Raw genomic sequence first — 108061 nt, forward strand, 5'->3', positions numbered from 1 at the left:
GTTGGCCGATCCCACGACGCGCCAGTTTTATGAAGGAACGTCGCGCTTCATGTCCGGGCGCTTTATCACGATGATGTTTGGTTTGCTCGGGGCCTGCCTTGCGATGTATCACACGGCTAAACCGGAGAACAAAAAACGCGTCGCGGGGTTGTTGCTTTCAGCGGCATTAACCTCCTTCCTTACGGGGATCACCGAGCCCATCGAGTTCTCCTTCCTGTTTATCGCGCCGGTGCTGTACGTCATTCACGCATTTTTTGACGGGCTGGCGTTTATGCTCGCGCATATTTTACATATCACCATTGGGCAGACCTTCTCCGGCGGTTTTATCGACTTTGTGCTGTTCGGCATTTTGCAGGGGGAGGCCAAAACCCACTGGATGTTAGTGCCGCTGGTGGGCGTACCGTGGTTCTTCCTCTACTACTTCACGTTCCGCTATCTGATTAATCGCTTTGATTTTGCCACGCCGGGTCGGGAAAAGGAGGCGGTGGCCAATGACGTGACTTTAGTCCAGAGCGAACGCGCAAGTGCGGTGATCGCCGGACTGGGCGGAAAAGACAATCTGGAAGAGGTGGACTGCTGCGCCACGCGTCTTCGCGTCACGGTTAAAGACGGCAGCAAAGTGAATGACGCGGCGCTGAAAGCCACCGGTGCGCGCGGCGTGATTGTGCGCGGGAATGGCGTTCAGGTCATTTATGGTCCGCATGTCACGATTATCAAAAACGAAGTGGAAGAGATCTTATCGTAATGAAAACTGTACTGGATACCCTGAAGGGAAAACTGGTCGTCTCCTGTCAGGCGCTTGAGAACGAACCGTTGCATAGCCCGTTTATTATGTCGCGAATGGCGCTGGCGGCGCGTCAGGGAGGGGCTGCGGCCATCCGTGCCAACAGCGTGGTGGATATTGAGGCGATCAAAGAGCAGGTTACGCTGCCGGTTATTGGCATCATCAAGCGGGAGTACCCCGACAGCGAGGTGTTTATCACCGCAACGATGAAAGAGGTGGATGAACTGATGACCGTCTCCCCGGCGATCATTGCGCTTGATGCGACCGACAGGGCGCGGCCTGGCGGGGAATCTCTGGCAACGCTGGTTACGCGCATTCGTACCCGTTATCCCTCGGTGCTGCTTATGGCTGATATAGCCACTGTTGATGAGGCCGTCACGGCGCAGGCGCTGGGGTTTGATTGTGTCGGGACCACGCTTTACGGCTACACCGCGCAGACCGCCGGACACGCCTTACCCGATGATGACTGTCAGTTTCTGAAAGCGGTACTGGCAGCCGTCACGGTACCGGTGGTGGCCGAAGGTAACGTGGACACCCCGGAACGCGCCGCCAGATGTCTTGCGCTGGAGGCGCATATGGTGGTGGTGGGCGGGGCAATCACCCGCCCGCAGCAGATTACGGAACGCTTTATGGCGGCAATTGACGCGCAAAGCACCGATCGAGCATGACCATCTCACGGGGATCTGCGATACTTATCGTTTATCCCCTTAACTGAGATGACTATGCAGTACCCGATTAACGAGATGTTCCAGACCCTGCAAGGCGAGGGTTACTTTACCGGCGTTCCCGCAATTTTTATTCGTTTACAGGGATGCCCGGTTGGCTGTGCCTGGTGTGATACCAAACATACGTGGGATAAACTCGCAGATCGGGAAGTGTCGCTGTTTAGCGTTCTGGCGAAAACCAAAGAGAGCGATAAGTGGGGTGCTGGCAGCGCGGAAGATCTGCTGGCCATTATAGGCCGCCAGGGCTGGACGGCGCGCCATGTGGTCATTACCGGGGGCGAACCCTGCATTCACGATCTGACGCCGCTGACCGAACTGCTCGAAAAGAACGGTTACAGTTGCCAGATTGAAACCAGCGGCACGCATGAAGTGCGCTGCTCCCACACCACCTGGGTAACGGTATCGCCTAAAGTAAACATGCGCGGCGGCTACGACGTACTGTCTCAGGCGCTGGAACGTGCTGATGAGATTAAACACCCGGTAGGGCGAGTACGTGATATCGAAGCGCTGGATGAACTGCTGGCGACGCTGACGGATGAAAAACAGCGCGTGATTGCGCTGCAGCCTATCAGCCAGAAAGAAGACGCCACGCGCCTGTGCATTGAAACCTGTATCGCGCGTAACTGGCGCCTGTCGATGCAGACGCACAAATACCTGAATATTGCCTAAAAAAAGCCCGGTGGCGCTAGCGCTTACCGGGCCTACGGTTCCAGGCTTTTGTTGGCCGGGTAAGGCGAAGCCGACCCCCGGCAAGCATTACTCGCCGCGATACACGCAGCCTGCCGTACAGGTCTCTTTGATCATCACTGCGCTCAGCAGCGGCACCAGCGGTTTCATCTGATCCCAAATCCATTTTGCCAGCACTTCGCTGGTCGGGTTTTCAAGGCCCGGGATATCGTTCAGGTAATAGTGATCCAGACGATCGTAAGTCGGCTTAAATGCCGCCTTCAGCTCAGCAAAGTCCATGATCCAACCGGTATGCGGATCAACTTCACCGGTGATCTCAAGACGCACCATAAACGAATGCCCGTGCAGACGGCCGCATTTATGTCCTTCAGGAACATGCGGAAGGTGGTGGGCGGCTTCGAAGGTGAAATCTTTAAACAGTGTGGTGGACATGATCGCTCTCAGTAATGCGGAAAAAACCGCCGCATAGTACCGGAAAGCACAATTTTTAGCATTAACTAAAACGGCCTTTACCTTCATTGCAGCAAAAAAGCCGTCGCTTTGTGATTTATATCCTTATTTTACAGGCGGTTAGTTTATCGCTTTTACCGTTAAGAACGATAACTAAAACAGGTTAGTCCATTTGGTTATTTATTATTTCCATCCCTTCTTTAATTGTTATTATCCTCGCCGTTAACCTTATCTTCAGTTTGGATTTATTCGCTTAAAGTCCGCTTGGCTACTGGAACATAACGACGCATGACAACACAGGCCCCACCTTCAAATTTGCTTCCCCTGAACCCGGAGCAACTGGCGCGCCTTCAGGCTGCCACCTCTGATTTTTCTCCCACCCAGCTTGCCTGGGTCTCTGGCTATTTCTGGGGAATGCTCAACCAGCAGCCTGGCGCTGTGGCTGCGGCTCCGGCAACGGCGGTAGAAATTCCTGCCATTACGCTTATCTCCGCTTCGCAGACGGGCAATGCCCGCCGCGTGGCAGAAGCGCTGCGTGACGACCTGCTGGCCGCCAAACTGAACGTGAACCTGGTGAACGCCGGGGATTATAAATTCAAACAGATCGCGTCAGAAAAACTGCTGGTGGTTGTGGCCTCAACGCAGGGCGAGGGTGAACCCGCTGAAGAGGCGGTCGCGCTGCATAAATTCCTGTTCTCGAAAAAAGCGCCCAGACTCGATGGCACTGCGTTTGCCGTGTTCGGCCTGGGCGATACCTCTTATGAATTCTTCTGCCAGTCCGGTAAAGATTTCGACAGCAAGCTGGCGGAGCTGGGCGCAGAGCGCCTGCTGGACCGCGTTGATGCAGATGTGGAATACCAGGCTGCCGCTGCAGAGTGGCGTGCGCGCATTGTTGACGTGCTGAAAGCACGCGTACCGAAAGAGACACCAGCCCAGGCAGCGATCACCGCGACCGGCGTGGTCAACGACATTCACACCAGCCCGTACACCAAAGAGGCGCCGCTGTCGGCAAGCCTGTCGGTTAATCAAAAAATTACCGGCCGCGACTCTGAAAAAGATGTGCGCCATATCGAGATCGATCTGGGCGACTCGGGTCTGCGTTATCAGCCTGGCGATGCGCTGGGGGTCTGGTATCAAAACGATCCGGCGCTGGTCAAGGAACTGGTCGAACTGCTGTGGCTGAAAGGCGACGAGCCTGTCACCGTCGAAGGCAAAACGCAGCCGCTCACTGAAGCGCTGCAGTGGCACTTCGAGCTGACGGTGAATACCGCCAATATCGTTGAGAACTATGCCACCTTAACGCGCAGCGAATCGCTGCTGCCGTTAGTGGGCGATAAGGCAAAGCTGCAGCATTACGCGGCGACTACGCCGATTGTCGATATGGTGCGTTTCTCTCCGGCACAGCTGGATGCCAACGCACTGATCGGCCTGCTGCGTCCGCTTACGCCGCGTCTGTACTCCATTGCCTCATCGCAGGCTGAAGTCGAGAGCGAAGTGCACATCACCGTGGGCGTGGTGCGGTACGACATCGAAGGCCGTGCCCGCGCGGGCGGTGCCTCCAGCTTCCTGGCCGATCGCGTGGAGGAAGAGGGCGAAGTGCGCGTCTTTATCGAGCACAACGACAACTTCCGTCTGCCGGCGAACCCGGAAACGCCGGTAATCATGATTGGCCCGGGTACCGGCATTGCGCCGTTCCGTGCCTTTATGCAGCAGCGTGCGGCGGACGAGGCACCGGGTAAAAACTGGCTGTTCTTCGGTAACCCGCACTTTACCGAAGATTTCCTCTATCAGGTTGAGTGGCAGCGCTACGTGAAAGAAGGGGTGCTGACCCGTATCGATCTGGCCTGGTCGCGCGATCAGAAAGAAAAAGTATACGTACAAGACAAACTGCGCGAACAGGGCGCAGAGCTGTGGCGCTGGATCAATGACGGTGCCCACATTTATGTCTGCGGTGACGCCAATCGCATGGCGAAAGACGTTGAGCAGGCACTGCTGGAAGTGATTGCCGAATTCGGCGGTATGGATGCCGAAGCGGCGGATGAATTTTTAAGTGAGCTGCGCGTTGAGCGCCGTTATCAGCGAGATGTCTACTAATGAGCGAAAAACATCCAGGGCCCCTGGTGGTCGAAGGTAAACTGTCAGACGCCGAGCGCATGAAGCTGGAAAGCAACTATCTGCGCGGCACCATTGCTGAAGATCTGAATGACGGTCTCACCGGCGGTTTCAAAGGCGACAACTTCCTGCTGATCCGTTTCCACGGCATGTATCAACAGGACGACCGCGACATTCGCGCCGAGCGTGCTGAACAGAAGCTGGAGCCGCGTCACGCGATGCTGCTGCGCTGCCGCCTGCCGGGCGGAGTGATCACCACGACACAGTGGCAGGCGATTGATAAATTTGCCGGTGAAAACACCATTTACGGCAGCATTCGTCTGACCAACCGTCAGACCTTCCAGTTCCACGGCATTCTGAAGAAGAACGTGAAGCCGGTACACCAGATGCTGCACTCCGTCGGACTGGACGCGCTGGCGACGGCCAACGACATGAACCGTAACGTGCTCTGCACCTCGAACCCGTATGAGTCCGAGCTGCACGCTGAAGCCTATGAGTGGGCGAAGAAGATCTCCGAGCACCTGCTGCCGCGTACCCGCGCTTATGCGGAGATCTGGCTCGATCAGGAAAAAGTTGCGACCACCGATGAAGAACCGATCCTCGGTCAGACCTATCTGCCGCGTAAGTTCAAAACCACGGTGGTGATCCCGCCGCAGAACGACATCGATCTGCACGCCAACGACATGAACTTTGTGGCAATTGCCGAAAACGGCAAGCTGGTGGGCTTTAACCTGCTGGTGGGCGGCGGTCTGTCCATTGAACACGGTAACAAGAAAACCTATGCCCGCACTGCGAGCGAGTTCGGCTTCCTGCCGCTGGAGCATACGCTGGCCGTGGCGGAAGCGGTGGTCACCACCCAGCGCGACTGGGGTAACCGTACCGACCGTAAAAACGCGAAAACCAAATACACCCTGGAGCGCGTGGGCGTTGAGACGTTCAAAGAGGAAGTGGAGCGTCGTGCGGGGATCAAATTTGAGCCGATCCGCCCTTACGAATTCACCGGTCGCGGCGATCGCATCGGCTGGGTAAAAGGCATCGACAATAAATGGCACCTGACGCTGTTTATCGAAAACGGCCGTATTCTGGATTACCCGGGCCGTCCGCTGAAAACCGGCCTGCTGGAAATCGCGAAGATCCACAAAGGTGAGTTCCGCATTACCGCCAACCAGAACCTGATTATTGCTGGTGTGCCGGAAAGTGAAAAGGCGAAAATTGAGGCGCTGGCGCGTGACCATGGGTTGATGAATGCGGTCAAACCGCAGCGCGAAAACTCGATGGCCTGCGTGTCGTTCCCGACTTGTCCGCTGGCGATGGCGGAAGCGGAACGTTTCCTGCCGTCATTTACGGACAAAGTGGAAGCGATTCTGGAAAAACACGGTATTCCGGACGAGCATATTGTTATGCGCGTAACCGGCTGTCCGAACGGCTGTGGCCGCGCGATGCTGGCCGAGCTTGGGCTGGTGGGGAAAGCGCCGGGTCGCTATAACCTGCACCTGGGCGGTAACCGTATCGGCACGCGTATTCCGCGTATGTTCCGCGAGAATATCACTGAGCCAGAAATTCTCGATTCCATCGACGAGCTTGTCGGGCGCTGGGCGAAAGAGCGCGAAGCGGGTGAAGGCTTCGGCGACTTTACGGTGCGTGCGGGCATTATTCGCCCGGTGCTCGATCCCGCAAGGGATTTCTGGGAGTAACCACGAGAGGTAATTATGTCCGTACTCGATCTAAACGCGCTTAACGCATTGCCAAAAGTCGAACGCATTCTGGCACTCGCAGAAACCAACGCCCAACTGGAAAAGCTGGACGCCGAAGGGCGCGTGGCGTGGGCGCTGGAAAACCTGCCGGGTGACTACGTGCTGTCGTCGAGCTTTGGCATTCAGGCGGCGGTCAGTTTGCATCTGGTGAATCAGATCCGCCCGGATATTCCGGTGATCCTCACCGATACCGGCTATCTGTTCCCGGAAACCTACCAGTTTATCGATGAGCTGACGGACAAGCTTAAGCTGAACCTGAAAGTGTACCGCGCGGAGCAGAGCGCGGCCTGGCAGGAGGCGCGCTACGGCAAACTCTGGGAGCAGGGCGTTGAGGGCATTGAGAAATACAATGAGATCAACAAGGTCGAGCCGATGAACCGTGCGCTGAAAGAGCTGAACGCGCAGACCTGGTTTGCCGGTCTTCGCCGCGAGCAGTCCGGCAGCCGGGCCACGCTGCCGGTGCTGGCGGTGCAGCGCGGCGTGTTTAAAGTGCTGCCGATCATCGACTGGGATAACCGTACGGTGTACCAGTATCTGCAAAAACACGGGCTGAAATACCATCCGCTGTGGGATCAGGGCTACCTGTCCGTGGGGGATACCCATACCACGCGCAAATGGGAACCGGGAATGGCGGAAGAAGAGACGCGATTCTTTGGGCTGAAGCGCGAGTGCGGGTTACACGAAGGATAATGATTTTTCCTCCCTCTCCCGGTGGGAGAGGGTTGGGGTGAGGGCATCAGGCCGCACAGCGTTCAAAAACCTCAGGCTTTCCCCGCTTTCGCCAGCTCCTTCACCAGCGGCAGCATCACTTTCACCACATCGCGGCTACGGTGCTCAATGCGCTGCGGCAGTGCGCTATCAATATGCTGCTGATTATCCAGCATCACGTTATGCCAGCTCGTCCCGTCCGGGAAGGCTTTCGTTTTAGCCCGCTGCTGATAGCCATCTTTCTTGCCTAACGCCCAGTTGGTGGCTTCGACGTACAGCACCGGGATGCCCGCTTTATCGAACACTTCACCATCGTTACAGCAGCCCGTTCCGCGCGGATAAGCCGGATTGCCGCCAGGATTGGTCGTGGCATACACGCCTTGGCTGCGCGCAATTGCCAGCGCCCGGTCACGGGTCAGTTTACGCACGGTACCCGGCGTACTCTGTCCGCTATTAAAATAGAGCTTATCGCCAACGATTAAATTATCGAGGTTAATCACCAGCAGCGTATTTTTCTTCTCCTCAGCGCTCATGCGCTTAAGGAAATTCTCCGCGCCGAGTTTGCCTTCCTCTTCACCGCTGGTTGCCACAAAGCGAATACCGTATTTTGTCGGAATGTTTTTCATTCGCTCGGCCAGTTCAAGCATCACGCCCAGACCCGCCGCGTTATCGTCCAGCCCCTGCAGCGTCAGCCCGCCCAGATTGTTATCGGTATCGGCGTCGCTCATGGGCGCGTAAGTGTCCAGGTGCGCCATAATAATGATCTGCTCAGCCGCGCTACCTTCATGTGCCGCAATAACGGTACTGCCGGTCACGTTATGCCAGTTTTTTGTTTTATTTCGTGAGGTGTAGATATAGCGGCTGTGAAACGAGCGGATATCGCTCTGGTAGCCCATATCGGCAAACTGCTGGCGAAGATAGTCAGCGGAAAGCATTTCCGCAGGGGAACCGGTCATGCGTCCGGGAAAAACGGTGGCAATATGCCGCGCCTGCATATTGGCGATTTCACCATACGGTTGATTTTTTGCCTGAGCCGGAAGGATAAAGCAAACGCCGAGCGCCAGGGCAACGTATCGGTGGCGCATTGCGGAAAACATAGTGAGTCCTTAAAAACAGAGCAAAATTATAACCCGCTTAGTATGAAACTGTGATCGGCCATACACAATTTGAATTGCTCTTAAATGCCCGAAATTTCGCGTGTTAAGCACTTTTTGATATTTGCTTTTTCATCGCGTTATTCCATTGAGTAACTACTCATTCCAATTCGTAATTTCATTCGGTCTAAGCCGCCCCCTATAGTCCCTCTATTCCTCGTTGTTAGTGAGTTGTTGCTTGTGGACTATCTGCCCCTTTTTGCTGCGATTAAAGAAAAACCGGTACTGGTTGTGGGTACGGGTGAAATTGCCGATCGCAAAATCGCGTTTCTGCAGCGCGCGGGCGCGCAGGTGCGGGTTGTCGCAGAAGCGGAGTTCGACGAGTCACAAATCGACAGCGTGGTGCTGGTGATTGCAGCGACGGAGGATCGCGAACTCAACCGACGCGTTTCCGAGGCCGCTCAGGCGCGTTACCGCCTGGTGAACGTGGTCGACGACCAGCCTTTGTGCTCGTTTATCTTCCCGTCGATTGTCGACCGCTCGCCGCTGCTGGTGGCGATCTCCTCCGGCGGTACCGCACCGGTGCTGGCGCGCGTGCTGCGGGAAAAGATTGAAGCGCTGTTACCAACCAGTCTCGGACGTATGGCAGAGAAAGCGAGCTACTGGCGCAACCATCTGAAAACCCGCCTGACCAGCGTAACGGAACGCCGTCGCTTCTGGGAGCGGGTATTCCGTGGCCGCTTTGCCAGCCTGATGCACGCCGGTAATGAGACGGCAGCGCAAAAAATCCTCGAAGACGAGCTGGATAACCCCGGCAGCACGGGCGGCGAGATCATTCTGGTAGGTGCTGGTCCGGGTGATGCCGGGTTACTGACCTTACGCGGACTGCAGGTGCTGCAGGACGCGGACGTGGTGTTCTATGACCATCTGGTCACCGACGGTGTGCGCGAGCTAATTCGTCGCGATGCCGAGCAAATCTGCGTGGGTAAACGCGCAGGCGAGCACTCGGTACCGCAGCACGACACCAATCAGATGCTGATTGCCGCAGCGAAAGCAGGCAAAACCGTGGTGCGCCTTAAAGGGGGCGATCCGTTCATCTTTGGTCGCGGTGGCGAAGAACTGCAGGCGGCAGACGAAGCGGGCGTGCCGTTCCAGGTGGTGCCGGGGATTACGGCGGCCTCCGCGGTAACGGCCTACGCAGGTATTCCGCTTACGCACCGCGATTACGCCCAGAGTGTGACCTTTGTGACTGGTCATTATAAGGCCGACAGCACGCCGTTTGACTGGTCGCATCTCGCCCAGAGCCGACAGACGCTGGCCATCTATATGGGCACCATGAAGGCGGCGGACATCAGTGAACAACTTATTCAGCACGGTCGCGAGGCGACAACGCCGGTGGCCGTGATTTCTCGCGGTACCCGCGTCGATCAGCGTGTGGTGACCGGTACGCTACAAGACCTTGCAGTCCTGGCGAAAGACGCCCCGATGCCCGCGCTTATTGTGGTGGGCGAAGTGGTACAGCTGCACAGCACGCTCGCCTGGTTTCAACATACAACAGACTCAGAGGGGTTTGGCTCCTCTGTGGTGAATCTGGCTTAAGGAACGGTTATGGACCAAAAACGACTTACTCACCTGCGACAGCTTGAAGCGGAAAGTATCCATATTATCCGCGAAGTGGCCGCCGAGTTCTCTAACCCGGTGATGATGTACTCCATCGGTAAAGATTCCAGCGTGATGCTGCATCTGGCGCGTAAAGCGTTTTATCCGGGTACGCTGCCGTTCCCGCTGCTGCACGTGGATACCGGCTGGAAATTCCGTGAGATGTATGAGTTCCGCGACCGTACCGCCAAAGCCTATGGCTGTGAACTGCTGGTGCATAAAAACCCGGAAGGGGTGGCGATGGGCATTAACCCGTTTGTTCACGGCAGCGCCAAACACACCGACATCATGAAAACCGAAGGGCTGAAGCAGGCGCTGAACAAGTACGGTTTTGACGCCGCTTTCGGTGGTGCGCGCCGTGACGAGGAGAAATCCCGCGCCAAAGAGCGTATTTACTCCTTCCGCGACCGCTTCCACCGCTGGGATCCGAAAAACCAGCGTCCTGAGCTGTGGCACAACTACAACGGCCAGATCAACAAAGGCGAAAGCATTCGCGTCTTCCCGCTCTCCAACTGGACCGAGCTGGATATCTGGCAGTACATCTATCTGGAAAATATCGAGATCGTTCCGCTTTACCTGGCGGCTGAACGCCCGGTGCTGGAGCGCGACGGCATGCTGATGATGATCGACGACGATCGCATTGATTTACAGCCGGGCGAAGTGATCAAAAAACAGATGGTGCGTTTCCGTACTCTTGGTTGCTGGCCGCTGACCGGCGCGGTGGAGTCCAACGCGCAAACGCTGCCAGAAATCATCGAAGAGATGCTGGTATCGACCACCAGCGAGCGACAGGGGCGCGTCATTGACCGCGACCAGGCAGGCTCGATGGAGCTGAAGAAACGTCAGGGTTATTTCTAAGGAGCCGCCATGAACACCACGATTGCCCAACAAATTGCCAACGAAGGCGGCGTAGAAGCATACCTGCACGCGCAACAACACAAGAGCCTGCTGCGCTTTCTGACCTGCGGTAGCGTTGATGACGGTAAAAGCACGCTGATTGGTCGCCTGCTGCACGACACGCGTCAGATCTATGAAGACCAGCTCTCTTCCCTGCATAACGACAGCAAACGTCATGGTACTCAGGGCGAAAAGCTCGACCTGGCGCTTTTGGTGGACGGCCTGCAGGCGGAGCGCGAGCAGGGCATCACTATTGATGTTGCGTACCGCTATTTCTCCACCGAGAAACGCAAATTTATTATTGCCGACACGCCGGGGCATGAGCAGTACACCCGCAACATGGCCACCGGTGCATCAACCTGTGAGCTGGCGATCCTGCTGATCGACGCCCGTAAAGGCGTGCTGGATCAAACCCGTCGTCACAGCTTCATCTCCACGCTGCTGGGGATCAAACACCTGGTGGTGGCGGTGAACAAAATGGATCTGGTGAACTTCAGCGAAGAGACCTTCGAGGAGATCCGCCAGAGTTACCTGACCTTTGCTGAACAGTTGCCGGGCAACCTTGATATTCGCTTTGTGCCGCTCTCGGCGCTGGAAGGGGATAACGTCGCCTCCCAGAGCGCCAACATGCCGTGGTACAGCGGCCCGACGCTGCTGGAAGTGCTGGAGACGGTTGAAATTCAGCGCGTGGTGGATACCCAGCCAATGCGCTTCCCGGTGCAGTACGTGAACCGCCCGAACCTCGATTTTCGCGGCTTCTCCGGCACCCTCGCCTCGGGCACCGTCACGGTGGGGCAGCGCGTCAAAGTGCTGCCGTCGGGTGTGGAGTCGTCCATTGCCCGTATCGTCACCTTTGATGGCGATCTGCAGGAAGCGGGTGCCGGTGAAGCGGTGACGCTGGTGCTGAAAGATGAGATTGATATCAGCCGCGGCGATCTGCTGGTGGATGCGCAGGAAACGCTGGCGGCGGTGCAGGGTGCTGCCGTGGATGTGGTGTGGATGGCTGAACAGCCGCTGACCGCAGGCCAAAGCTACGACATCAAAATTGCCGGTAAGAAAACCCGCGCCCGCGTGGACGGTATCCAGTTCCAGGTGGACATCAACAATCTGACCCAGCGTGAAGTGAGCGAACTGCCGCTGAACGGTATTGGCCTGGTGGATCTCACCTTTGACGAGCCGCTGGTGCTGGATAAATATCAGCAAAATCCGGTAACGGGTGGACTTATCTTTATCGATCGCCTGACCAACGTTACCGTTGGTGCAGGCATGGTGCGCGAGACTAATCAACAGGCGGCAGCGGTGTCTGAATTCAGCGCCTTTGAGCTTGAACTGAATGCGCTGGTGCGTAAGCACTTCCCGCACTGGGGTGCACGCGATCTGCTGGGAGGCAAGTAATGGCCGCCCATGATGAGAACGTCGTCTGGCATCCTCATCCGGTTACCGTCGCTCAGCGGGAGCAACTCCACGGCCACCGTGGGGTTGTGCTGTGGTTTACCGGGCTGTCCGGCTCCGGTAAATCGACGGTCGCGGGCGCGCTGGAAGAGGCGCTGCATCAGCAGGGGGTGAGCACCTACCTGCTGGATGGCGACAACGTGCGTCACGGACTGTGCAGTGATTTAGGGTTTAGCGATGAACACCGCAAGGAGAATATCCGTCGTGTTGGGGAAGTGGCCAGCCTGATGGCGGATGCCGGGCTGGTGGTGCTGACCGCGTTTATCTCGCCTCACCGCGCCGAGCGGCAGATGGTACGCGAGCGCGTCGGCCAGGATCGATTTATCGAGGTGTTTGTCGATACGCCGCTGGAAATCTGCGAAGCGCGCGATCCGAAAGGGCTGTATAAAAAAGCCCGCGCGGGTGAGCTGCGAAACTTCACCGGCATCGACTCGGTCTACGAAGCGCCTGAATCCCCTGAGATCCACCTGGAAGGTCAACAATTGGTAACAAATTTAGTAAGCCAATTATTAGACCTGCTCAGACGGGACGATATTATCAGATCCTGAGACGGTATCGTTCGGGAGCTGTCTTCCCGAACGATGAGTCACGGTCACAGGATTAGCTATGCGCAACAGTGAAAACTACATGATTACCACCGGGTCGGATCCGATAGCGACCGACGACGAGACGACCTGGTCATTTCCCGGGGCCTTCGTCGGCTTCGTCTCGTGGTTGCTGGCGCTGGGCATCCCGTTTCTCATCTACGGCGGTAACACGCTGTTCTTCTTTCTCTATACCTGGCCCTTCTTCCTGGCGCTGATGCCCGTGGCGGTTGTCGTCGGCATCGCCCTGCATTCACTGCTTAACGGCAAACTCCTGTACAGCACCGTTGTCACGATTGTGACGGTGGTCCTGATGTTTGGTCTGTTATTTTTGTGGCTCATGGGCTAACTTCAGCCATAATTCAAACCGTAACCAACTGTGTGACGATATTGAGCAGGGCGATTCTGCGGAAAAAATGTGGTACATTTGCCCGCGATGTTGCGGCATCTCTGTTACTCCGGCATAGAGCGCCGGGGGCGTTGTGGGATGAAGATGCCGTTTTTCAGGGGGCAGGATGGGTAAACTAACGCTGCTGTTGCTGGCTCTGCTGGTCTGGCTGCAATATTCGCTGTGGTTCGGTAAAAACGGACTGCACGACTATAGCCGGGTAAGCGATGACGTCGCGGCTCAGCAGGCAACTAACGCCAAACTTAAGGCGCGAAACGATCAACTCTTTGCTGAAATTGATGACCTCAATGGCGGGCAGGAGGCGATTGAGGAACGCGCACGCAATGAACTCAGTATGACTAAACCGGGCGAAACCTTTTATCGTCTGGTTCCGGATGCGTCTAAACGCAATCAGGGCTCAGCACAAAACAATCGATAATCAGGCCCAGGATTACGACATGGCAGTGACTTTTTCGGACGTATGCGCCGTGGTGCCGGCCGCGGGTTTTGGCCGGCGCATGCAGACAGAATGTCCCAAGCAATACCTCTCTATTGGCGATAAAACGATCCTCGAACATGCCGTGGCGGCGCTGCTGGCGCACCCCCGAGTGACGCGTGTCATCATCGCCATCAGTCCGGGCGATGCCCGGTTCGCACAGTTACCGCTGGCCGCTCATCCGCAGATCACCGTCGTTGATGGCGGTGCCGAGCGCGCCGATTCCGTGCTGGCGGGCATCCAGGCCGCTGGCGATGCCCAGTGGGTGCTGGTCCACGATGCTGCGCGCCCGTGTCTGCACCAGGACGATCTTGCGCGCCTGCTGGCGCTGAGTGAAACCAGTAACGTCGGTGGCATTCTGGCCGCGCCGGTACGTGACACCATGAAGCGTGCCGAGCCTGGCAAACAGGCTATCGCGCATACCGTTGAGCGCGTCGATCTCTGGCACGCGCTGACGCCACAATTTTTCCCCCGCGAATTACTCCACGACTGCTTAACGCGCGCGCTTAAAGAAGGTGCGACCATCACCGACGAAGCCTCTGCGCTGGAGTATTGCGGTTTCCACCCAACGCTTGTTGAAGGGCGCGCTGATAATATAAAAGTGACGCGTCCGGAAGATTTACAGCTCGCGGAATTTTATCTTACCCGTTCGACCCATCAGGAGAAGGCATAATGCGAATTGGACACGGTTTTGATGTACACGCCTTTGGAGGCGTTGGCCCAATTATCATTGGCGGCGTGCGCATTCCTTATGAAAAAGGGCTGCTGGCGCATTCTGATGGCGACGTGGCATTACACGCCTTAACCGACGCCTTGCTGGGCGCGGCGGCGCTGGGCGATATCGGCAAGCTGTTCCCGGACACCGATCCGGCGTTTAAAGGCGCAGACAGCCGTGCGCTGTTGCGTGAAGCCTGGCGCCGTATTCAGGCGAAGGGCTACACCCTGGGTAACGTCGATGTGACGATCATCGCTCAGGCCCCTAAAATGCTGCCGCATATTCCTCAGATGCGCGTATTTATCGCTGAAGATCTGGGCTGCCATATGGATGACGTCAACGTCAAAGCGACCACCACGGAGAAACTGGGCTTTACCGGTCGCGGCGAAGGCATCGCCTGCGAAGCCGTGGCGCTGCTGGTGAAGGCGAGCAAATGACCGATTTTGACAACCTGACCTACCTGCACGGTAAACCGCAGGTGAGTGGGCTGCTGAAAGCCAGCCCCGAAGATTTCGTGGTCGTGGAAGATTTGGGCTTTGAGCCGGACGGCGAAGGCGAGCATATCCTGGTGCGCATCCTCAAAAATGGCTGCAATACCCGCTTTGTGGCCGATGCGCTGGCTAAATTCCTGAAAATCCATGCCCGCGAAGTGAGCTTCGCCGGGCAGAAAGACAAACACGCGGTCACCGAACAGTGGCTTTGCGCGCGCGTTCCCGGCAATGCGATGCCTGATTTAAGCAAATTTGAGCTTGAGGGCGGTAAGGTGCTGGAGTACGCCCGTCACAAGCGCAAACTGCGTCTGGGGGCGTTGAAAGGTAACCACTTTACCCTCGTACTGCGTGAAGTGACCGACCGTGACGACGTGGAAAAACGCTTGCAGGCCATCAATGAACGCGGTGTGCCTAACTATTTTGGCGCACAGCGTTTTGGCATCGGCGGCAGTAACCTGCAGGGCGCACTGCGTTGGGCGCAGAGCGATGCGCCGGTGCGCGACAGGAATAAACGCAGTTTTTGGTTGTCGGCGGCCCGCAGTGCGTTGTTTAATCAGATCGTAAGCGAACGGCTGAAAAAACCGGACGCGAATCAAGTTGTTGTCGGCGATGCGCTACAATTAGCGGGACGCGGTAGCTGGTTTGTGGCAACGGCTGAAGAAATGGCCGATGTTCAGTCGCGCGTGGACGCTAAAACGCTGATGATCACCACAGCCTTGCCCGGCACGGGCGACTGGGGTACGCAGGATGACGCGCTGGCCGCGGAGCAGGCAGCCGTTGCAGAAGCGCAAGAATTACAATCATTGCTGGTGCGGGAAAAAGTCGAAGCAGCACGCCGGGCGATGTTGCTCTACCCGCAGCAGTTAAGCTGGAACTGGTGGGATGACGTAACCGTTGAGTTACGCTTCTGGCTGCCGGCAGGTAGCTTTGCCACCAGTGTTGTCAGGGAACTTATCAACACGTCGGGTGATTATGCGAATATTGCTGAGTAACGATGACGGGATCCATGCCCCAGGCATTCAGACGCTGGCGAAACACCTTCGCGAATTTGCGGATGTGCAGGTCGTGGCTCCCGATCGTAACCGCAGTGGAGCGTCTAACTCATTGACGCTGGAGTCGTCGCTTCGCACCTTTGCTTTTGAAAATGGCGATATTGCTGTGCAGATGGGCACGCCAACGGACTGCGTTTTTCTGGGGGTGAATGCGCTGATGCGCCCGCGCCCGGATATCGTCGTTTCCGGGATTAACGCCGGGCCGAATCTGGGTGATGACGTTATCTACTCTGGTACCGTGGCGGCCGCAATGGAAGGCCGTCATCTTGGCTTTCCGGCGCTGGCGGTATCGTTAAATGGTCACACTCATTACGACACGGCGGCAGCGGTAACCTGTTCTATCCTGCGGGCACTTAGCCGAGAACCGCTGCGTACCGGACGCATCCTCAACATCAACGTGCCGGATCTCCCGCTGAATGAAATCAAGGGCATTCGCGTCACGCGTTGCGGAAGCCGTCATCCGGCCGATCAGGTCATCCCGCAGCAGGATCCGCGCGGCAACACGCTCTACTGGATTGGTCCTCCCGGCGATAAGTGCGATGCGGGGCCGGATACCGACTTTGCCGCTGTGGATGAAGGCTATGTCTCGGTAACGCCGCTGCACGTAGATTTAACCGCGTATAGCGCGCATGATGTGGTGTCGGGCTGGCTTGATCGCGCAGGAGTGAACGCGCAATGGTAAGCAAACGTGTACAAACTCTTCTGGAACAACTTCGCGCACAGGGGATCCGCGACGAGCATGTGCTTGACGCGCTCGCCCAGGTTCCGCGTGAGAAATTTGTAGATGAGGCGTTTGAACACAAAGCGTGGGAAAACGTGGCCTTGCCCATCGGGCAGGGCCAGACGATTTCGCAGCCCTATATGGTGGCGCGCATGACGGAGCTGCTGGAGCTCACCCCCGACTCCCGCGTGCTGGAGATTGGCACCGGGTCCGGGTATCAGACTGCGATTCTGGCGCATCTGGTGCATCATGTGTGCTCGGTTGAGCGGATCAAAGGTTTACAGTGGCAGGCGCGTCGTCGCCTGAAACAACTTGATTTACACAATGTTTCGACACGACACGGTGATGGATGGCAGGGTTGGCAGGCTCGCGCCCCGTTTGACGCTATCATCGTGACGGCGGCTCCACCGGAGATCCCTGCGGCCCTGTTGTCGCAGCTGGATGAGGGGGGCATTCTTGTATTGCCTGTTGGCGATGAGCAGCAGCTGTTAAAGCGCGTTCGTCGACGTGGCGACGAGTTTATTATCGATACCGTAGAAGCCGTGCGCTTTGTGCCTCTGGTAAAGGGGGAACTGGCCTAAGACTCGGAATTTTCCAGGGTTATTAAGGCAAATTCAGCGTATGGTGTGGCGCGAAAGAGTCGTGCCATCACGGTTAATTTTAAGTCACTGGTAGTTAACACATTCCTGGGGGATAAATGAGCGCGGGAAGCCCTAAATTCACCATCAGCCGTGTTGCGGCATTATCACTGGTTTCGCTCTGGCTGGCAGGCTGTTCAAGCTCTAACAATGCACCTGCGCCTGTCAGTTCTGTTGGCGGAAACAGCGGCTCCGGTAACACGTCCAGCGGAATGTTGATCACGCCGCCACCTAAAATGGGAACTGCTGCGCCGCAGCAAACACCACAAATTCAGCCTGTGCAACATCCTGTTACACAGCCAACACAGATTCAGCCAGTCGAACAACCTGTTCAGACCCAAAATGGCCGCATAGTGTATAACCGTCAGTATGGGAACATTCCGAAAGGCAGCTATACCGGCGGCAGCACCTATACCGTGAAACGTGGCGATACGCTGTTCTATATCGCGTGGATCACCGGGAACGATTTCCGTGACCTCGCGCAGCGCAACAACGTCCAGGCACCGTATGCGCTGGAAGTCGGGCAGACGCTCCAGGTGGGCAACGCGACGGGTACGCCGCTTACGCCTGGCAATACCGTTTCTGCAGCCGACGTGACCGCGCAAAATAACAGCGTTAAGCCTGCACAAAAATCCACCACGGTGGTTGCTTCACAACCTGTAATTACGTATTCTGAAGATTCAGGTGATCAGACTGCTAACAAAATGTTGCCGAATAATAAAGGGACTGCGACTGCTGTCACAGCACCGGCTACGGCACCTGTGGTTAGCTCTACTGAACCGACTGCCAGCAGTATGAGTTCCAGTTCGCCAATTTCAACCTGGCGCTGGCCAACTGACGGTAAGGTTATCGAGAACTTCTCTTCCTCCGAAGGAGGAAACAAAGGGATCGATATCGCAGGAAGTAAGGGACAGGCTATCATCGCGACCGCAGACGGACGCGTTGTGTATGCCGGTAACGCTCTGCGCGGTTACGGTAATCTTATTATCATCAAACACAACGATGATTACCTGAGTGCCTACGCCCATAACGACACAATGCTGGTCCGGGAACAACAAGAAGTTAAGGCGGGGCAAAAAATCGCTACCATGGGTAGCACCGGAACCAGTTCTACACGCTTGCATTTTGAAATTCGTTACAAGGGGAAATCCGTAAACCCGCTGCAGTATTTGCCGCAGCGATAAATTGACGGGGCATGCCAGCCAGGGTGTCTCGTTCAGGGATCACGGGTAGGAGCCACCTTATGAGTCAGAATACGCTGAAAGTTCATGATTTAAATGAAGATGCGGAATTTGATGAGAACGGAGCAGAGGCTTTTGACGAAAAAGCCTTAGTAGAAGAGGAACCCAGTGATAACGATTTGGCTGAAGAAGAGCTGTTATCGCAGGGTGCCACACAGCGTGTACTGGACGCGACTCAGCTTTACCTTGGGGAGATTGGTTACTCCCCACTGTTAACGGCCGAAGAAGAAGTCTATTTCGCACGTCGTGCTTTGCGTGGTGATGTTGCCTCGCGCCGTCGCATGATTGAAAGTAACTTGCGTCTGGTCGTGAAAATTGCCCGTCGTTACGGCAATCGTGGTCTGGCTCTGCTGGATCTGATTGAAGAGGGCAACTTAGGTCTCATCCGCGCAGTAGAGAAGTTTGACCCAGAACGTGGGTTCCGCTTCTCCACCTACGCGACCTGGTGGATTCGTCAGACCATCGAACGGGCCATTATGAACCAAACCCGTACGATTCGCCTGCCGATTCACATCGTCAAAGAGTTGAACGTCTATCTGCGTACCGCGCGCGAGTTGTCCCATAAACTGGACCACGAGCCAAGCGCAGAAGAGATTGCTGAGCAACTCGACAAACCGGTTGATGACGTAAGCCGCATGCTGCGTCTCAACGAGCGCATTACCTCGGTTGACACCCCGCTGGGTGGCGACTCCGAAAAAGCGCTGCTGGATATCCTGGCCGATGAAAAAGACAACGGCCCGGAAGACACCACGCAGGACGATGACATGAAACAGAGCATCGTCAAATGGCTGTTCGAACTGAACGCCAAACAGCGTGAAGTGCTGGCACGTCGTTTCGGTTTGCTGGGGTATGAAGCTGCGACACTGGAAGACGTCGGCCGTGAAATTGGCCTGACCCGTGAACGTGTTCGTCAGATTCAGGTTGAAGGTCTGCGCCGCCTGCGTGAAATTCTGCAGGGGCAAGGTCTGAATATCGAAGCGCTGTTCCGCGAATAAGCAACCTTTCGTCAAAAAAAGGCCCGTCGTGAGACGGGCCTTTTTTATCTCTTACGGCTGCGCCGTTTCGTGCAGCAGACGCCAGCTGATCTTCTCGCCATCCCGATTGAGCACCGCGGTTGACCAGCGTACGTTGACGGGCTGGTCCGGGCGGGTCTGCGTCTCCCGGTAATGAAGCACCGCACCGTTATCCCATGACTGAATCGTGGCTAGCTCATCAATGATGATTTTAAGGCCGGGTCGGCTTCCACGCTGGGCGTGCAGAAAACGGACAAGGGCGTCATGGTTTAAATGCGCCCCACTCGGGGGAACCATCAGAAAGTTTGGCTGGAAACGGGCGAGCAGGGCATCAATATTACCTTCACCGGCACCCAGCCACTTTTCCAGTGCGATATGAATATCAATGATGTCGTGTTCGAAAGGCGTCATGGTTTCTCCTGTTGCAGTTGTGCAAGCACCTGCGGGTTGTTAAGACGAAATACAGAGATGACGGGCACCAGGGTGATGGCCGAAGCAACCAGAAACATCCCGTGCCACGCGGCGACGGGGGGCAAATACCTCTGGGCCAGATCCAGCACCTGTGCCAGCAGAAAGGCACCCGCAAAAAAACTCAGCTGACGATTAAGATTCCACAGCGCGCTGGCATCAGCCATCTCTTCCCGACGCGTTGTCAGAAATGCGCTGCTCTGTGCCGTACTGCTGCAAAGACTGCCTCCTGCGCCCATTAATGCAAACGCAACGATCGCTGGCAGCGTGCCCGTGGTCGCACTGACGCTGAGCAAAAGCAGAATACCTGACGCCTGAAGCAGGCAACCCGCGATCAACAGAGGTCGGGGGCCGACACGGTTAAAGTAACGGCCCGTTGCGGTGATGGCCATAAACGATGCCAGAGACCACGGCAGCATCAGCATGCCCGTCGCGGCTGGCGTCATGTTGGCCACGCTCTGCAGATAAAACATGCCGGTGACGTTTATTCCGATAAACATGCCGGGGACACATACATAAACCATCATGGAAACGCGCAGAAGCGGATCGGCGATCAAACTCAGGTTCAGCAGTCGGTTTGCTTTTATCGCTGGCATTTCATGCTTAAGCCACAGACAGGCCAATGCAAAGGTCAGGAGAGCAACCGGGAGGGTAGCAAAAAATACCCACCGCCAGCTTAAAGCCTGACCCAGTAGGCCCCCTAACGCAGGTGAGCATGCGGGGGCAAGCAGTGCAACCAGCATGACGGCGGAAGAGAGCCTGGCGCGTTCATGCGCTTTAAACTGTTGCCAGGTCAGCGCCTGCCCTACGGGGATCAATAAGCCACCGCCCACGCCCTGCAGCACCCGCCAGGCAATCAGACTTTCAAGTGTGGCAGACAAGCCTGCCGCGGTGGAGGCTACGCTAAAGAGAACCAGCGAGAGAAGGATGACGTGCTTTGCCCCGATGCGGCGCGTCAGGGCACTGCTGAACGGGATCACCAGCGTCAGGCCGGCAATATATCCGTTACTGACCCAGGCGAGTGCAGAGGGCGTGGCGTGATAGGTCTGCGCCATTGCCGGAAAGGCGACGCTGGCAATAAACATGTTGATCAAATCAAGAAAAAAGCCCAGCAGATAGACTACGGCGACTTTGCTGCGATACGTCATGGTGGATCCTCCGGTGAGGGGGCGTATCGTATCGGCTTGTCCGGTGCCGATAAACGCAACAATTCGCGATATACTGTCAAAACTATTTTGACAATTTTGAAGGTTAACGATGCTGAATCTCCAGCGAACGGCGATGTTTGTGGCGGTAGCGGATGCGGGCAGTTTTACTGCCGCCGCAGAGTCGATGGGGCTGACAAAGGCCGTGGTCAGCTTCAATATTCGCCAGCTGGAAGATGAGCTGGGAGTCACGCTGCTGTTGCGATCCACCCGTCGCCTGACGTTAACCGAGGCGGGCGTGCTTTTTCATCAGCGAAGCGTCAGGCTTTTACAGGAGGCTGAACGCCTGCAGGACGACGTTCGCGCTAACCATGCCGGCCTGACCGGCAAATTGCGGATCACCACCACGCCCGAATACGGTTCGCAGGTGGTTGTGCCTTTGCTGGCCGAATTTAGCCAGCAGCATCCGGAGCTTCGCGTTCGTCATGTTTCGTCGTCTCAGCATGCCGATCTTATCTCGGAGCGCTTTGATGTCGCCATCCGGCTGGGAACACTCGCTGATTCGCGCTACCACGCCGCCTTGATTTCAAACTTTACTATCCTGCCGGTTGCCGCCCCCGGGTGGCTGGCTAACCATCCCGTTGAATCTCTCGAACACCTGGCGCAGGCCGAGTGGATCGTTCACGAGCGTTTACCTTCGCCGCTGCACTGGCAGGTAAAAGATGCAGCTGGCAATCTGGTTGCCTTTGAGATTAAAAAAGCCCCGCGCCTGTACGCAGATAGCGCCCAGGCGCTGATGGCTTTCGCGCATGCGGGATGTGGTGTGGCGCTGCTGCCGGAGTGGCTGGTGCGAAACGCACTGAATTCGGGGGTTCTGGTATCGCTTTTACCGGGATACACGTTTGCTCAGCAGGGCATCTATGCCGTTTATCCAGATGCCCAGCATGTGCCCGCTAAGGTCCGGACATTTATTGATTTTATGCGTGCCCGGGTGAACTAGTCATGCATCATCTTTTTGATCAGTGCCGTAAATTGTTCCCGCTCGTCCTGGCTGAGACGCCCTAAAAACGCCTCATCCACCTCATTACCGACCGGTTTACAGCTTGCAAGCAGGGCTTCCCCTTCAGGCGTGAGGAAGACAAACCGGCGGCGCTTATCCGCAGGATCGTGTTCGCGCTTCACCAGCCCGCGCGATTCCATGCGGCTCAGCATTTCGGCCAGCGTCGCTTTTGTGCTCACGGCAACTTCCGTCAGGGCGACCTGCTCGATCCCCGGATTTTCAGAAACAGATCGCATCACCGCATATTGCGGCTTGGTCAGCGCCGGTAAAGCATGTTGCCAGTGGGCAGTATGCTGTTGAAAAAGCTGCCGTAGCAGGTGGAACGCTTCTTGTCTCAGTTCCATGAACACTCCGACGAAAAAAATCTCCCCCTATGATAGCCGCTATTGCCTGCGATTTTAACGCAGCAGTTTTTAGCATTACGTGTGATCGTGTACGAACAATATTGTCAGCTCAGCTCACCGGGAGTAACGTAGTCATTATGTTCGTATGCGAACAAATTAATTGAGGTGCTGAATGAGATTGATCGTGGGAATGACGGGAGCAACAGGTGCTCCGCTGGGTGTGGCTTTACTGCAGGCGTTACGGGACATGCCAGAGGTTGAAACCCATCTGGTGATGTCGAAATGGGCGAAAACCACCATTGAGCTGGAAACGCCTTATACCGCGCAGGATGTCGCCGCCCTGGCAGATGTCGTTCACAGTCCTGCCGATCAGGCTGCCACCATCTCCTCCGGCTCGTTTCGTACCGACGGCATGATCGTCATTCCCTGCAGCATGAAAACGCTGGCGGGTATCCGCGCGGGCTATGCCGAAGGGCTGGTGGGCCGTGCGGCAGACGTGGTGCTGAAAGAGGGGCGCAAGCTGGTGCTGGTCCCGCGTGAAACGCCGCTCAGCACCATTCATCTGGAGAACATGCTCGCGCTTTCCCGCATGGGGGTGGCGATGGTGCCGCCCATGCCTGCGTATTACAACCACCCGCAAACCGCCGATGATATCACCCAGCATATCGTGACCCGCGTGCTCGACCAGTTTGGTCTGGAGCACAAAAAGGCGCGTCGCTGGAACGGCCTGCAGGCGGCGAAACATTTTTCACAGGAGAATAACGATGGCATTTGATGATTTGAGAAGCTTCCTGCAGGCGCTCGATGAGCAAGGGCAACTGCTGAAAATTGAAGAAGAGGTCAATGCGGAGCCGGATCTGGCGGCGGCCGCTAACGCGACGGGACGTATCGGTGACGGTGCGCCTGCGCTGTGGTTCGATAACATTCGCGGGTTTACCGATGCCAGGGTGGTGATGAACACCATCGGCTCCTGGCAGAACCACGCCATTTCGATGGGGCTGCCGGCGAATACCCCGGTCAAAAAGCAGATCGATGAGTTTATTCGTCGCTGGGATAAATTCCCGGTCGCACCGGAGCGCCGGGCCAACCCCGCATGGGCGCAGAATACGGTGGACGGTGAAGAGATTAACCTGTTCGACATCCTGCCGCTGTTTCGCCTGAACGACGGGGACGGCGGTTTTTATCTCGACAAAGCGTGCGTTGTCTCGCGCGATCCGCTCGACCCGGACCATTTCGGCAAGCAGAACGTCGGTATTTATCGCATGGAAGTGAAAGGCAAACGTAAGCTCGGCCTGCAGCCGGTGCCGATGCATGATATCGCCCTGCATCTGCATAAAGCCGAAGAGCGTGGTGAAGACCTGCCGATTGCGATTACGTTGGGCAACGATCCGATCATCACCCTGATGGGCGCAACGCCGCTGAAATACGATCAGTCCGAGTATGAAATGGCCGGGGCGCTGCGTGAAAGCCCGTACCCGATTGCGACCGCGCCGTTGACCGGCTTCGATGTGCCGTGGGGGTCTGAAGTGATCCTGGAAGGGGTGATTGAAGGCCGTAAACGTGAAATTGAAGGGCCGTTCGGTGAGTTTACCGGGCACTATTCGGGCGGACGCAATATGACAGTGGTCCGTATTGATAAAGTCTCGTACCGCACCAAACCGATTTTCGAATCCCTCTATCTCGGGATGCCCTGGACCGAGATCGACTACCTGATGGGGCCAGCCACCTGTGTGCCGCTTTACCAGCAACTGAAAGCGGAGTTCCCTGAAGTGCAGGCGGTGAACGCGATGTACACCCACGGTCTGCTGGCGATCATCTCCACCAAAAAACGCTACGGTGGTTTTGCCCGCGCGGTCGGTTTACGCGCCATGACCACGCCGCATGGCCTGGGCTATGTGAAGATGGTGATTATGGTGGATGAAGATGTCGATCCGTTCAACCTGCCGCAGGTGATGTGGGCGCTGTCATCAAAAGTGAACCCGGCAGGGGATCTTGTGCAGCTGCCGAACATGTCGGTCCTTGAGCTTGATCCTGGGTCCAGCCCGGCAGGGATCACCGACAAGCTGATTATTGATGCCACCACGCCTGTTGCGCCGGATAACCGCGGTCACTACAGCCAGCCGGTGCAGGATTTACCGGAAACCAAAGCCTGGGCTGAAAAGCTGACTGCGATGCTGGCAGCACGCCAATAAGGAGGAAAAGATGATTTGTCCACGTTGTGCCGATGAGCAAATTGAGGTGATGGCCACATCACCGGTGAAAGGGATCTGGACGGTTTATCAGTGCCAGCATTGCCTGTATACCTGGCGCGATACCGAGCCGCTGCGTCGTACCAGTCGCGAACATTACCCTGAAGCGTTCCGTATGACGCAGAAGGATATTGATGAGGCGCCGCAGGTGCCGACCATTCCGCCATTGCTGTAAAAAAAAAGCCCGGTGGCGCTGCGCTTACCGGGCTTACGGGTTTTGTAGGACGGGTAAGGCGAAGCCGCCACCCGGCAAAACAGACCGCACGAGGTTACTGCCCGGTAAGCGTAGCGCCACCGGGCAAAGATCGCAGAGAACTAAACCAGACTCTTCAGCCGATAAATCCACTCCAGCGCCTGACGTGGCGTCAGTGAATCCGGGTCGAGATTCTCCAGCGCTTCAACGGCGGGTGACGTCTCTTCCGCAGGTGCCAGCAGCGACATCTGTGTACCGTCAATCTGGGTGGCCGCCGCATTCGGTGACAGGCTTTCCAGCTCGCGCAGTTTCTGACGCGCGCGTTTAATTACCTCTTTAGGCACACCCGCCAGCGCCGCGACGGCCAGACCATAGCTCTTGCTCGCGGCCCCCTCCTGCACCGTGTGCATAAAGGCGATAGTATCACCATGCTCCAGCGCATCCAGGTGGACGTTTGCCACGCCCTCCATTTTCTCCGGCAACTGCGTCAGTTCAAAGTAGTGCGTCGCGAACAGCGTCATGGCCTTGATTTTATTCGCCAGGTTTTCCGCACACGCCCATGCCAGCGACAGTCCGTCGTAGGTTGAGGTGCCGCGTCCGACTTCGTCCATCAGCACCAGGCTGTGTTCTGTGGCGTTGTGCAGGATATTGGCGGTTTCCGTCATTTCGACCATAAAGGTGGAACGGCCGCTGGCCAGATCGTCCGCCGCACCCACGCGGGTGAAGATACGATCGATAGGGCCAATCTCCACTTTCTGCGCCGGAACGTAGCTGCCGATGTAGGCGAGCAGGGCGATAAGCGCCGTCTGGCGCATATAGGTACTTTTACCGCCCATGTTCGGACCGGTAATGATCAGCATTCTTCGCTGCGGCGACAGGCTCAGCGGGTTAGCGATGAACGGCTCGTTCAGTACCTGCTCCACCACCGGGTGGCGGCCTTCGGTAATGCGAATGCCGGGCTTGTCGGTAAAGGTCGGGCAGGTATAGTTCAGCGTTTCAGCGCGCTCAGCCAGATTCACCAGCACATCCAGCTCCGCCAGCGCGCCAGCGCTTAACTGCAGGTCCGCGAGGTGTGGCATCAGCATGTCGAACAGCTCGTCGTAAAGCTGCTTTTCCAGGGCCAGCGCTTTGCCTTTCGAGGTGAGAACTTTGTCCTCATACTCTTTCAGCTCAGGAATGATGTAGCGCTCAGCGTTTTTCAACGTCTGGCGACGCACATAGTGAATCGGCGCCAGATGGCTCTGCCCGCGGCTGATCTGAATATAGTAACCGTGGACTGCGTTATAGCCGACTTTCAGGGTATCGAGCCCGAGACGTTCGCGCTCGCGGATCTCCAGCTTGTCGAGGTAATCCGTTGCGCCGTCAGCCAGCGCGCGCCATTCATCCAGCTCTTCGTTGTAGCCAGGGGCAATTACGCCACCGTCGCGCACCAGAACCGGCGGCGCATCTATGATAGCGCGCTCCAGCAGATCGCGGAGTTCAGCAAACTCGCCCATGGTTTCGCGCAGTTTCTGAACCGGTGCGCTGTCAACGTCGCTCAGTTGAGCACGCAGTTCCGGCAACTGCTGGAAGGCATGACGCATTCGTGCAAGGTCGCGAGGCCGCGCCGTGCGCAGTGCCAGGCGAGCCAGAATACGCTCCAGATCGCCCACCTGACGCAGCACTGGCTGCAGCTCGGTGTAGCGATCCTGCAGCGCGGCAATGGTCTGCTGACGACAAACGAGCGTATCCGTATCGCGGACGGGCATATGCAGCCAGCGCTTCAGCATGCGGCTGCCCATCGGCGTCACGGTGTTATCGAGGACGGATGCCAGCGTGTTCTCAACGCCACCCGCCAGGTTCTGAGTGATCTCCAGATTCCGGCGCGTGGCCGCATCCATAATGATGCTGTCCTGCTGGCGCTCCATGGTGATAGAGCGGATATGCGGCAGGGCGGTGCGCTGGGTATCTTTCACATACTGCAAAAGGCAGCCCGCGGCGCACAGTCCACGCGGGGCGTTTTCCACCCCAAAGCCAATCAGATCGCGGGTGCCAAACTGCAGGTTGAGCTGCTGGCGAGCGGTATCAATTTCAAATTCCCACAGCGGACGGCGGCGCAGGCCGCGACGACCTTCTATCAACGCCATTTCGGCAAAATCTTCGGCATACAGCAGTTCCGCCGGGTTGGTGCGTTGCAGCTCGGCTGCCATGGTTTCCCGGTCAGCCGGCTCGCTCAGACGAAAACGCCCGGAGCTGATATCCAGCGTGGCGTAACCAAACCCTTTGCCGTCCTGCCACAGGGCCGCCAGCAGGTTATCCTGACGCTCCTGGAGCAGGGCTTCGTCGCTAATGGTGCCTGGCGTGACGATACGCACGACCTTGCGTTCAACCGGGCCTTTTGAGGTAGCCGGATCGCCGATCTGCTCACAGATGGCAACCGACTCGCCCTGATTCACCAGCTTGGCCAGGTAGTTTTCTACCGCATGATGCGGAATGCCTGCCATCGGGATGGGTTCACCTGCCGATGCGCCACGTTTGGTCAGAGAGATGTCGAGCAGCTGCGATGCCCGTTTAGCATCGTCATAAAACAGCTCGTAAAAATCGCCCATACGGTAAAACAGCAGGATTTCCGGATGCTGCGCTTTCAGCTTCAGGTACTGCTGCATCATTGGGGTATGGGCGTCAAAATTTTCAAGTGTACTCATTAGGTTACCGTGTCCATTTTTTTTCAATTTCAATGAGTTGTCTTTTTTATTGTCAGGTTTCTTACTCTCTCATTGGAACGCATGACAGCCTGCGTTTCTTATCATGAATCGTTCACGGACCATGATAACGGACTCTGCTGGACAGGAAAACAGACGTGCAGGCTCTTTCGACTAAAATGCGTACCTGATTCCAGCGATACTGAAGACGTGGGCCTGTCTTGCCGCAATTGCGACAGGCACGCTGGTCCGGTAACGCTAAAGGAACACCGCGCGATATTCCTTGCGTATTAAACGTAAACGGGAATAAAGGCGTCAGAATATAACGTCATCCTTTTTTTCTGTTTCAGAAACGTATTTGTCTTCGATGTGGCGATAATATTCTATTATGCTCACATTATTTTATTTCGGTGTTACTGCTGAACAAACACCATAACTTACTGCTTTGACAAGGAATATTCGCAGAGTATACTTGCTAACTCTGGCAACAGTTTTCTGATTCTGTTTATTGCATAGTGAGTCTCATATGTTCTGGATAATTAACGATAATATTAAATTTTGTCCAGAGAAAAACTTACTTGTCTCTATGACCCGACCGGAGTTGAGCGTCATTCTGACCACGCCAGCCAGTCGTTGTCTGGTTCTTCTGCTTGAGTCCGCCCCGGAAGTGGTTAATCAAAGGGATTTCTTCACTAAAGTTTGGGGTGAAGACGGAATGTTAGTTCCGGCCAATACCCTTTATCAGAATATCTCCATTATCCGGCGTGGGTTGCGCACGACGGGAGAGACTGACGACACGCTGATTGCCACGGTACCCAGAAAAGGGTTCCAGATTAAAAAAGAAGTTAAGGTCAGCCGAATTGAAAACGACGTAACAGAATCAGAAAGCGCGATAGCAGAAGCCCAGCCTGTCACCGGCTCGAAAGAGGTGATTGCGGAAACAGCTGCCGTTCAGGTGAAAGATAAGACCCCGCGTCATCACTATCGTCGCTATCTTCCACTGCTTTTTATGGCCCTCTCTTTTGGGCTCGGCTATTTTATTCTTCATCTGGCGGTCCATGACTATTCCAGAAAAGACTTTTTTAAAGACTACACCATAAGCAGTACGGAAAATGGCTGCCATTTTTTCTCACGAAACGATGATATTAAAAGCAGGGGTAACTTCACGCGTTATAAGCAAATTATCATGCGAACAGGGCTCGATTGTAAAAAATACCCCTGGGCCTACTTCTCTTCATCCAGCACGGCTCCGGCACTTTCTGTACTCATTTGCAGAAAACCGTATGAGCAAGAAGAAGATGCAGGATGCGTTACGCTTTATTTTAGGGGGTACAATCAGTGACTAAAAAGTCTACTGCCATCCTGTGTCTCGTCCTGTTTGCCGTTGGGGCGCTGACGTCCTGGCTTTATCATTATCACTTAGAAAAAAAACAAAATACGGAAGCCTGTTCAGTTTCTGTTGTTGTTTACCATGAAGATGCCCGCGCAAACCTGACGCTGGATTTTATGTACACCATGCAAAAGCAGACCGGGGTCATCGCGCTAAGCGGGACATATTTTAAAAACGACAAGGCGATAGCCTCTATCCGCCGGGATGTGTCTTATATCTGGACCGAAAACAAAGACTCTTTCCAGTTTACCTCCGTGAAGATCCATGAGGTTAATGAAGACTCCCTGCCGGATAATGTACTCGGCGACGTGTTGCCTGATTTCTTTATTTATCCGAACCATAAATTGAACTATACCATTCTGAAACAAGGGCCCAGAGGGTTTCTATTTACCGTCGGTAAGCGTCCTATTTTCTTCTGCTCTCGCTGAGATCTTCTTTCAGTAGTTCGATGACAATTTTCCCCTGTTCAACCCCCACCCTGACCTGAGAGTGGGTAGTAAACCCTGCCTGCTCCAGCCAGTCACCTTTTAAGCTCAACGCCGCATGTACGCTGTAACGTCGCGGGATTTTTGTCTTCCGGTCTTCGTGACGCTTTCTGAAATAACCGACTTTTAAGTGGCGATAGTGTTTGGTCGTGGCGATCTCTTGCATATAGCCTCCGTAACGATGAGCGACGCGTGTTGTTAATGCCTGTATAAAATACCAGTAAAAAAGGGTGGGGGTGGGCTTAATAGTGGAAGGCGGCTTCAGAAAACGAAATGCAACGACTGAAAAGTGGCAGATAAAGGGGTATTATTAATGCATGTTTTTAGTCGGTGAGCCGCTATGTCTGGTAAACGTATTTCACGGGAAAAAAAGACGATCGCCAGAATGATCGCTCTGTATGAAAAACAGTGCCCGCAGGCTTCTCAGGAAGAGGGGCATTATCAGGCGCTGAATGCCTATGCGGATAAGCGTCTGGATAAGTGCATCTTTGGTGAGGAAAAACCGGCCTGTAAACAGTGTCCGGTACACTGCTACCAGCCCGCCCGGCGTGAAGAGATGAAGCAGATTATGCGCTGGGCGGGGCCGCGCATGCTGTGGCGTCACCCCATCCTGACGGTACGCCATCTGCTGGACGATCGTCGTCCGGTACCGGAATTACCGGAAAAGTATCGCCCGAAAAAGTAACCGTCTCAGCGTGTGAAAGGGCGACAAATGATCTTCATGGCGATCGCGCTGCATAGCGGGAACAGGGCCAGCAGCAGCCAGGGGGACATCGCCTGCGGCGAAGGGACAAGCGCACGATCCAGCAGACTGCCAAACAGCAAATTCCCCAGCAACACCGCAACACCGCCTGCGGTGGCGAGTGCGCCGTAGTGCGCGCCAAGCGTCGATTCCTCCGCAAAGCGTGGAACCAGATCTTTCGCCGAGGGCACCAGCAGCATTTGCCCAAGCGTTAATAGCGCCACAAAACATACCGACGGCAGCAAGCGCAGCCAGCCTTCCGGCGGCACCGTCGGGGCGAATACCGCCACGCTCGCAAAAGATGCCGAGAGCAGTAAAAAGCCCACCGGCAAAATTCTCACCGCGCCCACGCGTCGCGCAAAGCGGGCCAGCGGAAGCTGCAAGGTGATGATCAGCACAGAGGCCAGCATAAACAGGGGGCCGAGATCTTTCTCGTTACCACCGGCGCGCTGGATCTCCACGGGCAGCGCCAGATAGAGCTGGTTGTAGCTCAACAGCCATGAGCTGTAGGCGATGATAAAGGCGACAAAGCGCGGCTGACGGAAGGTTGTCCACCAGGGAACAATATTGAGTGCCTGCTTGCTGTGTTGCGCAGCCGGAAGGCAGAAGTAGAGCACAATCAGCGCGACGACGAAGACCCCCGCCCCCGCCAGCGCCACCTGGCGAAACCCCAGCCCCGTGAGCAACGCCCCGACAACCGGGCCCAGCACCGCGCCGAGTTCACCGCAGACAGCAAACAGCGCAAACCACTCTGCACGGCTGCGTTGACCTTTAGTCTCGCTATGCGTACCCGCCCTGGCCAGCAGCGCTTCGATGGAGGGAGAGAACAACGCACCGCCAATGCCGGTCAGACAGGCGCCAAGGATGATGGGCCAGAGCGCGTGTCCAAATGCCAGCAGCAGATAACCCGCAACGCGGATGACGCAGCCGCAGAGGATAATGATTTTGGCACCAAAGCGGTCTGAGAGCGCACCGCCGACGATGAACATCCCCTGCTGCGAAAAGGTACGCAGCCCCAGAATTAGCCCGATAAGCCCGCCGGAAAGCAGCATATCGTCGCGCAAAAAAATCGCCAGGAAGGGGACGACCGCGTAAAAACCGATGTTAAACACAAACTGGCTGCCCAGTAAGACGGGCGGCCAGAGCGTTGTGGCAGGGCGCAGGGGCATCATGTTACGGGCGCTTAAACGATAAAGTGAATGTGCTTTTTGCCATGGAACGGCGAGATCTCGATTTTGGTTTTGACCCGAAAAACGTCCCAGAGCAACGCCTCTGAGAGGATCTCCTGCGGCGTTCCGGTGGCCACGATTTGCCCCTGCTGCATCACAATCAGCGAATCGCAGAACATCGATGCATGGTTGAGATCGTGAATAGCCACAATGCTGGTCACCGGCAGGTCGCTTATCAGGTGCATCAGCTGCATCTGATGGTGAATGTCCAGGTGGTTGGTCGGTTCATCCAGCAAAATTTCTGTAGGCGTCTGCGCCAGCGCCCTGGCGATATGCACGCGCTGGCGCTCCCCACCGGAGAGGCTCAGCCAGCCCTGATCGCTTTTTTCCAGCATATCCACCCGCTGCAGGGCGGCGGTAACGGTCTCGTCATCCTGCTTGCTCCAGTTCGAGAACGGGGAGTGATGCGGGATGCGACCAAGTTTGACGACATCGCGAACGCGCATATTGGCATCGGTCATACCGTGCTGTTCAACGAAGGCCACCCGGCGCGCAAGCTGCTTTTTGGCGATGCGGGAAATGTCCTGACCGTCCAGCGTCACACAGCCCGCATCCGGGCGGCGCAGGCCAGCCAGAATCCGCAGAAGCGATGATTTACCGCAACCATTAGGGCCAAGCAGTCCTACCGTTTCACCGCGCGCCACCTTGAGCGACACGTTATTGACGATGACCTTTTTGCCTACCTTCCAGGTAATTTTTTCAGCGCAGATACTCATCACTTATTCCTTGAGCGGTAGATGATCACGGCAAAGAACGGCACGCCAACCAGGGCGGTTACCACCCCGACGGGCAGACTTTGCGGGGCAATCAGCATGCGCGAGGCGATATCTGCCAGCACCATCAGGATCGCCCCCGCCAGTGCGCTGGCAATCAGCAGAGTACGATGCAGAGGACCGAACAAGAAACGCATGACGTGCGGAACCACCAGCCCAACAAAGCCGATTGAGCCAGCCATGCTGACGATGGTTGCGGTGATCAATGCGGTGGTGGTAAAGAGCGCCAGGCGCACCCAGGGGACGGCAATCCCCAGCGATGCCGCGGCATCGTCACCAAAGGTAAAGGCATCCAGCGCCCGGGAATAGTAGAGGCAAATGGCTAACCCAATCAGCACCACAACCAGTGCCAGCTGGAATTCAGGCCAGCGTACACCGCTAAAGCTGCCCAGCAGCCAGAACATCACATCACGCGCCTGCTGCGCGCTGGCAGAGGTGCTGATGGTATAGGCAGTGATGGCGTTGAAGAGCTGAGAGGCAGCAACGCCCGCCAGAATGGTGCGCTCGTTGCCGCCGCGCGCGCCGTTGGTCAGAAAGGCGACAAACGCAAAGGCGGCGAATGCGCCAGCAAACGCGCCCGCAGAGAGCGACACCGCGCCAGTCCCCATCCCCAGCACCACGACGGAAACCGCGCCGGTGGACGCCCCCGCAGAGACGCCGAGCACGTAAGGTTCAGCCAGCGCGTTTTTAAGCAGGCTCTGCAAAACCGCGCCGCAGATAGCCAGCCCCGCGCCGCAGCAGGCCGCCACCAGCGCGCGGCTCAGGCGAAAGTCCCAGATCACGCTCTCATAGATGCGGTTGAGCGGAACCGCGGTCAGCCCCAGCTTATTACCGATAGCATAAAAGACATTGGACAGCGGAATCGACAACTCTCCGACGCTTACGCCAAGGGCTATCACCAGAAACAGCAGGACAATAGCCAGCAGAGCGGAAGTGGTCAGGAACAGGCCCTGTCGGGCCTGAAGTACGGCTGCCGTCATCAGTTCAGCCCCAGTTTTCTGAGCTGTTCGCCCACCTGTTCAGCGCCATAAATGGTACGGATCGTCGGGTTCATTGCCTGGCCGTCCATCACCACGATATGGCCTTTTTTGACGGCATCAAGCTGGCTGACGGCCGGATCGCTTTTCAGGAATTTGATTTTCTCTTCCGCGTTATCCAGCGCCCAGCGGTTACGGTCGAGGCTTGAGACCACAATCACGTCCGGGTTAGCGGCAATGATGCTTTCCCAGCCCACGGTTGGCCATTCGGCCTCGGCGGTGATGGCGTTATGGCCACCCAGTACGTCAGCGATAAAGCCTGAGGCGCTGTTTTTACCGCCCACGTAGGCATCAGCAGAAGGGGAGGCGCTTGAGAACCAGAAGACAAAGGAGAGGTCTTTTTTGCTTTTGCCAAATTCTTTGCGCAGGTCTGCCTCACGTTTTTTGAAGCTGGCGATAACGGCCTGACCACGGTCTTCAACGTTGAAAATTTTGGCGAAATCTTCAATCTCTTTATAAAGGTATGTCATGTCCCACAGCTTCTGGCGGCTGCCGTACATATCGCCCGAGGCTTTTTTAGTGGCGCACATGCCCGGTGATAAATAGCTGTTCACGCCGACGGTAGCCAGATCCTCACGTTTTGCGACCTTACTTTCTGGCCCGAGCAGCAGCGGCAATTGTGCAGGAACAAAATCGGGGTTTTGCGCAAGGATAGATTCCAGCGTAGGAATTTCGACGGTGAGCGTTTTGATTTTGGCATTCTGTTCCGCCAGCTGCGGCAGCACTTTGGTCGGCCAGAAGGCGCTGGCCTTCACCTTATCTTCCAGACCCAGCAGAAGCAAAATCTCAACGGTATTTTGACCAAGGGCCACGACGCGTTCCGGCGCTTTGGTGAAGGTCTCTTTATAACCGCAGTTTTCAACGGTCAGAGGATAAGTGGTTGCCAGAGCAGAACTGACCGACGCAACCGCCAGGCCTAACGCGCAGATGACCTTCTTCATTAAACGCTACCCTTCATTAAAGTTATTTTTGATGCAAATGAAACTCATTATTAAGGCGGAATTTTATACAGAGGAAAATATTGTGTGTCAATGAGGGACAATAACGCAGGGTGACAAAAGGCGGTGCCAGAAAGCACCGCCGGAATGCGCCTTAAATCAGGCTCTCTTTATCTATTCCAAGGCGCTTCATGCGCGACAGCAGGGTGGTGCGTTTTAACCCCAGACGCTGGGCTGCCCCTTTCGGCCCGGCCACCACGCCGTTGGTCTCTTTCAGCACGCGGACAATCAATTGATATTCATCTTCCCCGTCCTGGGCCACGTCGGTCGCGGCCGCGGGAGAGTCCGGCAGAGAAACCTCCGGCAGGGAGAGTTGCAGCACATTACCGCGCGTCAGCAGCACCGCACGCTCAATGACGTTTTCCAGCTCGCGCACGTTGCCGGGCCACTCCATCGAGGAAAGGGTGCGTAACGTCTCGGCGGGAATGCTGTCGATGTTGCGTCCCATCCGGCGGGCAATTTTGGCGGTAAACGCTTTGACCAGCAGCGGGATATCTTCCGGACGCTCGCGCAGGGGCGGCAGGCAAATCGGGAACACATTCAGGCGATAGTAGAGGTCGCTGCGAAACTCGCGGTCGGCGACCATTTTTTTCAGATCGCGGTTTGTGGCGGCAATCAGCCGCACGTCGGTCTGAATCAGCTTATTGCTGCCAAGACGTTCGAACTCCTGTTCCTGCAGCACACGCAGCAGTTTAGGCTGTAGCTCCAGCGGCATATCGCCCACTTCGTCGAGGAACAGCGAGCTTTTATCCGCCAGCTCGAAACGGCCCAGGCGCTGGCTGCTGGCACCGGTAAACGCGCCGCGCTCATGGCCAAAGAGATCGCTTTCCAGCAGACCCGCAGGCATGGCGGCACAGTTCATTTTCACCATCCGGCGGCTGTTGCGGTTGCTGAGATTGTGGATCGCGCGGGCAATCAGCTCCTTACCCGTACCGGTTTCGCCCAGGATCAGCACTGTGCTGTTGCTTTGCGCGACCATTTCCACCTGTTTGAGCACGCTGTACATGGCATCGCTGCGTCCGATGATTTCGCCAAACTCGCTGTCGACATTGTTAAGCTGTTCCGTCAGCGCCAGGTTTTCATCCACCAGCCGTTCTTTCAGACGGTGGATCTCCTGATACGCCAGCGCGTTATCCAGCGCGATGGAGATACGCTCGGCAATCTGACGCAGCAACTTCAGGTTGGCGGTGGTGAACACCCCTTCCTCACACTGTGCCAGCTTGAGAACGCCCAGCATGGTGTTACCGGACATCAACGGCAGCAGGCACAGAGTCTGGATTTTGTTGCCCCAGATGTTAAACAGCATTCGCTCGTAAGGCGCCATCACATCCTGCTCGCTGAGATTGAGCAGCAGGATCTCCTTACTTTTAAACACCCGTTCAGAAAGGGTTCCCGCTTCATCCACCTCGCTCTGCTCATGGGCCGGGTTCGCTTCGTCGAGATAGTGCGTGGAGTAGATGTTGAGCTTGCCCTTGCGATGGCCGCGCAAGGCAATGCTGATGGCGTCAATTTTGAAGTAGTGATGGATCTCCTTCGACACTTCGCTGACCAGCTCATCCATGTCGAGACGGGAGAGCACGGCATTGGTGATTGCCACCAGAATGCGGAAGTTGTCGCGCTCACGGCTCAGCAGGTCGTAATCCACATTATTGCTGACGCGGCTTTGGATCTGCTCGGCGACGACGGCCACTATCTGGGTGAAGGTGTGCAGACGCTCATATTCCGCCTCACTCCATGGCTGGTCGGTATTACGGATAAACTCGCAGCCACCAAAAATGTGGCCTTCAACCGCCAGCGGCAGCAGGCTGTAATGACCAAACGGCTGATATAAGGCGCTCCGGGCCAGCATCGGCCACGCCTGACGGAACTCCTCAAAATTGCAGTGCAGCGCTTCCGGCCGGGAAAGAATACGGCGTATCGGCCCGTGAGCGAGATACGTTTCGTCTTCGTATTCAAACGCTTTTCCGTTTTCTCGTGTGGAGAAGTAGCTCGCACGATGGCTCCCGCTATGCCAGAGCACAATGGCGGCGCTGTCTGCCAGTGCAGATTGCCTGACCAGGCGCGTCAGGGCATCGCTCAGCGCACCCAGGTCGGGCTGCTGTAAAAGTGTTCGCGTAATGTCGAACAGACCCTGCTGTCCGAGATCGCTCATCGGTGTATACGGCATAGTGCTTTCCAGTAGAAACGGGCAAAAAAAAATTCCGTGCCGACCGCTTTTCACGCGGTTCTAGCAAATGCGGGGTAACGGTTCCGCGTGCGGCAGATCCAGCGTGCGCTTCACGCCATACAGTCCGGCCAGGCGCACCCCTTTGCGCTCAACCACCTCACCAATTATCGCGGCCTCTTTTCCTGACGGATGCGCCCGCAACTGTTCAAGTACGGTTTCGGCCGCGGCGCGCTCAACGCCTATCACCAGCTTGCCTTCATTAGCAAAATTGAGTGGATCCAGTCCCAGCAGCTCGCACAGCCCGCGAACCGCAGGCTTCACGGGCAGGCTGCGCTCAATAAGTTCAATACCGCAGCCGCAGCAGGCCGCGAACTCATGCACCACGGCATTGACGCCGCCACGGGTGGCATCCCGCAGGGCTTTCACGCCGGGGATCGCCCGCAGCGTCTGGATAAGCGGGGTGAGCACCGCGCAGTCGCTGCGCAGTTCCCCGTCCAGCCCCAGCCCTTCGCGCAGGTTAAGGATGGTCGCCCCGTGACAGCCCAGCGTGCCGCTGACCAGCAGCACGTCGCCCACGGCCAGCTGCTGCGCGCCCCAGTGAATATCGGCGGGGATCGCCCCCATCCCGGCGGTGTTGATAAAGAGCTTATCCGCCGCGCCGCGCTGCACCACCTTGGTATCGCCGGTGACGATAGCAATCCCTGCCTCGCGCGCGGTGTGCGCCATGCTGCTGACCACCGCCGCGAGCGTCTCCATCGGCAAACCTTCTTCAAGGATAAATCCGCAGGAGAGGTAGCGCGGAATGGCACCACTGACGGCGACATCGTTCGCGGTACCGCAGACGGCCAGCTTGCCGATATCGCCGCCGGGGAAGAATAGCGGGTCAATCACATAGCTGTCGGTGGAGAAGGCCAGCCTGTCGCCCTGGGCGGTGAGGGAAGCGAGGTCAATGCGGGCCTGGTCTTCTTGCTCGGCGAGCCAGGGGTTATCAAAGGCCTCCATAAACAGCCGGTTTATCAGCTGCTGCATCGCCAGACCGCCGCTGCCGTGTGCCATTTCAACCGTGTTCATGCTTCACTCTCCTGGTTGCGGTACTGATACCACGCGGCACATGCCCCTTCGGAAGAGACCATCAGTGCGCCAAATGCCGTTTGCGGGTTACAGGTGTTGCCAAATAACGGGCAGTGGTGGGGTTTACATCTTCCGGTAAGGACCTCGCCGCAGCGGGCCTGGGGATCGTCGCAAACCTGTTGTGGCTGTGGGCGGAAATGCGTTTCTGCATCAAACGACCGGTAGGCTGGGGTCAGGCGCACGCCGGATTCAGCAATCAACCCCAGCCCGCGCCACTCGCTGTCGCCCTCAACGCTAAATACGTCAGCTATCGCCTGCTGCGCCCGTTCATTTCCGGCATCCGGCACCACGCGGCGGTACTGATTTTCCACCGCGCTCAGGGCTGCTATTTTCTGCTCAACCAGCATGGTGACGCCTTGCAGTAGATCAAGAGGTTCGAAACCAGCGACAACTAAGGGGCGATGGTAATCGTCAGCGATAAAGCCGTAAGCGTCGGTACCAATCACCATGCTCACATGGCCCGGCGCCAGAAACGCGTCAATGCCGTTGTCCGGCTCTTCCAGCAGGCTACGCAGCGTCGGGATAAGCGTAATGTGCTGGCAGAAAAAGAAAAAATTGGTGACATTGCTGCGTTTGGCCTGCTGCAGGGTGATCGCCGTAGCGGGCATGGTGGTCTCAAAACCCAGCCCGAAAAATACCACCTTTCGGCCAGGGTTATCGGTTGCAAGCTTCAGGGCATCCATCGGCGAGTACACGATGCGCACATCCGCGCCGCGCGCTTTGGCCTGCAGCAGCGAGCCCTTTTTCCCCGGCACGCGCATCGCGTCGCCAAAGGTACAGAAAATGACGTCAGGCTGGCTGGCGATCTCGATACAGCTGTCGATGCGCCCCATGGGCAGCACGCAAACCGGGCAGCCCGGGCCGTGGATAAACTCTATGTTGTCCGGCAGCAGCTGATCGAGGCCAAATTTGAAAATGGCATGGGTGTGCCCGCCGCAGACTTCCATGATCCGCAGCGGTTTTTCCGCCGTGTGTTTCAGCAGGGCGGCCCGCGTTTTCAGATGACCGATAAGCTGCATCACCTGCTCAGGTGCGCGGTATTCATCAACGTAACGCATAATTACCGTTCCTCGCCGTACAGCAGCGCGCCGACGTCCGGCTCCACATCGAACATGTTCTGCAGGGCATCCAGCGTGTCGCGCGCTTCCGCTTCATTAATCACGCTCATGGCAAACCCCACGTGTACCAGCACCCACTGACCAAGGCGCGAGACGCCCGTCTCATCGGTGCTGCCCACCAGCGTTAAATCGACGTCACGCAATATGCCGCAGACCTCCACTTTGGCCTGGTTTCCGTCAATGGAATGGATTTGTCCAGGGACGCCTATGCACATCGTTCACTCTCCAGCCAGTTTAGCCAGTGCGCCATGCCGTCGCCGCGTGTGGCGGAGACCAGCAGGATCGCAATGTCCGGGTTCACTTCACGGGCATAAGCCAGACATTTATCCACGTCGAAATTCAGGTACGGCAGCAGGTCCACTTTGTTCAGCAGCATCAGCGACGCGGCGGCAAACATATGCGGATATTTGAGCGGCTTGTCTTCTCCTTCGGTCACCGAGAGGACCGCCACTTTATGCCGCTCCCCGAGATCGAAGCTGGCCGGGCAGACCAGATTGCCGACGTTTTCGATAAACAGAATGCCGTTATCCGCCAGCGGCAGACGCGGCGCGGCATCGGCAATCATCTGCGCATCCAGATGGCAGCCTTTACCGGTATTGACCTGTATCGCCGGGGTGCCGGTTTCACGAATACGGGCGGCATCGTTGACCGTTTGCTGATCGCCTTCGATCACCGCGCAGGAGACGCGTTCGTTCAGGCGTTTGAGCGTTTCCGTCAGCAGCGTGGTTTTGCCGGAGCCGGGGCTGGAGACGAGGTTGAGCACCAGCTGTTGACGTGTGGCAAACCGGGCGCGGTTGCGGGCGGCGATCTGGTTGTTTTTATCGAGTACGTTGATTTCCACGTTCAGCATCTGGCGCTGGCTCATGCCCGGCGCATGGGTACCCGCCTCGCCGTGGCCGTAATGAAGATCGCCCATATCGGAGCGTTGAGGCGCAAAGCGAATCCCGGTGAGTGCCGCTGCCGGACGCGGTGCGGGGGTAAAAGGGGCGGAGCGAAACGCGGAGTGAGGACGGTGTTCATCCCCTTCGATATACAGGTTGCCTTCGGCGCAACCGCAGGTACTACACATACTTTACTCCTTCTCGATTTCAAGGCGTTGGATCTGCATCCCGTCATCCGCCACGATGCGAAGGCCGGTGTGCTGACACTGTGGGCAGCGCTGGACCTTCGACGACAGCAGGGTGACGTACTGCTGACACTGCTCGCACCAGCACTCCGCCTGTTGCTCTTCAATATGAAGTTCGCAGCCTTCCGCCAGCGTGCCGCGGCACACCAGCTCAAAACAGAAGGTGAGGGCGCTGGTTTCGACGCAGGAAAAGGCCCCGACCTTCAGCCAGACGCCGGTCACGCGCGTCGCGTGGTTTTGCGCTGCCTGCTGTTCGATGAGTTCCAGTGCCCGCTGGCAGAGGGTGATTTCGTGCATAACGCCTCCTTAATGAATTGCCCCGTTAATGCAATAACAATGCCAGCCTGGTTTTGGTTAGGGGGTGACGATGTCAACGCTGTCGAAATGACACGTCGACACCCTCTTGTTGACAGCCTGTTTTGAATTAAATCCATTAAATATCAAAGCATTAAAAACTGGCATGGAATCTGCTTAACAGCCGCTATCTCCATTAACCGGATACCTTCTATGACTATTTGGGAAATTAGCGAAAAAGCGGATTACATCGCGCAGCGTCACCAGCAGTTACAGGACCAGTGGCACCTTTACTGCAACTCACTGGTCCAGGGGATCACCCTCTCCAAAGCCCGTCTTCACCACGCCATGAGCTGTGCGGCGCAGGGGGATATGCGCTTTGTTTTGTTCGGCCATTTCACGATTTACGTCACCCTGGCTGACACCTTCAACAGCCACACCATTGAGTACTACGTCGAGACAAAAGAGGGTGAAAAACAGTGTATTGCGAAGGCGCAACTGATGGCCGACGGCATGGTTGACGGTCACGTCAGCAACCGCGATCGCCAGCAGGTGCTGGAGCACTATCTGGAAAAAATCGCGCCGGTTTATAACGGTCTGTACACCGCCGTTGAACACGATCTCCCGGTCAACCTGAAGCAGCTGATGGATGAACACGCCTCAGCGGACGTGGCCTGATTATCACGTGTCGAGAAGTGTCGACATGACAGTTTTTCGTCAAAAATGACTATCACCAGAGGATGACCCGGTGAACCGTTTTGTAATTGCTGACTCGACGGTCTGTATTGGCTGTCGAACCTGTGAGGCGGCCTGTTCGGAAACGCACCGCCTGCACGGGCTCCAGTCCATGCCGCGCCTGCGCGTCATGCGTAATGAAAAAGAGTCTGCCCCGCAGCTCTGCCACCACTGTGAAGATGCGCCGTGCGCGGGCGTCTGTCCGGTGAATGCCATCACCCGCGTTGACGGCGCGGTACAGCTGAACGAAAGCCTGTGCGTGAGCTGCAAGCTGTGCGGCATAGCCTGCCCGTTCGGTGCGATTGAATTTTCCGGCAACCGTCCGCTGCATATTCCGGCGAATGCCAACACTCCAAAAGCGCCACCTGCTCCCCCGGCTCCGGCACGTGTCAGTACGCTGCTTGACTGGGTGCCCGGCGTGCGTGCGGTGGCGGTGAAGTGCGACCTGTGCAGCTTCGATGAGCAGGGCCCGGCCTGCGTGCGCACCTGCCCGACCAAAGCGCTGATTCTGGTCAACATTCGCGATATTGCCCGCACCAGCAAACGCAAGCGCGAGCTGACCATTAATACCAACGTCGGCGATCTTTCTCTGCTTCAGGCGCTTAACGAGGGGGCGAAATGAACGCGATATCTATGATTAACAGCGCCGTGGCGTACTTTGCCGCCGCTGCTGTGCTGGCGTGGCTCCTGTCATTCCATAAAACCCTGAGCGGCTGGATCGCCGGTATCGGCGGGGCGGTAGGCAGCCTGATGACGCTGGCAGCAGGTACGGCAGTGTTACTCAGCGGCCAGACCGCCGAAGCAATGATTCCGATCGTCCGTCATACCGTTCAGCTCACGCCGCTGAACGCCATCTGGCTGGTGACTTTTGGCCTGTGCGGGGTGTTTATCAGCCTGTTCAATATTGACTGGCACCGCCATCAGCACACCCGCGCGAATGGTCTGCTGGTTAACCTGCTGCTGGCGTCGGCGGTCTGCACCGTCATTGCCAGCAACCTCGGCGCGCTGGTGGTGATGGCGGAGATCATGGCGCTCTGCGGCGTATTCCTGACGGGATGTAGCGCCTCCGGCAAGCTGTGGTTTGCGCTCGGTCGCCTCGGCACGCTGCTGCTGGCGCTGGCCTGCTGGCTGGTGTGGCAACGTTTCGGCACGCTCGACTTCGCAGCGCTTAACGGTCAGCCGCTGGGAAATGACGTCTGGCTGCTGGGCGTGGTGGGCTTTGGCCTGCTGGCCGGGATCATCCCTCTGCACGGCTGGGTGCCGCAGGCGCACGCGAATGCCTCTGCACCCGCTGCCGCGCTGTTTTCCACCGTGGTGATGAAAGTCGGTCTGTTCGGCATTCTGACGATCACCCTGACCGGCGGCCAGCCGCCGCTGTGGTGGGGTGTCGCGTTGCTTATCGCAGGTATGGTTACCGCCTTTGTCGGCGGGCTGTATGCGCTGATGGAGCACAACATTCAGCGTCTGCTGGCGTACCACACCCTGGAAAATATCGGCATTATCCTGCTCGGCATCGGCGCAGGCGTGACCGGGCTGGCACTTAATCAACCGGCGCTGATTGCCGCCGGGTTTATCGGGGGGCTGTATCACCTCGTTAACCACAGCCTGTTTAAAAGCACCCTGTTCCTGGGCGCGGGCAGCGTCTGGTTCCGTACCGGTCATCGGGATATCGAAAAACTCGGCGGCATTGGCAAAAAGATGCCGGTGATTTCTCTCGCCATGCTGGTCGGGCTGATGGCGATGGCCGCGTTGCCGCCGCTGAACGGCTTTGCGGGAGAGTGGGTGATCTACCAGTCCTTCTTCGCGCTCGGTCAGAGCGATGCCTTTATCGCCCGACTGCTCGGCCCGCTGCTGGCGGTTGGGCTGGCGATAACCGGGGCGCTGGCGGTGATGTGTATGGCAAAAGTCTACGGCGTCACCTTCCTCGGCGCACCGCGCACCCGCGAAGCGGAAAACGCCTGCTGCGCCCCGGTACTGATGTGTGCCAGCGTGGTCGCGTTGGCGCTGTGCTGCATCGCGGGCGGGGTCGCCGCCCCATGGCTGCTGCCGCTGCTGGGTAACGCCATTCCACTGCCGCTGACCCTTGCGCATACCACCGTCTCCCAGCCGATGATGGCGCTGCTGCTGATTGCCGCACCGCTGCTGCCGTTTGTGCTGATGCTGTTCTTCAGGCGCGACCGACTCCCCTCCCGCTCGCGCGGGGCGGCCTGGGCCTGTGGCTACGAACACGAACAATCAATGGTCATCACCGCCCACGGTTTTGCCATGCCGGTGAAAGAGAACTTCGCTGCCGTGCTGAAGCTGCGCCACTGGCTGAACCCGGTGGGCTGGATGCCGGGCTGGCAGAGCGCCGCTGTACCTGCGCTGTTCCGCCGTCTGGCGCTGATCGAACTGGCGGTGCTGGTGGTCATTGTGATTTCACGAGGAGCCTGACATGAGTCTGTTACTGGCAATACTTCAGGCGCTGGTGCTGTTCGCCGTTGCGCCACTGCTGTCGGGCATCACGCGCGTGGCGCGCGCCCGGATGCACAACCGTCGCGGGCCTGGCGTGCTCCAGGAGTACCGCGATCTCTTCAAGCTGCTCTCCCGCCAGAGCGTGGCGCCGGATGCCGCAGGCTGGGTCTTCCGCCTGACGCCGTTCGTGATGGTCGGCGTGATGCTGACCATCGCCACCGCGCTGCCGGTGGTGACGGTGGGCTCGCCGCTGCCTGCACTTGGGGATCTGATTACGCTGATTTACCTCTTCGCCATTGCCCGCTTCTTCTTTGCTATTGCGGGCCTGGATACCGGCAGCCCGTTTACCGGTATCGGCGCCAGCCGCGAGGCGATGCTGGGCGTGCTGGTCGAACCGATCCTGCTGCTGGGGCTATGGGTGGCCGCGCAGGTCGCGGGTTCCACCCATATCAGCTTTATCACCCACACCGTTTACCACTGGCCGGTGTCACGTACCCTCCCGCTGGTGCTGGCCCTTTGCGCCTGCGCATTCGCCACCTTTATTGAGATGGGCAAACTGCCGTTTGACCTCGCAGAAGCCGAGCAGGAGCTACAGGAAGGGCCGCTCACCGAATACAGCGGCTACGGCTTTGCTGTGCTTAAGTGGGGCATCAGCCTTAAGCAACTGGTGGTCCTGCAGATGTTTGTTGGCGTCTTCTTCCCGTGGGGGCAGATGACGCACTTCTCCGCTGGGGGGCTGGTATTGGCCGTGGTGGTTGCCGCGCTCAAGTTGCTGGTCGGCGTGCTGGTGATTGCCCTGTTTGAAAACAGCATGGCACGTCTGCGCTTTGTCGCGACCTCGCGCATCACCTGGGCCGGTTTTGGTTTTGCATTTTTAGCGTTCGTCTCCTTGCTGGTGGCGTGATTAAAGAGAGTATTTATGTCTGAAGAAAAGAAAGGTCAGCAGTATCTCGCCGCGTTGCATCAGGCTTTTCCGGGTGTTGTGCTGGATGAAGGATGGCAGACCAAAGACCAGGTAACCGTCACCATTAAGGTGAACTATCTGCCGGAAGTGGTGGAGTTTCTTTACTACCGGCAGGGCGGCTGGCTGTCGGTGCTGTTCGGCAATGACGAGCGTCAGCTGTGCGGCAATTATGCGGTGTACTACGTGATGTCGATGGAGCAGGGCGAGAAGTGCTGGCTTACCGTACGCGTGGAAGTCGACCCGAACAAGCCGGAGTACCCGTCCGTCACGCCTCGCGTGCCTGCCGCCGTCTGGGGCGAGCGCGAAGTGCGTGACATGTATGGCCTGGTGCCGGTGGGGCTGCCGGATGAACGCCGCCTGGTGCTGCCGGACGACTGGCCGGACGAACTGTATCCGCTGCGCAAGGACAGCATGGATTACCGCCAGCGTCCGGCCCCGACCACCGACAGCGAAACCTACGAGTTCATTAACGAACTCGGCAACAAAAAGAACAACGTGGTGCCGATTGGCCCGCTGCACGTCACCTCTGATGAACCAGGCCACTTCCGCCTGTTTGTTGACGGCGAAAACATTATCGACGCCGACTACCGTCTGTTCTACGTCCATCGCGGCATGGAGAAGCTGGCGGAAACCCGGATGGGCTATAACGAGGTGACATTCCTCTCGGACCGCGTGTGCGGCATCTGCGGCTTCGCCCACAGCACCGCCTATACCACCTCGGTGGAGAACGGCATGGGGATCGTGGTGCCGGAGCGCGCGCAGATGATCCGCGCCATTTTGCTGGAAGTGGAACGTCTGCACTCGCACCTGCTGAATCTCGGTCTGGCCTGTCACTTTGTCGGTTTCGACTCCGGGTTTATGCAGTTCTTCCGCGTGCGCGAGGCGTCGATGAAGATGGCGGAGATCCTCACCGGGGCGCGTAAAACCTACGGTCTGAACCTGATCGGTGGGATCCGCCGTGACCTGCTTAAAAACGACATGATCCAGACCCGACAGCTGGCACAGCAGATGCGTCGCGACGTGCAGGAGCTGGTGGATATGCTGCTCAGCACGCCCAACATCGAGCAGCGTACCGTGGGGATCGGCCGTCTTGATCCGGAGATCGCCCGCGACTTCAGCAACGTTGGCCCGATGGTGCGCGCCAGCGGCCACGCCCGCGACACCCGTGCCGATCACCCGTTTGTCGGTTACGGCCTGCTGCCAATGACCGTACACAGCGAACAGGGCTGCGACGTCATCTCCCGCCTGAAGGTGCGTATCAACGAGGTCTTCACCGCGCTGAATATGATCGACTTTGGGCTCGATAACCTGCCGGGCGGCCCGCTGATGGTGGAGGGCTTCACCTACATCCCGAACCGCTTTGCCCTCGGCTTTGCCGAAGCGCCGCGCGGGGACGACATCCACTGGAGCATGACCGGCGATAACCAGAAGCTTTACCGCTGGCGCTGCCGTGCGGCCACCTACGCCAACTGGCCAACCCTGCGCTATATGCTGCGCGGCAACACGGTCTCCGACGCGCCGCTGATCATCGGCAGCCTCGACCCGTGCTACTCCTGCACCGACCGCATGACAGTGGTGGACGTGCGCAAGAAGAAAAGCCAGGTGGTGCCGTACAAAGAGCTTGAGCGCTACAGCATCGAGCGTAAGAACTCGCCGCTGAAATAAGGACTCGCCATGTTTACCTTTATCAAAAAAGTGATCAAAACCGGCACGCCCACCAGCCGCTACCCGCTGGAGCCGATGCCGGTGGATAAAAACTTTCGCGGCAAGCCGGAACACAACCCGCAGCAGTGCATCGGCTGTGCGGCCTGCGTCAACGCCTGTCCGTCGAATGCCCTGACGGTGGAAACGGATCTGAAAACCGGCCAACTGGCCTGGCAGTTTAACCTCGGACGCTGCATCTTCTGCGGCCGCTGCGAAGAGGTTTGCCCGACGGTCGCCATTCGTCTGTCTCAGGAGTATGAGCTGGCGGTGTGGAAGAAAGAGGACTTTTTGCAGCAGTCGCGTTTTGCCCTGTGTAACTGCCGCGTCTGCAAACGTCCGTTCGCCGTGCAAAAAGAGATCGACTATGCCATCGCGCTGCTTAAGCACAACGGCGATGCCCGCGCGGAGCATCATCGCGAAAGCTTTGAAACCTGCCCGGAATGCAAACGGCAGAAATGCCTGCTGCCGTCCGACCGCATCGATATCACCCGTCATATGAGAGAGGCCAGCTGATGGAAAACTTACTCGGTCCGCGCGACGAGCGGGGCATTCCGGTGCCAATGACGGTGGAGGAGTCCATCGCCAGCATGAAGGCGTCGCTGTTGAAAAAAATCAAACGCTCGGCCTACGTTTACCGCGTGGACTGCGGCGGCTGCAACGGCTGCGAGATTGAGATCTTCGCCACGCTGTCACCGCTGTTTGACGCCGAACGCTTCGGCATCAAAGTGGTGCCGTCTCCGCGTCATGCCGACATTCTGCTGTTCACCGGGGCCGTCACCCGCGCCATGCGCTCGCCCGCGCTGCGCGCCTGGCAGTCTGCGCCCGATCCGAAAATCTGTATCTCCTATGGGGCGTGCGGTAACAGCGGCGGCATCTTCCACGACCTCTACTGCGTGTGGGGCGGCACCGACAAAATCGTGCCGGTGGACGTCTACATTCCGGGCTGTCCGCCGACGCCTGCCGCCACGCTGTATGGCTTTGCCATGGCGCTCGGCCTGCTGGAGCAGAAAATCCACGCCCGCGAGCCTGGCGAGCTGGACAACCAGCCGGCCGCCATTTTGCACCCGGACATGGTGCAGCCGCTGCGCGTGAAGGTCGATCGCACGGCGCGCAGGCTGGCGGGCTACCGCTACGGTCGCCAGATTGCCGACGATTACCTGCGCCTGCTGAGCCAGGGCGACCATCAGGTAGCGCGCTGGCTGGAGGCCGAGAACGATCCGCGTCTTAATGAGATTGTGGCGAACCTGAACAGCATTGTGGATGAGGCGCGTATCCGATGAGTGAGACGGTGGTGTTCAGTCAGTTGAGCCGTAAATTTATTGATGAGAACGATGCCACGCCGGACGCGGCGCAGCAGGTGGTCTATTACAGCCTGGCGATTGGGCATCACCTCGGGGTGATCGACTGCCTGGAGGCGGCGCTGAGCTGCCCGTGGTCCGACTATCTGGCGTGGATCGCCACGCTGGAAGAGGGCAGTACGGCGCGGCGCAAAATGGAAGGGGTACCGAAGTACGGTGAGATCGTTATCGACGCCAACCATATTGCGATGCTGGCGAACGCGTTTGACGCGGCGCTGAAACGGCAAACCCCCGAACAGCAGGCGTGGAGCAAAACGCTGCTCAGCATGCTGCATGATATTCATCAGGAAAGTGCCATCTACCTGATGGTGAGGAGATTACGTGACTGACGTTTTACTGTGTGTCGGCAACAGCATGATGGGCGACGACGGCGCAGGCCCGCTGCTGGCAGAGATGTGTGCCGCGAACCCGCAGGGCAACTGGGTGGTGATTGACGGCGGCAGCGCGCCGGAAAACGACGTGGTGGCCATCCGTGAACTGCACCCTGATCGGTTGTTGATTGTCGATGCTACGGATATGGGGCTGAACCCAGGGGACATCCGCCTGATCGACCCGGACGACATTGCCGACATGTTCATGATGACCACGCATAATATGCCGCTTAACTATCTGGTGGATCAGATCAAAGAGGACGTGGGCGAGGTGCTGTTTTTGGGCATTCAGCCGGACATTGTCGGATTTTATTACCCGATGACACCTCCGGTGAAAGCCGCGGTGGAAGTGGTCTATTCACGGCTTGCCGGATGGGTTGGGGACGGGGGATTTTCCCGGCTCTGAACAGTGCCGGGTGGCGGCTTCGCCTTACCCGGCCTACCAAACCCATCTCCCTCTCCCTGTGGGAGAGGGCTGGGGTGAGGGCAACAGGCTACTCGAGATCCCCCCCGTTACTCGCAATCACCTTCTTATACCACCAGAACGATTTCTTGCGCTTGCGCTCCAGCGTGCCGTTTCCGGCATCGTCGCGGTCAACGTAGACAAACCCGTAGCGCTTGCTCATTTCGCCCGTTGAGGCCGCCACCAGATCAATGCAGCCCCAGGTGGTATAGCCCATCAGCGGCACACCGTCCTCAATGGCATCGCCCATCGCGCGGATATGCTCGCGCAGATAGCTGATGCGGTAGTCATCGTTAATTTCGCCGTTTTCATCAATGACATCTTTTGCGCCGAGGCCGTTTTCCACCAGGAACAGCGGTTTCTGATAACGGTCGTACATCATGTTCATGGTGATGCGCAGGCCGAGCGGATCGATGCCCCAGCCCCATTCGCTCACCTGAATATGCGGGTTGCGCAGGGATTTGACGATGTTCGCCGCATTGGTATTGTTCGCATTCATATCGGCCGACGCGCAGCGTGAGGCGTAATAGCTGAACGACACAAAATCGACGGTGTTTTTCAGCAGTTCGTCGTCGCCCGGATCTTTCACAATCACCACCCCTTTTTCGCGGAACACGCGGGCGGAGTAGGCCGGATAGCTGCCGCGCGCCTGCACGTCGATAAAGAACAGGTTCTCGCGGTCCTTCTCCAGCGCCATCCATACGTCTTCCGGCTTGCAGGAGTAAGGGTAGAAATTCCCGCCCGCCAGCATGCAGCCGACCTGGTTTTCCGGGTTTACCTCGTGGGCGATTTTGGTCGCCAGCGCGCTTGCGACCAGCTCGTGGTGCGCGGCCTGGTATTTCACCTGATCTTCGTTTTCACCTTCTTCGAACACCAGCCCCGCGCCGGAGAACGGGCTGTGCAGCATGATGTTGATCTCGTTGAAGGTGAGCCAGTATTTCACCAGGCCGTTAAATTCTTCGAAACAGGTGCGGGCGTAGCGGGCGAAGAAATCCACCATCTTGCGGTTGCGCCAGGAGCCGTACTCCGTCACCAGATGCATCGGCACGTCGAAGTGGCACAGGGTGACCAGCGGCTCAATGTTGTACTTTTTGCACTCTTCAAACACCGCGCGATAGAAGGCAATGCCCTCTTTGTTCGGCAGCGGTTCGTCGCCGTTCGGGTAGAGGCGGCTCCAGGCAATCGAGGTGCGGAACACCGTAAAGCCCATCTCCGCCATCAGGGCGATGTCCTCTTTGTAGCGATGGTAAAAATCGATCGCCTCGTGGCTTGGGTAAAACTCGTCGTCACGCAGCGAAAAACGCTTTTCCTTACCAAGCTTCACCGCCAGGCGGTTTGCGCCGTGAGGGATCATGTCGACCGTAGTCAGCCCTTTGCCGCCTTCACGGTAAGCGCCTTCGCTCTGGTTGGCGGCAAGCGCGCCGCCCCATAAAAATCCTTGTGGAAAAACAGACATTTCTACCTCGTTATACGGTTAAACTTGTGCGGTTTTGGCCTGCACCGGCGCACTCTGCAGGGCGCGGGCTTTTTCAGCCTCGTCTTCGACCGGGATATCTTCAAAGCCTAATATCAGGGTCAGCACGAAGGAGAGCACGACCGCCAGCGCCATGACGCCGAATACCCAGACAATGGTCATCGGGTTGGCCGGATCGAAGAACTGCACGCTGGTAAACAGCCCCGGCGCCGCCATTGAGTGGCTGGCAAGCCCCGCAATACCGGCCACCGCACCGCAGATAAAGCCGCTAATCAGGCTGGCAATCAGCGGGCGTTTCAGGCGAACCGCCACGCCGTACAGCGCCGGTTCAGAGATGCCCGCCATGATGGCGGAAGCCGCCGCGGCCAGCGCCGTCTGGCGCAGCTCCGGGTTTTTCGTTTTCCATGCCACCGCCAGGGATGAACCGCCGAGCGACAGGTTGGCACCGATTTCCGACGGCATCACCATCCCCTCTTTACCCGTTTCGGCAATGGTCTGAATGATAGTCGGGGTAAAGACGCGGTGCATCCCGGTCATGACCAGCAGCGGCCAGAGCGCGCCCATGATCGCCACGGAGAGCCAGCCCAGATAGCCGTGGATGGTGTAGACCAGCGCGGAGATGGCGCTGCCGATCCAGATCCCCAGCGGCCCAATCAGCACGATGGCGAGCGGGGCGGCAATCAGCACGATCAGCATCGGCTTGAGGAAGTTTTTCGTCACCGCAGGCGTAATGCGATCCACCCAGCGTTCGATATACGACAGGCACCAGGTCATCACCAGCGCCGGGATCACGGTGTAGGTGTATTTCACCGCCGTCACCGGAATAAACGCGAATTCGACGTGCTCACCCTGCGCGGCTTTCGCCATCAGCTCGATAAAGCTCGGGTGCACCAGCACGCCTGCAATGGCGATCGCCAGCGACATGTTGGTTTTGAATTTCACGGCGGCAGATGCTGCCACCATCAGCGGCAGGAAGAAGAACGCCCCGTCGCCGATGACGGTCAAAATGGTGAGCGTCGGCGCGCCTTTCTCCAGCACGCCGGTCATCTCAAGGATCATCGCCAGCAGCTTGACCATCGAGCCGCCGATGATCGCCGGGATCAGCGGCGACATGGTGCCAATCAGCGCGTCGAGGATCCCGGCACCGATGCGGCGCAGGGTCAATTTCTGTGGGCCTTCCGGCACGGCAGGCTGCAGGTCGGTTGGCAGCAGGCTCACCACCTCACGGTACGCCTGAGAAACGGTATTGCCGATAATCACCTGGCACTGGTTGTCGTTACGTACCACGCCCAGTACGCCGCTGATATTTTTCAGGCGTGCGGTATCGGTAGCGGTTTCGTCTTTCAGGACGAAACGCAGTCGCGTCATGCAATGGGTGACGGCGACGATGTTGTCTTTGCCGCCAAGCGCGCTGACAACGTCTTGCGCCAGCGCGGCATAATTTTTGGCCATCGGATGTGATCCTGTTGTCGTTGTGAGAGTATGTAGGAAACCGGTTCCACATAATCATCATGAGTTTCTTTGAATGAAACAAGATCGCATTTTGACCATTTTTTCATTTCGTGATGGCGATCACCAGACGCTTCAAAAAGCGTGAGCGCGTCGTTGCGACAATTGTTTTGCAGTGCAGTACACTGCGTGCCATCAGTATGAAAGGGAATAACAACATGACCACGATGCTTGAAGTGGCGAAGCGGGCAGGCGTTTCGAAAGCGACGGTTTCCCGGGTGCTGTCGGGGAATGGCTATGTCAGCCAGGAGACCAAAGACCGGGTGTTTCAGGCCATCGAAGAGAGCGGCTATCGCCCCAATTTGCTGGCGCGCAACCTGGCGACCAAACGCACCCAGACGCTGGGACTGGTGGTGACCAACACCCTGTATCACGGTGTCTATTTTAGTGAGTTGCTGTTTCACGCCGCCCGCATGACGGAAGAGAAGGGACGGCAGCTGATCCTGGCGGACGGCAAGCACAGCGCCGATGAAGAGCGCGAAGCCATCCAGTACCTGCTTGATATGCGCTGTGACGCGGTCATTATCTATCCGCGTTTTCTGAGCGTGGAAGAGATGGACGAGATCGTCGAGAAATACGAGCAGCCGATCATGGTACTGAACCGTCGCCTGCGTAAAAACAGCAGCCACAGCGTCTGGTCAGATCATAAAGCCTCCTGTCAGGAAGCGGTGTCACAGCTGATTGAGAAAGGGCACCGTGACATTGCGTTTATCACCGGCTCGCTGGATTCGCCCACGGGCGTGGAGCGTCTCTCCGGCTACAAAGACGCCCTGGCGCAGCACCAGATCCCGCTGCGTCCGACGTTGATCGCCCACGGCAAATGGAACCCGGCCAGCGGAGCGGCGGCCGTGTCTGAGCTGCTCTCGCGCGGCGAAACCTTTACCGCGCTGGTGGCGAGTAACGACGATATGGCGATTGGCGCCATGAAACAGCTTCACGACAGCGGCGTCGCCACGCCTGATGCGGTGTCGGTGGTAGGCTTCGACGATGTGGCGATTGCGCCCTACATCATGCCCTCGCTCTCCAGCGTGCGTATTCCGGTTACGGAGATGATTAAAGAGACCATCAGCCGCCTGATTTTTATGCTCGACGGCGGCGAGTTTAAGTATCAGCAAACCTTCTCGGGTGAGCTTATCCTGCGCGACTCTGTCATCGACGGCCCGCACCGCTGATGTCGACAGCTGTCATCGTCAGAAGTGACGATGACAGCCCTGGCGTCATTTCCTAAATCACTATAAATCAAGGAGTTAAAAACTGGCACGGTTTATGAATATCTCCGCGCATGACTGTAATGCTGGAGAAGCAGATGAACCGTTTTATTATGGCTGATGCCAGTAAATGCATTGGCTGCCGTACCTGTGAAGTGGCGTGCGTGGTGTCTCATCAGGCGGAGCAGGATTGCGCTTCGCTTACGCCTGAGACCTTTTTGCCGCGGATCCACGTCATCAAAGGCGTGAATATTTCCACCGCCGCTATCTGCCGTCAGTGCGAAGACGCACCGTGCGCCAACGTCTGCCCGAACGGAGCAATCAAACGTGAAAAAGGCTTTGTGCATGTGATGCAGGCGCGCTGTATCGGCTGCAAAACCTGCGTGGTCGCCTGCCCGTATGGGGCGATGGAGGTGGTGGTTCGTCCGGTGGTCCGCAACAGCGGCATGGGGCTGAACGTGCGGGCGGAAAAAGCCGAAGCCAACAAATGCGATCTTTGTTATCACCGTGACGCCGGTCCGGCCTGTATGGAGGCCTGCCCGACACACGCGCTGGTTTGCGTGGATCGCGATAAGCTCGAGCAGATGAGCGCCGAAAAGCGCCGTCGCGCAGCGTTCGATACCACCTCATCTCTGCTGTTCTGATCCGTCATGGGCGGTAACGGCGTACAGTTGCGGGTGCGTGGCAAGGTGCAGGGCGTGGGCTTTCGGCCCTTCGTCTGGCAACTGGCTCAGGCGCTGCAGTTGACCGGCGATGTCTGCAACGATGGAGAGGGCGTGCTGGTGCGCCTCGCGGGTAATGGGGGGCATTTCACCGCGAGGCTGCGCCAGGACTGCCCGCCGCTGGCGCGCATCGAGAGTATCGACACGCAGCCGTTCCACTGGTCAACGCTGCCGGAGACATTCACCATTCGCCACAGCGCGGGCGGAGCAATGGACACCCAGATTGTACCGGATGCCGCCACCTGTCCCGCGTGCCTTGCGGAGATGAACGACCCCCACGAGCGCCGCTATCGTTACCCGTTTATTAACTGCACCCACTGCGGCCCGCGTTTTACCATTATCCGCGCCATGCCGTATGACCGCCCGGCCACGGCCATGGCGCCATTCCCGCTCTGCTCGCCGTGCGAAACGGAATACCGCAACCCTGCGGACCGACGTTTTCACGCCCAGCCGGTGGCGTGCCCGGACTGCGGCCCTGAGCTTGAGTGGCGTGCGGCCGATCGGGTTGTCACCCGCGAGCTGGCGCTGAACGCGGCGGTGCAGATGCTGAAAAACGGTGGCATCGTGGCTATCAAAGGGCTGGGCGGATTTCATCTGGCTTGCGACGCGCTTAACCCGCAGGCGGTGGCAATGCTGCGGGCACGTAAGCAGCGTCCGGGGAAACCGCTGGCGGTGATGATCCCGAACGCCGACGGCCTTCCGCAGCCGGTGCAAGCGCGGCTGCGCTCGCCTGCCGCGCCCATCGTGCTGATCCCCAAAGCCTGGCTGCCGGCCTTCCCGGACGACATCGCGCCGGGCCTGGATAGCCTCGGTGTGATGCTCCCGGCCAATCCGCTGCACCATTTGCTGATGCAGGAGACGCAACGCCCGCTGGTGATGACCTCCGGCAACCTCAGCGGCAGACCGCCTGCCATCAGTAATCCCCAGGCGCTGGAACAGCTCGCAGAGATCGCTGACGGTTTTCTGCTCCATAACCGCGACATCCTGCAGCGGATGGACGATTCCGTGCTGGATCAGGACGGGGCCATGCTGCGTCGGGCGCGTGGTTTCGTGCCGGATGCCATCACGTTACCTGCCGGTTTTAGCTCTGTTCCCTCTATTCTGGCGACCGGTGCCGACATGAAGAATACCTTCTGTCTGGTGCGCGGTAACCAGGCGGTGCTGAGCCAGCATTTTGGCGATCTCAGTGACGACGGTGTCGAGGCCCAGTGGCGTTCAGCACTGTCGTTGATGCAGCAGATCTACGCCTTTCAGCCAGAGCGGCTGGTGTGCGATGCCCATCCTGGCTATCACGCCCGGCACTGGGCACAGGAGCAGGCGCTGCCGGTCGATACCGTACTGCATCATCACGCGCATGCCGCGGCCTGCCTTGCCGAAAACGGCTGGCCGCTCGACGGTGGCGACGCCATCGCCCTGACGCTGGACGGGATCGGCATGGGCGAGCACGGCGCGCTGTGGGGCGGGGAGTGTCTGCGGGTGAACTACCTTGAGTGCGAGCATCTGGGCGGCCTGCCCGCCGTGGCGATGCCGGGCGGCAATCTCGCGGCCATGCAGCCCTGGCGAAATCTGCTGGCACACTGCCTGGCGTTTGTTCCTGACTGGCAACGCTACCCGGAAACCCGTGCCGTACGTTCGCAAAACTGGCCGCTTTTAGCGACCGCCGTTCAGCGCGGCCTTAACGCGCCGCTGGCGTCGTCCTGCGGGCGGTTGTTTGATGCGGTGGCCAGTGCTCTGGGTATTGAAACACAACGCTATGAAGGCGAAGCCGCCTGCAGGCTGGAGGCGCTGGCCGAGCAGTGCCCGGGTGTTGAGCACCCGGTGACGCTTCAGGTTGAAAACCTTGCGCTCTTCTGGCGGCAGTGGCTGGCCTGGCAGGCGCAACCCTGTGAGCGCGCGTGGGCCTTTCACGATGCGCTGGCAAAAGGGCTGGCGGCGTTAGCCCGACACCATGCCCGACGCCTGTCGCTCTCTACCGTCTGTTTCAGCGGCGGCGTGTTGCATAACCGCCTGCTGCGGGCGCGTCTGCGTGCACACCTCTCTGATTTCACGCTTCTTTTTCCCCATCATCTGCCTGCGGGTGACGGGGCTATCTCCTTCGGGCAGGCGGTGGTTGCCGCAGCCCGGTCATGTTCAAAAAGGATGTAAAATGTTACGACGCTTACGCAATGAACCTCGCGCCGCGCTCCTGCTGCTGGCGCTGGTAATGGCTAATCTTCTGGCGTGGGGCTGGGCGTGGAACGCCTTTAGCGGCAGTTCTGCGTTAATGGCCGCAAGCCTGCTTGCCTGGTGTTACGGACTACGTCACGCGGTGGATGCTGACCACATCGCGGCCATTGATACCGTGACACGCAAGATGATGCAGCAGGGCAAGCGCCCCTCTGGTGTCGGGGCGTGGTTCTCACTGGGGCACTCCACCATTGTGGTGCTGGCCTCCATCGCCATTGCCGCGACGGCGACCGCGTTTCAGAAAAATATGGCCTGGTTTCATGAAACCGGCAGCCTGATTGGCACGGCCGTCTCCGCGACGTTCCTGCTGGCGATGGCGTTAGTCAATATGGTGATTTTGCGCGGTGTCTGGCGCAATTTTCAGGCGCTGAAAAACGGGCAGGCGGTGCAGGGAGACATCTCCCTCCCGGCGCAGGGCGGAGTAATGAACTGGCTGTTTGGCGCGACTTTCCGCCTGGTCAACAAAAGCTGGCAGATGTATCTGGTCGGTTTTCTGTTCGGGCTTGGTTTTGATACCGCCACCGAAATCGGCGTGCTCGGGATCTCTGCCGCCAGCGCCTCAAACGGCATGTCGGTGTGGTCAATCATGATCTTCCCGGCGCTTTTCGCCAGCGGCATGGCGCTGGTGGATACCCTCGACAACCTGTTGATGGTGGGGGCTTACGGTTGGGCATTTAACAAGCCGCAGCGCAAGCTCTACTACAACATGACCATTACCGGTACCTCTGTGGTGGTGGCGGTGTTTATCGGCGGGCTGGAAGCGCTGGGGCTGCTGATGGATAAATTTGCCCTCAGCGGCGGCATCTGGGATCGCATTGGTGCCGTCAACGATAACCTCGGCAACGCCGGTTTTGTGGTGGTTGGGCTGTTTGTCGCCTGCTGGCTGATCTCCATGATCAACTACCGCTGGCGAGGCTACGACGCGCTGGTCATACATTCCTGAGCGCTGCGCTAAAACCATTGTGTTTGAGGGGTAAAATCGCCATGATGTCGTTCCGGTAAAGCGAAGCAGGGTGCCGTTTTGCTGGAAAAATGGAATGCATATCTTGCTGTTTATGAAGGTTTTTAGGCTTTTATATTCAGTCAAATAATAAGTTAAGGACAGATGGCGATGATTTACCTCTTTTGTATTTATCTTGCTAATAGATTGCGTAAAAAAAAGCCCCGGGACATCGGGGCTGCGGATAATAAAATCCCAGGGTTAAGTAAGCGTGGTAAAAGGTTAAGGGTTAAGCGGGCAGCGATTTCAGTAGCGCGAAAGCCTCCTTCATCCGATCTTCGCTAACCACGAAGGCGCGGAGCTGGCCATCGGCGTCAGAGCCGCGCGCGACCATTCCCTGAGCTTCCACAGCGATCTGCCAGTTCAGATCCTGGCGCTGGGTTTCACCTGCCAGATGCAGCGGTAACGCTGGCGTTTTCACCTTCACCAGCATGGCCGGTAATTTCAGCGGCGCGCTGTTGCCGAGCAGGTTTTTTGCCAGATACATGGCGCTAAGCTGGATCGGCTGCAGGAAAGGCAGTACCTGGCCGTTGATTTCCGCGCAGTCCCCCAGGGCGTAAATGTCGGGTTGCGTGGTTTGCAGGTAGCTATTCACCTTCACGCCACGGCCTGTTTCAGCGCCTGCGCGGTGCGCCAGCGCCGTTTCCGGGCGCAACCCCGTCGCGGCAACCACCACATCGACTTCCAGGCTGCGATTGCAGTCAAGCGTCGCGCGAATGCCGCCTTCGGTTTCGGTCAGATGTTGCAGTTGCGATTTCAACAGCAGATGCACGCCCATGGCGGTCAGACGGTGCTGTAAGCGACTGCTTACTTCTGCAGGCATCAAGGCCGACAGAATGCTTGCCGCGTGGTCGACCAGGGTGACGGCTTTACCCGCCCGACAAAAATCCATTGCCAGCTCGGTGCCAATCAAACCGCCGCCAACAATCATTACCCGTTTTGCATCACGAAGCTTCGTTTCGCTGGCCCGATACTCCTGCTGGCTGTTAAGCGTCATCATCAGCTCGCGGCCGGTAACCGGCGGCACGAACGCAGAGGCCCCCGTCGCCAGCACCAGCTTGTCGTACTGCCAGGTTTTATCTTTCGCTTTTACCACGTGGGCATCGGCGTCGATATCGGTGACCCAGGTGTACGGAAACAGACGCAGGTTGAACTGCTCCGCGAACTCCCCCGCCGTCTGGCGGGTGAGATCGTCGGCGCGCTGGTTCAGGCTAATCACATGGCTTAAATCGGGCTTGTTGTACTCGTCCATGCTGTCGGCCGCGATCATCGTCAGCGGCACGTTAGCGTCCTGTTTGCGGATATTTTTCACCAGCTGGCGGGCGGCAAAGCCCGAGCCGATGATGACGATACCGTTGCTCATTTTGCCTCCGTTGCCAGTTCGTCAAAGACGTCTTTTCCGAGGGAACATTCCGGGCAGAGGAAGTTGTCCGGCACCTCACTCCATGGCGTACCTGGAGCCACGTCCTGCAACGGCTCGCCCAGTTCCGGGTCGTAGATCCACTGGCAGACGCTGCACTGCATGCGTGGACCGAGATCGGCGCTGGCTGCCCCGGCACAGGTTTGCGGCTGTTCGGCGGGGAGTGCTGCGGCCTCAGGAAGCGGTGCAAGCGCCCACTGACGAGCAATATCGCGGCCGTGCTGACGACAGACTTCCAGCGCGTCAAGATCCGGGCGCCATTTGGCCTTCAGGCTCATGGACATCTCAAAACCGGCATCCTGCAGGCGGGTGGAGAGACGATCTACCGCGCCGCCGCTCCAGCCGTGGGAGCCAAAGGCGCTGGCACGTTTGTTACGGAAGCGCAGGCCGGTCATCTCTTCCACCAGGCCAGCAATTTTCGGCATCATCACGTTGTTCATGGTGGAGGTGCCCACCAGCACGCCCTTAGAGCGGAAGACGTTGGTGAGGATCTCGTTTTTATCGCTGCGCGCCACGTTGAAGATTTTCACCGCCACGTTCGGGTCCACCTCGTTGATACCCTGGGCGATGGCGTCCGCCATCATGCGGGTGTTGTTGGACATGGTGTCGTAGAAAATCGTGATGCGGTCTTCCTGATAATCCGCCGCCCATTTCAGGTACAGCTCAACGATCTGGGTGGGGTTTTCACGCCACACCACGCCGTGGGAGGTGGCAATCATATCCACCGGCAGGTTGAAGCCGAGGATCTCGGTGATTTTGGGCGTCACCAGACGGCTGAACGGAGTCAGGATGTTGGCGTAGTAGCGCTGGCACTGTTCAAACAGCTCGGTCTGATCCACTTCATCGTTAAACAGGCGCTCGTCGCAGTAGTGCTGACCAAAGGCGTCGTTGCTGAACAGCACCGCGTCGCCGGTCAGGTAGGTCATCATGCTGTCCGGCCAGTGCAGCATCGGGGTTTCTACGAAGATCAGCTGTTTACCGTTACCGATATCCAGCGTGTCGCCGGTTTTCACGGTGTGGAAGTTCCACTCCGGATGGTGATGGTGACCGTTGATGGAGTCGATGGCGTTGGTGGTGCAGTAGATCGGGGTATCCGGAATGTGGGACATCAACTCGGTCAACGCCCCGGCGTGATCCTCTTCCGCGTGGTTGATGATGATGTAGTCGATGTCGTTCAGATCGATTTCACTGCGCAGGTTCTGCACGAACTCGCGGCTGAATTTATGATCGACGGTATCGATCAGCACGTTTTTACCTTCACGAATGAGATAGCTGTTATAGCTGCTGCCGCGCAGCGTTTTATATTCCGTTCCGTGAAAATCACGCACTTCCCAGTCACGTTGACCAACCCAATGAATGTTATTTTTAACCAGAATAGACATAGCAACCTCAAATAATACGGCGTGTTGAAAAAGTTGTGTTGTCTATATCAACTTGCGTGCCAACTTTTATTTTATTGATTTTTATGCATTAAATTTTTTATGCCCCCGAATGGGTAGTCATTATGACTATCGTTAAAGATGTCAATATGACACTATGTATTGTCAAAATGACAGCGAGGCAGACATGAGCTTTTCCGTAGACGTGCTGGCGAAAATCGCCATTGAACTGCAAACCGGCATCGGGCATCAGGATCGTTTTCAGCGGCTGATCTCCACGCTGCGCCGCGTGCTGGACTGCGATGCTTCGGCGCTGCTGCGCTACGAGGGACGGCAGTTTATTCCGCTGGCCATCGACGGGCTGGCGCAGGACGTGCTCGGGCGACGCTTTACGCTGGAAGGCCACCCGCGGCTGGAGACCATCGCCCGGGCGGGTGACGTAGTGCGTTTTCCGGCAGACAGCGATCTGCCCGACCCGTACGACGGCCTTATACCCGGACAGGAGAGCCTGAAGGTGCACGCCTGTATCGGCCTGCCGCTGTTTGCCGGACAAAACCTGATTGGGGCGCTGACCCTCGACGGCATGTCGCCGGACCAGTTCGATACCTTCAGCGACGAAGAGCTGCGCCTGATTGCGGCCCTGGCGGCCGGGGCGCTGAACAATGCTCTGCTGATTGAACAGCTGGAGAGCCAGAATATTCTTCCCGGCAGCCCGGCGGCGTTTGAACAGGTCGCGCATACGGAGATGATTGGCCTCTCGCCAGGCATGGTGCAGCTCAAAAAAGAGATTGAGATCGTCGCGGCATCCGATTTGAACGTGCTGATCTTCGGTGAGACCGGCACCGGTAAAGAGCTGGTGGCGAAATCCATTCACGAAGCTTCACCGCGTGCGGCCAACCCGCTGGTCTACCTTAACTGCGCCGCACTGCCGGAAAGCGTGGCGGAAAGCGAGCTGTTTGGTCACGTCAAAGGGGCATTTACCGGGGCCATCAGCAACCGCAGCGGCAAGTTTGAAATGGCCGATAACGGCACGCTGTTCCTCGATGAAATAGGCGAGCTTTCGCTGTCGCTGCAGGCCAAGCTGCTGCGCGTATTACAGTACGGTGATATTCAGCGCGTGGGAGACGACCGCAGCTTACGGGTCAACGTGCGCGTGCTGGCGGCAACCAACCGCGACCTGCGCGAAGCGGTGCTGAACGGCAATTTCCGCGCCGATCTGTTCCATCGTCTGAGTGTTTTTCCGCTTACCGTGCCGCCGCTGCGCGAGCGTGGGGACGATGTGGTGCTGCTGGCGGGTTTTTTCTGCGAACAGTGTCGGCTCAAAATGGGCTTGTCGCGCGTGGTATTAAGCCCGGGGGCGCGAAGCCATCTGCTGACCTACGGCTGGCCGGGTAATGTACGCGAGCTGGAGCACGCCATCCATCGCGCGGTGGTGCTGGCGCGGGCGACGCGCTCGGGGGATGAAATCGTGATTCATGCGCGCCATTTTGCCCTGCATGATGAAAATATACCGTCCGTGAAGCCCGCTGCGCCTGAAAGCGTGAACGAGAATCTTCGTGAAGCGACGGAAGAATTTCAGCGTCAGATGATTACCCGCGCGCTGGAACAGAACAACCGCAGTTGGGCGGCGTGCGCGCGGGCGCTGGAAATGGACGTCGCCAACCTGCACCGGCTGGCGAAGCGTCTGGGACTGAAGGGTTAAATAATGCCAGCCTGGTAGAAATCCTGCAGGTTGATGGCGCCGCACAGGCGGCCAGCGTCATCCACCACCGGCGCGGCGGTGATTTTACGTTTCATCAGCACCTCTTTGGCTTCAATGGCGCGGCTGTTGGCATTCAGCGTTAACCCGCCAGAGGTCATCGCTTCTGAAACGCGTGCCTCCAGCTTACCGCCGCCCACCAGCCAGCGGCGCAGGTCGCCGTCGGTAAAGACGCCTTTAACCTGGCGCGTATCGTCGCATACGGCGACCAGCCCCAGCCCGGTGCGGCTCAGCTCCAGCATCGCGTCCATCACGCTGGTATCGAGTTTGACCTGCGGGATGGCATCGCCAGAGCGCATCAGGTGGTGAACATTATTCAGCAGCCGTGCGCCGAGCGCCCCGGCAGGGTGTGAACGGGCGAAATCTTCTTCATTGAAACCGCGCGCCTGCATCACCGCCATTGCCAGCGCGTCGCCCATCATCAGGGTGTTGACGGTGCTGGAGGTGGGGGCGAGGTGCATCGGGCAGGCTTCGCGCTCCACGGCAATATCCAGCACCGCTTTGGCCGCCAGCGCCAGCGGCGAACGGGATTTACCGGTCATGGCCAGCAGGGCGATCGATTTTTCCTGCAGGCGCGGGATGATGAGGTCCAGCTCTTTGGCCGAGCCGGAGTAGGAGATAAACAGCATCACGTCACGGCTTTCAATCATCCCCAGATCGCCGTGCAGGGCTTCAGCCGGGTGCACGAAGAACGCCGGTGTCCCGGTGCTCGCCAGCGTTGCGGCAATTTTTTTGCCGATGTGGCCGGACTTGCCGATCCCGGAGACAATCACTTTGCCTTTACACTGGATGATGGTGTTGGCGGCGCGGACAAAATCGTCGCCCAGCCGTTCCGGCAGGCGGCTGGCCTCCTGTAGCTCCAGCATCAGGGTCTGACGGCCTGCGTTTAACAGAAAATCACTCATCTTTTTCTCCCGTTACGATCACATCGATGCCTTTCTCTTCCAGCGCTTTTTTGAACGCCGGATCGATCCCTGCGTCGGTAATCAGCGTATCGACGCTTTCAAGGCTACAGACTATGTTGGGGCTTTTACGGCCAAACTTCGAGGAGTCCGCCATCAAAATCACCTCCCGGGCGGCGTTGCACATGGCTTTACTGACGCTGAACACCTCGTTGAACGTAGTAACACCGGCGTTCAGGTCGATGCCGTCGGTGCCCATAAACAGTTTGTCAAAGCTGAAGTGCTCGAAGGCGTTTTCCGCCAGCTGGCCGTGAAAGGACGCCGATTTTTTACGGAAGGTACCGCCGGGCATCAGAATGGTTTGTTCGCTGTCGAACTCTGCCAGGGCGTTGACGATGTGCAGGCTGTTGGTCATCACCGTGATGTTGTTAAAGCGGTTGAGCAGCGGGATCATCTGCAGGACGGTGCTGCCCGCATCAAGAATAATGGAGTCACCGTCATGGATAAATTTCACGGCGGCTTCGGCAATCAGCGCTTTCTGGTGGGTGTTGATCAGCGTTTTGTGATCGATAGGCGGGTCGGCTTCATCTTTGTTGAGCATCACCCCACCGTAGGTTCGAATGACCGCGCCTGCGTTTTCGAGCAATACCAGGTCCTTGCGTATAGTTGTGCCGGTGGTGTCAAAGTAGTGGGCCAGCTCTTCTACCGAGCATTTTCCCTGCTTTTGCAGATGCTCAAGAATGGCCGCCTGCCGCTGACGAGGTTTCATAGGCGCTTCGTTCCTTACGTTGCGAAATGATAATTTCGCAAGCTTATCGCGTTCACAACGAAATTATCCATGTTTCAATTTAAGCGCTAATGATAGTGCATTCTGACAGAGTGGATCGTGGGGGAAGATCACATCAGGCTGTAATTCCTGCAACGATATGCCGTTAATTGCCTGAATTTTCACCGGGCGGGCAAACACCGTCATTCCGCGCATGATGAGGGAGTCGCATACCCGGTTCTGTTCATCCAGCGCAATTGCAACCACAACGCGCGGTTTAAAGCGCCCCCCGGAGCGCCCGACGCCCACGCGGCCCTTCTGGCACAGGGCGTCAAACGCGCGGTTAAACTGATGGATCTGCCAGCCGCCGAATGCCATCTGGCAGATCCAGGCGAGGGCGGCGACGGTGATGAGTGCGGTTACCATATCGGCTCCTTGTTATATTCCCTCTCCCGGTGGGAGAGGGTGAGGGTGAGGGCATCAGACTGCTCGATCAGAACATCACCTGCCCACCGGTGACGTTAATCGACTGGCCGGTGCAGTACGAGGCTTTTGGGCTTGCGTAAAACAGCAGCATGTTCAGCACGTCCTGATAGTCGCACCCGCGCTTCAGCGGCACTTTGTCGATGTAATACTGCTCCACTTCGTCTTCTTTGATGCCAAGCTTGGTGGCGTATTGAGGTAGCAGCGACTGGAACATTGGCGACTTCAGCAGGTTGCCCAGCATCAGCGAGTGAACGGTAATCCCGTATTCGGCCAGATCCAGCGCCAGAGACTGGGTCAGCCCTACGCCGCCAAATTTCGCCGCGCTGTAGCCGGAGTTATGCTTGCTGCCCACTTTGCCCGATTTGGAGTTGATCTGAATGATGCGCCCCTGAATGCCGTCGCGGATCATCAGACGGGAAAATTCGCGGGCGCAGAGGAAGTAACCCACCAGATTCACCTGCAGCGAGCGGTCAAAGTCCCCCAGTTCGAAATCGCTGATAAACGCCGCTTTCGCGATCCCTGCGCTGTAGACCAGCAGGTCGGTACGGCCAAAAATCTCGTCTACCCCGCGAGCCAGCGCCATGACGCTCTGCTCGCTGGTGGCATCGGCACCAAACCCGTACGCCATCCCCTCACCAAACTCGGTGTTGATGGTATCCGCCACGCGGGCGGCTTTCTCACTCTGAATATCCACTACCGCCACGCGGTAACCTTCTGCGGCAAGCCCACGGCAGAGAAACTCTCCTAAGGTTTGTCCTCCACCAATGACAACGGCAACCTGACTCATAACGCTCTCCTTAATTACGCAACAAATTTTAATGTGCAGCCTGGGGTAACAGCCTGCGGAACCGGCCCCTCCACGTGAACCGTGCCGGGATACTCTGCCTGCGGCTGGCCATCGAACCGCAGGGTGATGTGGCCCAGCTCGCGCAGGTTTTGCTCGGCCACGTCGCCCACGGCAGTGACGGCATAGCGGGTGTCACCCAGCTCCAGCTGGCTTCCTGCCTTTAACGCGCCGTGCAGCTCGCCGTGGCAGTGGATAAAACAAAACTCTTCGATATCTGCCGGTGCACCTTCGCGGAAAGTGATCAGCATCTGGTCGCTGAGCGCATCGGCCGCGCTCTGGCCGATGCGGGTGATGGTGGTCTGATAAATCACGGTCATCGCAGGAACCTCTTATTGATAAATAAAGCCGGAAACGAACCAGGCAATCAGAACCGTCGGTGCGCCCGTCAGGAAACGACTGACCAGCACAGACGGCACGCCCACGCGTACGGTGTCCTGGCGCGCTTCGGCCAGAGACAGGCCAACGGGAATGAAGTCGCAGGCTGCCTGAGCGTTAATGGCAAACAGCGCAGGCAGAGCCAGGTGCGGAGGAATGTTGCCCAGACCAATCTGCACGCCAATCAGGACGCCGATGACCTGAGCAATCACCGCCCCCGGGCCGAGGAACGGCGACAGCAGCGGGAAGGAGCAGATCAGCGCCAGCGTCACCAGACCGAGCGGGTGGCTGGCAAGCGGGGCGAGGCCGTGGGCGATCCAGTCTCCCAGACCGGAGGCCATGATGATGCCGATTAACGCGGAGACGAAGGCCATAAATGGCAGAATGGTTTTTAGCACCGTGTCGATGGTGTCGCGCCCGGACTGGAACAGTACCGCCACGGCGGATCCCATTCCCATGCCGACCTTCGCCAGCAGGCCGTCGCTCTGCTCGGTGATCTTCTTACTGGTGTCGTAATCACGCGGTGCGGCTTTTTGCGGCGCGGAAGTGCCATTCACCAGCGTGATGTTGTCCTCCTTCACGCCTGAGACATAAATGTCTTCGAGGATGTACTGTGCCAGCGGGCCTGATTTTCCGGTGGAGTGAATATTCACCGTCGGAATGCGACGCTTCGGATAGAGGCCGCAGCGCAGGGTGCCACCGCAGTCGATAACTGCCACGCCGATTTCCGCCTCTGGTGGCTCGCCTTCTTTGAAGCCGTCGACCGCTTCCCAGCCGGTCAGCTCGCGTAGTTTGTCGACAATCGCCGGGCGTGTGCCTGCGGTGATATAGACGATTTTTTTGCCTTCGGTGGCGTCGAACTCCAGCGGGCCGCCCCAGCCACCCGTACCTTTCTCAATGCGGATCCGGCTCATGCTGTGGCTCCTGACAAATGAACGCGTTGCTCAAGCTGGATGCCCATTTTTTTCTCAAAAATGGTGGTGGTGAGATCGGTCACCCAGCCACGGAAGAAGTTGGTGACCAGGCCGACCAGCAGATAGCTCACCGCCAGTGGGCCGAGCGGCAGGCCAAGCGTGGTCAGGCCGCTGGCAATGCCGAGATAAACAAACAGTTCCCCCGGGTTGATATGCGGGAACAGGCCGTTCATGGAGTGACAGCTATATGAGGCGGCGGCGTAATAACTCGGCTTGTATTTTTCTGGCATAAAGCGGCCGAGGCTTAAGGTCATGGGGTTGCAGAAAACGAAGGTTCCAATGCAGGGCAACAGCAGGTAACGGGATAACGGGTTCCCGGCACAGCGTTGGGCGAAGCGTTCAATGCGTTGCTGGCCGATAAAATTAATCAGCGCGTTCATGATCACCAGCAGGCTGATCAGCAGGGGCAGGATCCCGGTCACCATGCCGGTGAAGACCTCTCCGCCTTTCTGAAATAGCCCGATGAACCACTCGGCGCCGTGGGTGATGGTTTCTATCATTCTTCTCTCCTGTGAGGCTTTTCTTGTTTTGTATTACAGGGACTAATAATAATCACTTTGAAAGGTTTTAAAGTGTTAATCAGATCTCACAATGAAAGAAAAATGGATTATTTTGAAAGTTAATGGGCGGGGGAGGCGCACTTTGGTTGAAAAAAGCGCAGATTTGCGTTGAGGAGCGTAAAGATTAGGTGGGTAAGGCGCGTACCGCTTCCTTGAGGTGTTGCGGATGCTTTACCATACTGGGTTCTTATCGAACCCGTTAAATGGATGTCCCATGTTCAAGCGTCGTTATGCAGCGTTGTTACCTGCGCTTATTCTGCTGTCCGCCTGTAGTAGTAAACCCAAGACTGAAGCCGCTGTGCAGACGGCTGGCGCGCCTTCAGGAGGATTCCTGCTGGAGCCGCAGCACAATATGATGCAGATGGGGGGCGACTTCGCGAATAACCCGGCGGCCGAACAGTTCATCGATAAAATGGTGAGCAAACACGGCTTTGACAGACAGCAACTGCATGAAATCTTGTCGCAGGCGAAACGTCTGGACTACGTGCTGCGCCTGATGGACAGGCAGGCACCGTCAGCGCAGGTGCCAACCGGGCCAAACGGTGCGTGGTTGCGCTATCGCAAACAGTTTATTACCCCGGACAACGTGCAAAATGGCGTGGTGTTCTGGAATCAGTATGAAGATGCCCTCAATCGCGCGTGGCAGGTCTACGGCGTGCCGCCTGAAATCATCGTCGGCATTATTGGCGTGGAAACGCGCTGGGGCCGCGTGATGGGCAAAATGCGCATTCTTGATGCGCTGGCCACGCTCTCGTTTAACTATCCGCGTCGTGCCGAGTACTTCTCTTCCGAGCTGGAAACCTTCCTGCTGATGGCGCGTAACGAACAGGATGACCCGCTCGATCTGAAAGGGTCGTTTGCCGGAGCGATGGGCTACGGCCAGTTTATGCCCTCTTCCTACAAAGAGTATGCCGTCGACTTTAACGGAGATGGTCACATCAACCTGTGGGATCCGGTGGATGCCATCGGCAGCGTGGCGAACTACTTCAAGGCACACGGCTGGACGCCGGGTGGGCAGGTTGCCGTGCAGGCTAACGGCGAAGCGTTTGGTCTGGAAAACGGCTTCAAAACCAAATACAGCGTTGCGCAGCTGACGGCAGCAGGTTTAACGCCAACGCAGCCGCTGGGTAATGTCGATCAGGTGAGCCTGCTGCGTCTGGATGTAGGAACCGGGTATCAGTACTGGTACGGTATGCCAAACTTCTACACCATCACCCGCTATAACCACAGCACGCACTATGCGATGGCCGTGTGGCAGCTGGGCCTGGCGGTATCGCAGGCGCGCGTCCCTGCGGCATCGCCGTTTAGTCAGTAAGTCGCTTTATTCCTCCCTCTCCCACGGGAGAGGGGAATTTTGCAGAAACATTTCGCCACACTCCCTTTGCAAACGCGCCATTTACATCTCAATCGCCTTTCATTATTGTTACGTTATAACATTTAATGTGGTGTCAACATGTCAACGTCCCTTTTCTCTTTGTCTGCGGCAGTTAGGTTTCTGCTGGCGCTGGTGATTATCGTATTTATCGGGCTGGCCGTGCGCTGGGCGGTGGCATTGCCATGATTGTCATGGATGAACTGGTTGCGGGTTACGACCGCATGCCCGTTACGCGCGCCTTGTCGGGCGTGATTGAACGCGGAAGTATGACCGCCATTATCGGGGCCAATGGATGTGGAAAATCCACGCTGCTCAAAACGCTCGCCGGGTTTATTCCGCCGGTGAGCGGCCGTTTTCGCTGGCAGGAGAAACGCCCGGTGATTGGCTGGCTGGCACAGCGTCACGCGCTGGAGGCGCAGTTTCCGCTGACGGTGCAGGATGTGGTGAGTATGGGCTGCTGGCCGCGTGTGTCGCTCTTTTCCGGCTTTCGTCGGGAAACACGCTCGCGCATTGCCAGCGCGCTGGAGCGTGTTGGACTGGACGCCATGGCGTTATCTACCATCGATGCGCTCTCCGGCGGCCAGTTTCAGCGCATGCTGTTTGCGCGGATCCTGGTGCAACAGGCGCCGCTGGTGATGCTGGATGAACCTTTTACCGGCGTCGATGAAGCTACCTGTAACGTGCTGATGGACCTGATGCTCGAAATGTACATGCAGGGCCAGACCCTGCTTGCGGTATTGCATGACAGCGAGCGCGTATCGCGTCATTTTCCGCAAACGCTACGGCTGGATACGGCTATTCCGCACTGGAAAACCGAGCGGGTGAGGGTGGCATGATCTGGCATCTCTTCTTTCAGCCTTTTATCGAATACGGCTTTATGCGTCGCGCGCTGGTGGTGTGCCTGGCGCTGTCCGTCAGCACCACGGCACTGGGCGTTTTCCTTCAACTGCGCCGGATGAGCCTGATGGGCGATGCTCTATCACACGCCATTTTACCCGGCGTTGCGGTGGGCTATCTGCTGAGCGGTATGTCACTGCTGGCGATGAGCATCGGCGGGTTTATCGCCGGGATCGCCGTGGCGCTGGTGGCCGGGCTGGTCAGTCGACGTACGCCGCTCAAAGAGGATGCCAGTTTTGCCGGGTTCTATCTCGGCTCGCTGGCGCTGGGCGTGACGCTGGTGTCGCTACGTGGTTCGAACGTCGATCTGCTGCACCTGCTGTTTGGCTCCATTCTGGCGGTGGATAACGATGCCGCGCTGTTTGTGGCTGGCGTGTGCATCTTCACGCTGGTGACGCTGGCAGTTTTCTATCGTGGGCTGGTGACTGAGGCGTTCGATACCGCCTGGCTACAGGTTAACGCCCGCTGGCTGCCCGGCCTGTTGCACGGGCTGTTTCTGGCGCTGCTGGTGCTTAACCTGGTGGCCGGATTTCAGGTTCTCGGCACGCTGATGGCCGTCGGGCTGATGATGTTGCCGGCGGTGGCGGCACGCTGCTGGGTGCGCACCCTACCGGGGTTGCTCTGCCTGGCGGGCATCAGCGGCGTTTTTTGCGCATGGCTGGGGTTAAGCCTCTCCTGGGCGGTGAGTTTACCCGCCGGGCCGTCCATCGTGCTGACCGCCAGCGCGCTGTTTTTTATTTCTGTTTTATTTGGCACACGAAGCCACCTGGCTGGCAGCCTGCGTGCGCTTTTTTAACGCAAGGGGAAATGATGAAACGTACAGGGTTAATAATGGCGCTCGCGCTCGGGATGTTGTCACAGGGCGTGATGGCGAAAACGCTCAATGTGGTCACCAGTTTTTCCATTCTGGGAGACATTACGCGTGAGGTAGGGGGCGACCGGGTCAATGTGACCACGCTGGTGGGGCCGGACGGCGATCCGCATACCTTTGAACCGTCGCCGAAAGACAGTGCGGCGCTCAGCAAGGCCGATGTGGTGGTGGTGAACGGTCTGGGGCTGGAGGGCTGGCTCGACCGGCTGGTGAAGGCCTCCGGATTTAAGGGCCAGCTGGTGGTGGCCTCGACCGGGGTGAAAACCCACACGCTTGAAGAGGACGGGAAAACCGTGACCGATCCGCATGCCTGGAACAGCGCGGCGAACGGGGCACTGTATGCGCAAAATATCCTTGCCGGTCTGATAAAAGCCGATCCTGAAGATAAGGCGGCGCTGGAGGCCACCGGTCAACCCTATATCGCGCAGCTTATGCAACTGGACAGCTGGGCCAAAACGCAGTTCAGCCAGATCCCGCAGGTGAAACGTAAAGTCCTCACCAGCCATGACGCCTTCGGCTACTTCAGCCGCGCCTATGGCGTAACCTTTATCGCGCCGCAGGGCTTGTCGTCAGAGAGCGAAGCCAGCGCGGCGCAGGTGGCTGAGATTATCAATCAGATTAAAGCGGACGGGGTGAAAACCTGGTTTATGGAAAACCAGCTCGACCCGCGCCTGGTTAAACAAATTGCCACGGCCACCGGTGCGCAGCCGGGGGGCGAACTTTACCCGGAGGCGCTGTCGGCCAAAGGCGGCGTGGCGGATACCTACGTTAAGGCGTTTCGCCATAACGTAAATACCCTCGCCAGGAGCATGAAGTAACCTTTTTCTTAGCCGGTGCATTCGCATCGGCTTTTTTCTGAACCCCCCTCGTAAAACATGATCCTCATCTCCATATCTGACGAGAAAGTGCTATCTTGTGCTGCACGTTTTTCTGATGCCCGGAGCGAGAATGACTGACCATGAATTGATGCAGCTTAGCGAAGTCGTAGGACTGGCGCTTAAGCAACGTGGCGCGACTATCACAACTGCCGAATCCTGTACCGGCGGCTGGGTTGCTAAGGCCATTACCGATATTGCAGGCAGTTCCGCCTGGTTTGAACGCGGCTTTGTGACCTACAGTAACGAAGCCAAAGCGCAAATGATTGGCGTGCATGAATCCACGCTTGAACAGCATGGCGCGGTCAGCGAACCGGTGGTGATTGAGATGGCGATTGGTGCGCTGAAAGCGGCGCGTGCAGATTATGCCATCTCTATTAGCGGTATCGCCGGCCCGGACGGCGGCAGTGACGTGAAGCCTGTCGGCACCGTCTGGTTTGGTTTTGCCACCTCTAAAGGTGAAGGGATCACGCGTCGCGAGTGCTTTAGCGGCGATCGTGAAAGCGTGCGTCGTCAGGCCACCGTTTATGCGTTAAAAACGCTCTGGCAACAATTTCTACAAAATACTTGATACTGTATGACCATACAGTATAATTGCACCAACAGAACAGAAATCCACGGTGAAGCACAGTCGCTTCTCCCGGCATGACAGGAGTAATAATGGCTATCGACGAAAACAAACAGAAAGCGTTGGCGGCAGCACTGGGCCAGATCGAAAAGCAATTCGGTAAAGGCTCCATCATGCGCCTGGGTGAAGACCGTACCATGGATGTGGAAACGATCTCCACCGGTTCGCTTTCTCTGGATATCGCGCTGGGCGCGGGCGGTCTGCCAATGGGCCGTATCGTAGAGATCTACGGGCCAGAATCCTCCGGTAAAACCACCCTGACGCTGCAGGTGATTGCCGCGGCGCAGCGCGAAGGTAAAACCTGTGCCTTTATCGATGCCGAGCACGCGCTGGACCCTGTTTATGCTCGTAAGCTGGGCGTGGATATCGATAACCTGCTGTGTTCTCAGCCAGATACAGGTGAACAGGCGCTGGAGATTTGTGACGCGCTGGCGCGTTCCGGTGCGGTTGACGTTATCGTGGTCGACTCCGTTGCTGCGCTGACGCCAAAAGCGGAAATCGAAGGCGAAATCGGCGACTCTCACATGGGCCTCGCGGCACGTATGATGAGCCAGGCAATGCGTAAGCTGGCCGGTAACCTGAAGCAGTCCAACACGCTGCTGATCTTCATCAACCAGATCCGTATGAAAATTGGCGTGATGTTCGGTAACCCGGAAACCACCACCGGTGGTAACGCGCTGAAATTCTATGCTTCTGTCCGTCTGGATATCCGCCGTATCGGCGCGGTGAAAGAGGGTGAGAACGTAGTGGGGAGTGAAACCCGCGTGAAGGTCGTGAAGAACAAGATCGCCGCGCCGTTCAAACAGGCTGAATTCCAGATCCTCTACGGTGAAGGTATCAACTTCTTCGGCGAACTGGTTGACCTGGGCGTGAAAGAGAAGCTGATCGAAAAAGCGGGCGCATGGTACAGCTACAACGGCGATAAAATTGGTCAGGGTAAAGCGAATGCGATCTCCTGGCTGAAAGAGAACCCGGCTGCAGCGAAAGAGATCGAGAAGAAAGTGCGTGAGCTTCTGCTGAACAACCAGGACTCTAAACCTGATTTCGTGGTTGATGGTGCGGATGCTGAAGAAACTAACGAAGACTTTTAAGGCTTTCGTTTAAAAATGAAGGGCTGCTGATGCGGCCCTTTTTGCATTTCTGAACCAGCAGGTTTTTTATGAGCGAATTCACAACGCGTCGACCCGCTTATGCGCGATTACTGGACCGCGCGGTGCGGATCCTTGCCGTGCGTGACCACAGTGAACAAGAGCTGCGGCGTAAACTGTCGGCCCCGGTGATGAGTAAAAATGGGCCGGAAGAGATTGATGCCACCGCGGAAGATTATGACCGGGTGATTGCCTGGTGCTACGAGCATCACTATCTGGATGACGACCGTTTTGCTTCCCGGTTCCTGGCCAGCCGTGGCCGCAAGGGATACGGTCCGGCGCGTATCCGTCAGGAGCTGAACCAGAAGGGCGTTGCCCGTGAGTCCATCGAAAAAGCAATGCGCGACTGTGACACCGACTGGTGTGCGCTGGCAAAAGAGCAGGCGATTCGTAAATACGGTGAACCGCTGCCGCGTGAATTTTCAGAAAAAGTCAAAATCCAGCGCTTTTTGCTCTACCGCGGCTTTCTGATGGAAGATATTCAGGATATCTGGCGTAATTTTGCCGATTGAACGCATGCGGGATTTTACTTCCCACCAAAGAAAACTTATCTTATTCCCACTTTTTCCAGTAGCAGGTCTGTCCAGGGGTTTACCGATACCGGCTTGCTACGACATTTCGTTAGCTTGATTTCAGGATAATTATGAGCAAGAGCACCGCTGAGATCCGTCAGGCGTTTCTCGATTTTTTCCATAGTAAGGGACACCAGGTTGTTGCCAGCAGCTCCCTGGTGCCGAACAACGACCCAACTCTGCTGTTTACCAACGCCGGGATGAACCAGTTCAAGGATGTGTTCCTTGGTCTCGACAAGCGTAATTATTCCCGCGCCACAACCTCACAGCGTTGCGTGCGTGCGGGCGGTAAACACAACGACCTGGAAAACGTCGGTTACACCGCGCGCCACCATACCTTCTTCGAAATGCTGGGTAACTTCAGCTTCGGCGACTATTTCAAACATGATGCTATTCAATACGCGTGGGAACTGCTGACTGGTGAAAACTGGTTCAACCTGCCGAAAGAGCGTCTGTGGGTTACCGTCTATGAAACCGATGACGAAGCCTACGAAATCTGGGAAAAAGAAGTCGGTATCCCGCGCGAACGTATTATTCGCATCGGTGACAACAAAGGCGCACCGTACGCGTCTGACAACTTCTGGCAGATGGGTGATACCGGCCCTTGCGGTCCATGCACCGAGATCTTCTACGATCACGGCGACCACATCTGGGGTGGCCCTCCAGGCAGCCCCGAAGAAGACGGCGATCGCTACATTGAGATCTGGAACATCGTCTTCATGCAGTTCAACCGTCAGGCCGACGGCACCATGGAGCCGCTGCCAAAACCGTCCGTTGATACCGGTATGGGCCTGGAGCGTATTGCGGCTGTTCTGCAGCACGTTAACTCCAACTACGAAATTGATCTGTTCAGTACCCTGATCAAAGCCGTTGCAGAAGTGACCGGCGCGACCGATCTGAACAACAAATCACTGCGCGTAATCGCAGACCATATCCGTTCCTGTGCGTTCCTGATTGCTGACGGTGTTATTCCGTCGAATGAAAACCGTGGCTATGTGCTGCGTCGTATCATTCGTCGTGCGATCCGTCACGGCAACATGCTGGGCGCGAAGGACACCTTCTTCTATAAGCTCGTTGGGCCACTGATTGGCGTAATGGGTTCTGCAGGTGACGAGCTGAAACGCCAGCAGGCGCAGGTTGAGCAAGTACTGAAAACTGAAGAAGAGCAGTTTGCACGTACGCTGGAGCGTGGTCTGGCGCTGCTGGATGAAGAACTCGCTAAGCTTAAGGGCGACACGCTGGATGGCGAAACCGCCTTCCGCCTGTACGACACTTACGGCTTCCCGGTTGACCTGACGGCGGACGTTTGCCGTGAGCGCAACATCAAAGTGGACGAAGCGGGCTTCGAAGCGGCGATGGAAGAGCAGCGTCGTCGTGCGCGTGAGTCCAGCGGTTTTGGCGCAGACTACAACGCGATGATCCGCGTGGATAGCGCGTCTGAATTCAAAGGTTATGAAGCGCTGGAACTGACTGGCAAAGTGACCGCCCTGTTTGTTGACGGCAAAGCCGTAGACAGTATCAGTGCAGGTCAGGATGCAGTTGTCATTCTGGATAAAACCCCGTTCTATGCGGAATCCGGTGGTCAGGTTGGCGATAAAGGCGAACTGAAAGGCAATGGTTTCAGCTTCAGTGTGAACGACACTCAGAAATACGGCCAGGCGATTGGTCATCTGGGTAAACTGGTTTCAGGCTCCCTGAAAGTGGGCGAGGGCGTTCAGGCTAATGTTGACGAAGCGCGCCGCGCACGCATCCGTCTGAACCACTCGGCAACGCACCTGATGCACGCTGCACTGCGTGAGGTTCTGGGAACGCATGTTGCACAGAAAGGTTCTCTGGTTAACGACAAAGTGCTGCGTTTCGACTTCTCGCATTTTGAAGCGATGAAACCGTCTGAGATCCGTGCGGTGGAAGATCTGGTGAACGCGCAAATCCGTCGTAACCTGCCAATCGAAACCCACATTATGGATCTCGACGCGGCGAAGAAAAAAGGTGCGATGGCCCTGTTTGGTGAGAAATATGACGACCGTGTTCGCGTATTGAGCATGGGCGACTTCTCTACCGAGCTGTGCGGTGGTACACACGCATCGCGTACCGGTGATATCGGTCTGTTCCGCATCGTTTCTGAATCCGGTACGGCGGCAGGTGTGCGTCGTATTGAAGCGGTGACCGGTGAAGGCGCGATTGCCAGCCTGCATGCGCAGAGCGACCAGTTGCACGATATCGCGCAGCTGTTGAAAGGCGATACCCAGAATCTGGGCGAGAAAGTGCGTGTTGCGTTGGATCGTACTCGCCAGCTGGAAAAAGAGCTGCAGCAGCTGAAAGAGCAGGCTGCGGCGCAGGAGAGTGCAAACCTCTCCAGCAAAGCTGTAGACATTAAGGGCGTCAAACTGCTTGTCAGCGATCTGGCAGGTGTAGAGCCTAAGATGCTGCGTACCATGGTCGACGATCTCAAGAACCAGCTTGGTTCGACGGTTATCGTACTGGCGACGGTAGCAGAAGGTAAGGTTTCTCTGATTGCGGGCGTCTCTAAGGATGTGACCGACCGCGTTAAAGCAGGGGAACTGATTGGCATGGTTGCCCAGCAGGTGGGTGGCAAAGGTGGCGGTCGTCCGGACATGGCGCAAGCCGGTGGTACGGATGCGGCGGCACTTCCTGCGGCATTGGCCAGCGTTGAAAGCTGGGTAAGCGCGAAACTGTAATAACTACAAAGCACAAACAGACCCATAGCGGTAACGTTATGGCGTCTTGTTCACTGCACTATCGATAACGATAAAGTCAGGTTGAGTTTGTGTATATCGGCTAAACTTACGTTTAACAGAATGTGATGCCGTGACTGCTTACACTTTACGTGTTTGTCATCGCTTACTTTTTGGCGTTATATGATGGATAATGCCGGGATACAAGAGACCCGACTCTTTTAATCTTTCAAGGAGCAAAGAATGCTGATTCTGACTCGTCGAGTTGGTGAGACCCTCATGATTGGGGATGAGGTCACCGTGACAGTTTTAGGGGTAAAGGGTAACCAGGTACGTATTGGTGTTAACGCTCCTAAAGAAGTATCTGTCCACCGTGAAGAGATCTACCAGCGTATCCAGGCTGAAAAATCCCAGCAGTCCAGTTACTGATATTGTCGCGTCTCGCTGTCGGGCGAGACGCAACCCCTCCTGTTATTTTTCCTGCTTAAAGTTACCGTTCGATTTCAATCGCTCTGTTTTTAACCACTCTCGCCAGCTTATCTCGTCCAAACCACACGCTTCTCTTCATAGATTTCTGGGAGGATGCCTGCAAAATCCGCTTATAAAACACTCTCTTTGCGGCTTTTACATGCGAATTGCCTGTGATTTGTGCAAACGATAAAAGCTTTTGGAAAATTGTTTGACTTATAAGTCCCAGAAAGTAATATATGCGCCACGCAGCGACGAGAAGCTCTTAACGAGTGGCTCGAAGCACTCGAAAGAGGCGTTGTGTGGTGAGGTGGCCGAGAGGCTGAAGGCGCTCCCCTGCTAAGGGAGTATGCGGTCAAAAGCTGCATCCGGGGTTCGAATCCCCGCCTCACCGCCATTTTGCATCCGTAGCTCAGCTGGATAGAGTACTCGGCTACGAACCGAGCGGTCGGAGGTTCGAATCCTCCCGGATGCACCATCTATTACTTCATATTGCTTTAGAAGTGATATGAACATCGAGCAGTACAGTAGTAAATCCCGATGCATCCGTAGCTCAGCTGGATAGAGTACTCGGCTACGAACCGAGCGGTCGGAGGTTCGAATCCTCCCGGATGCACCATTTACTATTTCTGAAAGCAGTACCCTGATGCATCCGTAGCTCAGCTGGATAGAGTACTCGGCTACGAACCGAGCGGTCGGAGGTTCGAATCCTCCCGGATGCACCATCTATTACTTTGTGTTGCTTTTGAAGTGACACCAAGTATCAGCAGCAATAGCAGTAAATCCCGATGCATCCGTAGCTCAGCTGGATAGAGTACTCGGCTACGAACCGAGCGGTCGGAGGTTCGAATCCTCCCGGATGCACCATCTTCTCCTGGTTTGTTTATTCCTTCGACGTTCCGTCAGCAATCACACTCTCTGTCAGCGACAAAAACGCCCGTTTACGATAAAGTAACCCTTTGTTAATCGGTTAGCGAGAGCACGATGTACGCACAGTATGACGGTTTGATCTTCGATATGGATGGCACGCTTCTGGATACCGAACCCACGCATCGCCAGGCCTGGACGGACGTTCTTGGACGTTACGGTATGCGCTTCGATCTCCAGGCGATGATAGCCCTCAACGGATCTCCTACCTGGCGTATCGCACAGGCCGTGATTGAACTTAATCAGGCCGATCTCGATCCGCACCAGCTCGCGCGTGAAAAAACCGATGCAGTCAAAGCTATCCTGCTGGATACCGTGCGTCCTCTGCCGCTTATTGACGTGGTAAAAGAGTGGCACGGACGTCGCCCGATGTCGGTCGGCACGGGCAGCGAAAGCGCCATCGCCGAAGCGCTGCTCAATCATCTTGGCCTGCGCCACTATTTTTCTGCTGTGGTTGCCGCCGACCATGTTAACAATCACAAACCCGCACCGGACACCTTCCTGCTTTGTGCAGAACGAATGGGTGTGCCGGCGGCAAAATGCGTTGTCTTTGAAGATGCCGACTTTGGCATTCAGGCCGCGCATGCTGCCGGAATGGATGCGGTGGATGTTCGCTTACTGTGAGTGACGCGCTGTCACTTTTATCATTATTCGCCAGCAGTTTTTTAAGTGCTACGCTCTTACCGGGTAATTCGGAAGTGGTGCTGGTGGCGATGCTGTTGTCTGGCGTGAGTCAGCCCTGGTTGCTTGTGTTAATAGCAACAATGGGTAATAGCCTTGGAGGGCTGACTAACGTTATTCTTGGGCGTTTCTTTCCGCTGCGTGAAAAATCGCGCTGGCAGGAAAAGGCAGTCGGCTGGCTAAAACGCTATGGCGCTGCCACGCTGTTATTAAGCTGGATGCCTGTAATAGGCGATTTACTGTGTCTGCTGGCGGGATGGATGCGCATCTCCTGGGGGCCGGTGCTCTTTTTTTTGTGCCTTGGCAAGGCGTTGCGCTATGTTCTTGTGGCGTGGGCAACACTACAGGGTATGACGTGGTGGCACTAATTGGTGGAATGAATACGCGACCTTCAATCGTCAACCATTACAATTATGCTGAGTAACATTACTTTGACAGGCGGGAGGTCAATTTGATCCCGGACGTATCACAGGCGCTGGCCTGGCTGGAAAACCACCCTCAGGCACTGAAGGGTATTCAGCGTGGCCTTGAGCGTGAAACGCTGCGCGTAAACGCGGATGGTAGCTTAGCGACGACGGGTCACCCGAAGGCGTTAGGCTCGGCGCTGACACATAAATGGATCACTACCGATTTCGCTGAAGCACTGCTGGAATTTATCACTCCGGTGGACGGTGATATTGATCATATGCTGACGATATTGCGCGACATCCATCGCTACACCGCCCGAAATATGGGCGATGAGCGTATGTGGCCGCTCAGCATGCCCTGCTATATCGAGCAGGGGCAGGAGATTGAACTGGCGCAATACGGCACGTCGAATATCGGTCGACTGAAAACGCTGTATCGCGAGGGGCTGAAAAACCGCTACGGCGCGTTGATGCAGACGATCTCAGGCGTACATTACAACTTCTCTTTGCCGATGGCTTTCTGGCAGGCGAAATGCGGTGAAACGGATAAGGACGCGATCTCCGCGGGTTATTTCCGCCTGATCCGCAACTATTATCGTTTTGGCTGGGTTATTCCTTACCTGTTTGGTGCGTCTCCGGCTATATGCTCCTCGTTCCTGCAGGGGAAACCGACGACGCTACCGTTCGAGAAGACCGCGTGCGGAATGTACTACCTGCCGTATGCCACCTCGCTGCGTCTGAGCGACCTTGGCTATACCAATAAATCGCAAAGCAATCTCGGTATTACGTTTAACGAATTGCACGAATATGTGGCAGGATTGAAGCGGGCGATCAAAACCCCGTCGGAAGAGTACGAGAAAATCGGCCTCGAAAAAGACGGCAAACGTCTGCAAATCAACAGCAATGTGCTGCAGATTGAAAACGAACTGTACGCACCGATTCGTCCGAAGCGCGTGACGCGCAGCGGTGAAACCCCGTCGGATGCGCTGCAGCGCGGCGGGATCGAATACATTGAAGTGCGCTCACTCGATATCAACCCGTTCTCACCGGTCGGTGTTGATGAGCAGCAGGTTCGCTTCCTGGATCTGTTTATGGTCTGGTGTGTGCTGGCCGATGCGCCGGAAATGAGTTCAGACGAACTGCTCTGTACCCGCACTAACTGGAACCGCGTGATCCTGGAAGGACGCAAACCGGGCCTGACGCTGGGTATCGGCTGTGAAACGGCGCAGTTCCCGCTGCCTAAAGTGGGTAAAGATCTGTTCCGCGACCTGAAGCGCGTTGCCCAGACAATGGACAGCCTTTACGGTGGCGAAGCGTATCAACAGGTCTGCGACCAGCTGGTGGAATGCTTTGATAACCCGGAGCTGACATTCTCGGCGCGTATTCTGCGTTCTATGATTGATCAGGGCATCGGCGGAACAGGGCGTGCCCTCTCCGCGGAGTACCGTGAAATGCTGATGCAGGAGCCATTAGAGATCCTGAGCGAAGCGGATTTTGCGGCGGAGCGCGATGCGTCTGTCGTACGTCAGAAAGAGGTCGAAGCGGCGGATACGGAGTCGTTTGAGGCGTTTCTGGCGAAGCAGGCTTAAGCAGAAAAGAAAAAGGCCACATCGCTGTGGCCAAAATATACATCTCTGAATTCAGGGATGATGATAACAAATGCGCGTCTTTCATATACTCAGACGTGCATTCTGTAGAAGAGTTCAGTTTATTTTAAAAAAAATCACTATCGGAGGTGACGTATGCCGTTATTAGATAGCTTTACTGTCGACCATACCCGTATGGAAGCACCTGCAGTCCGCGTGGCGAAGACCATGAACACCCCGCACGGCGACACGATCACCGTTTTCGATCTGCGCTTCTGCGTGCCGAATAAAGAAGTGATGCCGGAAAAGGGCATTCATACCCTGGAACACCTGTTTGCTGGTTTTATGCGTGACCACCTGAACGGTAACGGCGTGGAGATTATCGATATCTCTCCGATGGGCTGCCGTACCGGTTTTTACATGAGCCTGATCGGCCAGCCTGAAGAGAAGCGTGTTGCTGATGCCTGGAAAGCGGCCATGCAGGACGTGCTGAAGGTAAAAGAGCAGAACCAGATCCCCGAGCTGAACGTCTACCAGTGCGGCACATACCAGATGCACTCTCTGGAAGAAGCCCGGGAGATCGCGCGTCACATCATCGAGCGTGATGTTCGCGTCAACAGCAACGAAGAGCTGGCCCTGCCAAAAGAAAAACTGCAGGAACTGCACATCTAGTGCACCTTTTCCCTCTCCCACCGGGAGAGGGTAGGGTGAGGGTTGTTTAACCCATGACCACAACGTCTACCTTCTCCTTTACCCATCGTCCCCTCGTTCCGTTTGCCCATGATTACGTTCATGGTGACAGCGAGCCGTGGCACCAGCACGATTGTGCCCAGCTGCTGCACACCCTGAGCGGGGTGGTAAGAGTGGATACCGCATCGGGCTGTTGGGTTGTTCCGCCGGGCCGTGGCGTCTGGCTGCCAGCAGGAACGCAACACTCGCTTCGCATCACCGGCAACGTGGCGGCGCGTACGCTGTTTATCGATCCGCTGGCGCGGGCCGATCTCCCTGCAACCTGCCAGATCGTGCAGATCTCGTCGCTGTTACGCGAACTGATCCTCGCTTCCCTGCTGCTTGATGAGTCTTACTCGCCGGGGAGCCGCGACGAGCGGGTGTATGAGCTGATTCTGGATGAGATCCGTTTGATGCCAGTGCTGCCGTTTCATCTGCCGGAGCCGGAAAGCGAGCCGTTACGCCAGCTTTGCCAGCGGATCCGCCAGGCACCCGGTGAAAGCTGGAGCAGTACTGAGGCGGCGAGCTGCGCAGGCATGAGCGAGCGCACACTGAACCGTCATTTTCAACAGCAGACCGGTTTACGCTACGCAGAGTGGTTGAGAAGGGCGCGCCTGCTGGAGGCGTTGCAACGGCTGGCTCAGGGGCAGCCCGTGTTACGCGTGGCTCTGGATCTGGGCTACGGTAGCCACAGCGCCTTTACCGCGATGTTTCGCCGGGTGATGGGGACATCACCCAGCGATTACTTCAAAGACAGCTCACCGCATTAAACAGCGCCTGGAGCGAGGCGCGCGCCACGTCACTGTCAATGCCCACTCCCCAGCGGCTGCTGCCGTCCTGGAACAGGCAGCGGATGTAAGCCACCGAGCGGCTGTCGCTGCGCTCCCCCAGCGTATGTTCGTGGTAGTCTTTAATCACAAACGGGGTGTTGAGCCAGCGGCTTAACCCACTGGCTGCCGCGGATAACAGCCCGTTGCCCTGGCCTTCAAGCTGGCGCGTTGCGCCCTGCGTCACGACGCTTGCCGTCAAACGTAACTGACCGTCCTGCTGACTGTCGCTGCGATAAGATTGCAGGGCAAAGTGTGGGTCTGCGACCAGCCCGTAGCGGCTGCGAAACAGCTGCCACAGGGCGTGCTGCGTCATCTCTTTACCATGGCGATCGGTCTCCTGCTGCACATGCTGGCTAAAATCCTGCTGCAACGCGCGGGGCAACTTCAGACCATGATTCTGCTCGATGAGCCAGGCGCTGCCGCTTTTCCCGGACTGGCTGTTAACCCTGATCACCGCTTCATACGTGCAGCCGATATCCTGCGGATCGACGGGCAGGTACGGCATCTCCCAGCGCTCGCCCGGTTTGCGGGCATCAAAGCCTTTTTTGATGGCGTCCTGATGCGAGCCCGAGAAGGCGGTATAGGCCAGCCGTCCCGCCCACGGATGGCGCGGGTGTACCGGAAGCTGGTTGCAGGCTTCCACCACTTCTACCACCCGGTTCATATCGCTAAAGTTGAGATTCGGGCTGATCCCCTGGCTGTAGAGATTCATCGCCAGCGTTACCAGGCAGACGTTACCCGTGCGTTCGCCGTTGCCAAACAGACAGCCTTCCACCCGGTCCGCACCCGCCATCACCGCCAGCTCCGCGCTGGCCACGCCGGTGCCGCGGTCATTATGCGGGTGAACGCTGATGCAAACATCGGTGCGACGGCTAAAGTGGCGGCAGAAATACTCGATCTGATCGGCATACACGTTTGGCGTGCTGACCTCCACGGTGGCCGGTAAGTTGATCACCATGGGCCGTTCGGCGCAGGGCTGCCAGATCTCCGCCACCGCTTCACAAATCTCCAGCGCAAACTCCGGCTCGGTAAAGCAGAAGGTCTCCGGGGAGTATTCGTACTGCCAGCGGGTCTCCGGGTTCTCTTCGCACAGCGTGCGGATAAGCCGCGTGGAGCGTGTTGCCAGCTCAACGATTTGCGCTTTCTCCAGGCCGAACACCAGGCGGCGAAACAGCGGGGCGGTGGCGTTATACAGATGGACGGTGGCCTGTTTCGCGCCACGTAACGATTCAAAGGTGCGGACGATCAGGTCTTCCCGTGCCTGGGTTAATACCTGAATTGTGACGTCATCCGGGATGCGATTCTCTTCAATCAACTGGCGAACAAAGTTGAAATCCGTCTGCGAGGCAGAAGGAAAGGCAACTTCAATCTCTTTAAACCCGCAGCTTAACAGCAGATCCCAGAACTGCAGCTTGCGCGTGCTGTCCATGGGTTCGGCCAGGGCCTGGTTGCCATCGCGTAAATCGGTTGAGAGCCAGCGCGGGGCATGGGTGATGCGTTGCTCAGGCCAGCGACGGTCGGGAAGAGAAATAACGGGATAAGGCTGGTACTTGTCGGCGGGTGTGTTCAGCATGATGCGCTCCTGTTGTCTTTTCACTATCGTGAATCGATTTCAGGAGCGCTGCTTTATCGGATGTGACAATTGCTGTCGCGTTTTGGACAACAGCGCGGGTTTTGCCGGATGTGCACATATCGTAGGCCCGGTAAGCGTAGCGCCACCGGGCATTTCACGCAGAGGACTAGTGCGCGCCACCCCCTCCACCGCCGGCACCAAACGGCGGTCTGGCAAACCACACCAGCCCCAGCAGGACGATGAAGATCCCCGCGGATATCCAGAAAATCTCGTTAGCCGAGATAATCAGCCCCTGGTTGGTGATCTGCTGGGCAATCCAGCCGGACGCCTGCTGTTCCGTCATGCCCATCCCCTGAAGTTGGCTATACATCTGCTGCGCATTCGGGTTGTACGGATTTACCGCTTCGGTCAGCTGCGCATGGTGCATCGATTCCCGGTTTGTCCACAGCGTGGTGGTGATCGATGTCCCGATGGAGCCCGCTAATGTACGGGTAAAGTTCGACAGGCTCGACGCGGCCGCCAGACGCTCAGGCGGTAAGCCAGACAGCGTGATGGTGGTCAGCGGCATAAAGAAGCACGCTACCGCGAAGCCCTGAATAAACTGCGGCCACGCAGAGGCGCCAAAGTCCATCCCCGGTTCAAAGGTATACGCCCGCCAGTAGAAGCACACCGCATACATAATGAAGCTGAAGGTCACCAGCCTGCGCATATCGAGCTTATGGGCAAAGCGGCCAATGATTGGCGACAGCAGCACCGGGATCACCCCAACAGGCGCAGAGGCCAGACCCGCCCAGGTCGCGGTATAGCCATACACCTCCTGCAGCAGCTGCGGCAGCAGAACAATCGCGCCGAAGTAGAGCATATAGGCGAGGCTGATACACAGACAGCCGATGGTGAAATTTCGCGACTTAAACAGCGAGAGATCGACTATCGGGTTGTCGTCGGTCAGCTCCCAGACAATCAGGAAGCTCAGCGACACCACCGCGACAATGGTCAGGATGATGATCTCCTGCGAGTTGAACCAGTCCAGCTCCTTACCCCGGTCGAGCATGATCTGCAGACTGCCGATACCGAGGATCAGCAGCGCCAGACCAATGCTGTCGATTCGCCGCTGTTCGGTACGGGTCTCACGACCGCGCAAGGATTGCAGCGTCATCAGAACCACAACCGCTCCAATCGGAACGTTGATGAAGAAGATCCAGCCCCAGTGGTAGTTATCGCTGATGTACCCGCCGAGAATCGGCCCGCAGATAGGCGCGACGATCACGGTCATTGACCACAGCGCCAGCGCGACGGAGCGTTTTGCAGGCGGGTAGTTACTCAGCAGCAAACTTTGCGAAAGGGGGATCAGCGGCCCGGCGACAATCCCCTGGATGACGCGGAAGAAAATCAGCATCGTCAGGCTGCTGGACATCCCGCACGCCCAGGAGGCCAGCACAAACGCCACCGTTGACCACAGGAACAACTTCACCTCACCGACGCGCTTCGCCAGCCAGCCGGTAATCGGAATGGAGATGGCGTTTGCCACCCCGAACGAGGTAATGACCCAGGTTCCCTGGCTCAATGACGAGCCAAGGTTCCCGGCGATCGTCGGGATCGCCACGTTTGCGATGGTGGAGTCCAGCACCTGCATGAATGTCGCCAGCGACAGCGCAATGGTCATAATGACCAGCTGCGCGCCTTCCAGCGGTTTTTGCGGCTTTTGCTGTTGCATAACGCTCACCTTCGGATTAACCGGCGTTTGCCTTCACGATGTCATCGATCAGCTTGTTGACCGGATCGAGGCTAATTTCACGGGCGTTACTTTCATAAGCCGGGGTGCTGCGTACCTGGCTTGCCAGGATCTGGCCGTCGCGGTTAGCGGTATCCACCGTTACCAGCGTGGAGAGGCCAATACGCAGCGGATGGTCTGCCAGCTGTTTAGGATCAAGCTCGATACGCACAGGCAGACGCTGCACCACTTTGATCCAGTTACCGGTGGCGTTTTGCGCAGGCAGCAGCGAGAAGGCGCTGCCGGTACCCATATCCAGACCCACCACTTTACCGGTGTACTTCACGTCGTCGCCGTAAATGTCGCTGATAACAGTTGCGGTCTGGCCGATACGCATATGGGCAAGCTGCGTCTCTTTGAAGTTCGCATCAACCCACAGATTGTCCGCCGGCACGACCGCCATCAGCGGCGTGGTTGGGCTGATCTGCGCGCCTGGCTGTACGGAACGACGGGAGACGTAGCCGGTCATCGGGCTGACGATTTTGGTACGCTGCAGGGCAAGCCATGCGTTACGCACTTCGGTCGCCGCCTGTTGTACCGCAGGCTGGTTTTCAAGGCTGGTACCGAGAATCATCGCCTGGTTTGCGTTGTACTGCTGAATAGCCACATCCAGCTGCGCCTGGGCGCTGGCAACGGCATCGCGGGCGTGCTGCAGCTCTTCACGGCCAATCAGATTGGCCGTGCCGAGCGGCACGCGACGGTTCAGGTCGCTCTGTGCCTGGGCGAGTGCGGTTTTCTGCACGTCGATGTTGGCCTGCAGCTGCTTACTGTTGATCATCAGCTGACGGGTCTGACGCACGCTGGAGGCCAGCGCGGTCTGTGCTTTTTCAAACGCCTGTTGAGCGTCGGTCGGATCCAGCGTGACCAGCACATCCCCTTTTTGCACAAAGTCGGTATTGTCAGCCCAGACTTTCGTCACGCTGCCCGACACCTGCGCCATAATTTGTACCTGATTCCCTGCCACGTATGCGTCGTCTGTCTCTTCTGCATGACGCAATACTAAAAACCAATAGATCCCATATGCCACGGCAATAATGATAAAGAGCAAGGTCAACAGAAGAAGGGCGCTCTTACGTTTGCCTTTCTTGTTGGCCGGTTGCTGCGGGGTTGTGTTCTCCGCATTTGCGCTCATTGTTGTTCTCCACGATCTTCTTATTTTCACATCGGCTGAGCCGACCTGTTGTCAGAAAGGCCAGCAGTGTCACGTGCTGGCCTGTCAGTTTTCTTTTATTAAATCTGGATGTTCGAGCGTGTCGTCGCGTTAGCGCAGCGCCTCAAGGATGGCGCCATCTTCATCCATCTGATCCAGACGGGTGAGCAGCTTGCGAGTGATGTGCTCAAGCTGGTCGCGCTCGCTTGTGCTGAGAACAGACCAGAGTTTGTGCAGGCAGTTGTGCTGAGGTGGCAGCACCTCACGCAGGAATTGGTGACCTTTGTCGGTCAGTTGCAGATGCAGGCAACGGCGGTCGTTATCGCTTTCACGGCGTTCAATCCAGCCGCGCTTTTCCAGCTCATCAGCGATACGGGTGGCGTTAGTACGGGACGAACCCAGCGCGCAGCTTAGCTCAGACGGCTGAATACTGTGATTTTCCTGAGACTCCAGCGTAATCAACGCCATAAACAACGTCTCGTTAATCCCTTGAGCTTTCAGCATCTTATTACGGTTATCCAGCAGTTTCCCCTGCATGTGCATGCACAGGCGGGTCAGCAGGATTTCCTGATACGGGAAGTCCTCATGACGACTGGCGCGGAATTTAAGCATTTGTTCAATGGGCGTAAACGAACTATCCATTTGGGCATAACCTCATTAATTACAGCCGATATAGTAACGATAGTGACAAATAATGTAAATGAATTATTTGTGCGGTTAAATCCGCCAAACTAATGTCACTATCAGAAAGCGCCGGGTAAGTCCGTGACCCGGTGAGCACAGAAAGAGAGGGGGGTGAACCCGCGAAAGAGAGGATGTGAGGACAGGGGTCTGAACTATTCATGCCGTTTGAAAATATGTCACCCACATTAAAATTTCTGGGATAAATGATTACGTTTACATTAACAGAGTGAGGGGCCCCTTTACACCCTAAGAGGCCCAAAGCTATGTAAAACTTAGTGAATGGCTTCCTGACGATGGTATCCGCGCCACCATACTACCAGGTTTAGTGCGGCGACAACGGCTCCTGTCGCGCACACGCCTGTCCACCCGCCATGCTGCCACGCCGAGGCGGAAATTAACGAGCCCGCAGCACCGCCGATGAAGTAGCTGGTCATGTACCCGGCAGTAAGACGGTTTCGCGCGTCTGGCTTCAAGCGGTAAATCACGGTCTGGTTAGTGATATGCACGCCCTGTACGGTGAGGTCGAGCACCAGAATGCCGACGATCAGCGCCAGCACGGAGGTATGACCGTACCAGATGGCCGCCCAGGAGAGCAGAAGCAGCACCAGTCCCGCGCTGGTGGTCATGTGAGATTTGCCCTTATCGGCCAGCCCGCCTGCCGGACGCGCGCCGAGGGCCCCCGCCGCACCGGCCAGACCAAACAGACCAATCACCCCTTCGGAATAGTTAAATGGCGGTGCAGCCAGCAGAAAGGCCATCGACGTCCATAAGATGCTGAAGTTGGCGAAGGTGAAACATCCCAGCAGCGCGCGGGTGCGCAGGAGTTTATCCCGGGTAAAGAGGCTGAACACGGAGGCCAGAAGCTGAGGGTAGTTCAGGTGATTTTCCTGCTTCACCTTCGGCAAGCCGCGCCAGAGCGCGAGCGCCATCACCACCATCAGCACGCTTGCCACCCAGTAGACGGTACGCCAGCCGCCAAGGCTGGCCAGCAGACCTGCTACGGTACGTGCCAGCAGTATCCCCAGCAGCAGGCCGCTCATGATAGTGCCCACCACTTTGCCGCGCTTTTCCGGTGCGGCGAGGGTGGCGGCCAGTGGAACCAGAATTTGCGCCACCACGGAGAACAGACCCGTCAGCGCGGTGCCGATAATCATCATTGTTAAAGAGTGGCTGCTGGCGGTGATCAGCATGCCGCCTGCGGCCAACAGGGTCATGGAGACAATCAGCATCCGGCGCTCAAACATGTCGCCGAGCGGCACCAGGAACAGCAGCCCGGCGGCATAGCCGAGCTGCGCGGCGGTGACAATAAAGCCTGCCGAGCTGGCAGAAAGGTTAAACGCCCGGGCGATGGTATCAAGCAGAGGTTGAGCGTAGTAGTTACTGGCGACCGCCAGACCCGTTGCCACGGACATTAAAAGAATAAGCGCGGGGCTAAGCCCCTGAGATGTTTTTGTCATGGGTTTCAGAAATCATTAGTTAAGTGATTATTTTTCCGGAAACAATAATAACCAATGATTGTGAAGGATGGGGGATTGTTGGGTGATGGATTGTGCGGTTTAGGGGATGGTGCGGTCTGGTGCCCTCACCCCGGCCCTCTCCCACATGGCTGAGGGTTCCCCAGTAATTTTTTACCGGAAGCGACGAAAGTTGTTTCAGAAAAATTAATGACTTACAGCGACGCCCTGGTCCGGCTGTAAATCGCTGAGGCGTTTCCTGCAGGCCGGGGCGAGGCGCATGGATGCGCCGAGAGGGCGGCTTTACAGGGACGTTACATCCGCCCGTCCCCGATAAGCCGGAAGGAATAAGCCGAGGGCACCGCGAAGCGGCGATTTACCGCCGGGAGCCCGGGTCGCCAGGGCGGCGGCGATTGAGCCGCCCTGGCACGTTCACGGATCATATTGTTGCAGAGTAGCAAGGAACATGAAGTGAACGGAATGACCTCCATAGCCGTATGTTCCCCCTCACCCCAGCCCTCTCCCAAAGGGAGAGGGGGCCGTCTGTGCAGGCATTATTGATGGGGATCCCTCTCCCACAGGGAGAGGGAATGATTAAGAGAACCGGGGTGAGGGGAAAAACTTACTTCTGCGCCTCAAGCGCTTCCTTCACCCAGCCATCAAACTGCTGCTGGTGGGCTTTAATCCAGCCGTCAACGTGGCCCTTCACATCCGCCTCAGACGATTTGCCCGCGTGCATCATCGCATTCTGGGCGTTGATGTCCGCCAGCGGCAGCTTCATTACCGAGAACAGTTTGGCGGCGGCCGGGTTTTTCTCCGCCCAGGCTTTGTTGGCGACGATATGCATCGTATTCACCGGGAAGCCATAGTTCATGCCGTTCGGCAGTTTGGTGTCGATATCTTTCTGCTCGCCCGGCAGGGAGGAGAACGGCACCTGCAGCCACACCACATCTTTACCCGGTTTCAGCACGTCGCTCACCCAGTACGGGGTCCAGGTGTAATAAATCACCGGTTTGCCCTCTTTAAAGCGGGCGATGGTGTCGGCCATCATCGCTGAGTAGTTGCCGTGGCTCACGTCGACGGTTTTCGCCAGACCGTACGCTTTGTTCTGGTGGTTAATCACCGCTTCACAACCCCAGCCCGGCGAGCAGCCCATCATATCGGCTTTGCCGTCGCCGTTAGTGTCGAACAGTTTGGCGATCTTCGGATCTTTCAGCTGCTCAATATTGGTGATGTGGTACTGGTCGGCGGTTTTCTTGTCGATCAGATAACCCTGCGCCGCACCGGTCACGAAGGTGCCTTCACGGTAGAACTTCTTATCACCGCCAGCCGCGGCGTACATATCGTCGTGCAGCGGCTGCCAGTTGACGGCAGTGAAGGTCGCATCACCGGAGGCAATCGAGGTGTAGCCGACGTTGTAATCCACTTCGCTCGGCGTATTGACCGTATAACCCAGCTTCTCCAGCGCGCGGCTGACGATAAGCGTCTGGAAGCTCTCTTCCGAAATGGTGCTCTGCACCGGCTGCACGGTAATGCCTTTACCCGGCAGGTCCGCGGCGAATGCGCTGGTGGAGACAAGGGTGGCAAACGCTGTGGCAAAAAGTACCTTATGTCGCATCGTTGTTCCTTATTTTCTGAATGGGCGGGTGAGTAACCCGACAGGGCCGGTGGTATACCAGCGACGGTTGCCGCGACTGCGTGAATCACGACCGACAGCCTGGGTCAGGCGGTCAAGGATAATGGCGAGGATCACAATGCCCACGCCGCCGACGGTCGCCAGCCCCATATCGAGGCGGCCAATACCGCGCAGTACCATTTGACCCAGCCCGCCAACGGCAATCATCGAGGCGATCACCACCATCGAGAGCGCCAGCATCAGCGTCTGGTTAACCCCCGCCATGATGGTGGGCATTGCCAGCGGGAGCTGAACCTTAAACAGCATCTGCCGCGGGCTGGCACCGAACGAACGGGAGGCCTCAATCAGATCCGCAGGCACCTGGTTAATCCCGAGTATTGTCAGACGAATAATCGGCGGCAGGGCGAAGATAATGGTCACCACCACGCCCGGCACGTTGCCGATACCGAACAGCATGACGATGGGCACCAGATAAACGAACGCTGGCGTGGTTTGCATCGCATCCAGCAGCGGACGAACGATCTTCGCCGCCCGTGGACTGCGCGCCAGCCAGATCCCCGTAGGCAAACCAATGACAATGCAGAAGAGCAGGGCGGTCAACACCAGTGCCAGGGTGATCATCGCCTGCGACCACGCGCCAATGGCACCAATCGCAATCAACGAGATCAGCGTGGCGATCCCCATGCCTGCGCTACCAAACTGCCAGGCGATCAGCGAGAACAGTACAATCGCCACCGGCGCGGGCATGCCCAGCATCAGCTGCTGGAAGCCGTTGAGGATGTAATCCACCGGAACGCGGATCCCCTGGAAGACGGGACGGAAATGGGTAACCACCCAGTCGATCCCCTCCGTTACCCAGCTGTCCAGAGGGATCAGCGTTTTGTGGAACGGATCCATAATATTGAAATGTTCTGGTGCCGGTGCTGGCGCATTATTGAGCCAGTCTGCCGCGCCACCGCCATCGGCCGGTGCTGGCGTGGAACCCCACGCATCGGCAGATTGCGCAGCGCTGTCTGCTGCCTCTGTGGTGCCCCACGGGTTAGATTGATCAGCCATGGTTTGCCCCCTCGCGATCTAAAGCCTGCAGCAACATCCGTTTTGAGATGATGCCGACGTACTGTTGTTCTTCACCAATAACCGGCACGGCACAGGGTGCCTGGCCGACGTGAGAGAGCAACTCGCTGAGCGGCGTTTCGGCATCCACGGCAAGCGGAGCGTCAATTAACGCCGCATCAATTCCCTGGTTTTCGCTGAGCGCGGTTTTGAGAGAATCGATGGAGACAACGCCGACAAATTTATTGCCGCGTTCAACCAGATAACCGTATTCACGGTCTTCGTCCTGCAGAAGCTTAAGAGCAGAGCGCGGACCGAAACCTGGCGTTTTACGAATAATGCCGTTCGGGGTACGACGGGCAATATCTTTGGCGCTAAACACCTGGCTAATATCCACGCCGCGGAAGAAGGTCCGCACATAATCATTTGCCGGATTATTCAGAATTTCATCCGGTGTACCGACCTGCACCACTTCGCCATTTTGCATAATGGCAATGCGGTCGCCAATACGCATGGCTTCATCGAGATCGTGAGAAATAAAGACAATGGTGCGCTGGTGTCTGGCCTGTAATTTTACCAGCTCATCCTGCATCTCGGTGCGAATTAAGGGATCAAGCGCCGAGAAGGCTTCATCCATTAATAAAATATCGGGATTAATGGCTAATGCGCGGGCTAAACCTACACGCTGACGCATGCCGCCGGAAAGCTCATCCGGATACGCATGGGCATAATTTTCAAGCCCCACCTGGCGCAATGCATCAAGTGCTTTTTCCTGACGTTCGCTGGCGGCAACGCCCGCTAATTCCATACCAAAGGCGGTATTATCCAGTACCGTCATATGCGGCATCAGGGCGAACGACTGGAAGACCATCGCAATCTTTTTTCTGCGCACCTCGCGAAGTTCGGCATCTGATATTTTGGCAATGTCTACACCATCAATCAGGACCTGCCCACGGGTGGGTTCAATCAGGCGATTGAGAAGGCGAACCATAGTGGATTTACCCGAACCGGATAACCCCATGATGACAAAAATCTCGCCTTCTTCAATGGCCAGACTGGCGTCTTTAACGCCAAGCGATAGCCCGGTTTTTTCCAGAATTTGCTCTTTCGAAAGGCCTTTTTCAATATATTTGAATGCGCGCTGCGGATGCTCGCCAAATATTTTATAAAGATTCTTCACTTCTAATTTAATTGCCATGCAATAGAGAGTGTCCTGTTATTTGTTTATGTCGATATGATTACCATGGTAAATTGTTAACGGGCATAACCCTAACATACTCAGATTCTAAGGCAACCCTGGGTTTGCTTATGGGTTGAATTTTGCAGTAAGCGAAACGGCTGAATTTCCCATGAGTAAAGGGCTGAGCGCGATCTGAATTTTTGTGAATTTTTTGCTGCGCCATCGGGAGAATTCGCCTGGATCGGAGTGATTCAGGCGAATATGTCGTGGAGATGACAGTGTAGCTGAAGGAGAAATATCCGGAAGGAAATTGGAATATTTATATTTAATTAATGAACGTTAAGGCGCTCATTAAAAATCCCAGTCCTCATCTTCTGTTTCCACCGCTTTACCCATCACATACGATGAGCCGGACCCGGAAAAGAAGTCGTGGTTTTCATCAGCGTTGGGGGAGAGCGCCGCCAGAATTGCCGGGTTCACGTCGGCCATTTCCGGCGGGAACAACGCCTCGTAGCCGAGGTTCATCAGCGCCTTATTGGCGTTGTAACAGAGGAAGGCTTTTACCTCCTCTTCCCAGCCGGTTCCGGCGTAGAGCTCTTCGGTATAGCTCAGTTCGTTATCATAGAGATCCATCAGCAAATCAAGGGCAAATCCTTTTAGCTCCTCGCGTCTGGCATCACTGACTTTCTCCAGCCCTTTCTGGTACTTATAGCCGATGTAATACCCATGCACCGCTTCATCCCGGATGATGAGGCGAATGAGATCGGCGGTGTTAGTGAGTTTGCCGCGGCTCGACCAGTACATCGGCAGCCAGAAGCCGGAGTAGAAGAGGAATGATTCCAGAAACACGCTGGCGATTTTCTTTTTCAGCGGCTCATCGGCCTGATAATAATCCAGCACCAGGTTGGCCTTGCGCTGCAGTGACTCGCTCTCTTCACTCCAGCTGTAGGCCGCATCCACATCTTTGGTCTGGCACAGCGTCGAGAAGATCGAACTGTAGGAGCGGGCGTGCACCGCTTCCATAAAGCTGATGTTCGACATCACCGCCTCTTCGTGCGGCGTCAGCGCATCGGCCATCAGTGCGGGGGCGCCAACGGTATTCTGGATGGTGTCCAGCAGCGTCAGACCGGTAAAGACGCGAATTGTCAGCTGCTGCTCGGCATGACTCAGGGTTTGCCAGGCCGGAATATCGTTAGAAAGCGGCACTTTTTCCGGCAGCCAGAAGTTGCTGGTCAGGCGGTTCCACACCTCCAGGTCCTTATCATCCTGAATGTGGTTCCAGTTAATCGCACTCACGCGTGACAGTTTCATCCTTTCTCCTTACAGCGCGCAGGACACGCAGCCTTCGATTTCGGTGCCTTCCAGCGCAAGCTGGCGCAGGCGAATGTAATAGAGCGTTTTAATGCCTTTCTTCCAGGCATAAATCTGTGCTTTGTTGATATCCCGCGTGGTGGCCGTGTCCGGGAAGAAGAGCGTCAGCGACAGGCCCTGATCCACGTGCCGGGTTGCTTCGGCGTAGGTATCGATGATTTTTTCCGGGCCAATTTCATACGCGTCCTGATACAGCGCCAGGTTCTCATTGGTCATAAACGGGGCGGGGTAGTAGACGCGCCCGGTTTTGCCCTCCTTGCGGATCTCAATTTTCGACACAATCGGGTGAATGCTCGACGTGGCGTGATTGATATAGGAGATAGAGCCGGTGGGCGGCACCGCCTGCAGGTTCTGGTTATAGATGCCGTGGCGCATCACATCGTCACGCAGCTGCTGCCACATTTCGCGCGTGGGCAGAACGATCCCGGCGCGGGCAAATAACGCGCGCACTTTCTCCGTTTTCGGCTGCCAGTCGCCCTCCAGGTACTGACTGAAATATTCCCCGCTGGCATAGCGCGACTGCTCAAAGCCCGCGAAGCGCTGGTTGCGCTCGCGCGCCAGCATCATTGAAGTGTGCAGCGCATGCCAGGTGATGGTGTAAAAATAGAGGTTGGTGAAATCCAGCCCTTCCGGGCTGCCGTAGGCGATGCCTTCCCGCGCCAGATAGCCGTGCAGGTTCATCTGGCCCAGGCCGATGGCGTGTGACGCGGCGTTGCCTGCCTCAATGGACGGCACGCTGCGGATATGACTCATGTCTGATACTGCCGTCAGGCCGCGAACTGCCGTGTCGACCGTACGGCCAAAATCAGGTGAATCCATGGTGTGGGCAATATTCAGCGACCCGAGGTTGCAGGAGATATCTTTGCCGATGTCGGCGTAGTCCAGATTCTCGTCATAAGTGGACGCGCTGTTGACCTGCAAAATCTCCGAACAGAGGTTGCTCATGTTGATGCGCCCGGCAATCGGGTTCGCACGGTTTACCGTGTCTTCATACATGATATACGGGTAGCCGGACTCAAACTGGATTTCGGCAAGCCGCTGGAAGAAATCGCGGGCGTTGATGTATTTTTTGCGAATGCGATCGTCGGCAACCAGCTCGTCGTAAAGCTCGCTTATCGCCACGTCGCCAAACGCTTTGCCGTAAATTCGCTCGATGTCATACGGCGAGAACAGCGCCATGTCGGCATTCTCTTTGGCGAGCTTAAAGGTGATATCCGGGATCACCACGCCGAGCGACAGGGTTTTGATACGGATTTTTTCGTCGGCGTTTTCGCGTTTGGTATCCAGAAAACGCAGAATGTCCGGGTGGTGGGCGTGCAGGTAGACCGCCCCGGCCCCCTGACGCGCGCCAAGCTGGTTGGCGTAGGAGAAGGCATCTTCCAGCATCTTCATCACCGGGATCACGCCGGATGACTGGTTCTCAATGCGCTTAATTGGCGCACCCGCTTCACGCAGGTTAGACAGTAAAAACGCCACGCCGCCGCCGCGTTTGGACAGCTGCAGCGCCGAATTCACCGCGCGGCCAATCGACTCCATATTGTCTTCTATACGCAGCAGGAAACAGGAGACCAGCTCGCCGCGCTGGGCCTTGCCGCAGTTAAGGAAGGTCGGGGTGGCTGGCTGGAAGCGCCCGGAGAGGATCTCTTCCGTCAGCTGTTCAGCCAGGGCTTCATCGCCCTGGGCCAGGGTCAGCGCCACCATCACTACGCGATCCTCAAAGCTTTCAAGGTAGCGTTTGCCGTCAAAGGTTTTCAGGGTGTAGCTGGTGTAATACTTCCAGGCGCCCAGAAACGTCTGGAACCGAAAACCGCTGGCGTGGGCCCGCTCAAATAACCTGACCACAAAGGCGCGGTTGTAACGGGAGAGCACGCGTTCTTCGTAATACCCTTCGTTGACCAGGTAGTCGAGACGCTCATCCTGGCTGGCGAACGTCACGCTGTTTGGACGGACGTGGGCGGCAAAAAAGGCGTCCACGGCGTCATGATCTTTACCAAACTGGATGCGCCCCTCGCGATCGTAGAGGTTAAGCATCGCGTTTAAGGCGTGGTAGTCCGGTGTCGCCTGCATTACGCGTTCTGCGGTTGTCGTTGCCAAAATTCGTTCACTCCTTTACGCATGTTCTCTACGTCCTGCTGTGTCCCCATCAGTTCAAAGCGATAGAGATACGGCACGCCGCATTTTTGAGAGATGACATCCCCGGCGCGACCAAAGGCGTCGCCGAAATTACGATTGCCCGCCGCAATCACGCCGCGAATAAGCGCGCGGTTATGGGGATCGTTGAGAAAGCGGATCACCTGACGCGGTACCGCACCTGCCGTACCGCCGCCGCCATAGCTGGGAACCACCAGAATGTAAGGGTCGTCTACCTGAATACGCTCCCGCTCGTTGAGCGGAATGCGCACCGCAGGCAGCCCGACGCGCTCAATAAAGCGGAGCGTGTTTTCCGAGCTGCTGGAGAAGTAGACCAGCCCACTCATGCCCTTGCGGCCTGCGCGGCGAGGCGGTTAATCATGTCCGGGCGAAAGCCAGACCAGCTGGTTTCCCCGGCCACCACCACTGGCAGCTGGCGAAATCCCTGGGCACGCAGAGTATCGGCAGCCTCGGGCACCAGATCGATATTCACTATCTCAAAGTCCACCCCGCGGCTTTCCATAGCGCGTTTGGTCGCGTGGCACTGAACACAATCGTTACGAGTGTAAATAATAATGCTCATGATTCGTATTTCCATTTAAAATGAGAGAACGGCGCGAAGCATCGCGTCAGGTTGTGTGTGTCTTGCTAAAGGGAATACTAGATGTAGTTGTGCTAAGTTTCAACCATACAAGATATGGGAAATTCAGATTGATGGCGCCCCAATGATGAGCACAGCGGGGCAGGGCAGGCTGCACGGGTTTTTCAGGCTTTCAGGCAAAGAAAAGCCCCGGCGCCAGAGGCAACCGGGGCTGATAACGCGTGCTTACTTACGCAGGCTAAGCAGGGCGCCAACAAAAATACCCACCGCCGCGACCGTACCCAGGGTACACAGCGGTTTTTCACGAACGAAGGTGGTGGCGCAACTTGCCATGTCGCAGGCAGCCTGGGTGGCACGAGAGCGGCCATGCATCCGGGCGCGTGTTTCACGCAGCAGAGACTGAGCCTTACGTTTTGCGGCCTCCGCATCGTCCTTCGCATCGGAGCCCCAGGATTTCAGCACCTCCTCCAGCGTGTCCGCTAATCTGCTGACATCATTACGAATATCCTGAGCGTCGTCGTTAATATCGTTTTGGTTCGGTCTGTTAAACATACGATCCTCCATAATTTTGTCTTCCGGTTTAGTTTAGTTCAGAAATTTAATATCTGAAGCGAGTCACGACTCATCAGGCCGTTTATGGAATATTCTGAAAGCCCTGCTAATGCTGAATACTGTAAGGTTGCCGGGCAGGAAAAGATAACGAGGAAAAGATATGTATTTACGACCGGATGAGGTGGCGCGCGTTCTTGAAAAAGCGGGATTCACCATGGATGAAGTGACGCCAAAAGCGTATGGCTATCGCCGTGGCGAGAATTATGTTTACGTGAATCGTGAAGCCAGAATGGGGCGTACCGCTCTTATTATTCACCCGACGCTGAAAGACAGAAGTCTGTCATTTGCTGAGCCTGCCTCGGATATTAAAACCTGCGATCACTACCAGCAATTTCCGCTCTATTTAGGCGGCGAGACGCACGAGCATTATGGTATTCCGCATGGTTTTAGCTCGCGTACGGCGCTGGAGCGGTTTCTGAAGGGACTGTTTGGCGACGCACAATAATACTGCGACTGGCATACGCCAGTCGCTTCATATCAGGCTTTTGCCTGGCTGTACTGGCTGACCCTGAACAGGCGACGACAGTAGTCGAGGAAATAGCCATACACCGCGCCCATCAACATCGAAATCACGATATTTGAGCTCACCGCTGCGGCAATCTGATGCCAGTCCGCCCCCACCGTCAACAGGATCGCCACATACACAGGCGACTGAAACGTCACATAGGCCAGCACATCTGCCAGGTTTTTCATCCAGCCAGACGGGCTGATGCGGCGGGCGAAGCGCATCACGGCATCACGGTATAAGCCGTAAGGCCAGGCGATAATAATGTTCACCGGGATCGCTACCAGACGCGAAGAAAGTGACTGCTCGAAGGTCATTCCGGAGAGGAATATTTCAATCAGCATGTTCACGACGGAACAGTAGACAACCATCGCGAAAGTATCCGCTACCGCGTGGCGCAGGCGAGATTGCGGTGAGAACATGGCTGAACTCCTTGAGACGCACAAAAGTGATGTTCTTAGTGGTTTGGGTTGGTTTGTTTGACGTGTATAGCGTATCTCTCTGTCTTTAAACTAACAACTAGTGATAAATTTTTATTTATGCGCGTTTTATCCACAAAATCCTCTTAAGTTGGTTGTTTTTTGCTCGCTTCGTTATTTTGTTTCTCGTATGTCTTTTTGTCGAGAAAAATCAATCAGTTGATTGGTTTGTTACAGAGGCGATAACGCGGAGCTCCGTGTGCAGTACACCGTTCTGTGATTTGTCTTAAAACTGACCGTTTATATTGGTGTAATGATTTATTTCACACACGCTGGCAACGCTTTTAGCGGATATATAAATGGCGTCTTTTAAGATATTTACAATAATGACAAAAAGCGTCGATGGGTGGATATTGCGTGAGAAATGAATTATTCTTCCCTTTGATTATACGACTCACCACTTAAAAGGTTTTCAAATAATATGTCTTTGACGTTACAGAATCTTAATAATATCCGAACTCTGCGTGCGATGGCGCGTGAATTATCCCTGGACGTTCTTGAGGAAATGCTGGAAAAAGTCAGGGTCGTTGCTGAAGAGAAACGTAGTGAGCAGGCGGAATTAGAGCAACAGCGTGCTGAGCAGCAGGAGAAAATTAATGCTCTGCTGGAACGGATGAAAGCCGATGGTATTTCACCGTCCGATCTGCTGGGTGTAGAGCTGGCGCATGCGGGTAAATCGGCGAAAAAACGTAAGCCGCGTGAAGCAAAATATCGCTTTATTGACCAGAACGGTGAAGAGAAAACGTGGACCGGTCAGGGCCGCACGCCGAAGCCTATTGCCAATGCGCTGGAAAACGGCAAATCACTGGATGATTTTCTGATCTAATGCGTGAGCCGGGCGGAAGACTCCGCCCGGTTGTCTGTTTAGCAGACGCCAAAATCACCGTCTTCGGTGTACAGCGCAACATCCGCTGCTTTCAGGGTATATTTCTCGCCCTGCTCATTGCTGGCCTGAACGGCCACAATGCTATCCCCATTCACTTCGAGCACTTTCAGTTTCGGGCCGCCCTGACGCGGTTGCACATAATCACCGACAGAAAACATAGAACCTCCTCATCGTTTTAGCGATCTTCACTGTAGCCCACGTCACACGCCGGGTACAGCAGGGTTCATCGATTACTGCTTATGAGGTATGTCTGTTCCACGGCATCACCTTGAGCAGTCTTGCCATGCCGCAAAATCCGGTCAGGCCAGCAAACAGAAGCCCGGCCCCGACAAAACCGCTCAGCAGGAAGAAGCCGCTGGAGAGCGTATAGCCCAGCACCACGCCGCACAGAATCAGCAGCCCGGCAGCAATTTGCACCTGACGCATCAGCGGCAGCGGCTGGGATTTATCTTCTACGGTCGGCAGTCCGGCCTGTTTCCAGCCCTGAATACCGCCCTCGACCACCAGGGCCTGAGCAGGCGACGCCGCCTGGGCAAGACGTGCGGCGTTGTTCGATGTTCTGGCCCCGGACTGGCAGTGAAAAATCACCGTTTCACCCGCCCCGGCGTTCAGTGCGCCGGGTAAGGTGTCCAGTGGCACGGACTGTGCGACGGGAATATGCTCGCGGGCATATTCGTCAGGATCGCGAATATCAATCAGCTTTGCGCCGTCATCAATAAGCGCGTTTGCCTGCTGTGGCGTAATCAGAGGAAGAGACATGGTGTTTCCTTACGGTCGTGATTTATGTAGTAGAGTATTTAAAGAAGGATTTAAGCCAGTGTAAAGAGGGTAAAGGCAGGTAAAAGCGCGCCAGCCGAATGGCAGTTACCCGTAAACTGGCTACGCTTAGAGATGTCTCTTTTATAATTTTCAATTGGTTAGCTTGCACGGAGTCTTTATGGGTTTTTGGCGTGTTGTTTTTACGATTATTCTCCCGCCGCTGGGCGTACTGCTTGGCAAGGGACTGGGCTGGGCGTTTATCCTGAATATCCTTCTGACCATACTGGGCTACTTCCCTGGACTTATCCACGCGTTTTGGGTTCAGACGAGAAACTAGGTACGCCACAGTAAGTCGCTGTAGATCCCGGTCAGTACGCCCTGCGGGCCGAACTGCTGTTTGATCCAGCGCGTAACCTGGCCGGTCGCCGCATGCTGCGTGGCAAGCAGCATGCGCGAATCCTGACGCGGGTTATTGATGCGTCGTGTCACCAGCAGCCCGTCCGCTACGGCCTCCCGGGCCATGTATTCCGGTAAAAAACCGATCCCTTCCCCCAGAATCTGACACTGGCATTTGGTGTTAAAATCCGGCACCAGAATCGCCTCCTGCCCGTGCAGCAGCCAGCCGACCTTCTTATTAATGGTATGCGCGGTGTCCTCCACCATGATGTTCGGGTAGAGGCGCAGCTGGCTTTCCGCGATCGGTTCCGGGACAAACGCCAGCGGGTGTTCCGGCGCGATGGCGAATACCCAGCGGATAGCGCCAATCTCCGTGTAATCAATGCCGCCGCCGTCAAGAAGCGTATCCGGCGCGCCAATCGCGATATTGGCCTGGTTATTGATGATTGAGTCCCAGACGCCGTTATAGACCTCCGTGGTGACGGTGATCTGGCAAGTGGGAAACTGCTTTTTCAGCACCTGCAGCAGCCGCGCGGTATGACGTGGGGTATACAAAAGCTGATTGATGCAGATGCGTACCCGCGCCTCGATGCCCTGAGAGATGGTGTCTATCCCACGCCTGATAGCATAGAAATCGTTCAGCAGATCGGTAGCCTTGCGGTAAAAGTAAAAGCCGGACTCGGTCAGCTCGATGCTGCGGGTGTTACGCACAAACAGCACCACGTCCAGCCCGGTCTCCATACGTTTGATTGTGTAACTGATGGCCGACGTGGTCACACCCAGCTCGGCGGCGGCTTTGCTGAAACTGCCAAAACGCGCCGCCGTGGTGAAGGCCAGCAGATTCTCTTCAGTAAAGATGGAATTCATATTACGGCTCCGGGTTACCATCAGTTTTGAACATATTTTAACAGCGGCGCAACAACGCATTTGACGGCGGTCACAGTTCTGATGTTTAGCTACAGGCCTTGTTATGCAAGGCTTCTTTGGTCATAAGCAAAATGCCGTGAATGGCCTGAAAAAACGCTTACCCATAAGAAAAAGGTTGCACAGACGCACGTTTTGGCTGAACCGTTGAATTTAACTCAACAATGAATTGCCTGTCGATGAATGATTTTTAAGCGGATTCTTTTCTGAAAGGGCTGTTGCTATTCTCAGGTCATCAGCAACACACCATCGGGAGTCTGTATGTCTGCGAACGAACTTGTGACGGAATTTTTACTGGCGGCAGAGCAGGGTAATGTCGACGCGCTAAAAGCCTGCCTTGAGAAAGGTGTCGATATTAACGCCACCAACCGTCAGAAAAGAACCGCCATTGTTATTGCCAGCCTGAAAAAACATTACCCCTGTGTCGCGTTATTAATTGACGCCGGTGCGGATATAGATAAACAGGACCAGACCTGTTTTAATCCCTTCCTGATAAGCTGCCTGACCAATGATTTAACCCTGCTGCGGCTTGTTCTGCCCGCCAACCCGGATCTGGACCGTCTGACGCGCTTCGGCGGAGTGGGGATTACGCCCGCCAGTGAGAAAGGACATGTGGAAATTGTCCGCGAGCTGCTGGAAAAGACCGATATTAACGTTAATCACACCAACTTCGTCGGCTGGACGCCGCTGCTGGAAGCCATTGTCCTGAATGACGGCGGCCCGAAACAGCAGGCGATCGTGAAGCTGCTGCTGGACCACGGTGCGAATCCGCACATGACCGATAAATACGGTAAAACCCCGCTCGAACTGGCGCGGGAAAAAGGCTACCACGCGATAGCTGACCTGCTGCTGGCGGCGGGCGCGTAATTTATTCGGCCAGCCTGTTTCCGGCTGGCCCCCATTTCAAACGTATTTTTCCGACGTGCATTTTGCACGACGGCGGCCCCCTTTTATCCGCATTCAGGAGAAAATAATGCCCACAAAAATCGTGATTAAAAAGAACACGTATTTTGACTCCGTCTCATTAATGTCCGTTTCCACCAAAGCCAATAAATTGCCAGGCGTTGAACAGGCGTTTGTGGCGATGGCGACGGAAATGAACAAAGGCGTATTAAAAAACCTCGGGCTGTTAACGCCGGAATTAGAGGATGCAAAAAACGGCGATCTGATGATCGTCATTAAAGGCGACGCGGCCAATGATGAAACCCTGGCGGCGATTGAAGCGTTATTCACCCGAAAAGAGAGCGCGGGCACCCATGAAGCACGCTACGCGACTCTGGCCAGCGCGAAAGCCCACCGTCCCGACAGTAACCTGGCGGTGATTTCAGTAAACGGCATGTTTGCGGCACGCGAAGCGCGCAAGGCGCTTGAAAACGATCTCAACGTGATGCTCTTTTCCGATAACGTATCCCTCGACGATGAGCTGGCGCTCAAGCAGCTGGCGCACCAGAAAAGGCTGCTGATGATGGGGCCAGACTGCGGCACTGCCATCATCAACGGCGCAGGACTGTGCTTCGCCAACGCTGTACGCCGCGGGTCGACAGGCATTGTCGGGGCGTCCGGCACCGGTAGCCAGGAGCTGAGCGTGCGCATTCATGAATTTGGCGGCGGGGTATCGCAGCTGATTGGCACCGGCGGGCGCGATCTCAGTGAAAAAATCGGTGGTCTGATGATGCTCGACGCCATCGACATGCTGGAGGCCGACGATGCCACCCAGGTCATCGCGCTGATCTCCAAACCGCCAGCGCCAGCGGTGGCAGAAAAGGTGCTGGCGCGTGCCCGGGCCTGTCGCAAACCCGTCATCGCCTGCTTCCTTGGACGCAACGAACCGCCCGCCGATGAAGACGGTCTGCAGTTCGCCCGCGGCACCAAAGAGGCGGCCCTGAAGGCCGTGCTGCTCACCGGTATCAACAAAGCGTCCCTTGACCTGCATCCGCTCAACTGGCCCCTGATTGAAGAGGTGCGCGCCCGTCTCACTCCGCAGCAGAAATACATTCGCGGTCTGTTCTGTGGCGGCACCCTGTGTGATGAAGCGATGTTCGCCGCGCTTGAGAAGTACGACGACGTCTACAGCAACATTCAGCCCGATCCGGCGAAACGCCTGCGCGACATTAACGTCAGCCAGGCTCACACCTTCCTCGATTTTGGGGATGACGATTTCACCAACGGCAAACCGCACCCGATGATCGACCCGACCAACCGCATCAGCCGCCTGCTGCAGGAGGCGCGCGATCCGGAAGTGGGCGTAATTGTGATGGACTTCGTGCTGGGCTTTGGCGCGCATGAGGATCCGGTCGGCGTGATGCTCGATGCCATTAAAGAGGCGCAGGCGATTGCGAAAGCCGATAACCGTCCGCTGGAGATCCTCGGCTACGTGTTGGGCACCGACCAGGATCCCCAGTCGCTGGCGCAGCAGTGCCAGCTTCTGACCGATGCCGGCGTGATCTGGGCCAGCAGCAGTACTAACACCGGATTACTGGCACGCGAATTTGTCTGCAAAGGGGAGAACGCCTGATGACCACCTTATTCAACCAACCGCTGAACGTCATTAACGTCGGTATTGCGCTGTTCAGTGACGATCTTAAAAAACAGCACGTCCCCGTCACCCAGCTCGACTGGGCACCGCCGGGGCAGGGAAATATGCAGATCGTCGAAGCGCTCGACCAGCTGGCCGCGGAGCCGCTGGCAGAGAAGATCGCTGCCGCCAACAAGATTGCGCTGGAGCGCATCATTCAGTCCCACCCGGTGCTGGTGGGGTACGACCAGGCGATTAACGTTGTGCCGGGGATGACCCGTACCACCATTCTGCATGCCGGTCCTCCGGTGAGCTGGGAAAATATGTGTGGCGCGATGAAAGGCGCTGTCACCGGCGCGCTGGTGTTTGAAGGGCTGGCGAACGATCTGGAGGAGGCGGCAAGGCTGGCGGCTTCAGGCGACATCACCTTCTCGCCGTGCCACGAGCACGACTGCGTGGGCTCGATGGCGGGCGTTACCTCCGCGTCGATGTTTATGCATATCGTTGAGAATAAAACCTACGGCAACCGCGCCTACACCAACCTCAGCGAGCAGATGGCGAAGATCCTGCGCATGGGCGCCAACGACCAGAGCGTCATCGACCGTCTGAACTGGATGCGCGATGTGCTTGGCCCGATGCTGCGCGACGCCATGAAGATTATCGGCGAAATCGATCTGCGCCTGATGCTGGCTCAGGCGCTGCACATGGGTGACGAATGCCACAACCGCAACAACGCGGGCACCACACTGCTGATCCAGGCGCTGACGCCGGGGCTGATCCAGGCGGGCTATCCGGTGGCGCAGCAGCGCGAGGTATTTGAGTTTGTCGCCAGCAGCGACTACTTCTCCGGCCCGACGTGGATGGCGATGTGTAAGGCCGCGCTGGACGCCGCCCACGGCATTGAGTACAGCACCGTGGTCACCACCATGGCGCGTAACGGCTACGAGTTTGGTCTGCGCGTCTCTGGCCTGCCAGGGCAGTGGTTCACCGGCCCGGCGCAGCAGGTGATTGGCCCGATGTTCGCGGGTTACAAGCCGGAAGACTCCGGGCTGGATATCGGCGATAGCGCCATCACGGAAACCTACGGTATCGGCGGCTTTGCGATGGCGACGGCCCCGGCGATTGTCGCGCTGGTGGGCGGCACGGTGGAAGAGGCCATCGACTTCTCCCGCCAGATGCGCGAAATCACCCTCGGTGAAAACCCGAACGTCACCATTCCGCTGCTGTCGTTTATGGGCATTCCAACCGCCATCGACATCACCCGAGTCGCAGGCAGCGGCATTCTGCCGGTGATTAACACAGCCATTGCCCACAAAGACGCCGGTATTGGCATGATTGGCGCGGGCATTGTGCACCCGCCGTTTAGCTGTTTTGAAAAGGCGCTGTTGACCTTCCGCGATCGCTACTTTTTATAAGGCAAGCATCCATGAAAAACATGAAACTGGAGTGGAAAAGAGGTGACTGGGCGGCATATTTCGGGTTGATGACCAACAACCTGACCAATTTGCTGACCATGATGGGGTTGCTCATTTTTGTCGTCGGCATCCCGAAGGAGATTGTTTATGGACGCATCGCGCCGGCCTTCGGGCTGGCGGTGCTGGTGGCGAGCGTCTGCTACGCGTGGTTTGGCCTGCAGATGGCGCGCGCCACCGGACGGACGGACGTCACCGCGCTGCCCTCTGGCCCGAGCGCGCCGTCGATTTTTACCGTTACTTTTCTGGTCCTGATGCCGGTCTACCAGCAAACCGGTGACGCGGATTTTGCCATTCAGATCGGTCTGGTGTGGTGCTTTGTCGAGGCGATGATTCTGGCGGGCGGCTCTTTCCTGGGGGAGACCATCCGCAAGATGATCCCGCGTACCGTGCTGCTCTCGTGTCTGTCGGGCCTGGGCCTGCTGTTGCTGGCGATGAACCCGATGCTGCAGGCGTTTGAAGCGCCCACCGTGTCGTTCATTGTGCTGCTGCTGATCTTCATTAACTGGTTCGGCAAAAAACCGATCTTCGCCAGGATCCCGACCGGTCTGCTGTTGTTGATTGCTGGCACGGTGTTAGCGTGGATCTCCGGCCTGCAAAGCCCGGAGGCAATCAAAGCCTCGATGTCCTCTTTCGGCTTTAACCCGCCCGAAGTCCATGTAGAAGGTTTCCTGCAGGGCTTGCCGCACGCGCTGCCGTACCTGGCGTCTGCCGTGCCGCTGGGGCTGGCGAACTACATCTTCGACCTGGAAAACATTGAAAGCGCCCACGCGGCGGGAGACGAGTACCCGACCCGCAAGGTAATGCTGGCGAACGGCCTGGCCTCCATGCTCGGCTGCCTGATGGGCAATCCGTTCCCGGTGACGGTCTATGTGGGTCATGCGGGCTGGAAAGCGATGGGCGCCAGCATCGGCTACACGCTGGCCTCCGGCGTGACCATGTTTATCGTGCCGCTGTTCGGGCTGGGGGCGTTTATGCTCGCCATCATTCCGATGACCGCCATCGTGCCGATCCTGGTGTTTATCGGCGTTGTCACCGCCAACCAGGTGGTGAGGGAAACGCCCAAAGTGGAGGTGCCCGTGATTTTCATCTGCCTGTTCCCGTGGATCGCCAACTGGGCGTTGACCATGATGAACAGCGTGATGGGCGCGGCGGGCACCAGCGCGGCGAAAATCGGCACCGACGTGCTGCACAGTAAAGGGATCTACTACGAGGGGCTGGTGCATCTGGGCAGCGGCGCACCGCTCGCCAGCATGCTGTGGGGCTGCATCGCCATCTTCGCCATTATCAACAAACCGCTGCGCGGCGCCGTTGCTGCCGCCGGTGGCGCACTGCTGGCGCTGTTTGGCGTGATCCACGCCCCGGTGGTGGGCTTTGCCGAAGGCAGTTCGCTGATGTTTGTGACGGCGTATCTGATGATGGGCGGCATGTTTGTGGTGAAGCATGTGCTGGATATCTCTGTTAATCCCCCTCTCCCTGTGGGAGAGGGCCGGGGTGAGGGCACCAGAACGCACCTTCTAAAGGAAACAAAATGAAAGAGCTTATGGTCGTCGCCATTGGCGGCAATAGCATTATCAAAGATAACGCCAGCCAGTCGGTTGAACATCAGGCGCAGGCGGTAAAGGCGGTGGCAGAGTCGGTGCTGGAGATGCTGGCCTCGGACTATGACATCGTGCTTACCCACGGCAACGGCCCCCAGGTGGGGCTGGATCTCCGCCGCGCCGAAATTGCTCACGAGCGGGAGGGACTGCCGCTCACGCCGCTGGCCAACTGCGTGGCGGATACGCAGGGCGGTATCGGCTACCTGATCCAGCAGGCGCTTAACAACCGCCTGTCTGCGCGCGGTGAGCAAAAAGCGGTCACCGTTGTCACTCAGGTGGAGGTGGATAAAAACGATCCCGGCTTTACGCACCCGACGAAACCGATCGGCGCGTTCTTCAGCGAGGCGCAGCGGGATGAACTACAAATCGCCCATCCGGACTGGCATTTCGTAGAAGACTCCGGTCGGGGCTATCGCCGCGTGGTGGCCTCACCCCAGCCGCTGCGGATTGTCGAATCGGAGGCCATCAAAACCCTGACGCAAAAAGGCTTTGTGGTGATCGGCGCGGGTGGCGGCGGGATCCCCGTTGTGCGCTCGGCGCAGGGCGATTACCAGAGCGTTGATGCGGTGATTGATAAAGATCTCTCCACCGCGCTGCTGGCGCGCGAGATCCGTGCCGACGTGCTGGTGATCACCACCGGGGTGGAGAAGGTGTGCGTCAACTTCGGCAAGCCGAATCAGCAGGCGCTGGACACGGTGAGCGTGGCGCAGATGACGCGTTACAAAGACGAGGGCCATTTCCCGGCGGGCAGCATGCTGCCCAAAATCGTCGCCTCGCTGGAATTTTTACGCCATGGCGGCAAGCGCGTGATCATCACCTCGCCAGACTGCCTGCCCGCCGCGCTGCGCGGGGAAACCGGTACCCATATTGTTAATGAAGGAAGATAAGATGAGTGAAAATAAAAGCCGCCGTGAATTTATCAGCCAGAGCGGCAAAATGGTCACCGCCTGTGCGCTGTTTGGCGCGACCGGCTCCGTCGCGTATGCTGCCGATTCCGCAAAACCAACCTGCGAGACGGGCAAACCGATGAACATCACCGCTAAACACTACTACCTGGACAACGTGCTGCTGGAGGCCGGATTTAACGTCGACGGCGGCGTGGCGACGAGCACCCGCACCGAGCTGAAAACGCTGGAGATCAAAGACGGGAAAATTGTCGCCCTGCGGGATAACAAAAGTCACGCGGACGCCACCCTGCCGCACTATGACGCAGGCGGCAAGCTGATGCTCCCGGCGATGCGCGATATGCACATTCACCTGGATAAAACCTTCTACGGCGGCCCGTGGCGTTCGCTCAACCGCCCGGCGGGCACAACCATTCAGGATATGATCCGCCTTGAGCAGAAGCTGCTCCCCGAACTCCAGCCTTATACCCAGGAGCGCGCCGAAAAGCTGATCGATTTGATCCAGTCGAAAGGCTCCACCCTCGCCCGCAGCCACTGCAATATTGAGCCGGTCTCGGGCCTGAAGAATCTCGAGAACCTGCAGGCGGTGCTGGCGCGTCGCAAGCCCGGATTTGACTGCGAGATCGTGGCGTTTCCACAGCACGGCCTGCTGCTGTCGAATTCCGAAAAGCTGATGCGCGAGGCGATGCAGGCCGGGGCGCACTACGTGGGCGGGCTGGACCCAACCAACGTTGACGGGGCGATGGAGAAATCTCTCGACACCATGTTCCAGATTGCGCTGGATTATGACAAAGGGGTGGATATTCACCTGCACGAAACCAGCCCGGCGGGCGTGGCGGCGGTGAACTACATGGTCGAAACCGTGGAGAAAACCCCGCAACTGAAGGGCAAACTGACCATCAGCCACGCCTTTGCGCTGGCCACGCTCAACGAGCAGCAGGTGGACGAGATTGCCACCCGCATGGCGGCGCAGCAGGTGACTATCGCCTCCACCGTGCCGATTGGCACCCTGCATATGCCGCTGAAGCAGCTGCGCGATAAGGGCGTGTTTGTGATGACCGGCACCGACAGCGTGATCGACCACTGGTCGCCGTACGGCCTGGGGGACATGCTGGAAAAAGCGAATCTCTACGCCCAGCTCTATATCCGCCCTAATGAGCAGACGCTGTCCCGCGCTTTAGGTATTGCGACCGGTGACGTACTGCCGCTGAACGACAAAGGTGAACGCGTCTGGCCGAAAGCGCAGGACGACGCCAGCTTTGTGCTGGTGGACGCCTCCTGTTCCGCCGAGGCGGTGGCGCGCATATCTCCGCGCACCGCGACCTTCCATAAGGGGAACCTTGTCTGGGGCACAGTGGGTTGATGTGCATTTCTCCCTCTCCCGGTGGGAGAGGGGTGGGGTGAGGGCAACAGGCCGCAGATTTTGTAGATACTGTTATGCCACGCAAGCATTTTTCTCGTGCAGTGTGGCATCGAACGGGCGTCCTGATTTCAGGACGCCATACGCCACCTGCGCCAGCTTACGCATCATTGCTCCGATTATCAGCTTCGCACCCTTACCGTTATTTTCCAGACGACTCCTGAACGCTTTTCCCCACTCCGTTTTGTACAGCGCCACCATCGCGGGCATATACAGCGCTCTGCGAAGCGAGACATGTCCTGCCTTACTCATCCTGCTTGCCCTGTTTATGCTGCTTCCGGATTCATGCTGACGCGGTGTCAGCCCCGCGAACGCCGCGAACTGCCTCGCCTGACCGAACCTGTCCT

109 protein-coding genes and 5 tRNA genes (1 of these 114 only partly in view) are annotated in these 108061 nt (G+C 57.0%); 68 read left to right on the forward strand and 46 right to left on the reverse strand.

What is annotated here, in order from left to right; genetic code table 11:
• The 3 genes in view from PUZ33_RS05795 to queE are tightly spaced (at most 54 nt apart) and all read left to right on the forward strand, a layout consistent with a single transcriptional unit that may run on beyond the window.
• Nucleotides 1-745: the 3' portion of a maltose/glucose-specific PTS transporter subunit IIC gene (locus tag PUZ33_RS05795; RefSeq protein ID WP_058680945.1), read on the forward strand. It extends 815 nt beyond the left edge of the window; only the last 745 of its 1560 coding nucleotides appear in the window; its start codon lies off the left edge, out of view; it ends in the stop codon at nt 743-745.
• Nucleotides 745-1452 (forward strand): N-acetylmannosamine-6-phosphate 2-epimerase, encoded by a 708-nt coding sequence (locus PUZ33_RS05800; RefSeq protein ID WP_058680944.1) that lies wholly within the window; start codon nt 745-747, stop codon nt 1450-1452. The genes PUZ33_RS05795 and PUZ33_RS05800 overlap by 1 nt, the downstream gene beginning before the upstream one ends.
• Before the next feature lie 54 nt (nt 1453-1506).
• Nucleotides 1507-2178 (forward strand): 7-carboxy-7-deazaguanine synthase QueE, encoded by a 672-nt coding sequence (queE, locus tag PUZ33_RS05805; protein WP_013098510.1) that lies wholly within the window; start codon nt 1507-1509, stop codon nt 2176-2178.
• An 87-nt stretch (nt 2179-2265) separates the two neighbouring features.
• On the opposite strand, the gene queD is transcribed toward queE, so the two are convergent.
• Nucleotides 2266-2628: a 6-carboxytetrahydropterin synthase QueD gene (queD, locus tag PUZ33_RS05810; protein WP_010434567.1), complete on the reverse strand. Its 363-nt coding sequence runs from the start codon at nt 2626-2628 to the stop codon at nt 2266-2268.
• 306 nt (nt 2629-2934) lie between these two features.
• Here queD and cysJ point away from each other — a divergent pair, with 306 nt between their 5' ends.
• From cysJ to cysH, 3 genes are read left to right on the forward strand one after another with little or no spacing between them, the layout of a single operon-like run.
• A complete protein-coding gene (gene cysJ, locus PUZ33_RS05815) occupies nt 2935-4740 on the forward strand; it encodes an NADPH-dependent assimilatory sulfite reductase flavoprotein subunit (RefSeq protein ID WP_058680943.1) in 1806 nt (601 codons plus the stop codon).
• On the forward strand, nt 4740-6452 hold the full coding sequence (gene cysI, locus PUZ33_RS05820) for an assimilatory sulfite reductase (NADPH) hemoprotein subunit (RefSeq protein WP_020689304.1): 1713 nt from the start codon (nt 4740-4742) through the stop codon (nt 6450-6452). The genes cysJ and cysI overlap by 1 nt, the downstream gene beginning before the upstream one ends.
• A 15-nt stretch (nt 6453-6467) precedes the next feature.
• Nucleotides 6468-7202 (forward strand): phosphoadenosine phosphosulfate reductase, encoded by a 735-nt coding sequence (gene cysH, locus PUZ33_RS05825; RefSeq protein ID WP_020689303.1) that lies wholly within the window; start codon nt 6468-6470, stop codon nt 7200-7202.
• Between the two features lie 71 nt (nt 7203-7273).
• Here the strand turns inward: cysH and PUZ33_RS05830 are convergent, their stop codons facing one another.
• A complete protein-coding gene (locus PUZ33_RS05830) occupies nt 7274-8317 on the reverse strand; it encodes an aminopeptidase (protein ID WP_058680941.1) in 1044 nt (347 codons plus the stop codon).
• A gap of 246 nt (nt 8318-8563) precedes the next feature.
• On the opposite strand from PUZ33_RS05830, the gene cysG reads away from it, so the two are divergent.
• The 13 genes from cysG (at nt 8564) to rpoS (ending at nt 19643) form a co-directional block, all read left to right on the forward strand.
• Nucleotides 8564-9913 carry a siroheme synthase CysG gene (gene cysG / locus PUZ33_RS05835; protein ID WP_162780536.1) on the forward strand — a complete coding sequence of 450 codons (1350 nt, stop codon included), beginning with the start codon at nt 8564-8566 and terminating at the stop codon, nt 9911-9913.
• A gap of 9 nt (nt 9914-9922) precedes the next feature.
• Nucleotides 9923-10831, forward strand: a complete 909-nt coding sequence (gene cysD / locus PUZ33_RS05840; protein ID WP_008499613.1) for a sulfate adenylyltransferase subunit CysD — start codon at nt 9923-9925, stop codon at nt 10829-10831.
• 9 nt (nt 10832-10840) lie between these two features.
• A complete protein-coding gene (cysN, locus tag PUZ33_RS05845; RefSeq protein WP_058680939.1) occupies nt 10841-12265 on the forward strand; it encodes a sulfate adenylyltransferase subunit CysN in 1425 nt (474 codons plus the stop codon).
• A complete protein-coding gene (cysC, locus tag PUZ33_RS05850; protein ID WP_058680938.1) occupies nt 12265-12870 on the forward strand; it encodes an adenylyl-sulfate kinase in 606 nt (201 codons plus the stop codon). Before cysN ends, cysC begins: the two co-directional genes overlap by 1 nt.
• 58 nt (nt 12871-12928) lie before the next feature.
• Entirely contained in the window at nt 12929-13255 is a 327-nt protein-coding gene (locus PUZ33_RS05855) for a DUF3561 family protein (protein ID WP_013098502.1), read from the forward strand.
• Between the two features lie 166 nt (nt 13256-13421).
• Nucleotides 13422-13733 (forward strand): cell division protein FtsB, encoded by a 312-nt coding sequence (gene ftsB / locus PUZ33_RS05860; protein WP_003862095.1) that lies wholly within the window; start codon nt 13422-13424, stop codon nt 13731-13733.
• Between the two features lie 19 nt (nt 13734-13752).
• The gene (gene ispD / locus PUZ33_RS05865; RefSeq protein WP_020689299.1) at nt 13753-14463 is read left to right on the forward strand and encodes a 2-C-methyl-D-erythritol 4-phosphate cytidylyltransferase; all 711 of its coding nucleotides are present in this window, start codon (nt 13753-13755) and stop codon (nt 14461-14463) included.
• A complete protein-coding gene (gene ispF, locus PUZ33_RS05870; RefSeq protein WP_013098499.1) occupies nt 14463-14942 on the forward strand; it encodes a 2-C-methyl-D-erythritol 2,4-cyclodiphosphate synthase in 480 nt (159 codons plus the stop codon). The genes ispD and ispF overlap by 1 nt, the downstream gene beginning before the upstream one ends.
• Nucleotides 14939-15988, forward strand: a complete 1050-nt coding sequence (truD, locus tag PUZ33_RS05875; RefSeq protein ID WP_058680937.1) for a tRNA pseudouridine(13) synthase TruD — start codon at nt 14939-14941, stop codon at nt 15986-15988. The genes ispF and truD overlap by 4 nt, the downstream gene beginning before the upstream one ends.
• The gene (gene surE / locus PUZ33_RS05880; protein ID WP_029883175.1) at nt 15969-16730 is read left to right on the forward strand and encodes a 5'/3'-nucleotidase SurE; all 762 of its coding nucleotides are present in this window, start codon (nt 15969-15971) and stop codon (nt 16728-16730) included. Before truD ends, surE begins: the two co-directional genes overlap by 20 nt.
• Complete coding sequence (locus PUZ33_RS05885; protein ID WP_013098496.1) at nt 16724-17350, forward strand: protein-L-isoaspartate(D-aspartate) O-methyltransferase; 627 nt, start codon at nt 16724-16726, stop codon at nt 17348-17350. The genes surE and PUZ33_RS05885 overlap by 7 nt, the downstream gene beginning before the upstream one ends.
• A 116-nt stretch (nt 17351-17466) precedes the next feature.
• Entirely contained in the window at nt 17467-18591 is a 1125-nt protein-coding gene (gene nlpD / locus PUZ33_RS05890; RefSeq protein ID WP_029883176.1) for a murein hydrolase activator NlpD, read from the forward strand.
• Between the two features lie 59 nt (nt 18592-18650).
• Nucleotides 18651-19643 carry an RNA polymerase sigma factor RpoS gene (rpoS, locus tag PUZ33_RS05895; RefSeq protein ID WP_013098493.1) on the forward strand — a complete coding sequence of 331 codons (993 nt, stop codon included), beginning with the start codon at nt 18651-18653 and terminating at the stop codon, nt 19641-19643.
• Nucleotides 19644-19694: 51 nt separating this feature from the next.
• On the opposite strand, the gene PUZ33_RS05900 is transcribed toward rpoS, so the two are convergent.
• Nucleotides 19695-20072 carry a DUF4440 domain-containing protein gene (locus PUZ33_RS05900; RefSeq protein WP_013098492.1) on the reverse strand — a complete coding sequence of 126 codons (378 nt, stop codon included), beginning with the start codon at nt 20070-20072 and terminating at the stop codon, nt 19695-19697.
• Nucleotides 20069-21277 (reverse strand): MFS transporter, encoded by a 1209-nt coding sequence (locus PUZ33_RS05905; protein WP_062676664.1) that lies wholly within the window; start codon nt 21275-21277, stop codon nt 20069-20071. Before PUZ33_RS05905 ends, PUZ33_RS05900 begins: the two co-directional genes overlap by 4 nt.
• A gap of 109 nt (nt 21278-21386) precedes the next feature.
• Between PUZ33_RS05905 and PUZ33_RS05910 the strand changes: the two genes are divergently transcribed.
• Nucleotides 21387-22274 carry a LysR family transcriptional regulator gene (locus PUZ33_RS05910; protein WP_058680935.1) on the forward strand — a complete coding sequence of 296 codons (888 nt, stop codon included), beginning with the start codon at nt 21387-21389 and terminating at the stop codon, nt 22272-22274.
• Here PUZ33_RS05910 and PUZ33_RS05915 read toward each other — a convergent pair.
• Nucleotides 22271-22678, reverse strand: a complete 408-nt coding sequence (locus tag PUZ33_RS05915) for a MarR family winged helix-turn-helix transcriptional regulator (RefSeq protein WP_020689291.1) — start codon at nt 22676-22678, stop codon at nt 22271-22273. The two genes, PUZ33_RS05910 and PUZ33_RS05915, sit on opposite strands and share 4 nt — an antisense overlap.
• Before the next feature lie 172 nt (nt 22679-22850).
• On the opposite strand from PUZ33_RS05915, the gene PUZ33_RS05920 reads away from it, so the two are divergent.
• Genes PUZ33_RS05920 through PUZ33_RS05930 form a run of 3 tightly spaced genes read left to right on the forward strand, consistent with a single transcriptional unit; the run spans nt 22851 to nt 25102 of the window.
• Entirely contained in the window at nt 22851-23453 is a 603-nt protein-coding gene (locus tag PUZ33_RS05920) for a non-oxidative hydroxyarylic acid decarboxylases subunit B (RefSeq protein WP_013098488.1), read from the forward strand.
• Complete coding sequence (locus PUZ33_RS05925) at nt 23443-24870, forward strand: non-oxidative hydroxyarylic acid decarboxylases subunit C (RefSeq protein ID WP_013098487.1); 1428 nt, start codon at nt 23443-23445, stop codon at nt 24868-24870. The genes PUZ33_RS05920 and PUZ33_RS05925 overlap by 11 nt, the downstream gene beginning before the upstream one ends.
• A 10-nt stretch (nt 24871-24880) precedes the next feature.
• Nucleotides 24881-25102 (forward strand): non-oxidative hydroxyarylic acid decarboxylases subunit D, encoded by a 222-nt coding sequence (locus tag PUZ33_RS05930; RefSeq protein WP_013098486.1) that lies wholly within the window; start codon nt 24881-24883, stop codon nt 25100-25102.
• Nucleotides 25103-25242: 140 nt separating this feature from the next.
• On the opposite strand, the gene mutS is transcribed toward PUZ33_RS05930, so the two are convergent.
• Nucleotides 25243-27804, reverse strand: a complete 2562-nt coding sequence (gene mutS, locus PUZ33_RS05935; RefSeq protein ID WP_029883183.1) for a DNA mismatch repair protein MutS — start codon at nt 27802-27804, stop codon at nt 25243-25245.
• A gap of 523 nt (nt 27805-28327) precedes the next feature.
• On the opposite strand from mutS, the gene PUZ33_RS05940 reads away from it, so the two are divergent.
• Nucleotides 28328-29143 carry a winged helix-turn-helix domain-containing protein gene (locus tag PUZ33_RS05940; RefSeq protein ID WP_058680933.1) on the forward strand — a complete coding sequence of 272 codons (816 nt, stop codon included), beginning with the start codon at nt 28328-28330 and terminating at the stop codon, nt 29141-29143.
• Nucleotides 29140-29619 (forward strand): membrane protein, encoded by a 480-nt coding sequence (locus PUZ33_RS05945; protein WP_013098483.1) that lies wholly within the window; start codon nt 29140-29142, stop codon nt 29617-29619. Before PUZ33_RS05940 ends, PUZ33_RS05945 begins: the two co-directional genes overlap by 4 nt.
• Here PUZ33_RS05945 and PUZ33_RS05950 read toward each other — a convergent pair.
• Nucleotides 29597-29842, reverse strand: a complete 246-nt coding sequence (locus tag PUZ33_RS05950; protein WP_013098482.1) for a SymE family type I addiction module toxin — start codon at nt 29840-29842, stop codon at nt 29597-29599. The genes PUZ33_RS05945 and PUZ33_RS05950 overlap by 23 nt on opposite strands.
• A 174-nt stretch (nt 29843-30016) precedes the next feature.
• On the opposite strand from PUZ33_RS05950, the gene PUZ33_RS05955 reads away from it, so the two are divergent.
• Nucleotides 30017-30361, forward strand: coding sequence for a nitrous oxide-stimulated promoter family protein (locus tag PUZ33_RS05955; protein WP_058680932.1), 345 nt, complete (start codon nt 30017-30019; stop codon nt 30359-30361).
• A gap of 5 nt (nt 30362-30366) precedes the next feature.
• Here the strand turns inward: PUZ33_RS05955 and PUZ33_RS05960 are convergent, their stop codons facing one another.
• The 10 genes from PUZ33_RS05960 to hypA all read right to left on the reverse strand — a co-directional run bounded on the left by PUZ33_RS05960 (nt 30367) and on the right by hypA (nt 40294).
• Complete coding sequence (locus PUZ33_RS05960; protein ID WP_029883185.1) at nt 30367-31587, reverse strand: MDR family MFS transporter; 1221 nt, start codon at nt 31585-31587, stop codon at nt 30367-30369.
• Nucleotides 31588-31601: 14 nt separating this feature from the next.
• Complete coding sequence (locus PUZ33_RS05965) at nt 31602-32363, reverse strand: ABC transporter ATP-binding protein (protein WP_062676663.1); 762 nt, start codon at nt 32361-32363, stop codon at nt 31602-31604.
• Nucleotides 32363-33400 carry a FecCD family ABC transporter permease gene (locus tag PUZ33_RS05970; protein WP_013098478.1) on the reverse strand — a complete coding sequence of 346 codons (1038 nt, stop codon included), beginning with the start codon at nt 33398-33400 and terminating at the stop codon, nt 32363-32365. The genes PUZ33_RS05965 and PUZ33_RS05970 overlap by 1 nt, the downstream gene beginning before the upstream one ends.
• Nucleotides 33400-34398 (reverse strand): ABC transporter substrate-binding protein, encoded by a 999-nt coding sequence (locus PUZ33_RS05975; protein WP_058680930.1) that lies wholly within the window; start codon nt 34396-34398, stop codon nt 33400-33402. Before PUZ33_RS05975 ends, PUZ33_RS05970 begins: the two co-directional genes overlap by 1 nt.
• A 151-nt stretch (nt 34399-34549) precedes the next feature.
• On the reverse strand, nt 34550-36622 hold the full coding sequence (gene flhA / locus PUZ33_RS05980; RefSeq protein WP_062676662.1) for a formate hydrogenlyase transcriptional activator FlhA: 2073 nt from the start codon (nt 36620-36622) through the stop codon (nt 34550-34552).
• 60 nt (nt 36623-36682) lie between these two features.
• Complete coding sequence (hypE, locus tag PUZ33_RS05985) at nt 36683-37693, reverse strand: hydrogenase expression/formation protein HypE (RefSeq protein ID WP_058650457.1); 1011 nt, start codon at nt 37691-37693, stop codon at nt 36683-36685.
• Complete coding sequence (hypD, locus tag PUZ33_RS05990) at nt 37690-38811, reverse strand: hydrogenase formation protein HypD (protein WP_058680928.1); 1122 nt, start codon at nt 38809-38811, stop codon at nt 37690-37692. The genes hypE and hypD overlap by 4 nt, the downstream gene beginning before the upstream one ends.
• 2 nt (nt 38812-38813) lie before the next feature.
• Complete coding sequence (locus PUZ33_RS05995) at nt 38814-39086, reverse strand: HypC/HybG/HupF family hydrogenase formation chaperone (RefSeq protein ID WP_020689280.1); 273 nt, start codon at nt 39084-39086, stop codon at nt 38814-38816.
• Complete coding sequence (hypB, locus tag PUZ33_RS06000; RefSeq protein ID WP_058680927.1) at nt 39077-39940, reverse strand: hydrogenase nickel incorporation protein HypB; 864 nt, start codon at nt 39938-39940, stop codon at nt 39077-39079. Before hypB ends, PUZ33_RS05995 begins: the two co-directional genes overlap by 10 nt.
• A gap of 3 nt (nt 39941-39943) precedes the next feature.
• Complete coding sequence (gene hypA, locus PUZ33_RS06005; RefSeq protein WP_014833056.1) at nt 39944-40294, reverse strand: hydrogenase maturation nickel metallochaperone HypA; 351 nt, start codon at nt 40292-40294, stop codon at nt 39944-39946.
• Nucleotides 40295-40504: 210 nt separating this feature from the next.
• On the opposite strand from hypA, the gene hycA reads away from it, so the two are divergent.
• From hycA to hycI, 9 genes are all read left to right on the forward strand, one after another.
• Nucleotides 40505-40969, forward strand: a complete 465-nt coding sequence (hycA, locus tag PUZ33_RS06010) for a formate hydrogenlyase regulator HycA (RefSeq protein ID WP_013098469.1) — start codon at nt 40505-40507, stop codon at nt 40967-40969.
• 70 nt (nt 40970-41039) lie between these two features.
• Nucleotides 41040-41648: a 4Fe-4S dicluster domain-containing protein gene (locus PUZ33_RS06015; protein ID WP_058680926.1), complete on the forward strand. Its 609-nt coding sequence runs from the start codon at nt 41040-41042 to the stop codon at nt 41646-41648.
• The gene (gene hycC, locus PUZ33_RS06020; protein ID WP_047352302.1) at nt 41645-43459 is read left to right on the forward strand and encodes a formate hydrogenlyase subunit 3; all 1815 of its coding nucleotides are present in this window, start codon (nt 41645-41647) and stop codon (nt 43457-43459) included. Before PUZ33_RS06015 ends, hycC begins: the two co-directional genes overlap by 4 nt.
• Nucleotide 43460: 1 nt before the next feature.
• Nucleotides 43461-44384, forward strand: coding sequence for a respiratory chain complex I subunit 1 family protein (locus PUZ33_RS06025; RefSeq protein ID WP_013098466.1), 924 nt, complete (start codon nt 43461-43463; stop codon nt 44382-44384).
• Between the two features lie 15 nt (nt 44385-44399).
• Nucleotides 44400-46109, forward strand: a complete 1710-nt coding sequence (hycE, locus tag PUZ33_RS06030; protein WP_058680925.1) for a formate hydrogenlyase subunit HycE — start codon at nt 44400-44402, stop codon at nt 46107-46109.
• A 9-nt stretch (nt 46110-46118) separates the two neighbouring features.
• Nucleotides 46119-46661 (forward strand): formate hydrogenlyase complex iron-sulfur subunit, encoded by a 543-nt coding sequence (locus PUZ33_RS06035; protein WP_023620172.1) that lies wholly within the window; start codon nt 46119-46121, stop codon nt 46659-46661.
• Entirely contained in the window at nt 46661-47428 is a 768-nt protein-coding gene (locus PUZ33_RS06040; protein WP_040023605.1) for an NADH-quinone oxidoreductase subunit B family protein, read from the forward strand. The genes PUZ33_RS06035 and PUZ33_RS06040 overlap by 1 nt, the downstream gene beginning before the upstream one ends.
• A complete protein-coding gene (locus PUZ33_RS06045) occupies nt 47425-47835 on the forward strand; it encodes a formate hydrogenlyase maturation HycH family protein (RefSeq protein ID WP_014833049.1) in 411 nt (136 codons plus the stop codon). Before PUZ33_RS06040 ends, PUZ33_RS06045 begins: the two co-directional genes overlap by 4 nt.
• Nucleotides 47828-48283, forward strand: a complete 456-nt coding sequence (hycI, locus tag PUZ33_RS06050; protein ID WP_020689273.1) for a hydrogenase maturation peptidase HycI — start codon at nt 47828-47830, stop codon at nt 48281-48283. The genes PUZ33_RS06045 and hycI overlap by 8 nt, the downstream gene beginning before the upstream one ends.
• Before the next feature lie 88 nt (nt 48284-48371).
• Here the strand turns inward: hycI and PUZ33_RS06055 are convergent, their stop codons facing one another.
• Both PUZ33_RS06055 and ascF read right to left on the reverse strand, forming a co-directional pair.
• The gene (locus PUZ33_RS06055; protein WP_020689272.1) at nt 48372-49796 is read right to left on the reverse strand and encodes a 6-phospho-beta-glucosidase; all 1425 of its coding nucleotides are present in this window, start codon (nt 49794-49796) and stop codon (nt 48372-48374) included.
• An 18-nt stretch (nt 49797-49814) separates the two neighbouring features.
• Nucleotides 49815-51266 carry a PTS cellobiose/arbutin/salicin transporter subunit IIBC gene (ascF, locus tag PUZ33_RS06060; protein WP_013098459.1) on the reverse strand — a complete coding sequence of 484 codons (1452 nt, stop codon included), beginning with the start codon at nt 51264-51266 and terminating at the stop codon, nt 49815-49817.
• 215 nt (nt 51267-51481) lie between these two features.
• Here ascF and PUZ33_RS06065 point away from each other — a divergent pair, with 215 nt between their 5' ends.
• The 4 genes from PUZ33_RS06065 (at nt 51482) to PUZ33_RS06080 (ending at nt 56422) form a co-directional block, all read left to right on the forward strand.
• On the forward strand, nt 51482-52495 hold the full coding sequence (locus PUZ33_RS06065; protein ID WP_058680988.1) for a LacI family DNA-binding transcriptional regulator: 1014 nt from the start codon (nt 51482-51484) through the stop codon (nt 52493-52495).
• Nucleotides 52496-52629: 134 nt separating this feature from the next.
• Complete coding sequence (hydN, locus tag PUZ33_RS06070; RefSeq protein WP_014833044.1) at nt 52630-53175, forward strand: electron transport protein HydN; 546 nt, start codon at nt 52630-52632, stop codon at nt 53173-53175.
• A gap of 6 nt (nt 53176-53181) precedes the next feature.
• Nucleotides 53182-55398 (forward strand): carbamoyltransferase HypF, encoded by a 2217-nt coding sequence (gene hypF / locus PUZ33_RS06075; protein WP_058680923.1) that lies wholly within the window; start codon nt 53182-53184, stop codon nt 55396-55398.
• A gap of 1 nt (nt 55399) precedes the next feature.
• Nucleotides 55400-56422 (forward strand): HoxN/HupN/NixA family nickel/cobalt transporter, encoded by a 1023-nt coding sequence (locus tag PUZ33_RS06080; RefSeq protein ID WP_062676661.1) that lies wholly within the window; start codon nt 55400-55402, stop codon nt 56420-56422.
• A gap of 286 nt (nt 56423-56708) precedes the next feature.
• On the opposite strand, the gene norW is transcribed toward PUZ33_RS06080, so the two are convergent.
• Nucleotides 56709-57842, reverse strand: a complete 1134-nt coding sequence (gene norW / locus PUZ33_RS06085) for an NADH:flavorubredoxin reductase NorW (RefSeq protein ID WP_062676660.1) — start codon at nt 57840-57842, stop codon at nt 56709-56711.
• The gene (gene norV, locus PUZ33_RS06090; RefSeq protein ID WP_013098452.1) at nt 57839-59281 is read right to left on the reverse strand and encodes an anaerobic nitric oxide reductase flavorubredoxin; all 1443 of its coding nucleotides are present in this window, start codon (nt 59279-59281) and stop codon (nt 57839-57841) included. The genes norW and norV overlap by 4 nt, the downstream gene beginning before the upstream one ends.
• 184 nt (nt 59282-59465) lie before the next feature.
• On the opposite strand from norV, the gene norR reads away from it, so the two are divergent.
• The gene (gene norR, locus PUZ33_RS06095) at nt 59466-60980 is read left to right on the forward strand and encodes a nitric oxide reductase transcriptional regulator NorR (RefSeq protein WP_058680920.1); all 1515 of its coding nucleotides are present in this window, start codon (nt 59466-59468) and stop codon (nt 60978-60980) included.
• Here norR and gutQ read toward each other — a convergent pair.
• The 7 genes from gutQ to srlA form a co-directional block, all read right to left on the reverse strand.
• Entirely contained in the window at nt 60977-61942 is a 966-nt protein-coding gene (gene gutQ, locus PUZ33_RS06100; RefSeq protein WP_058650467.1) for an arabinose-5-phosphate isomerase GutQ, read from the reverse strand. The genes norR and gutQ overlap by 4 nt on opposite strands.
• A complete protein-coding gene (gene srlR / locus PUZ33_RS06105; RefSeq protein WP_013098449.1) occupies nt 61935-62708 on the reverse strand; it encodes a glucitol operon DNA-binding transcriptional repressor SrlR in 774 nt (257 codons plus the stop codon). The genes gutQ and srlR overlap by 8 nt, the downstream gene beginning before the upstream one ends.
• Before the next feature lie 63 nt (nt 62709-62771).
• Entirely contained in the window at nt 62772-63131 is a 360-nt protein-coding gene (gutM, locus tag PUZ33_RS06110; RefSeq protein WP_013098448.1) for a transcriptional regulator GutM, read from the reverse strand.
• 67 nt (nt 63132-63198) lie between these two features.
• On the reverse strand, nt 63199-63978 hold the full coding sequence (srlD, locus tag PUZ33_RS06115; protein ID WP_013098447.1) for a sorbitol-6-phosphate dehydrogenase: 780 nt from the start codon (nt 63976-63978) through the stop codon (nt 63199-63201).
• Between the two features lie 14 nt (nt 63979-63992).
• Nucleotides 63993-64355, reverse strand: a complete 363-nt coding sequence (gene srlB, locus PUZ33_RS06120) for a PTS glucitol/sorbitol transporter subunit IIA (RefSeq protein WP_013098446.1) — start codon at nt 64353-64355, stop codon at nt 63993-63995.
• Nucleotides 64356-64367: 12 nt separating this feature from the next.
• Nucleotides 64368-65327, reverse strand: coding sequence for a PTS glucitol/sorbitol transporter subunit IIB (srlE, locus tag PUZ33_RS06125; RefSeq protein WP_020689263.1), 960 nt, complete (start codon nt 65325-65327; stop codon nt 64368-64370).
• Nucleotides 65324-65887: a PTS glucitol/sorbitol transporter subunit IIC gene (srlA, locus tag PUZ33_RS06130; RefSeq protein WP_013098444.1), complete on the reverse strand. Its 564-nt coding sequence runs from the start codon at nt 65885-65887 to the stop codon at nt 65324-65326. The genes srlE and srlA overlap by 4 nt, the downstream gene beginning before the upstream one ends.
• 274 nt (nt 65888-66161) lie before the next feature.
• Here srlA and mltB point away from each other — a divergent pair, with 274 nt between their 5' ends.
• The 19 genes from mltB (at nt 66162) to PUZ33_RS06225 (ending at nt 80577) form a co-directional block, all read left to right on the forward strand.
• A complete protein-coding gene (gene mltB / locus PUZ33_RS06135) occupies nt 66162-67262 on the forward strand; it encodes a lytic murein transglycosylase B (RefSeq protein WP_252107666.1) in 1101 nt (366 codons plus the stop codon).
• Nucleotides 67263-67504: 242 nt separating this feature from the next.
• Nucleotides 67505-68158 carry a metal ABC transporter ATP-binding protein gene (locus tag PUZ33_RS06140; protein ID WP_013098442.1) on the forward strand — a complete coding sequence of 218 codons (654 nt, stop codon included), beginning with the start codon at nt 67505-67507 and terminating at the stop codon, nt 68156-68158.
• On the forward strand, nt 68155-69015 hold the full coding sequence (locus PUZ33_RS06145; protein WP_013098441.1) for a metal ABC transporter permease: 861 nt from the start codon (nt 68155-68157) through the stop codon (nt 69013-69015). The genes PUZ33_RS06140 and PUZ33_RS06145 overlap by 4 nt, the downstream gene beginning before the upstream one ends.
• A gap of 14 nt (nt 69016-69029) precedes the next feature.
• On the forward strand, nt 69030-69908 hold the full coding sequence (locus PUZ33_RS06150; RefSeq protein WP_058680918.1) for a metal ABC transporter substrate-binding protein: 879 nt from the start codon (nt 69030-69032) through the stop codon (nt 69906-69908).
• A 130-nt stretch (nt 69909-70038) separates the two neighbouring features.
• Entirely contained in the window at nt 70039-70536 is a 498-nt protein-coding gene (pncC, locus tag PUZ33_RS06155) for a nicotinamide-nucleotide amidase (protein ID WP_013098439.1), read from the forward strand.
• Nucleotides 70537-70625: 89 nt separating this feature from the next.
• Nucleotides 70626-71684, forward strand: a complete 1059-nt coding sequence (gene recA / locus PUZ33_RS06160) for a recombinase RecA (protein WP_013098438.1) — start codon at nt 70626-70628, stop codon at nt 71682-71684.
• A 68-nt stretch (nt 71685-71752) separates the two neighbouring features.
• The gene (gene recX / locus PUZ33_RS06165; RefSeq protein ID WP_020689258.1) at nt 71753-72253 is read left to right on the forward strand and encodes a recombination regulator RecX; all 501 of its coding nucleotides are present in this window, start codon (nt 71753-71755) and stop codon (nt 72251-72253) included.
• 131 nt (nt 72254-72384) lie between these two features.
• Nucleotides 72385-75012, forward strand: coding sequence for an alanine--tRNA ligase (alaS, locus tag PUZ33_RS06170; protein WP_029883887.1), 2628 nt, complete (start codon nt 72385-72387; stop codon nt 75010-75012).
• Between the two features lie 240 nt (nt 75013-75252).
• Nucleotides 75253-75438 carry a carbon storage regulator CsrA gene (gene csrA, locus PUZ33_RS06175; RefSeq protein ID WP_000906486.1) on the forward strand — a complete coding sequence of 62 codons (186 nt, stop codon included), beginning with the start codon at nt 75253-75255 and terminating at the stop codon, nt 75436-75438.
• Between the two features lie 343 nt (nt 75439-75781).
• A tRNA-Ser gene (locus PUZ33_RS06180) sits at nt 75782-75874 on the forward strand.
• A gap of 4 nt (nt 75875-75878) precedes the next feature.
• Nucleotides 75879-75955: transfer RNA gene (locus tag PUZ33_RS06185), tRNA-Arg, on the forward strand.
• 64 nt (nt 75956-76019) lie between these two features.
• Nucleotides 76020-76096, forward strand: a tRNA-Arg gene (locus PUZ33_RS06190).
• 29 nt (nt 76097-76125) lie between these two features.
• Nucleotides 76126-76202 (forward strand) — tRNA-Arg (locus PUZ33_RS06195).
• A 65-nt stretch (nt 76203-76267) separates the two neighbouring features.
• A tRNA-Arg gene (locus tag PUZ33_RS06200) sits at nt 76268-76344 on the forward strand.
• 117 nt (nt 76345-76461) lie between these two features.
• Complete coding sequence (gene yqaB / locus PUZ33_RS06205) at nt 76462-77028, forward strand: fructose-1-phosphate/6-phosphogluconate phosphatase (protein WP_023620637.1); 567 nt, start codon at nt 76462-76464, stop codon at nt 77026-77028.
• Nucleotides 77025-77453 carry a YqaA family protein gene (locus PUZ33_RS06210; RefSeq protein ID WP_014833021.1) on the forward strand — a complete coding sequence of 143 codons (429 nt, stop codon included), beginning with the start codon at nt 77025-77027 and terminating at the stop codon, nt 77451-77453. The genes yqaB and PUZ33_RS06210 overlap by 4 nt, the downstream gene beginning before the upstream one ends.
• A gap of 83 nt (nt 77454-77536) precedes the next feature.
• Nucleotides 77537-79081, forward strand: a complete 1545-nt coding sequence (gene gshA / locus PUZ33_RS06215; protein ID WP_040023809.1) for a glutamate--cysteine ligase — start codon at nt 77537-77539, stop codon at nt 79079-79081.
• 153 nt (nt 79082-79234) lie between these two features.
• Nucleotides 79235-79750 carry an S-ribosylhomocysteine lyase gene (gene luxS, locus PUZ33_RS06220; RefSeq protein ID WP_274205306.1) on the forward strand — a complete coding sequence of 172 codons (516 nt, stop codon included), beginning with the start codon at nt 79235-79237 and terminating at the stop codon, nt 79748-79750.
• 53 nt (nt 79751-79803) lie between these two features.
• Nucleotides 79804-80577, forward strand: coding sequence for an AraC family transcriptional regulator (locus PUZ33_RS06225; RefSeq protein ID WP_013098431.1), 774 nt, complete (start codon nt 79804-79806; stop codon nt 80575-80577).
• Here PUZ33_RS06225 and leuA read toward each other — a convergent pair.
• The 13 genes from leuA to PUZ33_RS06290 all read right to left on the reverse strand — a co-directional run bounded on the left by leuA (nt 80555) and on the right by PUZ33_RS06290 (nt 95792).
• On the reverse strand, nt 80555-82210 hold the full coding sequence (gene leuA / locus PUZ33_RS06230; RefSeq protein WP_058680916.1) for a 2-isopropylmalate synthase: 1656 nt from the start codon (nt 82208-82210) through the stop codon (nt 80555-80557). The genes PUZ33_RS06225 and leuA overlap by 23 nt on opposite strands.
• 166 nt (nt 82211-82376) lie before the next feature.
• Nucleotides 82377-83924 (reverse strand): multidrug efflux MFS transporter permease subunit EmrB, encoded by a 1548-nt coding sequence (emrB, locus tag PUZ33_RS06235; protein ID WP_013098429.1) that lies wholly within the window; start codon nt 83922-83924, stop codon nt 82377-82379.
• Nucleotides 83925-83940: 16 nt separating this feature from the next.
• On the reverse strand, nt 83941-85113 hold the full coding sequence (gene emrA, locus PUZ33_RS06240) for a multidrug efflux MFS transporter periplasmic adaptor subunit EmrA (protein WP_013098428.1): 1173 nt from the start codon (nt 85111-85113) through the stop codon (nt 83941-83943).
• Nucleotides 85114-85242: 129 nt separating this feature from the next.
• Nucleotides 85243-85773 carry a transcriptional repressor MprA gene (mprA, locus tag PUZ33_RS06245; protein WP_013098427.1) on the reverse strand — a complete coding sequence of 177 codons (531 nt, stop codon included), beginning with the start codon at nt 85771-85773 and terminating at the stop codon, nt 85243-85245.
• A 314-nt stretch (nt 85774-86087) separates the two neighbouring features.
• The gene (locus tag PUZ33_RS06250; protein WP_058680915.1) at nt 86088-87272 is read right to left on the reverse strand and encodes an MFS transporter; all 1185 of its coding nucleotides are present in this window, start codon (nt 87270-87272) and stop codon (nt 86088-86090) included.
• Nucleotides 87273-87891: 619 nt separating this feature from the next.
• A complete protein-coding gene (gene proX / locus PUZ33_RS06255; RefSeq protein WP_013098425.1) occupies nt 87892-88887 on the reverse strand; it encodes a glycine betaine/L-proline ABC transporter substrate-binding protein ProX in 996 nt (331 codons plus the stop codon).
• Between the two features lie 9 nt (nt 88888-88896).
• Nucleotides 88897-89961 carry a glycine betaine/L-proline ABC transporter permease ProW gene (gene proW, locus PUZ33_RS06260; RefSeq protein WP_013098424.1) on the reverse strand — a complete coding sequence of 355 codons (1065 nt, stop codon included), beginning with the start codon at nt 89959-89961 and terminating at the stop codon, nt 88897-88899.
• Nucleotides 89954-91156 carry a glycine betaine/L-proline ABC transporter ATP-binding protein ProV gene (proV, locus tag PUZ33_RS06265; RefSeq protein ID WP_058680914.1) on the reverse strand — a complete coding sequence of 401 codons (1203 nt, stop codon included), beginning with the start codon at nt 91154-91156 and terminating at the stop codon, nt 89954-89956. Before proV ends, proW begins: the two co-directional genes overlap by 8 nt.
• A gap of 333 nt (nt 91157-91489) precedes the next feature.
• Nucleotides 91490-92449, reverse strand: a complete 960-nt coding sequence (gene nrdF / locus PUZ33_RS06270; RefSeq protein WP_020684925.1) for a class 1b ribonucleoside-diphosphate reductase subunit beta — start codon at nt 92447-92449, stop codon at nt 91490-91492.
• Between the two features lie 9 nt (nt 92450-92458).
• Nucleotides 92459-94603: a class 1b ribonucleoside-diphosphate reductase subunit alpha gene (gene nrdE / locus PUZ33_RS06275; RefSeq protein ID WP_058680913.1), complete on the reverse strand. Its 2145-nt coding sequence runs from the start codon at nt 94601-94603 to the stop codon at nt 92459-92461.
• Nucleotides 94576-94986: a class Ib ribonucleoside-diphosphate reductase assembly flavoprotein NrdI gene (gene nrdI, locus PUZ33_RS06280; RefSeq protein WP_058680912.1), complete on the reverse strand. Its 411-nt coding sequence runs from the start codon at nt 94984-94986 to the stop codon at nt 94576-94578. The genes nrdE and nrdI overlap by 28 nt, the downstream gene beginning before the upstream one ends.
• Nucleotides 94983-95222, reverse strand: coding sequence for a glutaredoxin-like protein NrdH (nrdH, locus tag PUZ33_RS06285; RefSeq protein WP_058680911.1), 240 nt, complete (start codon nt 95220-95222; stop codon nt 94983-94985). The genes nrdI and nrdH overlap by 4 nt, the downstream gene beginning before the upstream one ends.
• Nucleotides 95223-95465: 243 nt before the next feature.
• Nucleotides 95466-95792: a DUF883 domain-containing protein gene (locus PUZ33_RS06290; protein ID WP_029883716.1), complete on the reverse strand. Its 327-nt coding sequence runs from the start codon at nt 95790-95792 to the stop codon at nt 95466-95468.
• 160 nt (nt 95793-95952) lie between these two features.
• Between PUZ33_RS06290 and PUZ33_RS06295 the strand changes: the two genes are divergently transcribed.
• Nucleotides 95953-96297, forward strand: a complete 345-nt coding sequence (locus PUZ33_RS06295) for a DUF2002 family protein (RefSeq protein ID WP_274205307.1) — start codon at nt 95953-95955, stop codon at nt 96295-96297.
• A 32-nt stretch (nt 96298-96329) separates the two neighbouring features.
• On the opposite strand, the gene alaE is transcribed toward PUZ33_RS06295, so the two are convergent.
• Nucleotides 96330-96779 carry an L-alanine exporter AlaE gene (gene alaE / locus PUZ33_RS06300; RefSeq protein ID WP_013098416.1) on the reverse strand — a complete coding sequence of 150 codons (450 nt, stop codon included), beginning with the start codon at nt 96777-96779 and terminating at the stop codon, nt 96330-96332.
• A 478-nt stretch (nt 96780-97257) separates the two neighbouring features.
• Between alaE and stpA the strand changes: the two genes are divergently transcribed.
• On the forward strand, nt 97258-97662 hold the full coding sequence (gene stpA / locus PUZ33_RS06305; protein ID WP_013098413.1) for a DNA-binding protein StpA: 405 nt from the start codon (nt 97258-97260) through the stop codon (nt 97660-97662).
• Nucleotides 97663-97700: 38 nt separating this feature from the next.
• Here the strand turns inward: stpA and PUZ33_RS06310 are convergent, their stop codons facing one another.
• Nucleotides 97701-97880 carry a hypothetical protein gene (locus PUZ33_RS06310; protein ID WP_023621597.1) on the reverse strand — a complete coding sequence of 60 codons (180 nt, stop codon included), beginning with the start codon at nt 97878-97880 and terminating at the stop codon, nt 97701-97703.
• A gap of 79 nt (nt 97881-97959) precedes the next feature.
• Nucleotides 97960-98481: a rhodanese family protein gene (locus tag PUZ33_RS06315; protein ID WP_058678779.1), complete on the reverse strand. Its 522-nt coding sequence runs from the start codon at nt 98479-98481 to the stop codon at nt 97960-97962.
• Between the two features lie 178 nt (nt 98482-98659).
• Here PUZ33_RS06315 and PUZ33_RS06320 point away from each other — a divergent pair, with 178 nt between their 5' ends.
• Nucleotides 98660-98818: a YqaE/Pmp3 family membrane protein gene (locus tag PUZ33_RS06320; protein ID WP_013098410.1), complete on the forward strand. Its 159-nt coding sequence runs from the start codon at nt 98660-98662 to the stop codon at nt 98816-98818.
• On the opposite strand, the gene PUZ33_RS06325 is transcribed toward PUZ33_RS06320, so the two are convergent.
• Nucleotides 98815-99744 (reverse strand): LysR substrate-binding domain-containing protein, encoded by a 930-nt coding sequence (locus tag PUZ33_RS06325; RefSeq protein ID WP_020684930.1) that lies wholly within the window; start codon nt 99742-99744, stop codon nt 98815-98817. The genes PUZ33_RS06320 and PUZ33_RS06325 overlap by 4 nt on opposite strands.
• A 318-nt stretch (nt 99745-100062) precedes the next feature.
• Here PUZ33_RS06325 and PUZ33_RS06330 point away from each other — a divergent pair, with 318 nt between their 5' ends.
• The 6 genes from PUZ33_RS06330 (at nt 100063) to PUZ33_RS06355 (ending at nt 107657) form a co-directional block, all read left to right on the forward strand.
• Nucleotides 100063-100668, forward strand: a complete 606-nt coding sequence (locus tag PUZ33_RS06330; RefSeq protein ID WP_014832999.1) for an ankyrin repeat domain-containing protein — start codon at nt 100063-100065, stop codon at nt 100666-100668.
• A gap of 106 nt (nt 100669-100774) precedes the next feature.
• Complete coding sequence (fdrA, locus tag PUZ33_RS06335; protein ID WP_062676657.1) at nt 100775-102316, forward strand: acyl-CoA synthetase FdrA; 1542 nt, start codon at nt 100775-100777, stop codon at nt 102314-102316.
• On the forward strand, nt 102316-103731 hold the full coding sequence (locus PUZ33_RS06340) for a DUF1116 domain-containing protein (protein WP_013098406.1): 1416 nt from the start codon (nt 102316-102318) through the stop codon (nt 103729-103731). Before fdrA ends, PUZ33_RS06340 begins: the two co-directional genes overlap by 1 nt.
• Before the next feature lie 11 nt (nt 103732-103742).
• Nucleotides 103743-105323, forward strand: coding sequence for a xanthine permease (locus tag PUZ33_RS06345; RefSeq protein WP_013098405.1), 1581 nt, complete (start codon nt 103743-103745; stop codon nt 105321-105323).
• Nucleotides 105320-106276, forward strand: coding sequence for a carbamate kinase family protein (locus tag PUZ33_RS06350; RefSeq protein WP_058680909.1), 957 nt, complete (start codon nt 105320-105322; stop codon nt 106274-106276). Before PUZ33_RS06345 ends, PUZ33_RS06350 begins: the two co-directional genes overlap by 4 nt.
• Before the next feature lies 1 nt (nt 106277).
• Complete coding sequence (locus PUZ33_RS06355) at nt 106278-107657, forward strand: amidohydrolase family protein (protein WP_013098403.1); 1380 nt, start codon at nt 106278-106280, stop codon at nt 107655-107657.
• 72 nt (nt 107658-107729) lie between these two features.
• On the opposite strand, the gene PUZ33_RS06360 is transcribed toward PUZ33_RS06355, so the two are convergent.
• On the reverse strand, nt 107730-108061 hold a 332-nt coding region (locus tag PUZ33_RS06360; protein WP_274205308.1), incomplete at its 5' end, for a transposase.

The organism is Enterobacter cloacae complex sp. 2022EL-00981, assembly GCF_028737495.1.
GTDB lineage: Bacteria > Pseudomonadota > Gammaproteobacteria > Enterobacterales > Enterobacteriaceae > Enterobacter > Enterobacter cloacae.

Excerpts from the sequence above, each read along its gene's own strand:
- srlD (WP_013098447.1), bottom strand. The coding sequence starts at position 63,978 with ATGAGTCAGGTTGCCGTTGTCATTGGTGGAGGACAAACCTTAGGAGAG.
- gutQ (WP_058650467.1), bottom strand. The coding sequence starts at position 61,942 with ATGAGTGATTTTCTGTTAAACGCAGGCCGTCAGACCCTGATGCTGGAG.
- PUZ33_RS06145 (WP_013098441.1), top strand. The coding sequence starts at position 68,155 with ATGATCTGGCATCTCTTCTTTCAGCCTTTTATCGAATACGGCTTTATG.
- mutS (WP_029883183.1), bottom strand. The coding sequence starts at position 27,804 with ATGAGTACACTTGAAAATTTTGACGCCCATACCCCAATGATGCAGCAG.
- cysC (WP_058680938.1), top strand. The coding sequence starts at position 12,265 with ATGGCCGCCCATGATGAGAACGTCGTCTGGCATCCTCATCCGGTTACC.
- gutM (WP_013098448.1), bottom strand. The coding sequence starts at position 63,131 with ATGGTAACCGCACTCATCACCGTCGCCGCCCTCGCCTGGATCTGCCAG.
- ispD (WP_020689299.1), top strand. The coding sequence starts at position 13,753 with ATGGCAGTGACTTTTTCGGACGTATGCGCCGTGGTGCCGGCCGCGGGT.
- PUZ33_RS06350 (WP_058680909.1), top strand. The coding sequence starts at position 105,320 with ATGAAAGAGCTTATGGTCGTCGCCATTGGCGGCAATAGCATTATCAAA.
- hypE (WP_058650457.1), bottom strand. The coding sequence starts at position 37,693 with ATGAACACGGTTGAAATGGCACACGGCAGCGGCGGTCTGGCGATGCAG.
- PUZ33_RS06065 (WP_058680988.1), top strand. The coding sequence starts at position 51,482 with ATGACCACGATGCTTGAAGTGGCGAAGCGGGCAGGCGTTTCGAAAGCG.
- luxS (WP_274205306.1), top strand. The coding sequence starts at position 79,235 with ATGCCGTTATTAGATAGCTTTACTGTCGACCATACCCGTATGGAAGCA.
- PUZ33_RS06250 (WP_058680915.1), bottom strand. The coding sequence starts at position 87,272 with ATGACAAAAACATCTCAGGGGCTTAGCCCCGCGCTTATTCTTTTAATG.
- hypF (WP_058680923.1), top strand. The coding sequence starts at position 53,182 with ATGGGCGGTAACGGCGTACAGTTGCGGGTGCGTGGCAAGGTGCAGGGC.
- yqaB (WP_023620637.1), top strand. The coding sequence starts at position 76,462 with ATGTACGCACAGTATGACGGTTTGATCTTCGATATGGATGGCACGCTT.
- PUZ33_RS05955 (WP_058680932.1), top strand. The coding sequence starts at position 30,017 with ATGTCTGGTAAACGTATTTCACGGGAAAAAAAGACGATCGCCAGAATG.
- PUZ33_RS05930 (WP_013098486.1), top strand. The coding sequence starts at position 24,881 with ATGATTTGTCCACGTTGTGCCGATGAGCAAATTGAGGTGATGGCCACA.
- PUZ33_RS06035 (WP_023620172.1), top strand. The coding sequence starts at position 46,119 with ATGTTTACCTTTATCAAAAAAGTGATCAAAACCGGCACGCCCACCAGC.
- PUZ33_RS05975 (WP_058680930.1), bottom strand. The coding sequence starts at position 34,398 with ATGAAGAAGGTCATCTGCGCGTTAGGCCTGGCGGTTGCGTCGGTCAGT.
- PUZ33_RS06320 (WP_013098410.1), top strand. The coding sequence starts at position 98,660 with ATGGGTTTTTGGCGTGTTGTTTTTACGATTATTCTCCCGCCGCTGGGC.
- PUZ33_RS05800 (WP_058680944.1), top strand. The coding sequence starts at position 745 with ATGAAAACTGTACTGGATACCCTGAAGGGAAAACTGGTCGTCTCCTGT.
- PUZ33_RS05915 (WP_020689291.1), bottom strand. The coding sequence starts at position 22,678 with ATGGAACTGAGACAAGAAGCGTTCCACCTGCTACGGCAGCTTTTTCAA.
- hycE (WP_058680925.1), top strand. The coding sequence starts at position 44,400 with ATGTCTGAAGAAAAGAAAGGTCAGCAGTATCTCGCCGCGTTGCATCAG.
- proV (WP_058680914.1), bottom strand. The coding sequence starts at position 91,156 with ATGGCAATTAAATTAGAAGTGAAGAATCTTTATAAAATATTTGGCGAG.
- hycA (WP_013098469.1), top strand. The coding sequence starts at position 40,505 with ATGACTATTTGGGAAATTAGCGAAAAAGCGGATTACATCGCGCAGCGT.
- ispF (WP_013098499.1), top strand. The coding sequence starts at position 14,463 with ATGCGAATTGGACACGGTTTTGATGTACACGCCTTTGGAGGCGTTGGC.
- PUZ33_RS06345 (WP_013098405.1), top strand. The coding sequence starts at position 103,743 with ATGAAAAACATGAAACTGGAGTGGAAAAGAGGTGACTGGGCGGCATAT.
- PUZ33_RS05970 (WP_013098478.1), bottom strand. The coding sequence starts at position 33,400 with ATGACGGCAGCCGTACTTCAGGCCCGACAGGGCCTGTTCCTGACCACT.
- nrdF (WP_020684925.1), bottom strand. The coding sequence starts at position 92,449 with ATGAAACTGTCACGCGTGAGTGCGATTAACTGGAACCACATTCAGGAT.
- nrdH (WP_058680911.1), bottom strand. The coding sequence starts at position 95,222 with ATGAGCATTATTATTTACACTCGTAACGATTGTGTTCAGTGCCACGCG.
- PUZ33_RS06080 (WP_062676661.1), top strand. The coding sequence starts at position 55,400 with ATGTTACGACGCTTACGCAATGAACCTCGCGCCGCGCTCCTGCTGCTG.
- PUZ33_RS06025 (WP_013098466.1), top strand. The coding sequence starts at position 43,461 with ATGAGTCTGTTACTGGCAATACTTCAGGCGCTGGTGCTGTTCGCCGTT.
- srlR (WP_013098449.1), bottom strand. The coding sequence starts at position 62,708 with ATGAAACCTCGTCAGCGGCAGGCGGCCATTCTTGAGCATCTGCAAAAG.
- PUZ33_RS05960 (WP_029883185.1), bottom strand. The coding sequence starts at position 31,587 with ATGCCCCTGCGCCCTGCCACAACGCTCTGGCCGCCCGTCTTACTGGGC.
- stpA (WP_013098413.1), top strand. The coding sequence starts at position 97,258 with ATGTCTTTGACGTTACAGAATCTTAATAATATCCGAACTCTGCGTGCG.
- emrA (WP_013098428.1), bottom strand. The coding sequence starts at position 85,113 with ATGAGCGCAAATGCGGAGAACACAACCCCGCAGCAACCGGCCAACAAG.
- hypA (WP_014833056.1), bottom strand. The coding sequence starts at position 40,294 with ATGCACGAAATCACCCTCTGCCAGCGGGCACTGGAACTCATCGAACAG.
- PUZ33_RS05950 (WP_013098482.1), bottom strand. The coding sequence starts at position 29,842 with ATGCAAGAGATCGCCACGACCAAACACTATCGCCACTTAAAAGTCGGT.
- truD (WP_058680937.1), top strand. The coding sequence starts at position 14,939 with ATGACCGATTTTGACAACCTGACCTACCTGCACGGTAAACCGCAGGTG.
- hydN (WP_014833044.1), top strand. The coding sequence starts at position 52,630 with ATGAACCGTTTTATTATGGCTGATGCCAGTAAATGCATTGGCTGCCGT.
- PUZ33_RS05940 (WP_058680933.1), top strand. The coding sequence starts at position 28,328 with ATGTTCTGGATAATTAACGATAATATTAAATTTTGTCCAGAGAAAAAC.
- queD (WP_010434567.1), bottom strand. The coding sequence starts at position 2,628 with ATGTCCACCACACTGTTTAAAGATTTCACCTTCGAAGCCGCCCACCAC.
- PUZ33_RS06355 (WP_013098403.1), top strand. The coding sequence starts at position 106,278 with ATGAGTGAAAATAAAAGCCGCCGTGAATTTATCAGCCAGAGCGGCAAA.
- surE (WP_029883175.1), top strand. The coding sequence starts at position 15,969 with ATGCGAATATTGCTGAGTAACGATGACGGGATCCATGCCCCAGGCATT.
- ftsB (WP_003862095.1), top strand. The coding sequence starts at position 13,422 with ATGGGTAAACTAACGCTGCTGTTGCTGGCTCTGCTGGTCTGGCTGCAA.
- proW (WP_013098424.1), bottom strand. The coding sequence starts at position 89,961 with ATGGCTGATCAATCTAACCCGTGGGGCACCACAGAGGCAGCAGACAGC.
- PUZ33_RS05910 (WP_058680935.1), top strand. The coding sequence starts at position 21,387 with ATGCTGAATCTCCAGCGAACGGCGATGTTTGTGGCGGTAGCGGATGCG.
- leuA (WP_058680916.1), bottom strand. The coding sequence starts at position 82,210 with ATGCTGAACACACCCGCCGACAAGTACCAGCCTTATCCCGTTATTTCT.
- queE (WP_013098510.1), top strand. The coding sequence starts at position 1,507 with ATGCAGTACCCGATTAACGAGATGTTCCAGACCCTGCAAGGCGAGGGT.
- mltB (WP_252107666.1), top strand. The coding sequence starts at position 66,162 with ATGTTCAAGCGTCGTTATGCAGCGTTGTTACCTGCGCTTATTCTGCTG.
- pncC (WP_013098439.1), top strand. The coding sequence starts at position 70,039 with ATGACTGACCATGAATTGATGCAGCTTAGCGAAGTCGTAGGACTGGCG.
- mprA (WP_013098427.1), bottom strand. The coding sequence starts at position 85,773 with ATGGATAGTTCGTTTACGCCCATTGAACAAATGCTTAAATTCCGCGCC.
- PUZ33_RS06330 (WP_014832999.1), top strand. The coding sequence starts at position 100,063 with ATGTCTGCGAACGAACTTGTGACGGAATTTTTACTGGCGGCAGAGCAG.
- hypD (WP_058680928.1), bottom strand. The coding sequence starts at position 38,811 with ATGCGTTACGTTGATGAATACCGCGCACCTGAGCAGGTGATGCAGCTT.
- cysH (WP_020689303.1), top strand. The coding sequence starts at position 6,468 with ATGTCCGTACTCGATCTAAACGCGCTTAACGCATTGCCAAAAGTCGAA.
- cysN (WP_058680939.1), top strand. The coding sequence starts at position 10,841 with ATGAACACCACGATTGCCCAACAAATTGCCAACGAAGGCGGCGTAGAA.
- PUZ33_RS06295 (WP_274205307.1), top strand. The coding sequence starts at position 95,953 with ATGTATTTACGACCGGATGAGGTGGCGCGCGTTCTTGAAAAAGCGGGA.
- PUZ33_RS05995 (WP_020689280.1), bottom strand. The coding sequence starts at position 39,086 with ATGTGCATAGGCGTCCCTGGACAAATCCATTCCATTGACGGAAACCAG.
- PUZ33_RS06040 (WP_040023605.1), top strand. The coding sequence starts at position 46,661 with ATGGAAAACTTACTCGGTCCGCGCGACGAGCGGGGCATTCCGGTGCCA.
- PUZ33_RS06225 (WP_013098431.1), top strand. The coding sequence starts at position 79,804 with ATGACCACAACGTCTACCTTCTCCTTTACCCATCGTCCCCTCGTTCCG.
- cysD (WP_008499613.1), top strand. The coding sequence starts at position 9,923 with ATGGACCAAAAACGACTTACTCACCTGCGACAGCTTGAAGCGGAAAGT.
- csrA (WP_000906486.1), top strand. The coding sequence starts at position 75,253 with ATGCTGATTCTGACTCGTCGAGTTGGTGAGACCCTCATGATTGGGGAT.
- PUZ33_RS06340 (WP_013098406.1), top strand. The coding sequence starts at position 102,316 with ATGACCACCTTATTCAACCAACCGCTGAACGTCATTAACGTCGGTATT.
- PUZ33_RS05965 (WP_062676663.1), bottom strand. The coding sequence starts at position 32,363 with ATGAGTATCTGCGCTGAAAAAATTACCTGGAAGGTAGGCAAAAAGGTC.
- PUZ33_RS05855 (WP_013098502.1), top strand. The coding sequence starts at position 12,929 with ATGCGCAACAGTGAAAACTACATGATTACCACCGGGTCGGATCCGATA.
- PUZ33_RS05905 (WP_062676664.1), bottom strand. The coding sequence starts at position 21,277 with ATGACGTATCGCAGCAAAGTCGCCGTAGTCTATCTGCTGGGCTTTTTT.
- norV (WP_013098452.1), bottom strand. The coding sequence starts at position 59,281 with ATGTCTATTCTGGTTAAAAATAACATTCATTGGGTTGGTCAACGTGAC.
- PUZ33_RS05830 (WP_058680941.1), bottom strand. The coding sequence starts at position 8,317 with ATGTTTTCCGCAATGCGCCACCGATACGTTGCCCTGGCGCTCGGCGTT.
- recX (WP_020689258.1), top strand. The coding sequence starts at position 71,753 with ATGAGCGAATTCACAACGCGTCGACCCGCTTATGCGCGATTACTGGAC.
- PUZ33_RS06055 (WP_020689272.1), bottom strand. The coding sequence starts at position 49,796 with ATGTCTGTTTTTCCACAAGGATTTTTATGGGGCGGCGCGCTTGCCGCC.
- alaE (WP_013098416.1), bottom strand. The coding sequence starts at position 96,779 with ATGTTCTCACCGCAATCTCGCCTGCGCCACGCGGTAGCGGATACTTTC.
- cysI (WP_020689304.1), top strand. The coding sequence starts at position 4,740 with ATGAGCGAAAAACATCCAGGGCCCCTGGTGGTCGAAGGTAAACTGTCA.
- norR (WP_058680920.1), top strand. The coding sequence starts at position 59,466 with ATGAGCTTTTCCGTAGACGTGCTGGCGAAAATCGCCATTGAACTGCAA.
- fdrA (WP_062676657.1), top strand. The coding sequence starts at position 100,775 with ATGCCCACAAAAATCGTGATTAAAAAGAACACGTATTTTGACTCCGTC.
- rpoS (WP_013098493.1), top strand. The coding sequence starts at position 18,651 with ATGAGTCAGAATACGCTGAAAGTTCATGATTTAAATGAAGATGCGGAA.
- srlE (WP_020689263.1), bottom strand. The coding sequence starts at position 65,327 with ATGAGCCGGATCCGCATTGAGAAAGGTACGGGTGGCTGGGGCGGCCCG.
- PUZ33_RS06045 (WP_014833049.1), top strand. The coding sequence starts at position 47,425 with ATGAGTGAGACGGTGGTGTTCAGTCAGTTGAGCCGTAAATTTATTGAT.
- alaS (WP_029883887.1), top strand. The coding sequence starts at position 72,385 with ATGAGCAAGAGCACCGCTGAGATCCGTCAGGCGTTTCTCGATTTTTTC.
- PUZ33_RS05920 (WP_013098488.1), top strand. The coding sequence starts at position 22,851 with ATGAGATTGATCGTGGGAATGACGGGAGCAACAGGTGCTCCGCTGGGT.
- PUZ33_RS06310 (WP_023621597.1), bottom strand. The coding sequence starts at position 97,880 with ATGTTTTCTGTCGGTGATTATGTGCAACCGCGTCAGGGCGGCCCGAAA.
- nlpD (WP_029883176.1), top strand. The coding sequence starts at position 17,467 with ATGAGCGCGGGAAGCCCTAAATTCACCATCAGCCGTGTTGCGGCATTA.
- PUZ33_RS06325 (WP_020684930.1), bottom strand. The coding sequence starts at position 99,744 with ATGAATTCCATCTTTACTGAAGAGAATCTGCTGGCCTTCACCACGGCG.
- PUZ33_RS06140 (WP_013098442.1), top strand. The coding sequence starts at position 67,505 with ATGATTGTCATGGATGAACTGGTTGCGGGTTACGACCGCATGCCCGTT.
- srlA (WP_013098444.1), bottom strand. The coding sequence starts at position 65,887 with ATGATAGAAACCATCACCCACGGCGCCGAGTGGTTCATCGGGCTATTT.
- cysJ (WP_058680943.1), top strand. The coding sequence starts at position 2,935 with ATGACAACACAGGCCCCACCTTCAAATTTGCTTCCCCTGAACCCGGAG.
- emrB (WP_013098429.1), bottom strand. The coding sequence starts at position 83,924 with ATGCAACAGCAAAAGCCGCAAAAACCGCTGGAAGGCGCGCAGCTGGTC.
- hycC (WP_047352302.1), top strand. The coding sequence starts at position 41,645 with ATGAACGCGATATCTATGATTAACAGCGCCGTGGCGTACTTTGCCGCC.
- hypB (WP_058680927.1), bottom strand. The coding sequence starts at position 39,940 with ATGTGTAGTACCTGCGGTTGCGCCGAAGGCAACCTGTATATCGAAGGG.
- PUZ33_RS05885 (WP_013098496.1), top strand. The coding sequence starts at position 16,724 with ATGGTAAGCAAACGTGTACAAACTCTTCTGGAACAACTTCGCGCACAG.
- PUZ33_RS06150 (WP_058680918.1), top strand. The coding sequence starts at position 69,030 with ATGAAACGTACAGGGTTAATAATGGCGCTCGCGCTCGGGATGTTGTCA.
- PUZ33_RS05925 (WP_013098487.1), top strand. The coding sequence starts at position 23,443 with ATGGCATTTGATGATTTGAGAAGCTTCCTGCAGGCGCTCGATGAGCAA.
- ascF (WP_013098459.1), bottom strand. The coding sequence starts at position 51,266 with ATGGCCAAAAATTATGCCGCGCTGGCGCAAGACGTTGTCAGCGCGCTT.
- proX (WP_013098425.1), bottom strand. The coding sequence starts at position 88,887 with ATGCGACATAAGGTACTTTTTGCCACAGCGTTTGCCACCCTTGTCTCC.
- srlB (WP_013098446.1), bottom strand. The coding sequence starts at position 64,355 with ATGACCGTGATTTATCAGACCACCATCACCCGCATCGGCCAGAGCGCG.
- norW (WP_062676660.1), bottom strand. The coding sequence starts at position 57,842 with ATGAGCAACGGTATCGTCATCATCGGCTCGGGCTTTGCCGCCCGCCAG.
- PUZ33_RS06315 (WP_058678779.1), bottom strand. The coding sequence starts at position 98,481 with ATGTCTCTTCCTCTGATTACGCCACAGCAGGCAAACGCGCTTATTGAT.
- flhA (WP_062676662.1), bottom strand. The coding sequence starts at position 36,622 with ATGCCGTATACACCGATGAGCGATCTCGGACAGCAGGGTCTGTTCGAC.
- PUZ33_RS05900 (WP_013098492.1), bottom strand. The coding sequence starts at position 20,072 with ATGACGCCTTTCGAACACGACATCATTGATATTCATATCGCACTGGAA.
- PUZ33_RS06290 (WP_029883716.1), bottom strand. The coding sequence starts at position 95,792 with ATGTTTAACAGACCGAACCAAAACGATATTAACGACGACGCTCAGGAT.
- nrdI (WP_058680912.1), bottom strand. The coding sequence starts at position 94,986 with ATGAGTGGGCTGGTCTACTTCTCCAGCAGCTCGGAAAACACGCTCCGC.
- recA (WP_013098438.1), top strand. The coding sequence starts at position 70,626 with ATGGCTATCGACGAAAACAAACAGAAAGCGTTGGCGGCAGCACTGGGC.